The organism is Pseudomonas sp. 3JA (genome assembly GCF_036961705.1).
Taxonomy (GTDB): Bacteria; Pseudomonadota; Gammaproteobacteria; order Pseudomonadales; family Pseudomonadaceae; genus Aquipseudomonas; species Aquipseudomonas fluorescens_Q.
Map to the genome: position 1 here is coordinate 1 of NZ_JBAMDJ010000029.1, position 91,493 is coordinate 91,493.

90 protein-coding genes and 1 pseudogene are annotated in these 91,493 nt (G+C 61.2%); 57 read left to right on the forward strand and 34 right to left on the reverse strand.

Annotated elements, in window-relative coordinates; translation table 11 throughout:
- Positions 1 to 372 precede the first annotated feature (372 nt).
- A complete protein-coding gene (locus V7773_RS20955) occupies positions 373 to 657 on the forward strand; it encodes a fructose-bisphosphate aldolase (protein ID WP_336074915.1) in 285 nt (94 codons plus the stop codon).
- A gap of 376 nt (positions 658 to 1,033) precedes the next feature.
- On the opposite strand, the gene V7773_RS20960 is transcribed toward V7773_RS20955, so the two are convergent.
- Positions 1,034 to 1,468, reverse strand: a complete 435-nt coding sequence (locus V7773_RS20960) for a rhodanese-like domain-containing protein (RefSeq protein WP_092145470.1) — start codon at positions 1,466 to 1,468, stop codon at positions 1,034 to 1,036.
- Positions 1,469 to 1,569: 101 nt separating this feature from the next.
- Here V7773_RS20960 and ftrA point away from each other — a divergent pair, with 101 nt between their 5' ends.
- The gene (ftrA, locus tag V7773_RS20965) at positions 1,570 to 2,529 is read left to right on the forward strand and encodes a transcriptional regulator FtrA (protein WP_092145468.1); all 960 of its coding nucleotides are present in this window, start codon (positions 1,570 to 1,572) and stop codon (positions 2,527 to 2,529) included.
- A 164-nt stretch (positions 2,530 to 2,693) separates the two neighbouring features.
- Here the strand turns inward: ftrA and cobF are convergent, their stop codons facing one another.
- Positions 2,694 to 3,449, reverse strand: coding sequence for a precorrin-6A synthase (deacetylating) (cobF, locus tag V7773_RS20970; protein ID WP_336074917.1), 756 nt, complete (start codon positions 3,447 to 3,449; stop codon positions 2,694 to 2,696).
- On the reverse strand, positions 3,446 to 4,024 hold the full coding sequence (locus V7773_RS20975; RefSeq protein ID WP_336074919.1) for a histidine phosphatase family protein: 579 nt from the start codon (positions 4,022 to 4,024) through the stop codon (positions 3,446 to 3,448). Before V7773_RS20975 ends, cobF begins: the two co-directional genes overlap by 4 nt.
- Before the next feature lie 299 nt (positions 4,025 to 4,323).
- Here V7773_RS20975 and V7773_RS20980 point away from each other — a divergent pair, with 299 nt between their 5' ends.
- The 11 genes from V7773_RS20980 (at position 4,324) to V7773_RS21030 (ending at position 14,367) form a co-directional block, all read left to right on the forward strand.
- On the forward strand, positions 4,324 to 5,178 hold the full coding sequence (locus V7773_RS20980; RefSeq protein ID WP_057447774.1) for a MurR/RpiR family transcriptional regulator: 855 nt from the start codon (positions 4,324 to 4,326) through the stop codon (positions 5,176 to 5,178).
- Between the two features lie 2 nt (positions 5,179 to 5,180).
- A complete protein-coding gene (locus V7773_RS20985) occupies positions 5,181 to 5,825 on the forward strand; it encodes an isochorismatase family cysteine hydrolase (RefSeq protein ID WP_336074921.1) in 645 nt (214 codons plus the stop codon).
- Positions 5,822 to 7,177: a glutamine synthetase family protein gene (locus tag V7773_RS20990; protein ID WP_336074923.1), complete on the forward strand. Its 1,356-nt coding sequence runs from the start codon at positions 5,822 to 5,824 to the stop codon at positions 7,175 to 7,177. The genes V7773_RS20985 and V7773_RS20990 overlap by 4 nt, the downstream gene beginning before the upstream one ends.
- Positions 7,161 to 7,913, forward strand: coding sequence for an N-formylglutamate amidohydrolase (locus tag V7773_RS20995; protein ID WP_336074924.1), 753 nt, complete (start codon positions 7,161 to 7,163; stop codon positions 7,911 to 7,913). The genes V7773_RS20990 and V7773_RS20995 overlap by 17 nt, the downstream gene beginning before the upstream one ends.
- Positions 7,914 to 7,969: 56 nt before the next feature.
- Entirely contained in the window at positions 7,970 to 9,319 is a 1,350-nt protein-coding gene (locus V7773_RS21000; RefSeq protein ID WP_336074926.1) for an APC family permease, read from the forward strand.
- 110 nt (positions 9,320 to 9,429) lie between these two features.
- Entirely contained in the window at positions 9,430 to 10,446 is a 1,017-nt protein-coding gene (locus V7773_RS21005; protein WP_063322098.1) for an arginine N-succinyltransferase, read from the forward strand.
- A gap of 61 nt (positions 10,447 to 10,507) precedes the next feature.
- The gene (gene astA, locus V7773_RS21010; RefSeq protein ID WP_092223904.1) at positions 10,508 to 11,542 is read left to right on the forward strand and encodes an arginine N-succinyltransferase; all 1,035 of its coding nucleotides are present in this window, start codon (positions 10,508 to 10,510) and stop codon (positions 11,540 to 11,542) included.
- A 139-nt stretch (positions 11,543 to 11,681) separates the two neighbouring features.
- Entirely contained in the window at positions 11,682 to 12,455 is a 774-nt protein-coding gene (locus V7773_RS21015) for a hypothetical protein (RefSeq protein ID WP_336074928.1), read from the forward strand.
- Positions 12,452 to 13,132, forward strand: a complete 681-nt coding sequence (locus V7773_RS21020; RefSeq protein WP_336074930.1) for a transposase — start codon at positions 12,452 to 12,454, stop codon at positions 13,130 to 13,132. The genes V7773_RS21015 and V7773_RS21020 overlap by 4 nt, the downstream gene beginning before the upstream one ends.
- On the forward strand, positions 13,129 to 13,320 hold the full coding sequence (locus tag V7773_RS21025) for a hypothetical protein (protein ID WP_063322101.1): 192 nt from the start codon (positions 13,129 to 13,131) through the stop codon (positions 13,318 to 13,320). Before V7773_RS21020 ends, V7773_RS21025 begins: the two co-directional genes overlap by 4 nt.
- Before the next feature lie 177 nt (positions 13,321 to 13,497).
- The gene (locus tag V7773_RS21030; RefSeq protein ID WP_063322102.1) at positions 13,498 to 14,367 is read left to right on the forward strand and encodes an isocitrate lyase/PEP mutase family protein; all 870 of its coding nucleotides are present in this window, start codon (positions 13,498 to 13,500) and stop codon (positions 14,365 to 14,367) included.
- A gap of 98 nt (positions 14,368 to 14,465) precedes the next feature.
- Here the strand turns inward: V7773_RS21030 and V7773_RS21035 are convergent, their stop codons facing one another.
- A complete protein-coding gene (locus V7773_RS21035; RefSeq protein ID WP_072346633.1) occupies positions 14,466 to 15,695 on the reverse strand; it encodes an acyl-CoA dehydrogenase in 1,230 nt (409 codons plus the stop codon).
- A 177-nt stretch (positions 15,696 to 15,872) separates the two neighbouring features.
- On the opposite strand from V7773_RS21035, the gene V7773_RS21040 reads away from it, so the two are divergent.
- From V7773_RS21040 to V7773_RS21050, 3 genes are all read left to right on the forward strand, one after another.
- Entirely contained in the window at positions 15,873 to 16,802 is a 930-nt protein-coding gene (locus V7773_RS21040) for a LysR family transcriptional regulator (RefSeq protein WP_063322104.1), read from the forward strand.
- 196 nt (positions 16,803 to 16,998) lie between these two features.
- Positions 16,999 to 17,400 carry a MerR family transcriptional regulator gene (locus tag V7773_RS21045; protein WP_072346631.1) on the forward strand — a complete coding sequence of 134 codons (402 nt, stop codon included), beginning with the start codon at positions 16,999 to 17,001 and terminating at the stop codon, positions 17,398 to 17,400.
- Positions 17,401 to 17,488: 88 nt separating this feature from the next.
- Positions 17,489 to 18,388: a hydroxymethylglutaryl-CoA lyase gene (locus V7773_RS21050; protein WP_063322106.1), complete on the forward strand. Its 900-nt coding sequence runs from the start codon at positions 17,489 to 17,491 to the stop codon at positions 18,386 to 18,388.
- A 652-nt stretch (positions 18,389 to 19,040) separates the two neighbouring features.
- Here the strand turns inward: V7773_RS21050 and V7773_RS21055 are convergent.
- Positions 19,041 to 20,738 carry an AMP-binding protein gene (locus V7773_RS21055; protein WP_336074932.1) on the reverse strand — a complete coding sequence of 566 codons (1,698 nt, stop codon included), beginning with the start codon at positions 20,736 to 20,738 and terminating at the stop codon, positions 19,041 to 19,043.
- Positions 20,739 to 20,936: 198 nt separating this feature from the next.
- Between V7773_RS21055 and V7773_RS21060 the strand changes: the two genes are divergently transcribed.
- From V7773_RS21060 to V7773_RS21075, 4 genes are all read left to right on the forward strand, one after another.
- Positions 20,937 to 22,100, forward strand: coding sequence for an isovaleryl-CoA dehydrogenase (locus tag V7773_RS21060; RefSeq protein ID WP_092145444.1), 1,164 nt, complete (start codon positions 20,937 to 20,939; stop codon positions 22,098 to 22,100).
- 98 nt (positions 22,101 to 22,198) lie between these two features.
- The gene (locus tag V7773_RS21065) at positions 22,199 to 23,803 is read left to right on the forward strand and encodes a carboxyl transferase domain-containing protein (RefSeq protein ID WP_336074933.1); all 1,605 of its coding nucleotides are present in this window, start codon (positions 22,199 to 22,201) and stop codon (positions 23,801 to 23,803) included.
- Between the two features lie 13 nt (positions 23,804 to 23,816).
- Positions 23,817 to 24,635 carry a gamma-carboxygeranoyl-CoA hydratase gene (locus V7773_RS21070; protein WP_336074935.1) on the forward strand — a complete coding sequence of 273 codons (819 nt, stop codon included), beginning with the start codon at positions 23,817 to 23,819 and terminating at the stop codon, positions 24,633 to 24,635.
- On the forward strand, positions 24,632 to 26,581 hold the full coding sequence (locus tag V7773_RS21075) for an acetyl/propionyl/methylcrotonyl-CoA carboxylase subunit alpha (RefSeq protein ID WP_336074937.1): 1,950 nt from the start codon (positions 24,632 to 24,634) through the stop codon (positions 26,579 to 26,581). The genes V7773_RS21070 and V7773_RS21075 overlap by 4 nt, the downstream gene beginning before the upstream one ends.
- A gap of 29 nt (positions 26,582 to 26,610) precedes the next feature.
- On the opposite strand, the gene V7773_RS21080 is transcribed toward V7773_RS21075, so the two are convergent.
- Positions 26,611 to 27,258 carry a LexA family protein gene (locus V7773_RS21080; protein ID WP_336074938.1) on the reverse strand — a complete coding sequence of 216 codons (648 nt, stop codon included), beginning with the start codon at positions 27,256 to 27,258 and terminating at the stop codon, positions 26,611 to 26,613.
- 131 nt (positions 27,259 to 27,389) lie between these two features.
- On the opposite strand from V7773_RS21080, the gene V7773_RS21085 reads away from it, so the two are divergent.
- On the forward strand, positions 27,390 to 27,731 hold the full coding sequence (locus tag V7773_RS21085) for a DUF6124 family protein (RefSeq protein WP_063322112.1): 342 nt from the start codon (positions 27,390 to 27,392) through the stop codon (positions 27,729 to 27,731).
- A 493-nt stretch (positions 27,732 to 28,224) separates the two neighbouring features.
- Positions 28,225 to 29,376: a M14 family metallopeptidase gene (locus V7773_RS21090; RefSeq protein ID WP_336074940.1), complete on the forward strand. Its 1,152-nt coding sequence runs from the start codon at positions 28,225 to 28,227 to the stop codon at positions 29,374 to 29,376.
- Between the two features lie 57 nt (positions 29,377 to 29,433).
- Here the strand turns inward: V7773_RS21090 and V7773_RS21095 are convergent, their stop codons facing one another.
- Both V7773_RS21095 and V7773_RS21100 read right to left on the reverse strand, forming a co-directional pair.
- The gene (locus tag V7773_RS21095; protein WP_336074942.1) at positions 29,434 to 29,970 is read right to left on the reverse strand and encodes a cytochrome b; all 537 of its coding nucleotides are present in this window, start codon (positions 29,968 to 29,970) and stop codon (positions 29,434 to 29,436) included.
- Positions 29,967 to 31,049, reverse strand: coding sequence for a catalase family peroxidase (locus tag V7773_RS21100; protein ID WP_336074943.1), 1,083 nt, complete (start codon positions 31,047 to 31,049; stop codon positions 29,967 to 29,969). Before V7773_RS21100 ends, V7773_RS21095 begins: the two co-directional genes overlap by 4 nt.
- A 168-nt stretch (positions 31,050 to 31,217) precedes the next feature.
- On the opposite strand from V7773_RS21100, the gene V7773_RS21105 reads away from it, so the two are divergent.
- Positions 31,218 to 31,724 carry a sigma-70 family RNA polymerase sigma factor gene (locus tag V7773_RS21105; protein WP_336074944.1) on the forward strand — a complete coding sequence of 169 codons (507 nt, stop codon included), beginning with the start codon at positions 31,218 to 31,220 and terminating at the stop codon, positions 31,722 to 31,724.
- Positions 31,721 to 32,473: an anti-sigma factor family protein gene (locus V7773_RS21110; RefSeq protein ID WP_336074946.1), complete on the forward strand. Its 753-nt coding sequence runs from the start codon at positions 31,721 to 31,723 to the stop codon at positions 32,471 to 32,473. The genes V7773_RS21105 and V7773_RS21110 overlap by 4 nt, the downstream gene beginning before the upstream one ends.
- A 117-nt stretch (positions 32,474 to 32,590) precedes the next feature.
- Here the strand turns inward: V7773_RS21110 and V7773_RS21115 are convergent, their stop codons facing one another.
- Positions 32,591 to 33,829 carry a M20/M25/M40 family metallo-hydrolase gene (locus V7773_RS21115; protein ID WP_092144351.1) on the reverse strand — a complete coding sequence of 413 codons (1,239 nt, stop codon included), beginning with the start codon at positions 33,827 to 33,829 and terminating at the stop codon, positions 32,591 to 32,593.
- An 85-nt stretch (positions 33,830 to 33,914) separates the two neighbouring features.
- Positions 33,915 to 35,000: a diguanylate cyclase gene (locus V7773_RS21120; protein ID WP_336074947.1), complete on the reverse strand. Its 1,086-nt coding sequence runs from the start codon at positions 34,998 to 35,000 to the stop codon at positions 33,915 to 33,917.
- Between the two features lie 297 nt (positions 35,001 to 35,297).
- Here V7773_RS21120 and V7773_RS21125 point away from each other — a divergent pair, with 297 nt between their 5' ends.
- The 6 genes from V7773_RS21125 to V7773_RS21150 all read left to right on the forward strand — a co-directional run bounded on the left by V7773_RS21125 (position 35,298) and on the right by V7773_RS21150 (position 42,355).
- Positions 35,298 to 36,227, forward strand: a complete 930-nt coding sequence (locus V7773_RS21125; protein ID WP_063320374.1) for an alpha/beta fold hydrolase — start codon at positions 35,298 to 35,300, stop codon at positions 36,225 to 36,227.
- Between the two features lie 66 nt (positions 36,228 to 36,293).
- Positions 36,294 to 37,793 carry a glycolate oxidase subunit GlcD gene (gene glcD / locus V7773_RS21130; protein WP_092412831.1) on the forward strand — a complete coding sequence of 500 codons (1,500 nt, stop codon included), beginning with the start codon at positions 36,294 to 36,296 and terminating at the stop codon, positions 37,791 to 37,793.
- Positions 37,793 to 38,851 (forward strand): glycolate oxidase subunit GlcE, encoded by a 1,059-nt coding sequence (glcE, locus tag V7773_RS21135; RefSeq protein ID WP_336074948.1) that lies wholly within the window; start codon positions 37,793 to 37,795, stop codon positions 38,849 to 38,851. Before glcD ends, glcE begins: the two co-directional genes overlap by 1 nt.
- A gap of 1 nt (position 38,852) precedes the next feature.
- Entirely contained in the window at positions 38,853 to 40,073 is a 1,221-nt protein-coding gene (gene glcF / locus V7773_RS21140) for a glycolate oxidase subunit GlcF (RefSeq protein ID WP_336074949.1), read from the forward strand.
- An 88-nt stretch (positions 40,074 to 40,161) separates the two neighbouring features.
- A complete protein-coding gene (gene hglS / locus V7773_RS21145; protein ID WP_336074951.1) occupies positions 40,162 to 41,538 on the forward strand; it encodes a 2-oxoadipate dioxygenase/decarboxylase HglS in 1,377 nt (458 codons plus the stop codon).
- A gap of 298 nt (positions 41,539 to 41,836) precedes the next feature.
- Entirely contained in the window at positions 41,837 to 42,355 is a 519-nt protein-coding gene (locus V7773_RS21150; protein WP_336074953.1) for an Hcp family type VI secretion system effector, read from the forward strand.
- 219 nt (positions 42,356 to 42,574) lie between these two features.
- Here V7773_RS21150 and V7773_RS21155 read toward each other — a convergent pair whose 3' ends face one another.
- From V7773_RS21155 to V7773_RS21180, 6 genes are all read right to left on the reverse strand, one after another.
- The gene (locus V7773_RS21155) at positions 42,575 to 42,748 is read right to left on the reverse strand and encodes a hypothetical protein (RefSeq protein ID WP_170862016.1); all 174 of its coding nucleotides are present in this window, start codon (positions 42,746 to 42,748) and stop codon (positions 42,575 to 42,577) included.
- A 31-nt stretch (positions 42,749 to 42,779) separates the two neighbouring features.
- A complete protein-coding gene (locus V7773_RS21160) occupies positions 42,780 to 43,022 on the reverse strand; it encodes a hypothetical protein (protein WP_072339792.1) in 243 nt (80 codons plus the stop codon).
- Between the two features lie 65 nt (positions 43,023 to 43,087).
- A complete protein-coding gene (locus tag V7773_RS21165) occupies positions 43,088 to 44,161 on the reverse strand; it encodes a lipocalin-like domain-containing protein (RefSeq protein WP_336074957.1) in 1,074 nt (357 codons plus the stop codon).
- On the reverse strand, positions 44,151 to 46,619 hold the full coding sequence (locus V7773_RS21170; protein ID WP_336075014.1) for an ABC transporter permease: 2,469 nt from the start codon (positions 46,617 to 46,619) through the stop codon (positions 44,151 to 44,153). The genes V7773_RS21165 and V7773_RS21170 overlap by 11 nt, the downstream gene beginning before the upstream one ends.
- Positions 46,619 to 47,287 carry an ABC transporter ATP-binding protein gene (locus V7773_RS21175; protein ID WP_092144340.1) on the reverse strand — a complete coding sequence of 223 codons (669 nt, stop codon included), beginning with the start codon at positions 47,285 to 47,287 and terminating at the stop codon, positions 46,619 to 46,621. The genes V7773_RS21170 and V7773_RS21175 overlap by 1 nt, the downstream gene beginning before the upstream one ends.
- Positions 47,288 to 47,812: 525 nt before the next feature.
- Positions 47,813 to 49,510: a sulfatase-like hydrolase/transferase gene (locus V7773_RS21180; protein WP_336074962.1), complete on the reverse strand. Its 1,698-nt coding sequence runs from the start codon at positions 49,508 to 49,510 to the stop codon at positions 47,813 to 47,815.
- Between the two features lie 376 nt (positions 49,511 to 49,886).
- Here V7773_RS21180 and V7773_RS21185 point away from each other — a divergent pair, with 376 nt between their 5' ends.
- The 18 genes from V7773_RS21185 (at position 49,887) to V7773_RS21270 (ending at position 69,853) form a co-directional block, all read left to right on the forward strand.
- Positions 49,887 to 51,251 carry a UDP-glucose dehydrogenase family protein gene (locus tag V7773_RS21185; protein WP_336074965.1) on the forward strand — a complete coding sequence of 455 codons (1,365 nt, stop codon included), beginning with the start codon at positions 49,887 to 49,889 and terminating at the stop codon, positions 51,249 to 51,251.
- Complete coding sequence (locus tag V7773_RS21190; protein WP_336074967.1) at positions 51,248 to 52,327, forward strand: NAD-dependent epimerase; 1,080 nt, start codon at positions 51,248 to 51,250, stop codon at positions 52,325 to 52,327. Before V7773_RS21185 ends, V7773_RS21190 begins: the two co-directional genes overlap by 4 nt.
- Entirely contained in the window at positions 52,314 to 53,060 is a 747-nt protein-coding gene (locus V7773_RS21195) for a sugar transferase (protein WP_336074968.1), read from the forward strand. The genes V7773_RS21190 and V7773_RS21195 overlap by 14 nt, the downstream gene beginning before the upstream one ends.
- Positions 53,061 to 53,705 carry a CpsD/CapB family tyrosine-protein kinase gene (locus V7773_RS21200; protein WP_063320360.1) on the forward strand — a complete coding sequence of 215 codons (645 nt, stop codon included), beginning with the start codon at positions 53,061 to 53,063 and terminating at the stop codon, positions 53,703 to 53,705.
- Between the two features lie 20 nt (positions 53,706 to 53,725).
- A complete protein-coding gene (locus V7773_RS21205; protein ID WP_336074971.1) occupies positions 53,726 to 54,751 on the forward strand; it encodes a polysaccharide biosynthesis/export family protein in 1,026 nt (341 codons plus the stop codon).
- A 15-nt stretch (positions 54,752 to 54,766) separates the two neighbouring features.
- Complete coding sequence (locus tag V7773_RS21210) at positions 54,767 to 56,359, forward strand: GumC family protein (RefSeq protein ID WP_336074974.1); 1,593 nt, start codon at positions 54,767 to 54,769, stop codon at positions 56,357 to 56,359.
- Positions 56,356 to 57,459: a glycosyltransferase family 4 protein gene (locus V7773_RS21215; RefSeq protein ID WP_092222616.1), complete on the forward strand. Its 1,104-nt coding sequence runs from the start codon at positions 56,356 to 56,358 to the stop codon at positions 57,457 to 57,459. The genes V7773_RS21210 and V7773_RS21215 overlap by 4 nt, the downstream gene beginning before the upstream one ends.
- Positions 57,456 to 58,826: an O-antigen ligase family protein gene (locus tag V7773_RS21220; RefSeq protein ID WP_336074975.1), complete on the forward strand. Its 1,371-nt coding sequence runs from the start codon at positions 57,456 to 57,458 to the stop codon at positions 58,824 to 58,826. The genes V7773_RS21215 and V7773_RS21220 overlap by 4 nt, the downstream gene beginning before the upstream one ends.
- Positions 58,823 to 59,782, forward strand: a complete 960-nt coding sequence (locus V7773_RS21225; protein ID WP_092222611.1) for a glycosyltransferase — start codon at positions 58,823 to 58,825, stop codon at positions 59,780 to 59,782. Before V7773_RS21220 ends, V7773_RS21225 begins: the two co-directional genes overlap by 4 nt.
- Entirely contained in the window at positions 59,775 to 60,911 is a 1,137-nt protein-coding gene (locus V7773_RS21230) for a glycosyltransferase family 2 protein (RefSeq protein WP_336074978.1), read from the forward strand. The genes V7773_RS21225 and V7773_RS21230 overlap by 8 nt, the downstream gene beginning before the upstream one ends.
- A 12-nt stretch (positions 60,912 to 60,923) precedes the next feature.
- Positions 60,924 to 61,928 carry a polysaccharide deacetylase family protein gene (locus V7773_RS21235; RefSeq protein WP_336074980.1) on the forward strand — a complete coding sequence of 335 codons (1,005 nt, stop codon included), beginning with the start codon at positions 60,924 to 60,926 and terminating at the stop codon, positions 61,926 to 61,928.
- Entirely contained in the window at positions 61,925 to 63,229 is a 1,305-nt protein-coding gene (locus V7773_RS21240) for a lipopolysaccharide biosynthesis protein (protein ID WP_336074981.1), read from the forward strand. Before V7773_RS21235 ends, V7773_RS21240 begins: the two co-directional genes overlap by 4 nt.
- A gap of 122 nt (positions 63,230 to 63,351) precedes the next feature.
- The gene (locus V7773_RS21245) at positions 63,352 to 65,247 is read left to right on the forward strand and encodes a hypothetical protein (protein ID WP_336075015.1); all 1,896 of its coding nucleotides are present in this window, start codon (positions 63,352 to 63,354) and stop codon (positions 65,245 to 65,247) included.
- On the forward strand, positions 65,244 to 65,933 hold the full coding sequence (locus V7773_RS21250) for an N-acetyltransferase (protein WP_336074982.1): 690 nt from the start codon (positions 65,244 to 65,246) through the stop codon (positions 65,931 to 65,933). Before V7773_RS21245 ends, V7773_RS21250 begins: the two co-directional genes overlap by 4 nt.
- Positions 65,934 to 66,025: 92 nt before the next feature.
- Complete coding sequence (locus V7773_RS21255; protein ID WP_336074984.1) at positions 66,026 to 66,715, forward strand: N-acetyltransferase; 690 nt, start codon at positions 66,026 to 66,028, stop codon at positions 66,713 to 66,715.
- A gap of 5 nt (positions 66,716 to 66,720) precedes the next feature.
- The gene (locus V7773_RS21260; protein WP_336074985.1) at positions 66,721 to 67,899 is read left to right on the forward strand and encodes a GNAT family N-acetyltransferase; all 1,179 of its coding nucleotides are present in this window, start codon (positions 66,721 to 66,723) and stop codon (positions 67,897 to 67,899) included.
- Positions 67,871 to 68,662: a carbohydrate deacetylase gene (locus V7773_RS21265; protein WP_336074988.1), complete on the forward strand. Its 792-nt coding sequence runs from the start codon at positions 67,871 to 67,873 to the stop codon at positions 68,660 to 68,662. Before V7773_RS21260 ends, V7773_RS21265 begins: the two co-directional genes overlap by 29 nt.
- 252 nt (positions 68,663 to 68,914) lie before the next feature.
- Positions 68,915 to 69,853, forward strand: coding sequence for an alpha/beta hydrolase (locus V7773_RS21270; RefSeq protein ID WP_336074990.1), 939 nt, complete (start codon positions 68,915 to 68,917; stop codon positions 69,851 to 69,853).
- Positions 69,854 to 69,974: 121 nt separating this feature from the next.
- Here the strand turns inward: V7773_RS21270 and V7773_RS21275 are convergent, their stop codons facing one another.
- The 6 genes from V7773_RS21275 to V7773_RS21300 are packed head-to-tail and all read right to left on the reverse strand — an operon-like array spanning position 69,975 to position 75,926.
- Positions 69,975 to 71,717, reverse strand: a complete 1,743-nt coding sequence (locus V7773_RS21275; RefSeq protein ID WP_063320348.1) for an ABC transporter substrate-binding protein — start codon at positions 71,715 to 71,717, stop codon at positions 69,975 to 69,977.
- 48 nt (positions 71,718 to 71,765) lie between these two features.
- Complete coding sequence (locus V7773_RS21280; protein WP_063320347.1) at positions 71,766 to 72,038, reverse strand: DUF2160 domain-containing protein; 273 nt, start codon at positions 72,036 to 72,038, stop codon at positions 71,766 to 71,768.
- A 10-nt stretch (positions 72,039 to 72,048) separates the two neighbouring features.
- On the reverse strand, positions 72,049 to 72,849 hold the full coding sequence (locus V7773_RS21285) for a carbohydrate ABC transporter permease (protein WP_063320346.1): 801 nt from the start codon (positions 72,847 to 72,849) through the stop codon (positions 72,049 to 72,051).
- Positions 72,850 to 72,859: 10 nt separating this feature from the next.
- A complete protein-coding gene (locus V7773_RS21290; RefSeq protein ID WP_030142069.1) occupies positions 72,860 to 73,726 on the reverse strand; it encodes a carbohydrate ABC transporter permease in 867 nt (288 codons plus the stop codon).
- Positions 73,723 to 74,832: an ABC transporter ATP-binding protein gene (locus V7773_RS21295; RefSeq protein WP_336074992.1), complete on the reverse strand. Its 1,110-nt coding sequence runs from the start codon at positions 74,830 to 74,832 to the stop codon at positions 73,723 to 73,725. Before V7773_RS21295 ends, V7773_RS21290 begins: the two co-directional genes overlap by 4 nt.
- Positions 74,832 to 75,926, reverse strand: coding sequence for an ABC transporter ATP-binding protein (locus V7773_RS21300; protein WP_336074994.1), 1,095 nt, complete (start codon positions 75,924 to 75,926; stop codon positions 74,832 to 74,834). Before V7773_RS21300 ends, V7773_RS21295 begins: the two co-directional genes overlap by 1 nt.
- A 355-nt stretch (positions 75,927 to 76,281) precedes the next feature.
- Between V7773_RS21300 and V7773_RS21305 the strand changes: the two genes are divergently transcribed.
- Both V7773_RS21305 and V7773_RS30540 read left to right on the forward strand, forming a co-directional pair.
- Positions 76,282 to 78,126, forward strand: coding sequence for a sigma-54-dependent Fis family transcriptional regulator (locus V7773_RS21305; protein ID WP_018608201.1), 1,845 nt, complete (start codon positions 76,282 to 76,284; stop codon positions 78,124 to 78,126).
- A 388-nt stretch (positions 78,127 to 78,514) separates the two neighbouring features.
- Positions 78,515 to 78,607, forward strand: a pseudogene (locus V7773_RS30540) (metal ABC transporter ATP-binding protein); the annotation flags it as partial.
- A gap of 30 nt (positions 78,608 to 78,637) precedes the next feature.
- Here V7773_RS30540 and V7773_RS21310 read toward each other — a convergent pair.
- Positions 78,638 to 79,150, reverse strand: coding sequence for an anti-virulence regulator CigR family protein (locus tag V7773_RS21310; RefSeq protein ID WP_063320343.1), 513 nt, complete (start codon positions 79,148 to 79,150; stop codon positions 78,638 to 78,640).
- A gap of 128 nt (positions 79,151 to 79,278) precedes the next feature.
- Here V7773_RS21310 and V7773_RS21315 point away from each other — a divergent pair, with 128 nt between their 5' ends.
- On the forward strand, positions 79,279 to 80,490 hold the full coding sequence (locus tag V7773_RS21315; protein ID WP_063320342.1) for an MFS transporter: 1,212 nt from the start codon (positions 79,279 to 79,281) through the stop codon (positions 80,488 to 80,490).
- Between the two features lie 232 nt (positions 80,491 to 80,722).
- Positions 80,723 to 80,929 carry a hypothetical protein gene (locus V7773_RS21320; RefSeq protein ID WP_027912993.1) on the forward strand — a complete coding sequence of 69 codons (207 nt, stop codon included), beginning with the start codon at positions 80,723 to 80,725 and terminating at the stop codon, positions 80,927 to 80,929.
- A gap of 53 nt (positions 80,930 to 80,982) precedes the next feature.
- On the opposite strand, the gene V7773_RS21325 is transcribed toward V7773_RS21320, so the two are convergent.
- The 4 genes from V7773_RS21325 to V7773_RS21340 form a co-directional block, all read right to left on the reverse strand.
- Entirely contained in the window at positions 80,983 to 81,291 is a 309-nt protein-coding gene (locus V7773_RS21325) for an AzlD family protein (RefSeq protein ID WP_063320341.1), read from the reverse strand.
- Positions 81,288 to 81,998, reverse strand: a complete 711-nt coding sequence (locus tag V7773_RS21330) for an AzlC family ABC transporter permease (RefSeq protein WP_336074997.1) — start codon at positions 81,996 to 81,998, stop codon at positions 81,288 to 81,290. Before V7773_RS21330 ends, V7773_RS21325 begins: the two co-directional genes overlap by 4 nt.
- Positions 81,999 to 82,091: 93 nt before the next feature.
- Complete coding sequence (locus V7773_RS21335) at positions 82,092 to 82,856, reverse strand: sulfite exporter TauE/SafE family protein (RefSeq protein ID WP_072339857.1); 765 nt, start codon at positions 82,854 to 82,856, stop codon at positions 82,092 to 82,094.
- A gap of 4 nt (positions 82,857 to 82,860) precedes the next feature.
- Positions 82,861 to 83,946, reverse strand: a complete 1,086-nt coding sequence (locus tag V7773_RS21340; protein WP_092149325.1) for a TauD/TfdA family dioxygenase — start codon at positions 83,944 to 83,946, stop codon at positions 82,861 to 82,863.
- Between the two features lie 109 nt (positions 83,947 to 84,055).
- Here V7773_RS21340 and V7773_RS21345 point away from each other — a divergent pair, with 109 nt between their 5' ends.
- Both V7773_RS21345 and V7773_RS21350 read left to right on the forward strand, forming a co-directional pair.
- Positions 84,056 to 84,970, forward strand: coding sequence for a LysR family transcriptional regulator (locus V7773_RS21345; protein WP_092347437.1), 915 nt, complete (start codon positions 84,056 to 84,058; stop codon positions 84,968 to 84,970).
- Positions 84,971 to 85,264: 294 nt separating this feature from the next.
- Positions 85,265 to 85,693 (forward strand): DUF2628 domain-containing protein, encoded by a 429-nt coding sequence (locus tag V7773_RS21350; protein ID WP_072339863.1) that lies wholly within the window; start codon positions 85,265 to 85,267, stop codon positions 85,691 to 85,693.
- Positions 85,694 to 85,793: 100 nt separating this feature from the next.
- Here the strand turns inward: V7773_RS21350 and V7773_RS21355 are convergent, their stop codons facing one another.
- From V7773_RS21355 to V7773_RS21370, 4 genes are all read right to left on the reverse strand, one after another.
- Positions 85,794 to 85,946: a hypothetical protein gene (locus tag V7773_RS21355; RefSeq protein WP_175456252.1), complete on the reverse strand. Its 153-nt coding sequence runs from the start codon at positions 85,944 to 85,946 to the stop codon at positions 85,794 to 85,796.
- Between the two features lie 280 nt (positions 85,947 to 86,226).
- Entirely contained in the window at positions 86,227 to 86,820 is a 594-nt protein-coding gene (locus V7773_RS21360) for a hypothetical protein (RefSeq protein ID WP_336074999.1), read from the reverse strand.
- 8 nt (positions 86,821 to 86,828) lie between these two features.
- Positions 86,829 to 87,500, reverse strand: coding sequence for a hypothetical protein (locus V7773_RS21365; RefSeq protein ID WP_336075001.1), 672 nt, complete (start codon positions 87,498 to 87,500; stop codon positions 86,829 to 86,831).
- Between the two features lie 257 nt (positions 87,501 to 87,757).
- Positions 87,758 to 88,207 (reverse strand): PACE efflux transporter, encoded by a 450-nt coding sequence (locus tag V7773_RS21370; RefSeq protein ID WP_336075004.1) that lies wholly within the window; start codon positions 88,205 to 88,207, stop codon positions 87,758 to 87,760.
- A gap of 106 nt (positions 88,208 to 88,313) precedes the next feature.
- Here V7773_RS21370 and V7773_RS21375 point away from each other — a divergent pair, with 106 nt between their 5' ends.
- From V7773_RS21375 to V7773_RS30545, 3 genes are all read left to right on the forward strand, one after another.
- The gene (locus tag V7773_RS21375; RefSeq protein WP_336075006.1) at positions 88,314 to 89,198 is read left to right on the forward strand and encodes a LysR substrate-binding domain-containing protein; all 885 of its coding nucleotides are present in this window, start codon (positions 88,314 to 88,316) and stop codon (positions 89,196 to 89,198) included.
- A 97-nt stretch (positions 89,199 to 89,295) separates the two neighbouring features.
- Positions 89,296 to 89,532 (forward strand): type II toxin-antitoxin system HicB family antitoxin, encoded by a 237-nt coding sequence (locus V7773_RS21380; protein WP_442963494.1) that lies wholly within the window; start codon positions 89,296 to 89,298, stop codon positions 89,530 to 89,532.
- Entirely contained in the window at positions 89,513 to 89,626 is a 114-nt protein-coding gene (locus tag V7773_RS30545; RefSeq protein ID WP_442963495.1) for a toxin-antitoxin system HicB family antitoxin, read from the forward strand. Before V7773_RS21380 ends, V7773_RS30545 begins: the two co-directional genes overlap by 20 nt.
- A 172-nt stretch (positions 89,627 to 89,798) precedes the next feature.
- Here the strand turns inward: V7773_RS30545 and V7773_RS21385 are convergent, their stop codons facing one another.
- From V7773_RS21385 to V7773_RS21395, 3 genes are all read right to left on the reverse strand, one after another.
- The gene (locus tag V7773_RS21385) at positions 89,799 to 90,011 is read right to left on the reverse strand and encodes a hypothetical protein (protein ID WP_063320332.1); all 213 of its coding nucleotides are present in this window, start codon (positions 90,009 to 90,011) and stop codon (positions 89,799 to 89,801) included.
- A gap of 243 nt (positions 90,012 to 90,254) precedes the next feature.
- A complete protein-coding gene (locus V7773_RS21390; protein ID WP_336075009.1) occupies positions 90,255 to 90,770 on the reverse strand; it encodes an AAA family ATPase in 516 nt (171 codons plus the stop codon).
- 361 nt (positions 90,771 to 91,131) lie between these two features.
- On the reverse strand, positions 91,132 to 91,493 hold a 362-nt coding region (locus tag V7773_RS21395; protein WP_336075012.1), incomplete at its 5' end, for a hypothetical protein.

Genomic DNA, 91,493 nt, shown 5'->3' on the forward strand with positions numbered 1-91,493 from the left:
CAGGCCCACCGCATGTCCCGACTTTACGGCGGCTGCGCCACCGAGCGGGAGCAAGCTCCCTCGCCACGAGGTTGGTGGGCGTCCTACAGGTCGATTGTTGCCTCAAAAATCCCCTTCTATAGTTCGGTTCACCTGCTGGCTTTGGTCAGTGGGGAGGGTTTCGCAGCCCTAACAACGGATGAGACTTTGCACCGTCGAATGAAAACTCAGGCAAACTTGCCCGCGTTCGTTTTATGGCGGTTGCGCGTGGGAGATCTTCGGGTCTGCCGGGTTTGGTCTCTTCCTCGGTCTGCGAACCCGCGCGCAACTGCCACCCGTTTGATTCGCAGCAAACAAGGTGGCAATTCATTTTCCTTGATAGAGCCCAACCTTATGACGACAAATCAATCATCTAACCGCTTTACCCCGCTAACCTCCATCGCCACCACCCAACCCATCCTGTTCATCGACCGCACCGCCCCATTGCCCGAACTCCACGCCTGCGTCAGCGAACGCCTGCACGCCACCCTCGACTACCTGACGCTTATGGCCTGTACCACACTGCGCGATTCAGCCGAGACCGACCTCAACACCATCACCAACATCGCTCGGATCATGGTCCAGGATGTGGCGGATGTTTTTGGGGTAATTGAACAGCGCGGGCTTGAAGGACAGTAAAGCGCCTCTGGTAGGAGCGAGCGCGCTCCCACAGGAGGAATGCGTCCACCCCAAACCAGGCCGGCTATAAGGCCGCCTCGCGGCGGACGTTGATCTCGGCGCCCCGTTAACCACGCTGGCCGAACGTAGGTATTGCGCAGTGGGCACCTCGGCATGGATGCCGAGGTAGCCGCGCTGGACCATGGATGGTCCTTCGCGGCGGGCCCACGGAGCAATGCCTGCGTTCGGGCATGCCGAGCCTAGGCGAGGCACCGAGTGGTGGGGCTAAAGCGTTTTGCTTACTTTTGCGCTTCTCAAAAGTGAGACGCCGTAAGGGCGGAACCCTAAGTGGCCGTTACCGCAGCAACGGATATACACACAAACTATAAAAACCAAATCAGCAATCACAACGGATAGCCTGATCCGCCACACGCTCCACAAGACCATTCAGACGAAAGCCCTCATCGAGCCACCCCATAACCCCGCCAATCATCTCCTTCACCGGATACCCCAAGGTCGCCAGACGCACCGCCGCCTTGTTCGCGCCATTGCAATGCGGACCAGCGCAATACACCACAAACAGAGTGGTCTTAGGGTAGGCAGCCAAAGCCTCGGCAGTGAGCGTGCGGGTTGGCAGGTTGATCGCCCCGGGTACATGACCGCGTTCGTAGGCCAGTGGTCCGCGTACATCCACCAGCACAAAATCGACATCGCCGGCCTGTTGGCTGGCGTGAACGTCGGAACAATCGGTTTCGAATGTCAGGCGACGGCTGAAATGCTGCAGGGCGATATCGGAGGGGGCAGCAGGCACTTCGCGAACCAGGCTGGTCATGGGCGTGTACTCCAGGATAGATAAGGCGTGAAGAGACTTTATCCCCTCGGCGCTTACCGCTACAGTGGCGCACAAGACACTCTGTGGGAATTTTCCGCCAAATGCAGTCTCCCCCTGGTCTGGTCGCAATCCTCGCCTACGACGGCCTGTGCACGTTCGAATTCGGTGTCGCCGTCGAAATCTTCGGATTGGAGCGACCGGAATTCGATTTCCCCTGGTACACGCATCGGATCGTCGCGGTCGATGACGGCCCGATGCGTGCCATGGGCGGCTTTCAGGTATTGGCTGATGGCGGCATGGAACTGCTCGAAACCGCCCGGACCATTGTCGTGCCAGGCTGGCGCAACCGCAGCGAGCCACCGTCCCAGGCGCTGCTCGAGGCACTGCACAGGGCCCACGCCCGTGGTGCGCGCCTGCTGTCGATCTGCTCCGGAGCCTTCGTACTCGCTGCCGCCGGGCTGCTCGATGGCCTGGGCGCCACGACTCATTGGCGCTACACCGACGAACTGGCCGCAAGCTTTCCGGCCGTGCGAGTAGACCCGGATGTGCTGTACGTGGATTCAGGACAGGTCATCACCTCGGCGGGCAGCGCCGCCGGTATCGATGCTTGCCTGCACCTGGTGGCACGGGACTATGGCGTCCAGGTCGCCAACGCCGTGGCACGCCGGTTGGTGATGTCGCCGCAACGTACGGGCGGCCAGGCGCAGTTCATTCCCTCACCGGTCAGCCGCACGCCACGCAGCGACCTGTCGAGTGTCATGCAATGGGCCCGCGAACGCCTGCACGAACCCCTCGGGGTGCGCGAACTGGCCAGCCAGGCGGCCATGAGCGAACGCACCTTCCTGCGCCATTTCACCCAGGCCTGCGGCGTGTCGCCCAAGACCTGGCTGCAACATGAACGCCTGGCCAGGGCCCGCGAGTTGCTGGAAAGCAGCGGGGACAACACCGACAACATCGCGCAGCTGTGTGGCTACCGCTCGGTGGAGAGCTTTCGTGTGGCGTTTCGCAACGTCGTGGGGTTGGCGCCTTCGGTGTATCGGGAGCGGTTTGGGCGCGGGTGAAGATGCCGGAGTGCATCTGCAATCCCCGTGGCGAGGGAGCTTGCTCCCGCTCGACTGCGAAGCAGGCGCAAGATTGAAGTCATGACACAGCTTGTGCATTGGGGGTTGCTGCGCAACCCAGCGGGAGCAAGCTCCCTCGCCACGGTTCGGTTTGAGTCGTCAGATCAAGGCTTGCGCAACAAATACGTATCCATGATCCACCCGTTGGCTGCTCGCGCAGCCTTGCGGGTGCGCTCGATGTCATCGGCCACATCCCCCAGGCGGCCAGCGATAAGGATTTCATCCGGCGTCCCCACATAGGCTCCCCAATAGATGTGCGTATCGGGATCGCTCACCTGGCGATAAGCGTCCTCGGCATCGAGCATCACCACCACACTCGTCGCGTCGCCTACCTGCCCCGCCGCCAACCGGCGTCCGGTGGTGATTTCCAGCGAACCGCCAATGCTGTTCAAGGGCACTTTATGCCGAGCGGCCAGGGCCTGGACGCTGGTGATGCCGGGGATCACCTCGAACTCGAAGGCGCAGCGGCCCGCCTCGAGGATCGCCTGCAGGATGCGCACGGTACTGTCGTACAACGCCGGATCGCCCCACACCAGAAAACCACCCCGCTGACCGTCGGACAGTTCTTCATTGATCAAGCGTTCGAAGGTGGCCTGTTTAGCCCGGTTCAATGCTTCGACGCTGTCCGTGTAGTCCAGGCCGCCGCGTTGGCGTTCCGGGCTGTAGGTTTCGACGAAACGGTAGGTGCGATCAACGATGTAACGCCGACAGACTTCGCGCCGCAGATCCAACAGTTTGTCCTTGGCCGGCCCCTTGTCCATGAGGAAGACCACGTCCAAGCGGTTCAAGGCTTTCACTGCTTGCATCGTCAGCTGATCCGGATCGCCGGCCCCAATGCCAATGACTGACAACGTCTTCATCGCGGCGACTCCTGGTCAGGTCCCTGGGTGCGTAATCGCCATACGCCGTTGAAACGCAATTCGAGGGTGGACAAGGGTTCAATGTCGATCCGGTTGAATGTGGCGGCCGGACAGCCCAAGACATTCACCAGGGCTGCGCGGATCACGAAGGGGTGGGTGACGGCCAGCAGATGTCCTGGCCGGGTTTCCAGACTGGCCAGCCAATTCCCGACACGGCGGCACAACTGGGCGACAGATTCACCACCATGGGGAGCCGCCTCGGCATCGTCGAGCCAACTCTGCAGGGCTTGCGGTTCAGCCTGGAGCAAATCATCGATGGACAACCCGCGCCAACGTCCCAGATCGCAATCGGCCAGGGCCAGGTCCTGCTCGGGCTCGTCGCCGAACAAGGCAGCGGTCTGGCGCGTGCGCAGTTCCGGCCCGCACAGCAGTTGCCGGACATTTCGGTAGCGGCGCTCGACCTGCGCGCGGCGTGCCAGCCAGTCGGCGTCCAGCGGTTCGTCCAGGCCAAAGCGCGCCTGCTTCTGGGCGGCGGTGCGGGCGTGGCAGATCAAGGTCAGACGAGTGGCTTGCACACTGGATTCTCAGACAATCGGGAGAGTCGCATGGACGGGATATTCACGCACTTAGTTGTACAGCACCTTATACGAAATCAAATAAGTGAGACAAAAAGGCGTTATGTCCGACATCGCCAGAAGCATCAACTGACATACCCGGTCTACCCAGCCGAGACCAACTCCTACAAGGGTTTCGCACAATACTGGAGCATTTTAAACGGAACGTAAAAACCACTGGACATGTAGCACCAGCTACATAAATACTGTTTTCAGGAGTTATGAAAGAAATTCAACACCCATCCTGGCAAGGAGCACGGATGCCACCTCTCAGAGACCTGATCACCGATCCCGGCCTGGTTTTGACGCCGTCGGAACGCAAGGTCGTACGTGCCCTGCTCGATCACTACCCACGCAACGGCCTCGGCCCGATGTCACGTCTGGCAGACCATGCCGGCGTCAGCGACCCGACTATCGTGCGACTGGTGAAAAAACTCGGGTTTGGCGGTTACGCCGAATTCCAGGATGCACTGCTCAGTGACATGGACCATCGCCTGCGCTCCCCTCGCACCCTGTTGAAACCGCGGGCCAAATTGCAGCAAGGCGATACCTGGAGCCAGTACCTGGCCGCCAGTCAACGCCACCTCATCGACACCCAGGCCCTGACCCAACCCGAAGACGTGCGCATTCTCGTGCAGTGGTTGCTCGACAGCCGCCATCAGGTACATTGCTTCGGCGGGCGTTTCAGCAGCTTCCTGGCCCACTACCTGCTCAATCATTTGCGTCTGTTGCGCGCCGGCTGTTTTGCCCTGGAAGACAACGCCCAACTGCCTGACCGGCTATTCGACGTGCAGCGCCAGGATGTGGTGCTGATCTTCGATTACCGCCGCTACCAGGCCCAGGCCCTGCGCGTGGCCAGCGCGGCCAAGGAGCGCCACGCCCGGGTCGTGCTGTTCAGCGACGTCTACGCTTCGCCATTGCGCGAGCTGGCCGACCTGATCATCAGCGCCCCGGTGGAGTCGATCTCGGCCTTCGACAGCCTGGTGCCGGCACTGGCCCAGGTCGAGGCGCTGATTGCCTGCCTGACCCTGCAATGCCCCGAGCTGGCCGAACGCCTGGAAGGCATCGATGCCTTGCGCACGGAATTCAACACGCACCTGTTGGAGGAAAAATAAGGATGTTCTCGCTCCCCCACCGCTCGCCCCGGGATCTGCCGTTCACCTGCCAGCACACCGCCTTGCTGCTAGTGGACATGCAACGCGCCTGGCTGGAACCGCAATTCGATGCCCACCTGCACACCCGCGAGGCCGAGTATTTCATCCTGCGAGCCCGCCAGCAGGTCATCCCCAACCAGCAGCGCTTGCTCAACGCGATGCGCGAAGCGCAGCACAACGTGTTGCACACCCACATCGAAAGCCTCACCGCCGATGGCCGCGACCGTTCCCTGGATCACAAGCTGTCGGACATGCACCTGCCCAAGGGCAGCCCCGAGGCGCAGATCATTGCCGAACTGGCGCCGCTGGAAAACGAAATCGTGCTGCCCAAGACCTCCTCCGGGGTTTTCAATTCCACCAACATCGACTACGTGCTGCGCAACCTGCAGACCCGACACTTGATCGTCGCCGGCATCGTCACCGACCAGTGCGTCGACATGGCCGTGCGCGACGCCGCCGATCGCGGCTACCTGGTCACGCTGGTGGAAGATGCCTGCGCCACCTACACCGAACAACGGCACCTGGCGTGCCTGAACGCGATCAAAGGCTATTGCTGGATCACCGATACCGACACCGTGCTCGCGCGCTTGCAGGAGATGCAGCCATGAGCCGCCTCGATGATCCTGCCGCCGTCCTCGCCCCGTTGCCCGTGACGACCCTGGTGACCACCGACCTGATCGGCGTGACCCGTGGGCGCTCGTTTCCCAGTGATGAGTTGCCCCACTACGTCACCGCTGGTTGTGGCTGGGTGCCGGCCAACAGCGCACTGACGCCCCAGGACATCATCGCTTCGGCCAACCCTTGGGGCGCTTATGGCGACCTGCGGCTGGTGCCGGACCTGTCTAGCCGGGTGACCGTCAACAACGGTCCCGACGCCCAGGCGCCCGTCCTCGACTTTATCCATTGCGATGTGCGCGAGACCGACGGCCGGCCCTGGAGCGCCTGCCCGCGCACGCTGTTGCAGGACGAAGTGGAGCGTTATCGCGTCGAACTGGGCTTGCAGGTTTTCGCCGCGTTCGAGCATGAATTCAACCTGGTTGCCACGCCTGCGCAGCCTGATTGCCTGGCCTTCAGCCTCCAAGCCCAGCGCCAGCAGGCCGAATTCGCTGGCTGGTTGCTTAGCGCCCTGCGGGCCGGCGGTGTCGAGCCGGAAATGTTCCTGCCGGAATACGGCCAGCATCAATACGAAATCACCTGCCGCCCGACACTGGGCGTAGCCGCCGCCGACCGGGCCGTGAACGTACGGGAAATCACCCGCGAGATCGCCCGGCAAATGGGCCTGGACGTGAGCTTCGCCCCCAAGGTTTCGGAACATGCCGTGTGCAACGGCGTGCATTTGCACCTGAGCCTACAAGACCTGGGCGCGGACCCGGTGCTGTATGACGCCGCCAGCAGCAACGGCTTGTCCAGCCTCGGCCAGCATTGGGCCGCGGGTGTGCTGCACTATCTGCCGGCACTGTGTGCGCTGACCGCGCCGACGCCGGTGTCCTACGAGCGCCTGCAACCTCATCACTGGAGCGCATCCTATGCGTGCTTGGGACAGCGCAACCGCGAAGCGGCGCTGCGCATCTGCCCGACCGTGAGCCTGAGCGGCAAACCGCTGGCGAACCAGTACAACCTGGAGTTCCGCGCCATGGACGCCACCGCCTCGCCGCACCTGGCGATGGCGGCGCTGTTGATTGCCGGGCGACTGGGCATCCAGCAACGGCTGGCATTAAACGCTGTCACCGATCAAATACCCGATGAGCTGGATGAAGCACAACGTCGTGCCCGTGGCATTATCGCCCTGCCGACAACCCTGGCCCAGGCACTGGACTGCCTGCGCCACAGCGGGGCGCTGCTCGAGACCCTGCCCGGCCCGCTGGTCGAAACCTACTTCGCCTTGAAGGCCCAGGAGCTGGCCTTGACCGAGGCGCTGTCACCTGCCGAGCGTTGTGAGCACTATGCACGAATCTATTGAGTGTGCTGAAACGGGCCTCTACACCAGGCCGCCCTACCGACTGGTCCGGGAAGATGCCGAGCACCCGTTGGTGCTGGTGTGCGAGCACGCCAGCCGCTTCATTCCCGCGGCGCTGAACGACCTGGGGCTGGATGAAACGGCCTCCCAGGAACACATCGCCTGGGACATCGGTGCCCTGGCCCTGGCCGAACGCCTGTCCGAAACCCTCGGCGCGACCTTGCTGACGGCCAATTATTCACGGCTGTTGATCGACCTCAACCGTCCGCTGCACGTACCGGACAGTATTCCGCCCCAGAGCGAGATCTATCAGGTGCCGGGCAACCAGGCGCTGGACGAGCCTACGCGCGAATATCGCCGCCAGTGCCTGTTCCACCCTTTCCATGACCGGCTACGCGCGTTGATCGACCAGCGCCTGGCCGCCAACCGGTCGGTGCGCGTGGTGGGCATCCACAGCTTCACCCCGGTGTTCTATGGTCAACCGCGCGCGCTGGAAGCTGGCGTGCTGTTCGGCGAAGCCAAGGATTATGCCCAACGCATCGTCGACGGGCTGAGCCGGCATTCGCTGCGCGCGGCAGGCAACCAGCCCTACAAGATCAATCCCTTGACCGACATGACCGTCCCGGTGCATGGCGATGCCCGCGGCCTGGATTCGGTGTTGATCGAAGTGCGCAACGACCTGCTGCGCAGCCCCGAGGCGGTACGGACCTGGAGCGCTTACCTGGCCCCATTGCTGTAGAAAAACAGCGGCAACCCGCAAGGACATCCCCCCACAGCTGAGAAGGAGAACGGCTCATGAGCATTGAGGCATTTGGCTACAAACAGGAATTGAAACGCGGCCTGTCGCTGACAGACCTGGTGGTATACGGGATGATTTTCATGATCCCCATCGCCCCGTTCGGCGTGTATGGCTATGTCAACGCCGAGGCACCGGGGATGGTGCCGCTGGCGTACATCATCGGCATGGTGGCGATGTTGTTCACCGCGTTGAGCTACGGCAGCATGGCCCGGGCTTTTCCAGTGGCCGGTTCCGTCTACTCCTACGCACAACGGGGCCTTAACCCACACGTCGGCTTCATCGCCGGCTGGCTGATGCTGCTGGACTACCTGCTGATCCCGCCCCTGCTCTATGTCTACGCCGCCATGGCGCTGAACCATTTGTACCCGGACATCCCCAAGGTCGGTTTCATCCTGGCGTTCCTGGTGAGCGCGACCTTCGTCAACCTGCGGGGCATCACCTTCACCGCGCGGATGAACATCATTTTCCTGCTGGCGCAGCTGGTGGTGCTGGGGATTTTCCTGTTCTACGCCTGGAACGCCCTGCACGGCGGGGCCGGTAACGGCCAACTGACCCTGGCGCCGCTGTACAGCCCGGAACACTTCAACTTCGCCCTGCTGATGCAAGCCGTGTCCATCGCGGTATTGTCGTTCCTGGGCTTCGACGCCATTTCCACCCTGGCGGAAGAGATCAAGGGCGACCCGGGCCGCAGCGTCGGCAAGGCAGCCCTGGTGACCTTGCTGGTGATGGGGGCGATCTTCGTGGTGCAGACCTGGATCGCCACGGACCTGGCCGCCGGCATGGGTTTCAAATCCGCCGACACCGCATTCTATGAAATCGCCGAATTGGCAGCCGGCAGTTGGCTGGCCACCTTGACCGCGGTTGCCACGGCCCTGGCCTGGGGCGTGGCCGTGGCGATCACTTCCCAGGCGGCGGTGTCGCGCCTGTTGTTCGGCATGGCCCGGGACGGCCAGTTACCCAAGGTGCTGGCCAAAGTCCATCCAACCCACAACACCCCATACCTGAGCATTTACCTGGTGGCAGTGCTGTCGCTGTTGATCTGCTACCTGTTCATCGACGCCGTGGACACCCTCACCTCCCTGGTCAATTTCGGCGCCCTGAGCGGCTTCATGTTGCTGCACATCACGGTCATCAACCACTACTGGCGCCGCCAGCAGTCCGGCCAACTGATTCGCCACTTGATTTGCCCACTGGTCGGCTTCGTGATCGTCGCGGCCATCATGTACAACATGGGCGTGGCTGCGCAGAAGCTCGGCCTGATCTGGATCGCCGCGGGCGTGATTTATCTGTGCGTGCTCAACAAATTCGGCAACCCTACCGCCGTGCCCGATCCGGCCGGTCAGTGAGGGCCGGTGGTCGAAGGACTCGGCCAACCGTGGTTACAACGCGTGGACATCGACAGTGATCGTCAAGCCCGGTGCTGGTTACCGGGCTCTCTGGAACAGGAGTGCAATCCATGCTGGCCTTACGTCCAGTTCAATTAACCGATCTGCCGCAACTGCAACAACTGGCCCGTGACAGCCTGGTGGGTGTCACGTCGCTGCCGGACGATACCGCGCGCCTAGAGGAAAAGATCCTCGACTCGTGCGCCTCGTTCGAGGCCGATGTGCAGGGCCCTGGCGCGGAGAATTATTTTTTTGTCCTGGAGGACCTGGAATCCAGGCGCCTGGTCGGTTGTTCGGAAATTCTCTCCAGCACCGGTTACAACGAACCGTTCTACAGTCTGCGCAACCGGCCGTTTTCCAGCGAGTCCCGCGAGCTGAACATCCAGCATGGCGTGCCCGCGCTGTCACTGTGCCAGGACCTCAACGGGCAGACGCTGCTGCGTGGCTTCCACATCGACGCCGAGCGGGTGCGCACGCCGGAATCGGAGCTGCTGTCCCGGGCCCGGCTGATGTTCATCGCCGCCCATCCCCAGCGCTTCGCCGAATCGGTCATCACCGAAATCGTCGGTTTCAGCAGCGAGGACGGTCAGTCGCCATTCTGGGACGCCATCGGCCAGCACTTCTTCGACCTGCCCTACGTCGAAGCCGAACGGCTGTGTGGCTTGCAGAGCCGGACCTTTCTCGCCGAGCTGATGCCGCAATACCCGATCTACGTCCCCATGCTGCCGCCAGCGGCCCAGGCCTGCATCGGTCGAGTGCATCCCGACGGCCAGGAAGCCTTCGACATCCTGGCGCGCGAGGGTTTCGAGACCAACAACTACGTCGATATCTTCGACGGTGGGCCGACCTTGCATGCCCGTATCGCCAACGTCCGTACCATCACGCAAAGTCGGAGCGCCACAGCCCGGCAAAGCCTGCAGATCGATGCCAGAGGCCGTTACCTGGTGAGTAACGACCGTCTTGGAAACTACCGGGCCATCGTCGCCGAGCTGGACGTCAACGACGAGGGCCCTGTGGCCCTGTCGCCCGACATGCTGGCCGCCCTGGGCGTCATGGATGGCGAGCGGATCCGGGTGGTCGCCCTATGAACCTCACTCGATCCCGTGGCACGCACCAGCGCTTGGACCGACGTAATGAAGGAGCTGCAGCATGATTGTCCGTCCGGTCGCCATTACCGATCTGCCCGCATTGCTGGACCTGGCCCGTTGCGCAGGCCCCGGCTTCACCAGCCTGCCGGCCAACGAAGAGCGCCTGGCCCATCGTATTCGCTGGGCCCAACGGACCTTTGCCGGACAAGTCGAACGTGCCGACGCCGATTACCTGTTCGTGCTCGAAGACGATGATCGGCAGGTGGTGGGCATCAGTGCCCTGACCGGCGCGGTCGGGCTGCGCGAGCCCTGGTACAACTATCGGGTCGGGCTGACGGTCAGCTCGGCGCCGGAGCTGGGGATTCAGCGGCAGATCCCGACCCTGTTCCTCAACAACGAGATGTCCGGGCAATCGGAGATCTGCTCGTTGTTCCTTCACCCCGAGCAACGTCGCGGTCACAACGGACGCCTGCTGTCCCTGGCGCGCCTGCTGTTCGTGGCCGAGTTCTCCCAGCTGTTCGGCGAAAAAATGATCGCCGAACTGCGAGGCCATGCCGACGAACGAGGCAGTTCGCCGTTCTGGGACAGCCTGGGACGGCATTTTTTCAAGAAGGATTTCAGTTACGCCGATCAGTTGTCCGGCATGGGCAACAAGTCGTTCATCGCCGAACTGATGCCACGTCAGCCGCTGTACACCTGCCTGCTCACCGAGCAGGCCCAGGCGGTGATCGGCAAGGCTCACCCGAACACCGAGCCGGCCCTGAAGATCCTCAGTGCCGAAGGTTTCAGCCACAAGGGTTACATCGACATCTTTGACGGCGGCCCGGTGATCGAGGCGCCGGTGTCGAAGATCCGCACCGTCCGCGACAGCCAGATGCTGACCCTGGTCATTGGCACCCCGGACCCACAGGCACCGGTCTGGCTGATTCACAATCGGCGCCTGGAAAACTGCCGCGTCACCAGCGCTCGCGCACACCAGCATGGCCACAAGCTGCTTGTCGATCGCCTCACCGCCAAACGCCTGCAAGTGCAACCGGGTGATACGGTGCGGGCCGTGGCATTGCCCAGGCTGGGGCAACAGGCGGTGGCGGCGTAGCCTCGTTACCGCCCAACCTTGGATATTCAATACATAAGAATGTCGTTAATCAGCAATACTTCTCCACAATTGCATAATTGCCACCCACCTACTCGAGACCCATACTTTCGCGCACCGCCCCACTGTAACGACAATGTTCATGATCAAGAATCTGATTGCCACACGATTACCGCTCGAACACATAGCGGAGAAAATCAAGACATTAGATATGACTGCGCAAATCAAACAATTGATCGCCGACCTGGATATTCAACACAAAGTTGCTACGGCACAGTCTCGACGCGCGGCCATCATGAACATGACCAACCCGCACACTGGCACCATCACGCTGCATTGTACGAGCGTTGGTAATATCAGCATCAAGGCACTTGCATCTAACACTGCGTCTTCGCAACTGTACTCGGTGCCCGGCCAAAGTATTCTATTCGCACTCGACCAGCCTTTCGAAATCCAGCAATACAGCCTCAACACGCATCAACTTGAAAAAACCGGCACCTCGATCGTCGAGCCGTGCAACCCGCTGATCATTGATGGCAATCGAACCTTATTCGACTATTCTCAAAGGGGCGAAAAACAGCCGGCATTGATTGGCAGGATCAACTTCCCCGACCGCAGTGCGGACATCAGCGTATTTGACCCTGTCTCATTGCGCAAAACAGCCTGGCTGCCTCACGACAACAGTGCCGCCCGGTACCTGGTGAGCCTCGAATTACTCGAAACGATCCAGGACCCGGGAGGTGTCAGGGTTGCCGGGGAGCTGATCTACCATTATCACCCTGCCGTGGCGTGGAAAGCCTTCCAGATGCTTTATCGGGCTGACCCGCAAAACGCGTTGAGTTACGTCCCGTTGCTGAAAAAACGCAAGGACGCACGCCTGGACAATTTGCTCCGTCCACTGGAGCTGGCGGCATGAACCTGAAAACGTTTGTCGAGCGCCTGAACACTTATGACATGCAGCGAGACAAAGCCGGGATCATTGCAGACTTGCGCCAACTGGCCAAAAACCGTTGTCTATTGAGCGATCATCTTTATACCACCCTCCGGCGAGACGGTTTTAGTACACGCAACAGCCTCTATAACGCCTATGGCTTTTTACTGCACAAAAATGATTCATTCACCCTTCGCCTGGGATTCTGGTCGCCGGTAGAGACTCATGATGAAAGCGAAACATTCATTTATAACCTGAACCACAGTCACGACTTTGAACTTTATGCGGTCGGCTACAGCGGAGATGGCTACACCACCTTTGTACGCGAACTACTTGATGATCTACCGTTGCAAAAAGGTAAAAGACCCCGACTGGGCAAGGAGCGCAGGCTTAAACTTGCGCCAGGAGAAGTCTTGTACATGCCAGCCTTGCGGGAAATCCATAAACAACTAGCCCCGAACTCAATGTCCGCCTCACTCAGCCTGCTTGTCCATCCCGAACGCCTGGACAAGATCGACGAAGCATGGTGCTTCGACAAAGATTACATACCCCTTTACCCCGGCGTAGCTGCGCAAGAGATCACGTTGTTTACAGAGACACTATCACTGCTCCATGCCGGTAGTCATTCGCTGTTCAGCAACCGAAGAAAGGAGGAACCTTGAATAACCTGATGAAAGACTGGGATGAAACCCCATTACTGCGGGCCGGTACCAATGTGGTCGATACCGCGATGCAACTGACGAACGAAATCCACTGCACACTCCCCGGCTTCCCGACGCGCTTCAACGTCGGAAACATCCATGAGATCAAGCAATTCTGGAGCCTACCGAGCGAAGACTTAATAGTTTGAAATGGGCTTTTTTTGCCGGGCTGCCGACCTTTCCGGGCCTGCAGCCTTTTTTCGATGCCATAACGGCATCACCCATACACATTCGTCATCATCTTTGCGCTTGCCACGTGATAGCCTTTGGATCTTTCGGCGTTGACACTTTTGCTCAAGCCTTTCCATTCCATTGGTGGAACTCACATGTCCAGGCTTTCCCATCAAGATTTGCGTCGTAACTTCCGCCAATTGCTGGCTTCCAACACCTGCTACCACACCGCCTCGGTGTTCGACCCGATGTCGGCGCGCATTGCTGCTGATCTGGGTTTCGAAGTAGGCATCCTCGGAGGTTCGGTGGCGTCGTTGCAAGTATTGGGCGCGCCGGACTTCGCCCTGATCACCCTCAGCGAATTTGCCGAACAGGCCACCCGCATCGGCCGCGTGGCCCAACTGCCGGTGATTGCCGACGCCGACCATGGCTATGGCAATGCCCTGAACGTGATGCGCACCATCGTCGAACTGGAACGGGCCGGCATCGCCGCGCTGACCATCGAGGACACCTTGCTGCCGGCCCAGTTCGGGCGTAAATCCACCGACCTGATCGGCGTAGCCGAAGGCGTCGGCAAGATTCGTGCGGCGCTGGAAGCGCGAGTCGATCCGGAAATGGCGATCATCGCCCGGACCAACGCGGGGATTTTGCCGGTCCAGGAAATCATCAGCCGCACCCAGCAATATGAGCGTGCCGGTGCCGACGGGATTTGCATGGTGGGGGTGCAAGACTTCGAGCACCTGGAAAAAATCAGCGAAAACCTCACGGTGCCGCTGATGCTTGTCACGTATGGCAACCCGTTGCTGCGCGACGACAAGCGCCTGGCCGAATTGGGCGTACGCGTGACCATCGACGGCCACGGCGCCTATTTCGCCGCGATCAAGGCCACCTACGACAGCCTGCGGGAACAGCGGCAGATCTTCACCCAGGCGTCGGACCTGAGCGCCACCGAACTGACCCACACCTACACCCAGCCCGAGGACTACATCCGTTGGGCCGAGGAATACATGAGCGTCAAGGAGTAAGAAGGCTCACTGTCCGGCAAGCCGCCATCGCGAACAGGCTCGCTCCCACAGGGGGATTTGTGGTGAGCGCAATGGCGTTGCCAAGGTAAAACAGGTCTTCAGCGCCCGCTGCGCAACATTTCCCTGGGCACGTACTTGCCAATCTCGAACTTGCCGATGGCGGCGCGGTGGACTTCATCCGGACCGTCGGCCAGGCGCAGGGTGCGTTGCATGGCGTACATGTAGGCCAGCGGGAAGTCGTTGGAAACCCCGGCCCCGCCGTGGATCTGGATCGCCCGGTCGATGACCTTCAGGGCCACGTTCGGCGCGACGACCTTGATCTGGGCGATTTCGCTCTTCGCCACTTTATTACCGACCGTGTCCATCATGTACGCCGCCTTCAACGTCAGCAGGCGCGCCATGTCGATTTCCATCCGTGAGTCGGCAATCTTGTCGATGTTACCGCCCAGGCGTGCCAACGGCTGGCCGAAGGCCGTGCGGCTGACGGCACGCTTGCACATCAATTCCAGTGCGCGCTCGGCCATGCCGATGGAACGCATGCAGTGATGAATCCGGCCCGGACCCAGACGCCCCTGGGCAATTTCAAAGCCGCGTCCCTCACCCAACAGGACATTTTCGTACGGCACGCGCACGTTCTCGAACAGCACTTCGGCATGCCCGTGAGGCGCATCATCGTAGCCGAACACCGGCAGCGGCCGGACGATCTTGACCCCGGGGGTGTCCACCGGCACCAGGATCATCGAGTGCTGGGCATGGCGCGGCGCATCAGGGTTGCTCAGGCCCATGAAGATCAGGATCTTGCAGCGCGGGTCGCAGGCCCCTGAGGTCCACCACTTCTTGCCATTGATGACCCACTGGTCGCCGTCGCGCTCGGCACGAGCGGCCATGTTGGTGGCGTCCGAGGAGGCAACGTCCGGCTCGGTCATGGCAAACGCCGAGCGGATCTCGCCGCGCAGCAGTGGCTCGAGCCAGCGTTGCTTTTGTTCTTCATTGGCGTAGCGCACCAGCACTTCCATGTTGCCGGTGTCCGGCGCCGAGCAATTGAACGGTTCAGGCCCCAGCAGCGAACGGCCCATGATCTCTGCCAACGGCGCGTATTCCAGGTTGGTCAGGCCGGCACCCAGCTCGGACTCAGGCAGAAACAGATTCCACAAACCCTCGGCCTTGGCCTTGGCCTTGAGCTCTTCCATGATGGCCGTGGGCTGCCAGCGGTCGCCTTCGGCCACTTGCTGCTCGAACACGGCTTCAGCCGGGTAAACGTAGGCATCCATGAACGCCGTGACGCGTTCACGCAGTGCCTGAACCTTGGGGGAATAAGCAAAATCCATGAGCAGCACCTTCTTGGCAGAGGTTGTTTTAGGTCATGAAATCGATGCTAGTTCAGCTACGAAAATTTACCTAACCTATTCTCGGCGTGTATTAACATTCATCACCGATATATGTTTCACTGATTCGCATCGCCATCCGGCACCTCACAACACGTCCAAGAATAAGAGTGCAGCGCCATGAATCTGAGCAAGGTCGATCTCAACCTTTTCATTGTCTTCGATGCGATCTACACCGAAGCCAACCTGACCCGCGCCGGGCAGATCGTCGGCATCACGCAGCCGGCCGTGTCCAATGCCCTGGCGCGCCTGCGGGAGACCTTCAACGACCCGCTCTTCGTGCGCACCGCCCAAGGCATGGTGCCGACTCCCATGGCCCAGAACATCATCGGCCCGGTGCGCAACGCCCTGTCGCTGCTGCGGGTGTCGGTGCAGGAAAGCCGGATCTTCAACCCGTTGCAGGCCGTCAAGACCTACCGCATCAGCATGACCGACCTCACCGAAGGCGTGATCCTGCCGCCGCTGTTCCAGCGCCTGCGTCGCCTGGCGCCGACCGTGGCCATCGAGAGTTTCCTCTCCAAACGCCGCGAGACTACCAAGGAACTGGCCGCCGGCCGCCTCGACTTCGCCGTGGACGCACCGCTCAACACCGACCCGCAGGTGCGCCACGTCAAGTTGATGGAAGATCGCTACGTGTGCGCCATGCGCAAGGGCCATCCGCTGGCGGGCAAGGAAAAGATCAGCCTCGACGATTACCTGGCCCAGACCCACGTGCATATTTCCAGCCGCCGCAACGGGCTGGGTTATGTCGACCTGGCCCTCGGCAAGATGGGTATCCAGCGCAAGATCGCCCTGCGCTCCCAGCATTACCTGATGGCCTCCCAGGTCCTGCAACAAACGGACATGGTCATGACCGTCCCCGAGCGCTTTGCCCGTCGTCACGATCTGCACGCCTTCCTGTTACCAGTCAACGACGTGCCGCCGGTGGAAACCCACCTCTACTGGCACGAAAGCACCGACCAGGACCCGGCCAACCGCTGGATGCGCGAGCAGATGATCGAGCTGTGCCAGCAGGTGACGGCCCATGAGAAGAAGCTCGACAAGGTTTAGGCGATCAAAATTGTGGGAGCGAGCTTGCTCGCGATGGCGTCGGATCAGTCGCCATTGATATTGGCCGGTCTACCGCTATCGCGAGCAAGCTCGCTCCCACAGGTACATGCCTGCCATGCAGTGCCGGCCCCATGCTTGACGCGAACGTCAACCTGCCTTTAGCTTAGCGCCAGCCCCTTTCGTTTCGAGCGCGTCCATGAGCAGCCAGACCTACAGCATCTCCGACCTCGCCCGCGAGCTGGATATCACCACCCGGGCCATCCGTTTCTATGAAGAACAAGGCCTGTTGAGCCCGGAGCGACGGGGCCAGGAGCGCATTTACTCGCCGCGGGACAAGGTCAGCCTGAAGCTGATCCTGCGCGGCAAGCGCATTGGTTTTTCCCTGGCCGAGTGCCGCGAACTGATCGAACTCTACGACCCCTCCAGCGGCAATCAGAAACAGCTGCACAGCATGCTGGCGAAAATCGCCGAACGCCGGGAACAGCTCGAACAGCAATTGCTGGACATCGAACAGATGAAGCTGGAACTCGACACCGCCGAAGAACGCTGCATCCAGGCGCTGGAGCAGACACTCAAGGGCGAGGAAATCGTCCAGTAACACTTTCCCTCTGTGGGAGCGAGCAATCTCCCACAATGGGTTCATCATTGCGCTCGACATATTGGCAACTCACTACAGGTCAATCCCCATGTCCCTCCCCTCCTTTGTACGCCTGATCGAAGTCGGCCCCCGTGACGGGCTGCAGAATGAAGCACAGCCCATCAGCGTCGCCGACAAGGTGCGTCTGGTGGATGCCTTGAGCGCCGCCGGCCTGGGCTACATCGAAGTCGGCAGTTTCGTCTCGCCCAAGTGGGTGCCGCAAATGGCCGGCTCCGCCGAGGTGTTCGCGCAGATCCAGCGCAAGCCCGGTGTAACCTATGGCGCCCTGGCGCCGAACCTGCGGGGTTTTGAAGATGCGCTGGCGGCGGGCGTGAAAGAAGTGGCGGTGTTCGCCGCCGCGTCCGAAGCATTCTCCCAGCGCAATATCAACTGCTCCATCAAGGACAGCCTGGAGCGTTTCGAGCCGATCATGGAGGCCGCCAGACAACACGGCGTCAGTGTGCGCGGTTACGTGTCCTGCGTGTTGGGCTGCCCGTATGAAGGTGCGGTCAAGCCTGAGCAGGTGGCTTGGGTCGCTCGGGAGCTGTATGCCATGGGCTGCTACGAAGTCTCCCTGGGTGACACCATCGGCACGGGCACCGCCGGTGCCACCCGCAGGATGTTCGAGGTGGTGGGCGCCGAGGTGCCTCGAGACAAGCTCGCCGGACACTTCCACGATACCTACGGCCAAGCCATGGCCAACGTATACGCCAGCCTGCTGGAAGGCATCGCGGTGTTCGACAGCTCCATCGCCGGCCTGGGCGGCTGCCCTTATGCCAAGGGCGCCAGCGGTAACGTTGCCACCGAGGACGTGCTGTACCTGCTCAATGGCTTGGGTATCGAGACCGGTGTCGACCTGGACGCCCTGATCGCCGCGGGTCGGCAGATCTGCGACGTGCTCGGCCGCCCTAGCGGTTCGCGTGTCGCCAAGGCCCGCAGCGCACAGTGAGGTGTTACCGCTGGCTTTGTAACGGCGGCGAAACGAGTAACACGGAAACAATTTGTCAGGTTTGACGCGCCAGGTTTTTCAGCTAAAAAATTCAAGCCATTGATTTATATAGATTTTTAAAAGTTGGCACGCCACCTGCTATATCTCTCGCATAACAAGAATAAAAAAACGCAGCAAACCCAATAAAAACAAGACGAAACGACTCTGGCATAACAAAAACAACACGGCAGAGACGCAGCTAACAGATTTTTTTGGAGAGGATGTGCTTTTCAGGGTGCTTTCAGGAGCAACCCGCAACCGGGCAGAGAACAATAAAACTACCTTCAGGTAGCTCCCGAATCGGTTGGATCGCAAGGCGAAAAAGCAGATCAGCGCTCAAAAAAATACGTTTGCTCTTGATCCCGGATGGGGATCGCCAAAAACAGCGGTAAAGGGCAACGGCTGCCAAAAACAACAACAGGCCGCCCCTCAATAATAAAAAAAGAGCACGCGACGACAAAATTAAAGGGGAGCTTCGGCTCCCCTTTGTGCTTTCCCGGATTTCACATTTCCCCCGTGGATGCGAGCACGCTCGCGATGACGGCGGCACAGCCAACCTATCTGTCGACTATCCCACCACCACCATCGCGAGCAAGCTCGCACAGTATTGTGGCTAGCTTTGCTTATCGCCCAGCTCTTCGATGCTGATCTCACGCATGCGGAATTTCTGGATCTTACCGGTGACCGTCATGGGAAATTCTTCGACGAATTTGAAATGACGCGGCGTCTTGAAGTGGGCGATGCGCTCCTTGCACCAGGCTTGCAGTTCCTGTTCGCAGGCACTGTGGCCGGGATGAAACTTGATCCAAGCAACGATTTCCTCGCCATAGCGCGAACACGGAATGCCGATCACTTGCACGTCCGCCACCGCCGGGTGAGTGAAGAAAAACTCCTCCAGCTCACGCGGGTAAATATTCTCCCCGCCGCGGATGATCATGTCCTTGTTGCGCCCGACAATGCGCACGTAGCCCTGCTCGTCCATGGTCGCCAAGTCGCCGGTGTGCATCCAGCCATCCGGGTCGATGGCATCGGCGGTGCCCTTGGGGTTGTTCCAATAGCCGAGCATCACGCTGTAGCCACGGGTACATAATTCGCCGACAGCACCACGCGGGACGAGATTGCCGGCCGCATCGATAATTTTACTTTCCAGTTGCGGCTGGGTACGGCCAACGGTGGTTACGCGCAGTTCCAGTTCGTCGGTAGGACCGGTCTGCAATGACACCGGGCTGGTTTCCGTCATGCCGTAGGCAATCTGCACTTCGGCCATGTGCATTTCATTGATGACCCGTCGCATCACTTCGATGGGGCATGTGGCCCCGGCCATGATGCCCGTGCGCAGGCTGGACAGGTCGAAGTCGCCCCGCTGCGGCTGGTCCAGCAGGGCGATGAACATCGTGGGCACGCCATACAACGCAGTGGCCTTTTCTTCGGCCACGGCCTTGAGCGTCAGCAGCGGGTCGAAGGCATCGTTGGGGTAGATCATGGTGCTGCCATGGGTCATGCAGCCCAGGTTACCCATGACCATGCCAAAGCAATGGTAGAGCGGCACCGGGATCATCAACCGATCGTCAGCCGTCAGGCCCAGACTTTCGCCGACCATGTAACCGTTATTCAGAATATTGTGATGTCTGAGGGTAGCGCCCTTGGGGAAGCCGGTGGTGCCGGAGGTGTACTGGATATTCACCGGCTGATCGAAGTGCAGGCTGGATTGGCGCTCGGCCAGTTGTCCAGGCGTCACCGCCGCCCCCAGGGCGGCCAGTTGCGACCAGGGCAGGAAGCCTGACGGTGGCTGGGAATCGAGGCTGATCACGCCGCGCAACTCCGGCAGGCGCTCGCTCTGCATCTGGCCGATCGGTTGCTCTGCCAGTTCCGGTGCCAGCGTTTGCAGCATGGCGTGATAGTCCGAGGTCTTGAACGCCCCGGCACACACCAGCCATTGGCATCCGGATTGTTTGAGCACGTATTCGAGCTCAGAGACGCGATAGGCCGGATTGATGTTGACCAGAATCACGCCGAGCTTCGCACTGGCGAACTGGCTGATGCACCACTGGGCGCAATTGGGTGCCCACACGCCAAGGCGATCACCGGTTTTCAAGCCTAGCGCCAATAAGGCTCGGGCGTGCAGATCGACAGCCTCGGCCAGTTGTTGCCAGGTGTAGCGCAGCGATTGATGGCGAACCACCAACGCCTCGCCCTCCGGATAACGGGCCACCGTCTGGTCGAAAACCTCGCCGATGGTTTGAGCCAACAAGGCCTTGGCCGCGGAACCACGGGTGTAGCTGAGCTGCGAATGCAAACCGGGTTGATCCATGACGCCCCCTCTTGTCTTTATTAGTGGGTGTAGCGGTAACCTGATGCAACAACATGCCTTTGCGGGCACTTACTCTGGCTCAAGTTGACGTTAACGTAAAGGGCGATTGACAGCCTCTCGTCGCAGGTTTACGTTAACGTAAAGGTGAGAGCCATTCCCCCCGCTCTCCGCACCCGATAAAAAAGCCAAAGGTGTCCCATGAGCTACCCATCCCTGAACTTTGCCCTCGGCGAAACCATCGACATGTTGCGCGACCAGGTGCAGGCCTTCGTCAAGGCTGAACTGGCGCCGCGAGCAGCGCAGATCGATATCGACAACCTGTTTCCCGCCGACATGTGGCGCAAGTTCGGCGACATGGGCCTGCTGGGTATCACCGTACCGGAAGAATACGGCGGCGCTGGCCTGGGCTACCTGGCCCACGTGGTGGCGATGGAAGAAATCAGCCGTGGTTCGGCCTCGGTCGCCCTCTCCTACGGTGCCCACTCCAACCTCTGCGTGAACCAGATCAACCGCAACGGCAATCACGAACAGAAAACCAAATACCTGCCCAAGTTGATCAGCGGCGAACACATCGGTGCCCTGGCAATGAGCGAGCCGAACGCCGGCTCCGACGTGGTCTCGATGAAACTGCGGGCCGACAAGCGTGGCGACAAGTACGTGCTCAATGGCAGCAAGACCTGGATCACCAACGGCCCCGATGCCAACACCTACGTGATCTACGCCAAGACCGACCTGGAAAAAGGTCCCCATGGCATCACCGCCTTCATCGTCGAGCGCGACTGGAAAGGCTTCAGCCGCAGCAATAAATTCGACAAGCTCGGCATGCGTGGCTCCAACACCTGCGAGTTGTTCTTCGATGACGTCGAAGTGCCGGAAGACAACATCCTCGGTGCGCTCAATGGCGGTGTGAAAGTGCTGATGAGCGGCCTCGACTACGAGCGCGTCGTGCTCTCTGGCGGCCCGACCGGGATCATGCAGGCCTGCATGGACCTGATCGTGCCCTACATCCACGACCGCAAGCAGTTCGGCCAGAGCATTGGCGAATTCCAGCTGATCCAGGGCAAGGTCGCCGACATGTACACCCAGCTCAACGCCAGCCGCGCCTATCTGTATGCCGTGGCCCAGGCCTGCGAGCGCGGCGAAACCACCCGCAAGGACGCCGCCGGGGTGATCCTCTACAGCGCCGAACGCGCCACGCAAATGGCCCTCGACGCCATCCAGATCCTCGGCGGCAATGGCTACATCAACGAATTCCCGGCCGGCCGCCTGCTGCGTGACGCCAAGCTGTACGAAATCGGTGCTGGCACCAGTGAGATTCGTCGGATGTTGATCGGCCGCGAACTGTTCAACGAAACGAAATGAATTTCGTCAGCTACGAGCGACAAGCTTCAAGCGGCAAGCGAACTGCGCTCTTGCTTGCAGCTTGTGGCTTGAAGCTCAAAGCTGCTACGGAGTAGCCCATGATTCTGCACACTCAGCTCAACCCGCGCTCGCCGGAGTTCATCGCCAACCGCGATGCGATGCTCGGACACGTCGAAGCCTTGCGCACCTTGCTCGCGCAAATTCGCCAAGGCGGCGGTCCCAAGGCCCAGGAAAGGCACACGTCGCGGGGCAAGTTACTGCCCCGTGAACGTATCAACCGACTGCTGGACCCGGGCTCGCCGTTTTTGGAAATCAGCCCATTGGCAGCCCACGAAGTCTATGGCGAAGACGTGCCGGCAGCCGGTGTGATTGCCGGCATCGGCCGCGTGGAAGGCGTCGAATGCATGATTGTCGCCAACGATGCGACGGTCAAAGGTGGCTCCTACTACCCGCTGACGGTGAAAAAACACCTGCGCGCCCAGACCATCGCCCAGCAGAATCGCCTGCCGTGCATTTACCTGGTGGACTCCGGCGGCGCCAATCTGCCGCGCCAGGACGAGGTGTTCCCGGACCGCGAGCACTTTGGCCGGATCTTCTTCAACCAGGCCAACATGAGTGCCCAGGGCATCCCGCAGATCGCCGTGGTCATGGGTTCCTGCACCGCCGGTGGCGCCTATGTGCCGGCCATGGCGGACGAGGCGATCATGGTCCGCCAGCAGGCGACGATTTTCCTCGCCGGCCCACCGTTGGTGAAAGCTGCCACCGGTGAGGTGGTCAGTGCCGAAGACCTGGGCGGCGCCGATGTCCACTGCAAGATCTCCGGCGTGGCCGACCATTACGCCGACAGCGACGAGCATGCCCTGGCCCTGGCACGCCGCAGCGTGGCCAACCTCAATTGGCGCAAACAGGGCGAGTTGCAGCATCGTCTGCCGATTGCCCCGCTTTACTCCGGCGAGGAGCTGTACGGCGTGGTTTCGGCCGACGCCAAGCAGCCGTTCGATGTGCGGGAAGTGATCGCGCGCCTGGTGGACGGCTCGGTGTTCGACGAATTCAAGGCGCTGTTCGGAACGACGCTGGTGTGCGGCTTCGCCCACTTGCATGGCTACCCGATCGCGATCCTGGCCAACAACGGCATTCTGTTTGCCGAAGCCGCGCAGAAAGGCGCGCACTTCATCGAGCTGGCCTGTCAGCGCGGCATACCGTTGCTGTTCCTACAGAACATCACCGGGTTCATGGTCGGCCAGAAGTACGAGGCCGGCGGTATCGCCAAGCACGGCGCGAAACTGGTGACCGCCGTGGCGTGCGCCAAGGTGCCGAAATTCACCGTGATCATTGGCGGCAGTTTCGGCGCGGGTAACTACGGCATGTGCGGTCGCGCCTACGACCCACGTTTTCTGTGGATGTGGCCGAACGCGCGGATTGGCGTGATGGGCGCCGAACAGGCGGCCGGCGTGCTCGTGCAGGTCAAGCGTGAACAAGCCGAACGCAGTGGCCACCCCTTCAGCGCCGAGCAGGAAGCCGAGATCAAGCAACCGATCCTCGATCAGTACGAAGAACAGGGTCACCCCTATTATTCCAGCGCCAGGCTGTGGGACGACGGCGTCATTGACCCGGCCCAGACCCGCGACGTGCTGGGCCTGGCCTTGTCCGCGTCACTGAACGCGCCTATCGAACCGAGCCGCTTCGGCGTGTTCCGGATGTAAACGGGGAATGCCCATGGATAACTTCAACACCCTCGAACTGCACAGCGACCCACGGGGCATTGCCACCCTGTGGCTCAGCCGAGAGTCGAAAAACAACGCCTTCAACGCCGAAATGATCCGCGAACTGATCCTGGCCCTGGACCACGTCAGCAGCGATCCAAACTTGCGCTTCCTGCTGATCCGCGGCCGCGGCAAGCATTTCAGCGCCGGCGCCGACCTGGCCTGGATGCAACAATCGGCCGAGCTCGACTACCACACCAACCTTGATGACGCCCGGGAACTGGCGGAGCTGATGTACAACCTCGCCAAGCTGAAAATTCCTACCTTGGCCGTCGTCCAGGGCGCCGCGTTCGGTGGCGCACTGGGGCTTATCAGCGCTTGTGACATGGCCATTGGCGCCGATGAAGCACAGTTCTGCCTGTCGGAAGTGCGCATTGGCCTGGCGCCAGCGGTGATCAGCCCGTTCGTGGTGCAAGCGATCGGCGAGCGTGCCGCGCGTCGTTATGCCCTGACGGCGGAACGCTTCGACGGGCAACGTGCGAAAGAAATCGGTTTGCTGTCGGAAAGTTACCCGGCCGAGGTCCTGGACCAGCAGGTCGAACAGTGGATCGACAACCTGTTGCTCAACAGCCCGGCGGCCATGCGCGCCAGCAAGGAACTGCTGCGTGAAGTCGGCAACGGCGCCCATACCCCGGCGCTGCGGCGCTACACCGAAAATGCCATCGCCCGCATCCGCGTCAGCCCGGAGGGTCAGGAAGGCCTGCGGGCTTTCCTGCAAAAGCGTGCGCCGAACTGGCAAGCCGAATCGAATAACAAGGAGCCGCGTCGATGAGCGCCCCTGCCCTCACCACGTTGCTGGTGGCCAACCGCGGCGAAATCGCCTGCCGCGTGATGCGCACCGCCAAAGCCATGGGCCTGACCACCGTTGCCGTCCACAGCGCCACCGACCGCGACGCCCGCCACAGCCGTGAAGCCGATATCCGCGTCGACCTGGGCGGCAGCAAGGCCGCCGACAGCTACTTGCAAATCGACAAGCTGATCGCCGCAGCGAAAGCCAGCGGCGCCCAGGCCATCCACCCCGGCTATGGCTTTCTGTCCGAGAACGCCGGGTTCGCTCGGGCGATTGAAAACGCCGGGCTGATCTTCCTCGGCCCACCGGCCTCGGCCATCGATGCCATGGGCAGCAAATCGGCGGCCAAGGCTTTGATGGAAACCGCCGGCGTGCCCCTGGTGCCCGGTTATCACGGCGAAGCCCAGGACCTGGAGACCTTTCGCGACGCCGCCGAGCGCATCGGCTACCCGGTATTGCTCAAGGCCACGGCCGGCGGTGGCGGCAAGGGCATGAAAGTCGTCGAGGATGTCAGCCAACTGGCCGAAGCCCTGGCCTCGGCCCAGCGTGAAGCGCAGTCCTCGTTCGGCGACTCACGGATGCTGGTGGAAAAATACCTGCTCAAGCCACGCCACGTGGAAATCCAGGTATTTGCCGACCAACACGGCAACTGCCTGTACCTCAACGAACGCGATTGCTCGATCCAGCGCCGCCACCAGAAAGTGGTGGAAGAAGCCCCCGCCCCCGGCCTGACCCCGCAATTGCGCCAGGCCATGGGTGAAGCCGCCGTGCGCGCAGCCCAGGCGATTGGTTACGTCGGGGCCGGCACGGTGGAGTTCCTGCTGGATGCGCGGGGCGAGTTTTTCTTCATGGAAATGAACACCCGCTTGCAGGTCGAGCATCCAGTCACCGAGGCGATCACCGGACTTGACCTGGTGGCCTGGCAGATCCGCGTTGCCCAAGGCGACCCCTTGCCGATCACTCAAGCGCAAGTGCCGCTGCTCGGTCACGCCATCGAAGTGCGGCTGTATGCCGAAGACCCGGTCAACGATTTTCTGCCGGCCACGGGCCGCCTGACGTTGTATCGCGAATCGGTCGGGGGGCCGGGGCGGCGGGTCGACAGCGGGGTTGAAGAAGGTGATGAAATCTCGCCGTTCTACGACCCGATGCTCGGCAAGCTGATTGCCTGGGGTGAGGATCGCGAACAGGCGCGCTTGCGGCTGTTGAGCATGCTCGATGAATTTGCCATTGGCGGGCTGAAAACCAACATCGGGTTCCTGCGCCGAATCGTGGCCCACCCTGCTTTCGCGGCGGCAGAACTGGACACCGGCTTTATCCCACGTTACCAGGCGCAATTGCTGCCAGAGCCCGGCGAATTGGATGACGCGTTCTGGTTAGCAGCCGCCCAAGGCTTCGCCTTGAGCCTGGCACCGCACGTACGCGGCGATGACGCCGCCTCACCGTGGGCCAGCACCACCGGGATGCGCCTGGGGTTGCCGAGGGAAACCACCTTGCACCTGAGCTGTGAAGGCCAGGATCGTGCGCTGACGCTGGACGTCACAGCCCATTGCGCGGAACTCAAGGGTGAGCGACTGACGATCGAGCACCACGGTGTGCGCCGCAGCCATCGGGCCATTCGCCAGGGCGACAGCCTGTATCTGCACTGGGCGGGTGACCTGCATCGGATCGATCTGTACGACCCGTTGGCCGCGGCAGAGGCCAGCCACAGCCATCAGGGCGGCCTGGCCGCGCCCATGAACGGCAGTATCGTGCGGGTCTTGGTGAATGTCGGTCAGCCGGTGGAAGCCGGGGCTCAACTGGTGGTCCTGGAGGCCATGAAAATGGAGCACAGCATTCGTGCGCCCAAGGCCGGGGTGATCAAGGCGCTGTATTGCCAGGAAGGTGAAATGGTCAGCGAAGGCAGCGCCCTGGTGGCGTTCGAAGAATAGGCATCGGCCCGCTCCCAGGGCCGATCCAGTCAGAACCTGATGGTGGCCTGCACCACCACACCGATGAGCCGACATTGCTCGGTGTACAGGTTTTTCGGGTAAGTCGGATTGAGCGGAACCAGGTAACGCTGCCCGCTCTCTTCGATCAATTTGCGAAAGGTCGCGTCACTGCTGCCGGGCAAGCAGGCAACCACCAGTTTGCCTGGCACCGCCTCGATGGCCGGATCCACCAGGATCGACATGCCCTCGGGAATGCTCAAGCCGCTGGGTGCGGTCATCGCGTCGCCCACCACCACCAGCCAGAACGCGGCCCCCAGGGCGTGGTAGTCCGTCAGCTCGTAGCGCGCCTGGCTGTAGGCGCCAGGATCGCCTTCGCGAACCTCGCCAACCTCGTGCCATTCACTGACCGGGTAGCGGAAGTACGGGTTGTACTTCTGCGCCAGGGCCATGCCTTCGTCCGTGGAAGTGTCCGGCTCGCGAATCACCATCGCCACTTCCAGAAACTCCAGCCCCAGCTCCCGCAGGACCCTGTTCATGTCTTCGACACTGGGTTGCCGGCGCTTGGTCAGCCAATGGCCGACGCCGCCCTGGGACATTCCCAACCGTTCTGCGAGCACCACTTGCGTGATGCGCAGCTCCTTCATCTTGGCCTTGACCAACTCTATCCATTTATCCATGTGCGGCACGATACGTGGATGACTCCGGCCATTCAAAACACAAATTGTAGTATTTAAATTATCGTCACAATTACGATAAGTACTATTCTGGATTCAGGAGTTCAGCCCCCCACACGGAGATTTTCATCCTCATGGATACACCCAACAAAAACCAACCCGGCAGCCCTTTCGACAGCACGTTCCCTTCCTTGCAGGATTGCCCGGCGGCCAAGCGCGCCCTCGATTACTACTTGAAACCAGGTGTTTCGCAGGCCCAGGCAGAACATCGCTTCTTCGACGTCAATCATAGCGTCAGCGCAGAAGAAGCCCTTGTTCACGCATGCGACCTGCTGCGCTGTGCAGCGGCAACCGCCCACGAGTCCGCCAACCAGTTGAACGGTTCGAACCGTGACCTGGCATTTTCGGTGGTGCACATGATTGACCTGGTCAAGGTGATGCTTGACCGATCCCTGGATGGCTACCCGACTCGCTAGGGGTAACACTCGGGAATGTCGCCGCGAACGCGGACGACGAGAAAAATTTTCCATCGACGCGATAAAATCATTTGACTTGCAAATGATAATGATTATTATTGCATCAGCTGGTCGCGAGATCAGTCGATAGACCAGAAGACCTTAGGTCGGACTTCTGGAATATCTCCTCATCAGGCTAATCACGGTTTTTGACCCGGCTTTTTGCCGGGTCTTTTTTTTGCCGATTTTTCGGCTTATGGCTTCAGGCTAATGAAGTCTTTTTGGGTGCTGCCAATTCGATGGCGGCGATGATAGCAAATGAATATCCGTTTGCAAGAGCAGCCCCGCCACGCAGGCGGAAACTATCGACAACCAGCGCTTGAGAATCAATTGCAGACTCTCTAAGCTGGCTCGGCGTCCAGGGAGGACGCCCCCTCGTTTACGTGACGTAAATCGTCTCGGTTCCCCCGTCTTGCGTGTACAGTAATGGCCATGAAAATCCTCTCCAGGAATCGTGACCGTGGCTAAATCTTCCTTTGATATCAGCGCCAATTTCGACAGCGGCAACATCGAGGTCGTCGACATCAGCAACCCGTTGCAATCGTTGCTCAAGATCAGGCCCGACACCCGCAGCGCCCATTTCCAATGGTTCCACTTCAAGGCCAGCGGCCTGCACGTCGGCCAGGAATATTCCTTTCGGCTGCTCAACGCCAGTCAATCGTCTTACAACAAGGCCTGGACGGGCTACCAGGCCGTTGCCTCCTACGATCACGTCAACTGGTTCCGCATTCCGACCCAATTTGAAGGCGACGCCCTGCGCTTTTATCTGGAGACCGAACAGACCAACGCCTGGTTTGCCTACTTCGAACCCTACAGTCGCGGCCGACATGATTGGCTGATCGAGCAAGCGCAGCACAAGGCTGGCACCGAACTCTTGGCCGTCGGTAAAAGCGTGGAAGGCCGGGACATTCAGCTGCTGCGCAAAGGCAGCGGTGCCGAAGGCCGGCGCAAAGTCTGGATCATCGCCCAGCAACATCCCGGCGAGCACATGGCCGAGTGGTTCATGGAGGGCGTGATCGAACGCCTCCAGCAGCATGACGATGCGCAACTGAACCAGTTGCTCGCCAAAGCCGATCTGTACCTGGTGCCGAACATGAACCCGGACGGCGCATTCCACGGGCATCTGCGGACCAACGCCATGGGCCAGGACCTCAACCGCGCCTGGCAGAACGCCAGTCCGGAAATCAGCCCCGAGGTCTTTTTCGTCCAGCAACAAATGGAAAAGTACGGCGTCGATCTGTTCCTCGATGCTCACGGCGATGAGGAAATTCCCCACGTCTTCACCGCCGGTTGCGAAGGTAACCCGGGCTACACACCACGCATTGCCGAACTTGAAGAGCGCTTTCGCAGCCATCTCAAGCATCAGACCAAAGACTTCCAGACCACTCACGGCTACACCCGCGATGAACCGGGCCAGGCCAACATGACCCTGGCGTGTAACGCGGTCGGCCAGAAATATGACTGCCTGTCCCTGACCCTGGAGATGCCATTCAAGGACCACAACGATCACCCGAACCCGATCACCGGCTGGTCCGGCAAACGCTCGATGCAGCTGGGCAAGGATGTGTTGAGCACCATCGAGGCCCTGGTCGACGAATTGCGCTGATCCGATGACCTGATCAATCCCCTGTGGCCAGGGAGCTTGCTCCCTGGCCACAATCCATCAACCCTTGCCGCGCAACATACTGTCCAACACCTCATCCCGGCGCACCCAAGCGTGAAACAACGCCGCCGCCAGATGCACCAGCACCGTCACGAACAACAGGTAAGCCAGGTACCCGTGGGCCTTGCGCAGCAGTGCGAACGTCTGGGCGTGGGCTGGCAGAATCGAAGGCAGTTGCAACGAGTCGCCGAGCATCACCGGGTCCCCCGCCGCCGAAATCATGCCCCAGCCCAACAACGGCAAGACCAGCATCAGGGCGTACAACAGCACATGCGAGGCGTTTGCCGCCAGCACTTGCCAGGCCGGCAGATCCGCCGGCAGCGGCGGTTGGCGGGTAGTAAAACGCACCACCAGGCGCACGATCACCAACAGCAAAATCGCGATACCCAATGGTTTGTGCAACTGCAACAGCCATTCATGGCGTTCGGACACCGAGGCGACCATGCCCGCGCCGATGAACAGCATGGCGATGACCATCACGGCCATCAGCCAGTGCAGCAGCCGGGCCAGCGGTACAAAGTGACGAGGGGCGCTCATGGGCGGGACTCCTGTTTGGCGGGCAACTGGCTCACTTCGCTGGTACGTCGCAAGTAGGAACTGGCATAGGCGGCGGAGCGCGCGACCAATAGCGGGTCTTCGGAACCTTCGATCCCTTGGGGCAGGATCAGCGGGTCATAGTTGATGTCGCGGCATTCGCCGTTGTCCTGCGCCTGGGTGCGCTCCAGCACCAACGTGCCGGCATTGAGTACCTTGCGGTCAGCGGGCCAAGCCTTGCTGGCATCGTTCACCGGGTCACCCGGGTTGGCCAGGGTGATGTTCAACTGCCAGCGCAACGGCCCGGCGGCGAGGCGCTTCACCAGGTCTTGCTCGAGGAAGTCGCCCCCCTGGGGTGGCGTCGCATCCGCGGCATCCTGGCTCATCGGCACCATGCCCCAGCGCACCGCCTGGCGCTGCCCGGCGGGGTTGATCAGATAGAACGCGTTGATGCCGTTGTAGGTTTCAGTGGCATAGCTGGCTGAGGGTTTGGCGGTCTTGATCCATTGCAGGAACGGCACCGCTTCGGGGTGTGCGGCAAAGAACGCCGGTACGGCCGCAGGGTTCGGTTTTCCTGTGGCAGGGTCCGGCGACTGGGCTTGCTGGAGTTGGTAGAAAGCTTGCGGCGTACCCACCGGAAACACCGGCATGCTGTTCATGCCGGTACGCCATTGCTGGCCGTTGGCCTGGGTAAAGCGCAGTGCCAGGCTGCGAATCGGCACGCTGCCGTCCGGTGCATAGGGATTGCCGCTGGGCAAGGCGAAACGCCCAACCACAGGCGTTTGCGGCAGCGAGAACACCTGGGCGCTGGAATAGGCGCTGGCCTCGCCCGAGCTTTGGAAGTAACCCGCGACGCAGACTCCTTTCGAGTGGTTGCGTCGAAAGCCCGGGTGAACGCCGTTGTTTTTTTCCAGCACATTGACCAATGCCTGTGGTGTCAGGCGTTGTGGGTCGAGGCTGCCATTGACGTAGGCAAACGCCCCGGCCAACGCAGCAACAATCACGGCGATGCCGCTCAGGCGCAATGTCAGGCCAGCGGCACTCAAGGGTGGCCGGCTCGACGAGGATGAAGGATCAACCATGAGAAATCTCCAGGCCTCGAGGCCATTTGTTGGAAAGGACCCGTCAGACGAAGGCCCGGCAGGTTTATTCCCACGCCTCGTATTTATTTTTCCTGCACTGGAATAATCTCGTTCGCGGGTCGTCTTTCCAGTCCCGGCGCAATGACTGCCCACAGAAGCCACCCCCCTATGAACGCATTCGACGAACAGTTGCGCGAGCTCATCCCCAGGCTACGGCGTTTTGCCGTGTCGCTGACGCGCAACCCGAGCAACGCCGACGACCTGGTGCAGATGTGCCTGGAACGGGCATTGTCCAAATGGAACGACAAGCGTCCGGACGGCGATCTGCGGGCCTGGCTGTTTTCGATTCTGTATCGGCAGTTTCTCGACAACCATCGCCGCTCACGACGGTATGCGCGCATGCTGGAGTTTTTCACCGGCCGCGACGATGCCCACCCTTCGGCCGAGCGCAGCGTGATCGCGCAATCGTCTTTGCAGGCCTTCGATCAGCTCACGACGGAACAGCGCGCGCTGTTGCTCTGGGTGTCGGTGGAAGGCTTGAGTTACCAGCAAATCGCCGACATCCTCGGCGTGCCGACCGGCACGGTAATGTCCCGCCTGTCCCGTGCTCGCCAGGCCCTGCGCCAACTCAGCGACGGCGAAGTCACCCGCCCTACCCTGCGGATACTCAAATGATCAGCATGCCCCCCAGCGACAGCGACCTGCACGCCTACGTCGATCGCCAACTGAGCGAGGCCGACCAGCGCCTGATGCAGGCCTACCTGGCCAACCAGCCGGAAGTCGCCGCCCGGGTCCGCGCCTGGCAACAAGACGCGCAGCACCTGCGCACGGCCCTGAGCGGCGCCTTGCAACAGCCGCCCAATCCGGATCTCGACCCGGCCATGATTCGCCAGCACCTGAAACATCGCTCCCGCCGCCACCTGGCCAGCGTCGCGGTGCTGCTGCTGGCCGTCAGCGTAGGCGGGGTCAGCGGCTGGCAGGCGCGACAAATGACCCTACTCAGCGCCGCCGCCCCGATGGCTGACGCCCTACAGGCGTACCGGTTGATTGCCCAGCAGGGCATCCTTCCGGCCGATTACCAGACCGGCGACGAGCAGAGCATGCAAGGCTGGCTCGACCGTTACTTCACCCGGGCTGACCGGCTGCCAGACCTGTCGGGTGCGGGCTTCAAGCCGGTCAGCGGACGCTTGCTCAGCACCGAACAAGGCGCGGCGGCGATGGTGGTCTATCAGGACCCGAGCGGTCAGAAAATCAGCTTCTACGTGCGCCCACCCGGCCCGAAAAACTTCCTCCTGCCGCGGGGCAGTCGTCGCGAGGGCGAGTTGCAAGCCGAGTACTGGTCCGGGCAGGGGTACAACTATGCGATGGTCATCCCCAGTGATGCGCCGACGGTGCAAAGACTTAAGCAGACATTGGACTTCTGATCCGCGCAGATCCCTGTGGGAGCGAGCTTGCTCGCGATAGCGGTGCGTCAGTCAACATCATTGCTCATTGAACGACCGCCTTCGCGAGCAAGCTCGCACACAGGACGACATAGCGCTTTACCGCCCAGCCAACTCCATGATCATCCGCGACAACAAATAAATCCTTGGCACCACGCTCTCGACTTCGGCGTATTCCTCCGGCGTATGGATGTTGCCACCGACGATGCCAAAACCATCCAGCGTCGGCGTGCCTACCCCGGCCGACAGACTGGCATCCGCCGCTCCACCGCTGCCTTCCTCGGTGAGTTTGCGCCCGAGTTCGCCATAGATGCCTTGGGCCATGGCCATCAACCGGTCCGACTCCGCCGTCTGCGGCATCGGTGGCAGGCCGCGCTTGAGGCTGGTGGTGACTTCGGTGTCGGCAATCAACTTGTCCTGCGATACCCGGGCCAAGTCTTTTTCGATGCGGTCGAACTCTTCCGGCACCGCTGCCCGCACATCCGCCTTAGCGCTCGCCTGGTCGGGGATCACGTTGGTCCGGTCACCAGCCTTGATCACCGTGAAATTGATGGTGGTTTTCTTTTCCGCGTCGCCAAGCTTGCCCAGTTGCAAGATCTGGTGCGCGGCTTCCATCGCCGCATTGCGCCCCAGTTCCGGTGCGACACCGGCGTGGGACGCCTTGCCCTTGACCTCCACCAGCGCCGTGGCACTGCCCTTGCGCCACACCACCAAGCCATCGGCCGGGCGACCCGGTTCAAGGTTGAGGGTCACGTCATGGGCCTTGGCGGTTTTCTTGATCAGGTCGGTGGCGGCGTCCGAGCCGGTTTCTTCGCTGGCGTCGAGCAGGAAAGTAATCTGCGCGTAGTTCTTGAAGTCCAGGTTCTTGAGCACCTTCAAGGCGTAGATCCCGGCGACGATGCCGCCCTTGTCGTCCATCACCCCCGGACCGTAGGCGCGTCCATCCTTGATGTGGAAGGGACGCTCGGCGGCCGAGCCCTCCTTGAACACCGTGTCCATGTGGGCCATCAGCAGGATTTTTGCCTTGCCGGTGCCCTTGAGGGTCGCCAGGATGTGCTGGGTACCGTCCGAGTTAGGCACCTTTTCGATGGTGGCGCCCAACTTCGTCAATTCATCGATCGCAATATCACCGACCTGGGTCAACCCCGGCACATAGCCTGAGCCAGAGTCGATGTTCACCAACCGCTCGAGCAGTTTCAGGGCCTCGCCCTTGTACTGTTCGGCGTCGCTCAGGACTTGTTGATGGGGCTGTGCGAAAGCACCGGGGGCGAAGGCGCCGAGGGCCAGGCTCAGGCCAAGACTGACGGCCAGACGGGAGCGAAGAGCGGTCATCATCATGATTTCATCCTTGTTCCGTATCGAAAGAGTGCCATAGGCACCCTACCCGACAATGGGTCAAGGCTCTAGACCGCAGGTGGCCACCTCAGGGAGACATGACCGATTCTTCCAACACCTGCCGATGCCGAAAACAAGTGACTCGGTTGCGCCCGCCGGTCTTGGCCTCGTAAAGCGCCTGGTCGGCATCATTGAGCCAATGGGTGGCATCGCCATAAGCCGGGTTGAAGGCTGCCAGGCCAATACTCAGGCTCACCTTCAGCGCCGGGTTCTGTTCATAGCTGAGCGTCGCGAAGCGCTCGCGCAACCCGTCCATGGCCTGCACGGCGTTGTGGAGCGTCAGGTCCGGCAGGATCACACAGAACTCGTCCCCGCCATAACGCCCGACCACATCGGCGGCGCGCAGGTTTTGCTTGAGCATCTTGCCAAGCTGGCGCAGCACGACGTCGCCGGCGACATGGCCATAGGTGTCATTGATGGCCTTGAAGTGATCGATGTCGATCAGCGCAATCGCACCGCGCCCTGCCCCGTCATTCGGGTGACGCTGGCAGCGCTGGAACTCCTCGTTGAGGCGATCTTTCCACGCGCCGTGGTTAAGCAAGCCGGTCAGGCTGTCGGTGCGACTCAGGGCCAGCAATTCGCGCTTTTGCCGGCCCAGGGTGTAGGCCTGGCGATAGCAGAACCAACCCAGTGCCATCGGGTACAGGCACAGCAACGGCAAACACGCATAGATCTGCGCCGGGCTGGTCATGGGTACGCTGGTCAGCGGGAAGATCAGCACGCCCACGACAATGCCGGCCACTTGGGCCAAGACCCCAATGAGCAGGAAACGCAGGCCACCAATGGCGACATTGTTCATCGCCATCATCGCCAGCGTGACGGCCGCGGGCAGCGGGTTGAACTGCATTGCCGCGACCCAGAAGCCGCCAAGCACCGCATCGATCAATAAATTGAGGTGTTCGGCGTGGTAGGGCATCGAGCAACGTCGGGCCCACCAGTAGGACAAGTGTGGCCAGAGCAGGCCATTGAACAGCATGAACCCCCAGACCCACGACGCCGGTTCGAGAGGAAAGATGGCAGCACTCACCAACAGCAACCCCAGCGTCAGGCCCAGAATGCGCGATATATAAAGCCTCCTGGCCAGCGTCCGTCCCTTTTTTCCCGTTTTTTGCATAGGAACCTCTGCACCGCGGGTTTCCCAAGTCATTGGGACGGGGGGTAGCTTGGAGTCTATCAGGGCGGCATCAAATAGCCACCACTGAATGAAGGGGTATTTATTCGCCTTCAAATGTCGGGCCCTACCGCGAATTTTGGCTATACATGAGTCATCCGGCGGCTGTCATAGCAAGTAGCAAAGCAAATGCGCTACGTCATCGCGATGTCCTCGGGTTTCAGCTTCACTTAGAGAGTATCTGACCCGTCGGCTCAGACTGGCCGATCACATTCTGTCCTGACCCATGGAGGGCAAAACATGTTGGTGTTGTGGGTAGTCCTTGCCGTGTTTATCGCCTGGAGCTGGTTGACGTATCCAGGCATCGGCCATGTGCTGTACGACATGGGCATGGCGCTGGAGGCACGTCTCTACCGGTTGCACAAGATCACCGTCCCCATCAGCGAAATGACCGTATCGACCTGGCAAGGCGGGCCCTATGAAGCGTCCGGCAGCATCCTGATGCTGCATGGCTACAGCGCCGACAAGAATCTCTGGCTACGCTTCGCCCGGCATTTTGTCGGCGACTACCGGGTGGTGGTGCCCGACCTGGCCGGCCATGGCGAAACCGGCTTCAAGGCCGGCGGCGGCTATGACATCCCGACCCAGGCCCGGCGGGTCATCGAGTTGCTCGACGCCTGCGGCCTGGACAAGGTCCATGTGATCGGCAATTCCATGGGCGGTTACCTCGCCGCATGGCTGGCGGCCACGTCGCCCGAGCGCGTGCTCACCCTGGCGCTGATCGATCCGGCCGGTGTCACCGCCCCCCAGGCCAGCGACATGGAACGCCATCTGGCCGCCGGGCATAACCCGTTCCTCGTCCACTCGCGGGACGATTTCGCGCCGTTCTACGCAATGACCATGGCCTCCCCGCCCTGGGTACCCAGCGTGGTGCTGGCGGCAATGGCCGAACGTTACGAACAGCGCCGCGATGAACTGGCGGAGATCTTCGTCGATTTTCGCGCCAGCCCGCCGATGGAACCGCACCTGGCCGACATCCGCGCCCCGTCGCTGCTACTCTGGGGGCGCAAGGACCGGCTGATCGACGTCAGCAGCGTGCCGGTGTGGAGCAAGGGCATTGCCGATTTGCGAGTGGAAATCTGGGACGGTATCGGCCACATGCCCATGGTCGAGCGACCGGGGAAAACCGCGGCGCTGTATCGGGAATTTCTCAAGGGGTTGGGGCAGTGACGGCGATGCAAGAATAACAAAATGAACCCTATGTGGGATTCAAGCCGACCCAGAGGTATCGACTTCATGAACATCCTCTACGACGAACACCTCGACGGCCCCTTGCCCAAGGTGGACAAACAGGCCCTGCTTCAAGCCTTGCAGGCACAGATTCCGGACCTGGACATCCTGCACCAGGAGGAAGACCTCAAGCCCTATGAATGCGATGGCTTGTCGGCCTACCGCACCACGCCCCTGCTGGTGGCATTGCCCAGGCGCGTCGAGCAGGTGCAAGCGCTGCTCAAGCTCTGCCATGGGCTGGATGTACCCGTGGTCGCCAGGGGTGCCGGGACCGGTCTGTCCGGCGGCGCCCTGCCCCTGGAAAGCGGCGTATTGCTGGTGATGGCGCGGTTCAACCAGATCCTGCACATCGACCCCGACGCCCGCACCGCGCGGCTTCAACCCGGTGTGCGCAACCTGGCGATCTCCCAGGCGGCGGCACCGTTCGGGCTGTATTACGCACCGGATCCCTCATCGCAAATCGCCTGTTCCATCGGCGGCAATGTCGCGGAAAACGCCGGTGGCGTGCACTGCCTCAAGTACGGCCTGACGGTGCACAACCTGTTGAAACTGGAGATCCTCACCATCGAAGGCGAACGCCTGACCCTCGGCAGCGAAGCCCTGGACTCGCCGGGCCTGGACCTGCTGGCGCTGTTCACCGGTTCCGAAGGTTTGCTGGGGGTGATCACCGAAGTGACGGTCAAATTGCTGCCCCGGCCCCAGGTCGCCAAGGTGCTGCTGGCCAGTTTCGATTCGGTGGACAAGGCCGGGCGAGCGGTGGCCGACATCATCGGCGCCGGGATCATTCCCGGCGGCCTGGAAATGATGGACAACCTGGCGATCCGCGCCGCCGAGGACTTCATCCACGCCGGCTATCCGGTGGAGGCCGAAGCGATCCTGCTGTGTGAACTGGATGGGGTCGAGGCCGATGTCCATGACGATTGTGAACGGGTCCGCCAAGTGTTGGAGCAGGCTGGTGCCACCGAAGTGCGCCAGGCGCGGGACGAGGCCGAACGGCTGCGGTTCTGGGCCGGGCGCAAGAACGCCTTCCCGGCGGTGGGGCGCCTGGCGCCGGATTATTACTGCATGGACGGCACGATCCCGCGACGCGCCTTGCCCGAGGTACTGCAGCGCATCGCCAGCCTCGGTGCCGAGCATGGCCTGCGCGTCGCCAACGTATTTCACGCCGGCGACGGCAACATGCACCCGCTGATCCTGTTCGATGCCAACCAGCCCGGCGAACTGGAGCGCGCCGAAACCCTGGGCGGGAAAATCCTCGAACTGTGCGTCCAGGTGGGCGGCAGCATCACCGGCGAGCACGGTGTGGGCCGGGAAAAAATCAATCAGATGTGCACGCAGTTCAACAGCGACGAACTGAACCTGTTCCACGCGGTAAAAGCAGCGTTCGATCCCCAAGGCCTGCTCAACCCCGGCAAGAACATCCCCACCCTGCACCGCTGCGCCGAATTCGGTGCCATGCACATCCATGGCGGGCAACTGCCGTTTCCTGAACTGGAGCGTTTCTGATGAGCCGCGAAGCCGACCAGGACGCCAGCGAACTGCTGCTCGAACAGGTCAATCGCGCCCGGGCCAACGCCACGCCGCTGCGTATCCAGGGGTCGAACAGCAAGGCCTTCCTGGGGCGCGAAGTGGCTGGCGAAGTGCTGGACACCCGCGTGCATCGTGGCATCGTCCACTACGACCCCACCGAACTGGTCATCACGGCCCGGGCCGGCACCCCGCTGCGGGAACTGCTTGCCGCCCTCGACGCCGCCGGCCAACGGCTGCCCTGCGAACCGCCAGCCTTTGGCGATGACGCCACGGTCGGCGGCATGGTCGCCGCCGGGCTATCGGGGCCGCGTCGTCCATGGGCCGGTTCGGTGCGCGACTTCGTCCTGGGCACGCGCCTGATCAGTGGCCACGGCACGCTGTTGCGTTTCGGAGGCGAGGTGATGAAAAACGTCGCCGGCTACGATCTGTCGCGCCTGTTGGCCGGCAGTTTCGGTTGCCTGGGGGTCATCACCGAAGTTTCCTTGAAGGTCCTGCCCAAACCCCGTCACAGCCTGAGTATCCGCCTGGAACTGGACAGCACCGAGGCCCTGGGGAAACTCGCCGAGTGGGGCCGTCAGCCCCTGCCCATCAGCGCCGCCAGCCATGACGGCGACTGTCTGCACCTGCGCCTGGAGGGTGGCGAAGGCTCGGTCAGCGCCGCTCATCAGCGTTTTGGTGGCGAGGTGATCGACGATCGATACTGGACGACACTCAATGAACATCAGTTGGCCTTCTTTGATGAGGGTTTGCCGCTGTGGCGCCTGTCGTTGCCCAACCATACCGGGCCGCTCACCCTGCCGGGCACGCAACTGATCGACTGGGCCGGTGCCCAACGCTGGGTGAAAACCGAGGCCGACACGGTGCAAGCCCTGGCCCATGAAGTCGGCGGCCATGCCACCTGCTATCGTCAGGGTGCCAGCGACACACCGTTCCAGCCACTGGCCCCGGCGCTGCTGCGCTATCACCGGCAACTCAAGGCCCAGCTCGATCCCCTGGGACTGTTCAACCCTGGTCGGATGTACCCGGAGCTTTAGCATGCAGACTCGGTTCAGTGAGGAAAGCAAAAACCTGCCCCGCGCCGAAGAAGCCGAACGGATCCTGCGCAGTTGCGTGCATTGCGGTTTCTGCAACGCCACCTGCCCCACTTACCAATTGCTCGGCGATGAACTGGACGGCCCGCGCGGACGCATCTACCTGATCAAGCAAGTGCTCGAAGGCCAGCCGGCGACAGCCAGCACCCAGTTGCACCTGGATCGCTGCCTGTCGTGTCGCAACTGCGAGACCACCTGCCCGTCCGGTGTGGATTACCACAACCTGCTGGACATCGGCCGGGCGGTGGTCGACCAAGCCGTACCGCGCCCCGCCGACCAACGTGCGCTGCGCCTGGGGCTGCGCAGCCTGGCCGCCAGCCCCGAGCGGTTCAAGGCCCTGCTGCGTCTTGGCGCGATCTTCCGTCCGTTGCTGCCGGCGAACCTGACCGCCAAGTTGCCCCGCCCTTCCCCGTCTCACGGCGAACGCCCGCCTCTGCGGCATCGGCGTACGGTGTTGATGCTCGAAGGTTGCGTGCAACCGGGCCTGTCGCCCAACACCAATGCCTCGGCAGCGCGAGTGCTGGATCGACTCGGCATCAGCGTGATCCCCTGTGCGCAGGCCGGCTGCTGCGGTGCGCTGGAGTATCACCTCGACGCCCAGGCTACAGGATTGGACCGCGCCCGACAGAACATCGACGCCTGGTGGCCGTACCTGGAAAACGGTGCTGAAGCCATCGTCCAGACCGCCAGCGGTTGCGGCGCCTTCATCAAGGACTACGGGCACCTGCTGGAACACGACCCTGCCTATGCCGCCAAGGCCCAGCAGGTGAGTGAACGGGCGCTGGACCTGGTGCAAGTGCTCGGCAAGGAACCGCTGGAACAGATCTGCGCGGCCAGGAACCAGCGCATTGCCGTGCATTGCCCCTGCACCTTGCAGCACGCGCAGAAACTCGGCGGCAGCATCGAGGCACTGCTGACGCGGCTGGGTTTCAACCTCACCGAGGTGCCCGACGGCCATTTGTGTTGCGGCTCGGCCGGCACCTATTCGTTGACCCAGCCCGCCCTGGCGCGGCAATTGCGCGACAACCGCCTCAATGCGCTGGAAAGTGGCCAGCCGGAGCTGATCGTCACCGCCAACGTCGGCTGCCAGAACCACCTCGACGGCGCCGGGCGCACGCCCGTGCGGCACTGGATCGAGCTGGTGGATCAGTCCCTGGCAGAATGAAGTCCTGAAGATTCTTCGTTTGCCGGGGCCGGCGAAGGCTGCGATCTTTCGTCCAACTTTCCCACAGCCCTCGCCAGGAATTCTTACGATGAGCTTCGTCAGCCCCGACCTGATCCGCCAACGCTTCTCTAGAGCGATGTCCGACATGTACCGCGACGAGGTGCCGCTGTATGGCGCCCTGATGAAGCTGGTGGAGCACACCAACGCCCAGGTGCTGGCCGAAGACCCGATCCTGGCCGCACACCTGCGCAGCACCGGCGAACTCGAACGCCTGGACCTGGAACGCCACGGCGCGATCCGCGTCGGCACCGCCGCCGAGCTGGCGACCCTGGGGCGTCTGTTCGCGGTCATGGGCATGCAGCCGGTGGGCTACTACGACCTCACGCCTGCCGGGGTGCCGGTGCATTCCACCGCCTTCCGCGCCGTGCACGAAAGCGCGTTGCAGGTCAGCCCGTTCCGGGTGTTTACCTCGCTGCTGCGCCTGGAACTGATCGAGCACGCCGAGCTTCGGGCCTTTGCCGAATCGGTGTTGGATAAACGGCAGATCTTCACCCCCAGGGCCCTTGAGCTCATCGAGCAGGCCGAATACCAGGGTGGCCTGAGCGAGTCCCAGGCTGAGGACTTCGTCCTACAAGCCCTGGAAACCTTTCGCTGGCACCACAGCGCCACTGTCACGGCCGAGCAGTACCGACAACTGAGCGCCCAACATCGGTTGATCGCCGATGTGGTGGCGTTCAAGGGCCCGCACATCAATCACCTGACACCGCGCACCCTGGACATCGACATCGTCCAGGCCCGGATGCCCGTGCACGGCATCACGCCCAAAGCCGTGATCGAAGGCCCGCCTCGCCGCCAATGCCCGATCCTGCTGCGCCAGACCAGCTTCAAGGCCCTCGATGAGCCGGTCAGCTTCACCGATCAATCACAATCCCAAGGCAGCCACAGCGCTCGCTTTGGCGAAATCGAGCAACGCGGCGCCGCCCTCACGCCCAAGGGTCGTGCGCTCTACGATCGATTGCTCAACGCTGCGCGGGATGCGTTGGGGGATTTCCCCAACGAGGCCAACGCCGAACGCTACAACACGCTGATGAGCGAGCACTTTGCCCAATTCCCCGACAACCACGATGAGCTGCGTCGAGAAGCACTGGCGTACTTCCGTTATTTCGTGACGCCCAAGGGCCTCGCCGCCAAGGGCAGCGTCGAGCGCACGGCCTCGCTGGAACGCCTGTTGGAGCAGCAATACCTGCGTGCCGAACCCTTGGTGTATGAAGACTTCCTGCCGGTCAGCGCCGCCGGCATTTTCCAGTCGAACCTTGGCGATGCTGCCCAGAGCCACTACGCCGGGCAGTCCAATCGCCACGCCTTTGAAGCAGCGCTGGGGCGGGCGACCATCGATGAGTTGGGGCTGTACGCCGAGACGCAACAGCGTTCTATTGATGAATGCTGGGCTGCGTTAGGCGTGTAGGAACGGGCTGAAGGTCGTTCGTGTAAGAGGTTGCGCTACGGATCTGCCACAAAACTCGATAACGAGCCGCCCCGCCTAAGGGGCCGCCGTGCCAACCTGAGGTGCAATAGCCGACATTGCTCCGAGCGACCTCTTGCGCGCATTCCGCCCTGCCGGAGCTGCGAATTCGCGCAGGAAAGACATAACTAGTTGATTTGCATTGATTTTTTTTAAAATGGCACAGCTCTTGATAACCGTCAGGCCACCTCGGACAACTGCTGTCCCGGGCTTTTTAGTTATCCAGGAAGGAGAGCATCCATTGGCTACCCCAGCGTACATGTCCATCATAGGCACCAAACAAGGTCCGATCACTGAGAACGCGTTTACCGCCGACTCGGTAGGCAACATCTATCAGGAAGGTCATACAGACGAGGTCATGGTTCAGGGGTTCCAGCACCAGGTGGCCATCCCACGCGATCCTCAGTCTGGTCAGCCAACCGGTCCACGCACACACCACCCTCTGGTCATCACCAAAGTGTTCGACAAAGCCTCGCCATTGCTGCTCAAAGCCCTGTGCAGCGGCGAAAGCCTGAGCGAAGTTAAAATCAAGTGGTACCGCACTTCAGCCTCCGGAACCCAAGAGCATTACTACACCACTACGCTGGAGGACGCGATTATCGTCGAAATCAAGGACTACATGCTCAACTGCCAAGACCCGGCAAATTCACATTTCACTCACCTGCAAGATGTGCACTTCTCGTACCGCAAGATCACCTGGAATCACATAGCCTGCAGCACGATGGGCGTCGATGACTGGCGTGCACCTGCCGCCGGTTAAGTCCGCGCACTCGTCAATGCACCGGCCAGGTCTGCTGGCCGATGTGCATTGAAGTAAACAGGGATATTTTCCCTCAGAGGTGTTCGCCCAGTGCGACGGCCTCGGCAATCCATGCACTGGTAAAGAGCCTGACACTGGGCGAACGGCACAATATTAGTGGAACTTGCCGGATATTTCCGCGAGTCCATTTAAATAATTATTTATCCTTGATGCGCCACCTCAACCACGCCGGCCAGTTTTCTGCGCATCGGTCTCTCCTGCTTCCGCATCCCCCTGCTGCTGTTTGCGCTTGGCGGGATCGTTGGGGCGCAAGGCGTCGTTGTCGCGTTCCACTTCGCCAGGCATCGCCGGCTCGTCAGGGTTGTGCGGCGTTTGATCGGAACGGTGGTTCATGGCGAACTCCTTGGTTGTTCAAGCCTGGCAATCAGGCATCAGGGTCGGCGACTTCTTCAGCGACGTTGGCATCGGGGGAGCGCTGATGCAGTTGCTCAGCCTTGGTCTTCAGCGCCTGCCACTGCGCCAGGTCGATAGCTCCCTGGCCAAACAGATCATCGGCCACCCGCATCAGCTCGGTGAAATGAACGTCGGGTGATTGTTGCCAATAAGCCTTGTCGTCGAACAGCCGCTGCCAATCGGCCAGCGACGGGGGTTTGAGGTCATCGCTCATGACGGGCTCCTGCGAGGCATTCATAAGGTATGAGGGCTGAGATTCGTGGGGAGTTCCGGCGATTCTCAGTAGCCGGTCATTTCCAGGTAGCCGTTGCCGACGTGGCTACCGTTCAATCGCACCGGCCCTTCCCAATAAGGAATCTGCAAGTTCATCCAGGCGTTGGGGTTCAAGGGTTGGGTCGTCACGTCGAGCTGCCTGGCAGGGATCTTGATCGACCAGCGCACCGGCATCGACCGCCCGGCGACCTTGGCGCTTTCCAGTGGCGCCAGGCTGATCTCCCCGGCGCGCAGGGTTTGCGCTTGGCCCTGGGCGTCGATCCAGGTGCCCGTGAGATACGGCGCGCCGTCCTTGTGGCGCATGCGGTAGAGCATCAGGTGCTCGCCGTTATCCAAGTGCAGGGAAAACCAATCCCAGCCAGTCTGGTTTGCGCTCAGGGGCTGGCTGCTCCACTCGCGGTCGAGCCAGGCCGGGCCGCTGACCGCGTAACGCTGGCCATCGATTTCCAATTCACCGCTGGCCTGGAAGAACGGCTGGCTGTAGTAGTACGACGCCTGCCCCTGTTCGGATTTCTGGCTGAAACCTTGATCGCCCTGCAACACCAGCGGACGGCTCGACGTCAGCCGCAATGCATAGCTGAAGCGCGGGTCCCGGGCCTGCAATTGCATATCCGCCAGTGGGTCGACGCCCGTCGTTCGAGTGCCGAAGCGCCAGTCGTCGATCCAGGCCTCGAAGGGTGTCGTCCGTACCCCGGCCTGCCCCACCCCGCCTCGTGCATAACGCTCGGCGGCATGGTGCACGGTGGCGGATGTGACCGCCGCGTGGCCGAGCCAGATCGTCTGGTTGCGCCAGCCGCCGGCCTGGGGCGCGGCATTCAAGGCGCTGCGAAACAACGTCCATTGCACGCCGAACTCATGCCCCTGGGCATCCTTGAGATTGGCGGTGACGTACCACCACTCGATACGAAAACCTTCATGAGTCCCGTGGTCGGCGGGGAAACTGAACACCCGCCCAGGCACCACCGGAGTGAAGGCCACAGCCTGGTCGCCGAGGCCGGCAAAGCCCTTGTGCGCGGGCGCGGAGTCATCACAACCGCTGAGCAACGCCAGCAGCAACAACACGCCGACTCTAATCTTCATGGGCAAAGGTCCTCAGCAAATCCGCCGGCTGCGTGCGGTACAACGCATACAGCGGCCAGGCCGATGCCAGCAGCGTGGCGAGCATCGCCAGGGCCAGCAATTGCACCAATTGCAACGGGAACACCCGCAATGGCAGGCGCCAACCGAAAGCCTGCACGTTGATCACCGTGTCCAGGCACCAGGCCAGGGCGATGCCCAGCGGCAACGCCAGGACCAAGGTCAGCAGCGCCAGCAGCCAGGTCTGGCCGAGGTTGAGCAGCATCAACTGCCGACGTGTCACCCCCAGCGCCCACAGCGGTGCCAACTGAGCGAGGCGACTCTGGCTCTGGGTCAGCAGACTGATGAACAACGCCACCCCGGCCACCGCCAGGGTCAGGCTGTTGAGGGCAGCGGTGGCGGCGAAGGTGCGCTCGAACACCTGGGTCGACCAGCCCTTGAGCCGGGCCTGGTCGACGATGCGGCTGTCATCCAGGCTGAACCGGTCTTGCAACGCTGTCAGTAGCGCCGGGATCGCGGACGGTTCGATGCGCAGGTTGAAACGGTTCGGTGTCAGGTCCGGCCAGTGCGCCAGCAAGTGATCGACGTTGACCAGCACATGACCCTTGGGATTGCCGTAGTCGGCGTAGATGCCAACGATACGCAGTGCCCATGGCCCCTGGGGTGTCGGCAGGGTCAACTGATCGCCGGTACTCACCTTGAGACGCCGTGCCAGTTGTTCGCTGAGCATGAGGGTGTCGGCGGCGGCCAGTTGCTCCCACGGCTTGTCGCCGGCCGATTCCAGCAGCGGCCAATGCTGTCGATAGTGGGGGTGATCAATGATGCCGTGGATATCCGTCGGCCAGCCTTGCAACGGGACCGAGACTTGCCAGAGGGGAACGACGGCAGTGATCGCCGGTTGTTGCTTGAGCCAGGCGTGCAGTTCGTCCGCCTGGGCCGGGGTCTGCGGGTTGATATACAACTCGGCGGTCAACCGTTGTTCGAGCCAGTTGCTGAAGGTCTGGCGGAAGCCGGCGGTCATGCTGCCGGCGCCGATATTGGCCGCGAGCGCCAGCAACAATGCCATCAGCGCCAGGCTCAATGTCGGCAATTGCTGGCGGCAATCAGCAAGAAACCACTGCCCGAGCACCGAGCGGCTGCGCCTCGACAACCGCTTCAGCGCACTGTTGAGCAACACCGGCAAGGCCAGCGCCGCGCCCAGCAACAAGGCGGTCATCAGGACAAAACCACTGGCCAGGCTATCGCCCCAGATCAACGCCGAGGCGGCAATCAATGCCGCCACCGTCGCCACCCGACCCTGGCGTCGCAGCCATTGGGCATGGGCCTGATGCCAGGCCTGGGGGTTGGCCAGCGCCAGCAAGGGCAGGCGCGCCGCCCGCAAAAGACTGTCAGCCCCGGCCAGCAGCGCACCGAGCAGACTCAAGCCGACACCGCTGAACCACCACCACGGGCTGAGGTTCAAGTGCCCGGCCACTTCGGCGCCATACAAACCTCGCAGGCTCGCCGCGATATCGGGCAACAACAGGCTCGCCAGCCAATAGCCGCTGAGCACCCCGGCGATCCCGCCCAGCAAGGCCAACGCGCCCAGTTCGATGGTCAGGCTGGTGACCAGCACCCGCGCACTGACACCACAGGCGCGCAGGGTCCGCAACAGACTGCGGCGTTGCTCCAGGGCCAGGCCGATGGCCGCGTGAACGATGAACAGTCCCACCACGAAGGATAAAAACCCCAAGGCATCAAGGTTCAGGTGAAAACTTTCGGTCAGGCGCGACAGGTTGTTTTCTTCATCGGCGTGCTTGAGTTGCAGGCGACCGGTGAACGCTTCCGGTAATGCGGCACTGAACGTGGCGGGCAGCAACAGTCGCGACAGTTGCTCCGGCAACCCGAGTACCTGTTGGGCAAAACCGATGTCCATCAACAGCACGCCCGGCGCCATGTCCTCCTGGGCATGCAACGGCGGCAGGGTTTGCCCATCGACACTCCGGGGTCGGTCGCCCTCGGTCAGCCCCAGGGCTTGCAAGGTTTGCGGGGCGATCCAGGTGCGGCCGGGGTCGGTAAAGAACGCCACCACCTCAGTCATCTCCCGCGCCTGCCCCGCCAGCGCGGCACCGGGCGGCAGCGACACCGGGTCGATGCCCATCAGTTGCAGGCGCTGATCCTCGTGGTCCTTGAGCAGCACCCGAGCCTGCACCACTGGCGACACCGGCCAGCCCTGGCGCCGCAGCTCGACAAACCATTGCTGGGGGAACGTGCCACCACCGGGTGCACTGAGGCTGGCCTGGGGTTCGCCGCCGATCAATTGGCTGGCCCGAGCGTAGCTGTCCCGGGCCTGGCTGTTCAGCGCTTGCACGCCAGTGAGCAGGCTGGTTGCCAGCCACAGGCCGGTCAGCACGCTGAAGAATTGCACCGGGTGTTGGCACCAATGGCTGAGCAGGGCCTTGAGGGTCTGGCGAAAAATCATCACCCCTGGGTCACCTGCGCCAACTGCCCGCCGTGCAATACCACGCGCTGGGCCAGGCGAGCTGCCACCCGTGGACTGTGGGTCACCATCAGCAGGCTGGTGGGGCTGCCCTCCAGCAGTTCCAGTAGCAGTTGCAGGACTTCGTCGCTGGTGGCTTCGTCGAGGCTGCCGGTGGGTTCATCGGCCAGCAACAAGGGCGGTCGCGAAGCCAATGCCCGCCCCAGCGCTACCCGCTGTTGCTGGCCGCCGGACAGTTGCTCGGGATAACGCCGCAACAGCCCTGAAAGCCCGAGCCGCTGTACCAGATGGGCTTGCCACGCTGCGTCATGACGGCCGCACAGACGCGCCTGGAACGCCAGGTTGTCCTCCACCGACAAGCTGCTGATGAGGTTGAACTGCTGAAACACCAGGCCGATTTCCGTGCGTCGCCAATTCGCCAACTGGCTTTCACTCATGCCATCGAGCCGATACTCGCCACTGCGAATGCTGCCGCGATCGACCTTGTCCAGCCCAGCGACCAGGTGCAGCAGGGTGCTCTTGCCACTGCCCGACTCCCCCATCAGCGCCAGACTGCTGCCGGGCATCAGGGTCAGGTCGATGCCTTGCAGCACTGGCAATGGGCCCTGAGGCGTGGGATAGCTTTTGTGCACTTGGCGGACTTCAAGCATGGAAAGGCTCGGCGGGTGGACTTGAGGTTCAGGATAGCGGAGTTGAGGAACGGTCCTCACCCACGGGTTTTCTCATCGCTCGTCGGGGTGGGGTGTATATCCATTTCTGCGGTAACGGCCGCTTAGGGTTCCGCCCTGACGGCGGGTCACTTTCGAAAAAAGCGCGAAAGTAACCAAAGCGCCTCTGCCCCACCACTCGGCACCTCGCCTAGGCTCGGTGTGCCCTCACTCCGGCATTGCTCCGTGGGCCCGCCGCGAAGGGCCATCCATGGCCCAGCGCGGCTATCCCGGCATCCATGCCGGGATGCCCACTCCACAATGCCTGCGTTCGGCCAGCGTGGTTAACGGGGCGCCGAGATCAACATCCGCCACGAGGCGGCCTGATAGCCGACCTGGTTCTTGGTGGACCGCGTTTCTCCTGTGGGAGCGGGCTAGCTCGCGAAGGTGGTAGATCAGTTTGCAGTGATGTTGAGTGTGCCGGCGTCATCGCGAGCAAGCTCACTCCCATCAAGAACTCAGCTCCAGTCAACGCCCCACCGCCATCTCAACCTGGCCGGACTGCGGTGTCACGATGTCGCCCAAGTCGATGTGTTTCCAAGCCGGCTTGGCCCCCAACCGTGCATTAAAGCGATAGTTGAAAGTGAAATCATCATCGGTTGGTTGGCTCAGGGATTTCCCATAGGCCGATTCAACCCCGGCCGGGTCGTACCCCATCAACTGCAACAACGTCGGGAAGATGTTGTAGTGGCTCGAACGGTCCTTGTTCCGGGTCCAGGCATCACGCCAATCAAGGGTGTGCAATTGGCTGCCCTGGATCACTACCAACGGCACCAACCCCTCCTCCGCCACCGGGTCACCGCCGCAATGGGTGTTGAGCCCGGGGTTGCCACGCTCGTGCAGGTCCTGGCCGTGGTCGGAGGTGTAGATCAGCACGGCATGGCTCAAATCGGCCTGCTGGAAGATTCGCTTGAAGAACTCGCCGACGTTCCACAGCAAGGTGTTCTGGTAAGCATTGCGATACAGCAACCAGTCATCTTTCTGGCCATTGAAGCCATCGCGGCTAGCGGTGTCGGCCACCTCCTGGAACTGCCCTCGCGGCAAGGCCGGGCGGTAGCTCATGAAGTCGTCGGGGTATTTGTCGTGTACCGGGAAATGCGCCCCCACCTTGTTGATCACCACCAGTTCGGCCTGGTTGTCGCCCAGCAGTTCGATCAACTTCGCCGCAGCCGCCATGTCACGGTCGCGCACGCTGGCCTGGTCGAATTGGACGAATTCGTCGATGTCCTGTTTTTCCAGCTCGGTCATCAGGTTTTGCAGGTAGCCACCAGTGCGCTGGGCGTCGATGTAGACGGTACGCAAACCCGCCTTTTTGGCATATTGCCAGATCGACGGCCGGGTGCTGTTGATGCGTATGTAGTCGGCGCGCGTGCCGCCATAGCGCAGGGTGACGTTGGTGTCGGCGCTGCAATTGGCGATGGAGGCCGCATAACCGAAATTGAAGATGTCCACGCCCTCCGGCGGCGTCTTCAGCCCAGTGTGCACGCCGAACGGCGCGTTGATATCCAGGTAATTGCCGCCAATGCTTTCATCGATGATCAGCACGATATCCTGCTCGATCAAAGACGACCGTCGCATCAGGGTGACCGGCTCCCGGGGACCGATGGTGCTGTGCAAGGACTCGTAGGCAAACAGATTCAAATAGGCCAACGGCGTGTACATCACCGGCAGGCCGCGCGCGCCCTCGCCCGCCCGCACGAACAACACGCCACTGAGCAACAACATGCCCAGCACCGGCGCCGCTATAGGCAAATAACCGGGCAACCGCACCGACCGCCGAGGCTTGAGCGCGATGCCGAATAACAGCAGCAAGCCGCTGATCACCGCGCTGATAATCACGTCGCGGTACTGATAAGCCGCCTCCTGGATAAATCCCCCCGAGTACACCAGCGAAACGAACTGGCTATAGGTCAGGTAACTGTCCGTGACCCGGGTGTACACCTCGAAAAACACCGCTGAAACAAACATCGCCAAGGCAAACACATGTCTCACCAGGGTCTGGCGTATGTAGGCACTCATCCACAGCGCCAGCACCAGCACCGTGAACATGGCGCCGAACAGCAACGTGGCGAACCCCAGGCCCAACGCGCTGAGACGGTCGAGGTAATAGTCGTATCCCTTGAGCAGGTACAGAACCAGCAGCAGTTCCTTGAGGTAACGGGCCATGTTTTCCTCGACCAGATCGCCGTATCCAAAGCACTTCGTTCCTGCACGTTAGCAGCCGATTTTCAAAGCGCAAGAAATGCTTCATCCGAACCACGCGTCAAAAAAAAGTTACCCCAAAAATGACACGAAAACGCGCCACAAAATGTAAAAATCTATGGATTACTACCGTTTATCGCTTTGTCAAATCCCCGCAAAGCCCAATAAAACAGCCACTTTACTAAGACAGTCAAGGACTTGATATCAAAAGGCCCGATTTCACTTGAATTGCCAACACTGACAACTGTCATTTTGCTGACACGCTTTTCCGAAGCTGCGCTATACCCCTCTAAACAGTTTCATCCGAGTTACATCATTCGGTTTGCGAGGCGCGCCAAAAATGGACGTGAGCGTATTTGGTACGGGGTATGTCGGGCTGATCCAGGCCGCCGCCATGGCCGACGTCGGACACCGCGTTTTGTGCATCGATATCGACCCGAACAAAATCCGGCAACTGCAACAGGCCGTACCGACCATCAGCGAGCCGGGGCTGTCCAGCTTGCTCGAAGACAACATCAAGGAAGGACGCTTGTCGTTCAGCTCCCAGGCCAGCGACGCAGTCAATCATGGCGAGCTGATTTTCATCGCCGTCGGCACCCCCGCCGATGAAGACGGCTCGGCAGACCTGAGCCATGTGCTGGCCGTCGCCCGGCAAATCGCCGACTTCATGGACAGCGACCGCACCCTGGTCATCAAGTCCACGGTGCCGGTGGGCACGGCCGACAAAGTGGCCGAATGCGCTCGCCAGGCGCTGGCGCGGCGGGGCCTGAAACAGTTGAACGTACGCGTGGTGTCCAATCCCGAGTTCCTCAAGGAAGGCAGTGCGCTGGCCGATTGCATGCGCCCCGACCGGATCATCATCGGCACCGCCGACCCGCTGGCCCGCGACCAGATGACGGAGCTCTACGCGCCCTTTTGCCGCAACCACGAAAAACTGATGTTCATGGACAACCGCAGCGCCGAACTGACCAAGTACGCCGCCAATGCCATGCTCGCCACCCGCATCAGCTTCATGAACGAACTGGCCAACCTCACTGAACGGCTGGGCGCCGACATCGAAGCCGTGCGCAAAGGCATCGGCTCGGACCCACGCATCGGTTACCACTTCATCTACCCCGGCTGCGGTTTTGGCGGCTCATGCTTTCCCAAAGACCTGCGGGCCTTGCTACACACCGCCGAACAAAACGGCATGCCACTGCGCTTGTTGCGCAGCGTCACCGACGTCAACGACAGCCAGCGGCACATCCTTTTCGAGAAACTGGCGACGCAATTCCAGGAGGGCCTGGCCGGCAAATCGATTGCCATCTGGGGCCTGGCATTCAAGCCCAACACCGATGACATGCGCGAAGCCCCCAGCCGCTACCTGATGGAAGCGCTGTGGCGCGAAGGCGCCCGCGTCCACGCCTATGACCCGGAAGCCATGTCCGAATGTCGGCGCCTCTACGGCTATCGCAAGGACCTGAACCTCTGCGCCACCCGCGACGACACCCTGGAAGACGCCGACGCCCTGGTGATCTGCACCGAGTGGAAGAATTTTCGCGTGGTGGACTTCGACCTGCTGGCCAGCAAGTTGCGCGCCCGGGTGATCATCGATGGCCGCAACCTGTACAACCCCGAACACCTGGCCGCCGCTGGACTGCTGTATCGCGGTATCGGGCTGCGGCACACCGTGCCGGGCACCCCGCTACCCGGGCCGCAAGCATGAACATCCTGGTCACCGGCGCGGCCGGTTTCATCGGCGCCCACGTCGTGCTGCGACTGCTGCGCGACGGCCATCGGGTGTGCGGGCTGGACAATTTCAACGACTACTACGACCCGCAGCTCAAGCACGACCGCGTGACCTGGGTGAACGAGCAGGCCGGCGAATTTCCCCTGGCGCGGATCGATCTGGTCGACGCGCCGGCCATCGATGAACTGTTCCAGGCCCGGCGTCCGGACGTAGTGATTCACCTTGCCGCCCAAGCGGGCGTGCGCTACTCGCTGGAAAAACCACAGGCCTATGTCGACAGCAACATCACCGGGTTCCTGAATATTCTGGAAAACTGCCGCCGCTATCCGGTCAAGCACCTGATCTACGCCTCCTCAAGCTCGGTATACGGCGCCAATTCGCGCACGCCTTATTCGGTGCAGGACAACGTCGACCATCCGCTGTCGCTGTACGCGGCCAGCAAAAAAGCCAACGAACTGATGGCCCACAGCTACAGCCACCTGTTCGGCATTCCCTGCACCGGCCTGCGCTTCTTCACGGTGTACGGCCCTTGGGGCCGGCCAGACATGTCGCCGATCCAGTTTGCCCGCGCCATCGTCGAAGACCGTGTGCTGCAACTGTTCAATCACGGCGAGCACCAACGCGATTTCACCTACATCGACGACATCGTCGAAAGCATCGCCCGCCTGCTCGACCGTGCGCCCCAGGTCACGCCCCTGTTGGATCACGAACAACCGGACCCGGCCACCAGCCGTGCGCCCTGGCGGATCTACAACATCGGCGGGCAGCACCCGGTGGCGCTGCGCACCTATGTCGCACTGCTGGAAAAGCACCTGGGACAAACCGCCCGCATCGAACTGCTCCCCCTGCAAGCAGGAGATGTGCTCAACACCTGCGCCGATGCCAGCGACCTGGCACAGGCCACCGGTTTCAAGCCGTGTATCGAACTGGACGACGGCCTGGGCCGCTTCATCCGGTGGTTCCTCGATTACTACGTACAGCCTGCCCACGCACCGCTCGCAACTGAACGCTTGCGGCCCAACCTCAGCGGAGGAATCCATGACCCGACATGAGCAAGTCATCGAGATCAACGCCCCTGGACGCGACAAGCGTGTCGATCCCGACCACCGCAGGCGCCTGGACGCGGCCATCCACCGCCAGGGTCGAGGTTGGTTGACCGGTCGCGACGGCGGCCGGCCCTGGACGGTCTCGCGCACCAATCGCATAGTGGCCTGCCTCGGCGCACTGGCGATCCTGCTGCTGTTTTGCCCGCTGCTGCTGGGCCTGGCGCTGCTGGTCAAGTTCTCCAGCCCCGGTCCCGTGCTGTTCGTGCAAAAGCGCACCGGGTATCGCGGCCGAGTCTTCGGCATGTACAAGTTCCGCACCATGGTGGCCGACGCCGAAGCCCTCAAGGAGTCGCTGCGCCACCTCAACAAACACGGTGCCGATGCCATCGATTTCAAGATCGACAACGACCCGCGCATCACGCCCATCGGTCGGTTCCTGCGACGCAGCAGCCTCGACGAACTACCGAACCTGATCAATGTAGTGACCGGCGACATGCGCCTGGTGGGCCCCCGGCCGACCTCGTTCAACGCCTATCGCTACAAGGACAACCATCTTGTGCGCCTGAGCATCTACCCCGGCATGACCGGCCTTTGGCAGATCTCCGGGCGCAGCAATATCGACTTCGACCAGCGTGTGGAATTGGACCTCAGCTATATCGCTGAACAAAGCCTGTGGCTGGATTTGAAGATCCTGATGATTACCCCCTTCAAAGTGTTCAGCGGCCACGGAGCGAGTTAAATGGACGGTTCAACGAATATCCTGACCATAGCCAGCCCGAGCGAGACCAACCTGACCTCGACCGTGCTCGACCCTTCCCTGCGGATCCTGCTCTTGACGTCCGCCAACACAGGCACCGGAACCAGCACCAGCGCGATGGCGCTGGCCGCTCAACTGGCGCAGATGAGCAACGGTCGCGTACTGCTGGTGGATGCCAGCCAGTCACCGCGCAACCTCAGCCAGCAACTGTCGTTGCACAAGGAGCGCGGTTTTACCGATCTGTTGTTCAACAGCCTCGCCCCGCCCTTGCTGCAGGACTGCGTGGTGCAGGCGTCCAGCCTGCCCTTCGACGTGTTGCCCCACGGGCGCCTGGGCCGCAATGCCGAACGCTTGAGCCCCGAACGACTGCGCCCACTGTTCAGGCAACTGGCGGCGCAATACCGCTTTGTGGTGATCGACGCCGACGCGGTGTATTCGGCCAGCGACACACTGGTGCTCAGCACCCAGGTCGACGGCGTGGTGCTGGTGGTGCGCGGTGAAGACACCCGCTGGGAAGTGGCCCAGGCCGCCCGCCAGCGTTTGTCCCAGGCCGGGGCGAAAGTGGTTGGCAGCGTGTTCAATCGCCGCAAGTACTACATGCCCAAGTGGCTCTACAACAACCTGTAAGCCTGCAAAAGGATGACGAGATGAACGCCAGAATGCTTGTCCTGCTGTTGCTGCCGCTTGCCGGTTGCTCCAGCAATACCGATACCCGCTCGATGCCGGTGCAGATCCTCACAGCCGCGCCGGCCAACGCCCAGGCCACCGACATGCCCAAGGTCGAACAGACCCTGCGGCCCCAGGACGTACTGGATGTGATTTTCCACATCAGCACCACCGGCCCCCAGGCCTACCGCGTGCAGCCAGGTGACCAGGTGGCCCTGAATTTCACCGCCGCCAGCCAGCTCAACGGCACGCAACAGGTAATGCCCGACGGCAGTATCGAACTGCCGGGGGCCAACACCTCGGTGAAAGTCGCCGGCCTGACCACCGATGAAGCGCGCCTGGCGGTGCAGCGTGCCTACGACCAGAAGATGCTGTTCCAGCCCAACCGCAATCAGTTGACGGTGATGGTGACCAGCCCGCTGAGCAGCGAGACGAACCTGCGCAACACCCTGACCCACCCGGCCACGGGCATGAGCCGGGAGATCATCGTAGGCCGGGATGGGTATGCCAGCTTCCCGGAAATCGGCGCGGTGCCGTTGCAGGGCATGACCGTGACCCAACTGGAGACGTTCCTCAACGAGCGCTATGCCCAACTGCCCGGCCGCATGACCGTCGACGTGCTGCTCAAGTCCACCGCCGGCAACGAAATCTATGTCCTCGGTGAGGTGGCACAGCCCGGTTCCTACCCGATCCGCCGGCCGATCTCGGTCCTCGAGGCCCTGACCTTGGCCCGTGGCACCAACGTCAAGGCCCGGCTCGACTCGGTGGTGATCATGCGGCGCAACGGCAATCAGGTTGAAGCCCGTCATTACGACGTGGAGAAGGCCCTGAGCGGGGACGCCTCGCAGATCGCCTACCTGCAACCGGAAGACATGCTTTTCGTGCCCAAGACCGGCCTGGCCAAAGCCGGTGAAATGGCCCGGCAACTGGCCGACGTGGTGCTGTTCCAGGGCGTTGGCGTCAGCCTCGGCTACCGCCTCGACAACAAAAGCAGCGACAGCAACTGACCCAGGTGACCGATCATGAACCCCAAGGAAAACTATCTGCACGAGTTCTTCAGGATCTTCTTCGCCAACAAGCAGTGGGTGAAGCGTATCTTCCTGATTTTCGCCGTGATCGCCCTGGTGCTGCCGTTGATGCTCAAGCAGAGCTTCGATATCACTGCCCAGGTGATCGTCCAGTCGAAAAAACTCTCCCAGGGCGACGCCACCACGTCGCTGAACCAGGAAAACGCGACCTTCATCCCGCCGTCCCTGGCGGACATGGAAACCGAAAGCAATATCCTGCGCTCGCCAGCGTTGATCCGGCAGACCATCAGCACCCTGCGCGACCAGGGCGAATACACGCCCAGCCCGGGCATCCTCAACAAATGGGTGAGCGAGCCGCTCAAGCGCTACATCACCCAGCCACTGCGCGAGTACGTCATCAACCCCCTGCGCGATGGTCTGGGGCTTGAAGTCGATCCGGTGCGCGATACCGTGCTCGATACGCTGACCGACGAGGCCATCGAAAACCTGAAGATCGAGACCCTGCCCGGCTCCAACGTCATCTCCATCGTCTACAGTTTCGGCGACCCGGCCCAGGGCACCCGGTTCGTGGCGCAACTGCTGCAGAACTACCTCAGCAGCCGCCAGGACCTGCAATCGATCGAACTGCCGCAGACGTTCTATGAGCAGAAGAAAGCCCAGTACCAGACCCGTCTCGACGGCCTGGAAGGCAACCGGCTGGGGCTGCTTGAAAACATCGGATCGTCCGATCCCAAGGAAGAAGTCACCTTCCGCCTGAACGCCATCAATACCGAAGAGCAGGCCCTGAACCTGTACCAGGATCGCCTGCTGCAAAGCCAACGCTGGCTCGATTACCTCAAGACCAGTCTCGCGGCGGCGAACAGTTCGCGGTTCAACGACTACACCTTCCCGTTCACCTTCACTACCACCGTGGACAACATTGCCTTCGAAGACCGGGAAATCAGACAGCTGGGCGAGCAACTGACCAGCCAGGTCAGCCGCTACATGAATGACCTGGCGATCTTCCAGCCCAGCAGCGAACCGATGCTGCTGGCCCGGGAACAGATCGTCCGCACGCGCCAGCAGTTCCTGAAGGTGGTGAACAACCGCATTCAGGAACGCACCACCGATCTGGCGGTGGTCAGTTCGGTGATCAATCAGAAGATCGAACGCATCGCCGCCTTCAAGCAGCGCATCCATCAATTGCAGGAAACCCAGAGCAAGCTGCGGCAGATGGACACCGAGATCAACGCCTTGCATGCGGCCTTCTCCACCTACGCCCAGCGCTTCGCCGAAGCCAGCACCGCGCGTTCGCTGGACAACGACCTGTCCAACGCCCGGGTCCTGAGCCCGCCGTTCGAACCAACCGCTGCGGCCTTTCCCAAGCCGATGCTGATCATTGTCTTTGGCATGTTCAGCGGCCTGCTGCTGGCGATCGCCCTGGTCTATGTGCGTGAGTTCTTCGACCATCGCTTCAAGCACCCAGCGCAAATCACCCAGCAACTGGATGTGCCGGTGCTGTTGGTCATCAACGAGCAGTCCCCCGACAAGGTCAACCCGCACCGCAACTGGAGCCTGCCCAGCCTTGTCCATTGGGTGCGAAATTGAACGCGCCGTTCGGCCCGACCCGCCACAGCAGTCCCCTGTCGATCATTCATCTGCTCGACAGCGGCGGCTTCTATGGGGCCGAGCGGATGCTGCTCGATCATTGCCTGGCGACGCCTGGGCAGCACCAGGTGCTGTTCCTGGCGGCGCCACCCACCTTGATCACGCGTTTTCGCCAGGCCGGGGTCGATTGCCGTCATTGCGCCAGTTGGGCCGAGTTGTTGCAGCACTTGCGCCAGCGCCGGGACGAGCGGCCGCTGATCAACACCCACAACTTCAAGGGGCTGTTGTTCGGCTGGTCCGCCGCCACGCTGCTGGGCCTGCCGCTGGTGATTACCCAGCATGGCTTCACCCCACGGAGCCCCAAGCAGCGCTTCTATACCTGGCTGAGCCTGCAACTGTGCCGCACCGCCTCGGTCAAGCGGGTCGTCTGCGTGGCCGAGAGCATCGCCACGCTGCATCGCCGAGCCAGCGTGCAGGCGGAAAAACTCGACGTCATTCCCAACGGCCTGCCAGCGGCCAGCACGCCGCTGGCCCATCGCGCCGACAAGCAACGCTGGCGGGTCGGCTACGTCGGCCGCTTGAGCAGCGAGAAAGGTCCTGACCTGTTTCTCGACGCCATGATTCCGCTGTGCCAGAAGCATGCATCGCTGCACGCGGTGATGCTCGGCGACGGCCCTGAGCGCCAGGCGCTGCTCAAGCGCATCACTGACGCCGGACTGCCCACGCGTATCGAATTGCCGGGCTACCAGACCGACATGAACGCCTGGTGGAGTCGCCTCGACGCCCTGGTGATCAGTTCGCGCACCGAAGGCACCCCGATGATTCTGCTCGAAGCCATGCAGGCCGGCGTGCCGGTGGTGGCGTTCGGCGTCGGCGGCATTCCCGACGTATTGCAGGACCGTCATAACGGCCTGCTCGCGGCACCGGCCAACAGCGCGGAACTGGCAGCGCAGATCGAAACACTGTTCAGCGAACCGCCCCTGGCGCGGATCCTGGCCGATAACGCACGCCGTACCCAACGGGACCGCTACGACCTGCGCACGCTGGCCGAATGCTGGTCGCAGCTTTACATCCGCACGGCACGGGAGGCTCGCTCATGATTGTCCCGCTCTCGATCGTCAGCCTGCTGGGCCTTGTGTGCCTGGCGTTGCTGGCCAGCCCTTATCCATTCCTGGCACCGGGCGCGGTGCTCGGCCTGGTCGGGGTCGCCATGCTGTACCGCAAGCCCGGCTGGGGTTTGCTGGGCATTGCCGCGCTGGTGCCATTCGAAGGCCTGTTCAAGGACAGCGCGTTTTCCGGCAGCAAGTTCTTTGGCCTGGCGCTGATCCTGATCTTGATGCTGCAACTGGCCCTGCACCAGATTCCCGCGACACGCTTGCGCAGCAATATCTGGAAGCCGCTGATCGGCTTCATGGTGCTCTATGGCCTGAGTCTGTTGCTCTCGGAAAACATGGACCTGTCCCTGACCCACCTGCGAGAGCTGACGGTGGGGCTGATTCTCTTCGTGATCACCCTGCTGATCGGTCGCGAACTGAACCTGGACCTGTTCGCCCGCCTGATGACGGTGAGCGTCTCCACCACGTGCGTGCTCGCCATGTTCTCGGCCCAATATCAGGATCAGGGCCGCGCTTCCGGCCTGCTGGAAGACCCCAACGTCTTTGCCCTGTTGATTGCGTTCACCGTACCGCTGGCCTTGTGGCTGGTGCTGCGCAGTCCGAACCTGTTGCACCGATTGTTCTGGAGCGCAGGGTTCATCCTGTTGCTCGGCGGCATGACCAAGACCGAGTCGCGCTCCGGACTGGTGGTGCTGTTGCTCAGTCTGGTGATCGGTTTGTACCACTATCGTGCGCAGCTGCCGCGCATCCGTCCGCGGCACCTGGGCTTCGCCATGCTTGGGCTGGCACTGTTGATTCCCCTGGCGGTCGCGGTGATGCCCGCCGGCTACGTGGCACGTATCCAGTCGTTGAGCATCCTCAGCGCCGGCGTCAACGCCCACAAGGACGAGTCCCTGGGCCGCCGCGCCTCGTACATCCTGGTCGGCAGCCAGATGATCCGCGAGAACCCGATACTCGGGTCAGGACCCGGAACCTTTCCCCTGCACTACGCGCCCACCGGCTATGCCAAGGCGTTCTCGGCCAACCGCAAGCTGGGGGACCTGTATCGCCGGGCCCATAACACCTACCTGGAAATTTTCAGCGAAATCGGCGTGCCGGGCGGGCTGATGTTCGTCGGCATGCTCGGCCTTGGCCTGTACAACCTGCTGCATGCCCGACGCCTCTGGCTGCAACGCCGGGACTGGGCGCAAGCCGACCTGCTGACGCACCTGGGCATGAGTTTCCTCTCGCTGGCGTTGTTCCTGATGTTTCTCAGTGCGCCGAACCACAAGTTGCTGTGGATCATGCTCGCCCTCACCAGCGTGTTGCGCTACGACGCCGAACGGGCCGCGCCACTGGAGGCTCGCCCATGAGCCGGGTCAGCATTGTGATCCCGATGTACAACGAGGCGCGTCACATCGGCCGCACGCTGTTGGCTGCGCAGGAAGCCGCGCGCCAGGCGCAGCTGGAGTGCGAATTGATCGTGGTGGACAACGGTTCCGACGACGCTGGCCCGCGCATCGCCAATGAGTTGGGCGCGCGGGTGCTGATCGTACCCGGCGTGCACATCGGCGCCCTGCGCAACCGCGGCGCCGCCGTCGCCAGTGGCGACTGGCTGGCGTTCATCGACGCCGACATCGAAATGCCGGCCGACTGGCTCAAGCTGTTGCTGGAGCTCGAAGGCCACCAGGGCGATGTGCTGGGCCTGGATCTGGACACGCCCCGGCAGGCACCGTGGTTCGCCGAAGCCTGGCAGCGCCGCAGCCAACGCCCGGCATCACGTCTCCTGCATCGGGTGCAGTGGCTGCCCAGCGCCAACCTGTTGATGCGCCGCCGTTGGTTCGAACGGGTCGGCGGCTTCGACGAGAGCCTGCGCACTGGCGAAGACAAGGATTTCTCCTGGCGCCTGCGCCAGGCCGGAGCGCAGCTGTTGCTGGTCAATGAAAGCGTGGCCTTGCATTGGGGCTACGAAGGCAGTTGGCGCGAGTGGATGAGCAAGGAGCTGTGGCGCCAGGGCAGTCATTTGCAGCTGCTGCGCAGCCATGGTCCGAGCCTGCGCCTGCTGCGCTTCCCGGCGCTGTCCATTGGCGCCTGGGGCTTGGATTTGCTGACGTTGGTGGCGCTGCTGCAGGGGCAACTGCGTCTGGCGCTGATGCTGTTGCTGATCACCTCGCTGCCGGCCTTGTTCCTCAGCCTGCGCCAGAGTCGGCGCGACCTGCGCCTGACGCTTCAACTGTGGGCCTTGCATGGGGTGCGCCTGCACCTGACCGGTGCCGCACTGCTGCTCAATCTGTGTCATTGGAATGCCAGGAGACCTGCCCGTGGCTGAATTCATTTACTGGTCGTGCCTGTTGCTGCCGGTGTACGCCTACCTCGGTTATCCCTTGATGTTGAGCCTGCTGGCGCCGCTGTTTCCGGTGCGGCGCTACGGCAAGGCGCTTCCGATGGACGTGAGCATCGTCATTGCCGCCCACAACGAGGCGCGGCACATCGAGGACAAGTTGCGCACCTTGCTGGCCCAGGATTATCGGGCCCATTCATTGCGAATCATCCTCGCCAGCGACGGCTCCACCGACGACACGGTGGCCTGCGCACGCAAGGTGATCGACCCGCGCATCACCGTGCTCGACCTGCCGCGCCAAGGCAAGGCTGCCGCCCTCAATACCGGTGTCGCCCACAGCCACGGCGAGATCCTGGTGTTCACCGACGCCGATAACCAATGGGCCAACGACACCCTCAGCCATCTGCTGGCGCCCTTGGGCGATCCGGAAGTCGGCGCCTGCGCCGGGCACATGGAAATCCCGGTGCCGGGCAAGGGCCTGAGCCTGGGCGACAGCCTGTATCGCCATTACGAAGGCTGGTTGCGTCGGGTGGAGAATCGCACCGGTTGCATGGTCTCGGCCGACGGCGCGTTGCTGGCTTTGCGTCGGGTGCTGTTCCAACCGATACCGGCCCAGGTCAACGATGACTTTTTCCTCAGCACCTGCGCGCCAGCTGCCGGCAAATCCATCGTCTATGCCCCCAAGGCCCGGGTGACCGACCAGGGCGTGGACGAAGCCGACAAGCAATTTCGCCGACGCCAGCGGGTCACCGTTGGCGGGTTGCAGAGCCTGGCTCAGCGCCGGGAACTGCTCAACCCACTGCGCCATGGGCTCTACGCCATCGGCTTGATCAGCCACAAGTTGATCCGCCGCCTGGCGCCGGTGTTGCTGCTGCCGCTCTTGCTGAGCAATGCCTGGCTGTGGAACGACCATCCGTTCTATCGCCTGAGCCTGGTGGCGCAACTGCTCGGTTACGCCATGGCGCTGATCGGATTGATGGACGCGCGCCACCGCCTGCCCCGGCCCTTTCGCCTGGCCGCATTCGTGCTGGTGACGCTGGCGGGCATGAGCATCGGGCTCTGGCAGTTCCTGCGGGGCCAGCGCTACAGCCAGTGGAACCCCGAACAGAACCGCTGAGGAGGACGGCCCATGTCAATCAAACAAGTCTTCAAGCGCACCGGCGGCTGGCTGTACCTGAACACGTCCCTGGGCCGCCACCCCCTGCGTGGCGCCGGCGTGATCCTGATGCTCCATCGTGTACTGAACAACGACCGCGCCGCCGAACTGCCCCACCGCAACGAACTGTGCGTGGGGCCCGAAGCGTTTGAACATTTGCTGATCTGGCTGCTACGGCATTTCGAGTGCGTGCCGCTGATGACCTTGTTGCTGGCCGATCCCGAAACCGTTCCGAACCGTCCGCGAGTGGCCCTGACCTTCGACGACGGTTGGCGCGACAACGCCATGAATGCCTTTCCGTTGCTGCGCCAATACCAAGTGCCGGCGAGTATTTTCCTCTCCACCGATTTCATCGGCAGTCGCCAGCACTTCTGGTGGGAAAGCATCGGCGAAACCCTCTGGGGCAGCCATGGCCAGGTGGCACGGCGCTCATTGATCGAGCACTTGCAGCACGTCGGTCGACCGTTGCCGGTGCTGCTCGATGACATCGACGACGAGCGCCGCAGCCTGGCGCTGCTGCATTACCTGCAAAGCCTCAAGAGTCTCGATACCCACACGCTGAGCGACCTCACCGACGCCTGCCCCCAGGGTTCCCAGCCCCAGGCCCTGGACTGGCCCCAGGTGCGCATGCTCGAAGATTCCGGGCTGATCCGCTTCGGTCCCCATGGCGCCAGCCACGCGATCCTGACCGGGCTGGATGACCAGCGCCTGCACGAAGAACTGACGCGCAGCTGGATCGCCCTGGAAAACGGCTGTGCCCATCCGTTGCCGGTGTATTGCTACCCCAACGGCGATCACGATGCCCGGGTGCGCCAACAGGTGGCGGCCCATGGGTTTGCCTTCGCCCTCGGCACCGAGGCGGGGCTGTATCGCAACGACGGTGACCCGCTGAACCTGCCGCGCTTCGGCGTCAGTCAGCGCAATGCCCATCATCCCGAATTACTGGCCTGGCGGATTCGCCGAGGGACACGCCCATGAGCCGCGCTCACTATCTCAAGCACCTGGCACTGAGCATGGGCACGAGCCTGGCGATGATCGGCCTGCGGCTGCTGCGCAACGTATTGCTGGCGCGGATCCTGGGACCCAGCGAGCGCGGTCTGTTTGCGCTGTTCAGCACCCTGCCGGACCTGATCAGTGCAGCCACCAGTGGCGGCCTCAATTCCGCCGTCGGTTACCAGGCCGCGCAGCATCGCTCGATGGGCTTGTTGCTCAGCCAGGTGCTGGTCTTCGGTTGCCTGCTGGCGGGGGTGTTGACGCTGTTGGTGGTGGCGCTGGTACGTGAATTCGGTGCTGAGCTGGACATCACCACGCAACTGGGATTGCTGGCCTGGCTGCTGTTGCTGGCGGTGCCGCTGACAGTACTCAAGAGTGGCCTGTTGACGCTGCACAACGCCTCCGGCGGCGTCGGCGCTTTCAACGCCTTGCGGCTGATGGAATCCCTGGCGCCGCTGCTGCTGTTTATCGCGCTGTTCTGGATGTGGAAAGACACCGCCCTGGAAGCGGCGCTGACCAGCTGGCTGGCGGGCCTGAGCCTGGTGGTACTGACTGGTTGGGTTTGGTTGCGCCGCGATCACACATTCACGCTGCACTGGGATCGCGCCGGCCAGAATGAGCTGTTGCGCTACGGTGCCCGCAGCCATCCAGACCTGCTATTCCAGCAAGTGATGCTGCGCTCGGATTATCTGTTCATCGGCGCCCTGCTGGGCAGCACGGCGCTGGGACACTACGCCATGGCCAGCGCGGCGGCCGAACTGCTGCTGATCGTGCCGGAGGCGGTTACAACACCGCTGATGAAACGCCTGCTGCAGCAGGACAGCGACATGAAGCGCCTGACCCCGCTGGCCTTGCGCCTGACCGCGACGGTGATGCTTGGCGCCTGCCTGACCATGGCTCTGATCGGCGAGTGGCTGATCGTCACCTTGTTCGGCATCGCCTATCGACCGGCCTACCCGGCCTTGCTGGCGTTGCTGCCGGGGCTGTTCGGACTGTGCTATGCGAGCATCCTGCGCCTGGACCTGCTGGGTAAGGACCGTCCCGGCATCGTTTCACTCCTGATGGGAGCCGGTGCGTTGTTGAGCCTGGCTCTGAACCTGATCCTGATCCCGCGCTACGGCATCGTCGGCGCCGCAGCGGCTTCCTCTATCGCCTACCTGGGCGTCACCCTGGGGCTACTGGCAATGTATTGCCGCCTCAGCGGCGTGGCGCTGTGGCAGACGCTGATCATCTTGCCCAGCGATTTGCTGCCGATGCGTCAGATGCTGTTGGGGAAATCGGCATGAGCATGGTTGCCAGCCAAACCGCCATCGCGAGCCTGCTCGCGATGGGGCCGGTGCGACGCTGGTGGAAGGCGGCTGCGGGCCTGTGCCTTTGGAGCCTGACTTTTTTGGCCCAGGGCGCGGTGATGCAATGGAGCGGTATCCGCGACGGCAGCCTGTACCTGCAGACCGACCGCCCGGATTATGTGACCGTGCGCTGGGTACCCGCCTGGCAAGCCGAGGCCAATAGCGAACACTTGTATCTGCTCAACGGCCAGGGGCGATTGGTGGGTGAACGCCTGGTCGAGGCCGATCAGGTGCGGGGCGAGCAGCAGTGGCCCTTGTTACCAGGCGGTGCCAGCTATCGCCTGGAGATTCCCGGCTACAGTTTTCGTCGCTACACGGTTGAACATGACGCGCGCACTCGCGCCCTATTCGCCCCGGCAAAGGTGCATTTCAGCGCTGAAACCCACGACGGTGATGAGCTGTATTTCAAAGTGGCAGCCGGCGAACAGGCTGTGCTGGCGGGTAAGTTCCACGCCGGCGTGCGGGCGTTGCAAGCCCGGCGCGTTGCCGACGGCAAGCAGTTGCAACTCAATCTCAAGCCATACCGGGCCTATTGGCAATTCGATCAGGTGGCCCTACCGGTGGCGGACGTCGATCAAATCTGGCGCCTGCATCTGCAAGGCAACGGCAAGGCGGCGTTCTGGCTGGACGGCACCGCCAACCTGTTCGCCCAGGAGCCGTCGCAACTGCAGCCGCTGCGCCAGGATCCAGGGCAAACCCACCTGACGCTGCACGACGAGGCGCTCGGCACGACCCCCAAGCTGGGCCTATACCTGCCCTACGTGTTACTGCCGCCATCCAGCTACGCCGTGCTCGATGCGCTAAAACCCCAGGCGGCCACGAGCTACAGCTTCGTCGATATCACGGCGACCCGGGCCAATTACGAAGATGCTTTCCGACGCTTGCACCAGGACCGCTTCGACATCAGCCAAGACGTCACCCTGCTGGCCGGCAGCCAACGTCAGGCCGATCTGCGCGCCGACCGGACCAGCAACAACGGCCTGCAAGCCTGGCTCGCGTCGACCCGAGCCTTGGGCGGCAAAGGCCTCCATTACCTCAGTTTTGCCGATGAGCCGAACCTCAATTACCCAGACTTCGCCAGTTACCAGCAAGTGTTCCAGAGCATGGCTGCCCAAGTCCGCGCCGATCCAGCCAACGCTCGCGCAGGTGTGCGCATCGCCATACCGGCCAGCTCGCGGTTCATCAACGGCCCTCTGGCCGAAAACGCGGCTGACAAACGCGGAATCGACTGGGCACGGCGTCTGCTGGCGACATCCGATGATCAGATCGACGCCCTGGCCTGGCACGAATGGATGATCCGCGACCTGCTGGCAACGCGGGTCTATCGCAATAGCGTTCGTCAGGCTGCCCATCTGGTGGGATTGAATAGCCAGGGCCGCCCGCGCAAGGCTTTGCTGTTGGATCAGACCAACATGTCCAGCGGCTCGAGCCTGAGTCCTTACGACCAGGAAACCCATTACGCCGCCCTTTGGTGGACATCGGTGGCGATCAATGCCTCTGCGGATGGTTGGCTCGACATACTCAACTGGTTCATGCTCGTCGACGAGCCTGAATACCCCAAAGGCATGGTACGGATGCTGGACAACCAGCGCTTCGAACTCAAGCCCGTGGGCCTGGCCCAGCAGTTCATCCAACAACACTGGCTCGATCAGGTGCTGCGCCTGGACAACGACGCGTTTGAAGTCGATGCGCTGGCCATGGCCACCGGGGAGCAACGCAGTCTGCTGGGCGTGAACAAAAGCACGCGAGCCCATCAGGTCAGCCTCGACGGCACGGTTTGCCCGCAGCCGGGAATGACCCTGATGTATTTCGGCGCGGACAACCGCAGCCGCAGCGTTCCGTTTGATTGCAAGGCCGGCCAGGTCGGGTTTCTCCTGCCGGGGGAAACCGTGTTCGCCCTCCGTTGGACCGCTCCGCTTTCCCCCCAACCCGCCACCCGTCAGGAGGCACCATGAACGCTCTGCAAATATTGCGTGATCGCATTCATAAAAAAGGTCTGCGCGCCGTTCTAAGACAGCTATGCAGACGCTACATGTTCTTTCATTCCCGACTGGTGTGGCTGGAGCATGATGTGCGAACCCCGCTCCCCCCGCACAACCTCAAGCCGTACCCCGCGATGCGCCTGGAATTCATCACGGTCAGCAATGCCGATGCTTTTGCCCGGCACTTTGGCGACCGCGTCGAAACCATGCGCGAGTTGGCGGCCGAAGGTTACACCGGCTTGATGTACCTGGATGACCAGGGCGACACCGTGGGCTTTGCCTGGGCCAGTACACGGGACTATTTCGACCGCCATTTCTACCGCTGCAACTTTCCGATCAAGCCTGGCGAGTACTTTCAATTCGGTGGCGAGGCGATTCGTAAATACTGGGGTTCCAGTATCTCGGCGGACATGCAGTTGGAGATGTGGAAAGTCATGGCGGACCACGGTTGCAACACCATGGTCGATGTCTGCGATTTGCAAAACATCCAGGCGATCAAGATGCATATCCGCATGGGTTTCCAGGAACGCGGCAAGATCACCCACGTGTATTGCCTATTCGGTCGCTGGCGGTTCTTCCACGACACGTATTACCGCGGATCGGTGCTGGGCGCCTTTCGTAAACCGGCCCAGCCGGTTGCATCGACTGCGGCGGCGTGATGCCCAGGGCGATCCGGTTCCAGTGGTATGGTTCCCTGCTGCCTCAGCGGCGGGGTAACCCCCCTTTCGTCCATCCCCCGTCAGGAGGCACCATGAACATCTTGCAGAAATTGCTTGATCGCATTCAGAAAAAAGGTTTACGCGCCGTCCTGAAACAGCTGTGTAAACACTACGTGTATTTCCACGAGCAACTGGTGTGGATGGAACGCGATCTGGTCAGTCCGATACGGCCTAACAACCTCAGGCCCTATGCAGCGTTGCGCCGGGAATCCATTACCACCCGCAACGCCGATGCCTTCGCCACTTACTTTGGCGACCGTGTCGAGACCATGCGCGAACTGGCCGCCGACGGCCACACCGGGCTGATGTACCTGGACGACAAGGGTGACACCGTCGCGTTCATTTGGGGTACTGCACGGGATTATTTCGACCGCCATTACTTTCGCTGCTGGTTCCCGGTCAAATCGGGTGAGTTCTTCGAGTTTGGCGCTGAGCTGTACCGCGCTTACTGGGGAACCCGGCTATCGGTGGATTTCCAATTGGAACTGTGGAAAGCGATGGCCGGCCAAGGCTGCAACAGAGTGGTCGACGTCTGCGAGCTATGGAACATTCCAGCCGTCAAGATGCACCTGCGAATGGACTTTCAGGAACGTGGCCAGATCACCCATATATATCGCTTGTTCGGGCGCTGGCGTTTTTTCCGTGACTCGTTCTACACCGGCTCGATCCTGGACTCTTTTCGTAAACCGGCCAAGCCGGTTCCATCCACTGCGGCGGGCTGACATCCATGACCATCCGGTTCCAATGGTGTCGCTCCCTGGGCGCGGAGGACTTTCCTGTATCAGCTTATGAACAGCTGCGAACCCAGGTGGTCGACGCAACACCGTTCAACACCCTGGCCTGGCTGCAAGCGGCGGAATTTGCCCTGTTGCCTGATCAGCAATTGCATGTGTTGCTGGGCTGGCAGGACCAGGATTTGTCGCTATGCCTGCCCCTGGTTTCAGGACGTGAGCGTATCGGCGGACTGCGGTTCCGGGTGTTGCATCACTTGGGTTACCCCTTGGCCGACCGCATCGCCCTGCTGGCGCGCCTGGACGCCGAAGGCATGGGCCAAGCGCTGATGCAGATCCGTCAGCAGGTGCCCCACGCGATGCTGCAACTCAATGAAGTGGTGGAGCCGGTCGGCGAGCAAAGCGTCCTTAGCACCTGGATGGCAATGAGTTCCACCGGAGAACGGCGGCTCAGTTGCCGGGTTCCGGTGCACCTGATCAGCGAAAGCGACCATCAGGAAATCTCTGGCGATCCACGCTACAAGCTGCGTCGGGCGCGCAAGCGGATCGCCGCTTGCGGTGCCGAAACCCGCCGAGTGACCCCGGACGCCATCAGCATGGGACAGCTGTTGCGGGCACTTGCCAATGTCGAGGCCGCCAGTTGGAAAGGCGAGGAAGGCGTCGGCATCTTCTCCGACCCCAGGCGTCGGCAATGGATGAACCACGCCTTCACCGCCCTCGCCGCCCAGGGCCTGGTGCGGGTGGTGCTGCTGGAACTGAACGGCGAATGCATCAGCTATCGCCTCGGCCTGCTGGACCAAGGCCGATTGTACGACTACAACCTGGCGTTCCTGCCGCAGCACGCCGACCTGGGCAGCGGTCGGGTATTGCTCGAAGAGTGGATTCACTGGGGACTGGACGAAAACTGGCGATGGATCGATGCATCACGGGTCAGTCTCGATAATTCCAGCCATCAATTGCACGAACGCATGACCGGACAACTGGAGCACTGGCGTTGGAGTTTTTATTCCTGGCAACCCGATGGCCTGATCCTCGGGCTCGCCTTACGGCTCTGGAAAAGTCTTAAACCCTGGCTTCGCAAACACCCTCCTCAAAAAAACGCGACAACAGATGCACCCTCTATCCCCAAGGAACAGGAGATCTCTCATGCCCCGCCAAGTGATCATCAACGCTGACGACTTCGGGTTGTGCTTCAGCGAAAACGCGACAATCGTTAGAGCCTTCGAAGCAGGACTGATCAGTTCCGCCACCCTCATGGCCAATACGCTGGGCTTCGAACAAGCGTGCGTCCTGGCCCGACAGCCCCGGCTCAAGGGACGCATCGGCCTGCATATCAATCTCAGCCATGGGCAGCCCTTGAGCCAGGCCATACAATCACGCCCGGCGTTTTGCGATGTGGACGGCCAGTTCAACTTCAGCCTGTCCCGCTATTGCCTGCACCTGGGCTCAAAGGACCGCGCCGCCATACAGGACGAACTCCAGGCGCAATGGCAACGCTGCCTGGACCACGGATTGCGCCCAAGCCACCTCGATTCCCATCAACACGTACATAACATCTGGCCCATCGGAGCATTGGTGGCGCGCTTCGCTGCTCGACAAGATGTGCCCATTCGCCTGGCGCGCAACCTCGGATCAAACCTGAATCTCCCCAAGCGCATCTTCAAGACCTTGCTCAACCGCCGCCTGCGTCGTTTATGCGGCTCGACGGCCGACTATGTCTGCACGCCAGCCGACTTGCAGCACGCCGCGGCACCGGACCATGGTTTGCTGGAAGTGATTGTTCATCCAGTGCAATTGGATGGTGATTTCGGCGACACCTACCTGGCTCCTGGCTGCTCGTTGACCCAGGTGCTGCATCAGCGACTGGCGGGGGTGCCGAAGGTGGGGTATGGCAACACTGAGCGGACGTTTGAGCTAGTTGAGCTTGAGGATGCGTGATGCCCCCTCTGCCATAGAGACTTGATTGCGGGGAGGGGTTCATTCCCTCCCCAAGATTCTCAGTCAGTGCAGCACAGCCGTGCCAGCGAGGCATGGCGGTTTTCCCCAAAGGAATAGGGCGTAAGGCACAGGGATTGGAGATTTCCCAACGCCGAAAAGCACGCTTCAGACGAATGACAGACGGAAATCCCTGCGCCGCTTCCGGAGAATCTGCTACAAGGCATCTTCTGTTTCGAGTTGCGAATTGCGTCGATGCCTTTACCTTTATTCTCTCGCCTTCGGCGGCGCTGGCTGGCCTTCCTTGTCCTGAGCGCAATGGTGGTCGGGCTGCCGGTGGGCTGTGCAGTGCTGCAACATAAGGAACGCGAGCTGGTCTTTCGCATCGAACCGGGGACGGCGAGCTGGTTCAGTGGGCTTCCCAGCGGCGTGCAGGAATTCGATCTCAAGCCCAAAAGTTTCAAGGCCGGGGAAAATATCCACGGCTGGTGGTGGCCGGCCGAACGCAAGAACGCACCGACGATCCTGTACTTGCACGGTGTGCGTTGGAATTTGACCGGCCAGTTGTTTCGTATCCAGCAACTGAGGGCGCTGGGTTATTCGGTGCTGGCTATCGATTATCGTGGCTTTGGCAAAAGCCATGGGGATCTGCCGTCGGAAGCCAGCGTCTATGAGGATGCACGCATCGCTTGGGAACGCCTCAAGGTACTGCAACCGGACCCGGCCCTGCGGCTGATCTACGGTCATTCTCTGGGCGGTGCCGTCGCGGTGGACCTCGCTGCGCAGTTGGGTCAGGAGGCCGCGAAGAATGGCGCGGCCCAGGTCCGCGGCCTGATCATCGAATCCACGTTCACCTCCCTGGGCGATGTCGCCACCGCGATGGCAAATACGTCCCTGCCGGTGCGCTGGCTGTTGTCGCAGAAATTCGACTCTATCGACAAAATAGGCGAGATCAACATGCCGCTGCTGGTGGTCCATGGTTCTGCCGATCGTTACGTCCCGCCGCGCTTCAGCGAGCAACTGTTCAACGCCGCCCGGGAGCCCAAGCGCCTGCTGCTGGTGCCGGGGGCGACGCATAACAACAGCATGAGCCTGGCGGGCAAAAACTACGGGCAGGCATTGAATGCCCTGATGAAAAGCCCACCATCGCCCGTGGCCGGAAACGCCTTGGCCAGCCCGGCCAAAGCGGGCTGATCACTCGCCCTTCAGATCACCACAATCCCCAGTGGGAGCCGAGCTTGCTCGCGATAGCGGTGCAAGCGCACGCAAAAAAAAACGGCACCTTTCGGTGCCGTTCGTTTTCACGCTTGGGGCTTTACTTGCGTGCTGCCTCCCACGATTTCAACAGCTCGGTGTAGCTCACTGTTTCACCTTTAGGCTTCTCGTTCGCCAGTTTCGGCTTCGGTGCGCCCGGTTGGTCGAACCAGTATTGCGCGTCGCGCTCGGGGTTCATTTTCGGGGCGCAGGTGGCTTGGGCCTTGGAGCGTTCCAGGCGCGTCATGATCGCATCCTGGTCCTTGGCCAAGCCATCGAGGGCCTGCTGCGGGGTCTTCTCGCCACTGGCGGCTTCGGCGATGTGGCTCCACCACAGCTGAGCCAGGCGCGGGTAGTCCGGCACGTTGGTCCCGGTCGGGGTCCATTGCACGCGGGCCGGGCTGCGGTAGAACTCCACCAGGCCACCGAGTTTCGGCGCCAGGTCGGTCAACGCCTGGGAGTTGATGTCCGACTCACGAATCGGCGTCAAGCCAACGATGGTTTTCTTCAGCGACACGGTCTTGGACGTCACGAACTGCGCATAGAGCCAGGCCGCGAGCTTCTGCTTCTCCGGCGTGGACTTCATGAACGTCCAGGAACCCACGTCCTGATACCCCAGCTTCATGCCCTCTTCCCAATACGGGCCGCGTGGCGAAGGTGCCATGCGCCATTTCGGCGTGCCATCGGCGTTCACCACCGGCAGGCCCGGCTTGGTCATGTCGGCGGTGAAAGCGGTGTACCAGAAAATCTGCTGGGCGATGTTGCCTTGGGACGGCACCGGGCCGGACTCGGAGAAGGTCATGCCCGCTGCTTCCGGCGGTGCGTATTTCTTCATCCAATCCACATACTTGGTGGTCGCGAACACAGCCGCGGGACCGTTGGTGTCGCCGCCACGGGTCACGCTGGAACCGACCGGATGGCAATCCTCGACACGAATGCCCCACTCGTCCACTGGCAAACCGTTGGGCAGGCCCTTGTCGCCGCCGCCGGCCATGGAGAACCAGGCATCGGTGAAGCGCCAACCCAGGGACGGGTCTTTCTTGCCGTAGTCCATGTGACCATAGACGCGCTTGCCGTCGATTTCCTTGACGTCTTCGGAGAAGAACTTGGCAATGTCCTCATAGGCCGACCAGTTCACCGGCACGCCCAGCTCGTAGCCGTATTTCTCCTTGAACTTGGCCTTCAGGTCCGCACGCTCGAACCAGTCAGCGCGGAACCAGTACAGGTTGGCGAATTGCTGGTCGGGCAGTTGATAGACCTTGCCGTCCGGCGCGGTGGTGAAGGAGATACCGATGAAGTCCTTGAGGTCCAGGGTCGGCGAGGTGAAGTCCTTGCCTTCATTGGCCATCAGGTCGGTGATCGATTCGGTCTTGCCATAGCGGAAGTGCGTACCGATCAAGTCCGAGTCGTTGACCCAGCCATCATAGATATTCTTGTCCGACTGCATCTGGGTCTGCAGCTTCTCCACCACGTCGCCTTCCTGGAGCAGGTCGTGGGTCAGCTGGATCCCGGTAATTTCGCTGAAGGCCTTGGCCAACACCTTGGATTCATATTCGTGGGTGGCGATGGTTTCCGACACCACGTTGATTTTCATCCCGCGAAACGGCTGGGCGGCCTTGATGAACCATTTGAGTTCTTCGAGCTGCTGCTCGGCTGTCAAGGTAGACGGCTTGAATTCACTGCCGATCCACTTTTTAGCGGCGTCTTCATAGGCGTCGGCCCAGGCCGCAGCACTCAGCCCGCTGAGTGCCAGCATGGCTGCCAATGAAACGCTATGTCGCAGCTTATTGTTTTTATCGAACATAGAGACCTCCTGTTTGGGTTTAAGAGCCTGATCGTCGAATTGTCGCGATTAGCCCCACCGCATCACTGCCAACAGCCACACCACAGACAACGCGAACGCTATCCAGATGCTCCAGTCGGTAACGCCAATCACCAGCAGATGCAGGTAGGCGCTACCGAGAAGACCGATAAACAACCGATCGCCACGGGTGGTGGCAATCGGCAGGAAACCACGCCGAGGGATACTCGGCGAACGCAATTCCCACGTGGTCATGCCTGCCAGCAGCAAGGCGATGACCCCAAAGAACGCCGCCGTGGGGGCGGTCCAGTTCATCCATTCCATCATCGACTCCTCAGACCCGGCCCAGGGCAAAGCCCTTGGCCACGTGGTTGCGAACGAACCAGATCACCAGCATGCCCGGCAGGATGGTCAACACCCCCGCCGCCGCCAGCACGCCCCAGTCGATACCGGACGCCGACACCGTACGGGTCATGACCGCCGCGATCGGCTTGGCATTCACCGAGGTGAGCGTGCGCGCCAGCAACAGCTCTACCCAGGAAAACATGAAGCAGAAGAACGCCGTGACGCCAATGCCGGAGCCGATCAACGGAATGAAGATCTTGGCGAAGAACTTGGGGAAACTGTAGCCGTCAATGTAGGCGGTCTCGTCAATTTCTTTCGGCACCCCGGACATGAAGCCTTCGAGGATCCACACCGCCAATGGCACGTTGAACAGGCAGTGGGCCAGGGCCACGGCGATGTGGGTGTCGAACAACCCGATGGACGAATACAGCTGGAAGAACGGCAACAGGAACACCGCCGGTGGCGCCATGCGGTTGGTGAGCAGCCAGAAGAACAGGTGCTTGTCCCCCAGGAACCGATAGCGGGAAAACGCATAGGCGGCCGGCAACGCGACGCCCAGGGAGATCACCGTGTTCAGGCTCACGTAGTACAGCGAGTTCAAGTAACCGGTGTACCAGCTCGGGTCGGTGAAGATCACCTTGTAGTTGTGGAAGGTGAAATCCTGCGGCCACAGGGTCAGGCTGCCGAGGATCTCGGTGTTGCTCTTGAACGACATGTTCAGCAGCCAGTAGATGGGCACCAGCAGGAACAGGATGTAGATCAGCAGGGGTATCAGCTTTCTCTTGCTCATCGTGCGGGCCTCAACGGTTGGCGTCGGAGTGCGTCATGGCGGTGTAGAACAGCCAGGACACCAACAGAATGATCAGGAAATACACCAGGGAAAACGCCGCCGCCGGGCCCAGGTCGAATTGGCCGATGGCCATCTGCGTCAGGGTCTGGCTGAGGAACGTGGTGGCGTTGCCCGGCCCGCCGCCAGTGAGTACGAACGGCTCGGTGTAGATCATGAAACTGTCCATGAAACGCAGCATCACCGCGATCAGCAGCACGCTTTTCATCTTCGGCAACTGGATGTGACGGAACACGGCCCAGTTCGACGCCCGGTCGATCCGCGCGGCCTGGTAGTACACGTCGGGAATCGCCCGCAGCCCCGAATAGCACAGCAGCGCCACCAGCGACGTCCAGTGCCAGACATCCATCACCAGCACGGTCACCCAGGCGTCCATGGTGTTGGCCGCATAGTTGTAGTTGATGCCCAGGCCGTTGAGGGTCGAGCCCAGCAAACCGATGTCGGCGCGGCCGAAAATCTGCCAGATGGTGCCCACCACGTTCCACGGGATCAGCAGTGGGATCGCGAGGATGATCAACACCAGGGACGACCATTTGCCCTTGGTCGGCATGGTCAGGGCGATGGCGATGCCCAGAGGGATTTCAATCAGCAGCACGCACGCCGAGTAGATGAACTGGCGCAGCAGCGAATCGTGCAGCCGTGGATCGAGCAGCACCTGCTTGTACCAGTCGGCGCCGACGAAGTAGCGGCTGGACTGGTCGAAGATGTCCTGCACCGAATAGTTGACCACCGTCATCATCGGGATCACGGCACTGAAGGCCACCAGCAGGAACACCGGCAGTACCAGCCACCACGCCTTGTTGTTCTGCACCTTGTTCATGGCTGCACCTCGCTCAACGGCTCCAGCAGGTATTCATCGGCATAGACCATCAGCCATTGGGCCGGAAAACTGATGTACGCCGTGCCTTCCGGCACCGGCTTGTCTTCGGCCAGGCGGACCTTCAGGGGTGCGCCATCGAGGTTGAGGGTCAGGATCTTGTAGGTGCCCAGGTCTTCGACATGGACCACGTCAGCCTGCATCGCGTCGTCGTAAGGGCCATCCCAGACATGCACGAACTCGGGACGGATACCGACCTTCAGGCTTTTACCTTCGGCTTCGGCGACCCGCCGTTGCAAGGTTTCCGACAGCGGCAAGTGCGTCGAGGCGAAGCCGACGCCACCGGGCTGTGCCGTGACCTCGATCAGGTTCATCCCCGGGCTGCCGATGAAGTAGCCGACAAAGGTGTGGCTCGGGCGCTCGAACAAATCCCGGGGCGTGCCGAACTGCACGATCTGGCCGCCGTACATCACCGCGATCTTGTCGGCGAACGTCGAGGCTTCCAACTGGTCGTGGGTGACGTAGACCATGGTGATGTTGAACTGCTCATGGATCTGCTTGAGCTTGCGCCGCAGTTTCCATTTCAGGTGCGGGTCGATCACGGTCAGTGGCTCGTCGAACAGGATCGCCGACACATCGTCGCGCACCAGCCCGCGGCCCATGGAGACTTTCTGTTTTTCGTCGGCGGTCAGGTTGCGGGCCTTTTTGTCCAGCAGGTTCTGCAGGTCCAGGACCTCGGCGATTTCCTGGACCTTGGTGTGGATCCTGGCCTCGGCCATGCCCTGGTTACGCAGCGGGAACGCCAGGTTGTCGAACACGGTCATGGTGTCGTACACCACCGGGAACTGGAACACCTGGGCGATGTTGCGCCGCTCCGGGGTCAGGTCGTTGACGACTTTGCTGTCGAACATCACCTGCCCTTCGGAGGGGCTGAGCAGTCCGGAAATGATGTTGAGCAAGGTGGACTTGCCGCAGCCCGAAGGTCCGAGCAGCGCATAGGCGCCGCCCTGCTCCCAGATGTGGTTCATCTCGCGGATCGCGTAGTCCTCGGGGCCCGCCGGGGTGCTGGTGTAGCTGTGGGCGAGGTTCTGCAAACGAATTTCGGCCATCAGGCAACCCTCGCGATACGCTGCCCTGGGGCTTGGACCAGCTTGCCCTGGGCGTCGAAGACAAACAGTTTATGGGTCGGAATGTAGATGCGGATCGGCGCATCCACGTCGTACTCATGCACTCCTGGCAAGTGCAGCACCAGCAGGAAATGTTCATTGCGCACGTGCAGGAAGGTCTCCGAGCCACTGATCTCGGCCACCTCGACGGTCACCGCCAGTTCGAGGTCGTCGTCGTTGCTCGGCACCAGGGAAATATGGCTGGGGCGCACGCCGAAACGGAACTCACCCTCGCCCACCGGGCGCAGGTCGACATTCAGCGGAAAGTGCACGAAATTGGCGAAGCTGACTTCGTTGCCGGCGATACGACCCGGCATGAGGTTGATCGGCGGTTCGGAAAACAACTCGGCGGCCAGCACGGTATGCGGCTGGTGATACACAGAGGACGATTTGCCGCTCTGGATCACCCGGCCCTCATGCAGGATCGTGGTGGTGCCACCCAGGGCCAACGCCTCGTTGGGCTCGGTGGTGGCGTAGACAGCGATGGTATGGCGGGCCTGGAACAGCTCGCGCATTTCCTGGCGCAGCTCTTCACGCAGCTTGTAGTCCAGGTTCACCAGTGGCTCGTCGAACAGGATCAGTTCGGCGTCCTTGACCAAGGCCCGGGCCATGGCCGTGCGCTGCTGCTGGCCGCCGGACAATTCCAGCGGATGGCGCTGCAGGAATTTCTCGATGCGCAGCATCCTGGCGGTTTCCAGCACCTTGCTCTGGATCACCTCGTTGGACACACCGGCCTGGCGCAACGGCGAGGCGATGTTTTCGAAAACAGTCATGGTCGGGTAGTTGATGAACTGCTGGTAAACCATCGACACATTGCGCAGCCGCACCGGGCGGTGGGTGACGTCGACGCCGTTCATCAGGATGCGGCCGCTGTCGGGCTTGTCCAGACCGGCCATCAGGCGCATGAGACTGGTCTTGCCGGACAGCGTACGGCCCAACAGGACGTTGAAGGATCCGGGTTCGAAACTCAGATTGGCATCGTCGATCCAGGTCTGGCCTTCGACGGTGCGACAGATGTGCTCAAGCTTTAATGACATGGCTCGGCCTTTTTATTATTGGAGTCAAGCGACCCGAGTTAGAAAGCGAAAGCCGTGCCAGAAATGACAAGCCGCTGATCTGGCTTGTTTTTTTCAGAAAACTTGAGAAAGCCACGTTCGCAGATGAACACAAGTGAACAGCCACGACTGAACAACTGAACAACTCACGGGTTGACAATGAACAATTTTGAACAACACTGAAAGAACGTTTTCGGCTAGCCTGGCCATGCCCTTGTGGGAGCTTGCTCGCTCCCACAAGGGCTTGTGTATGAAGTGGTATTCAGGCCTGCCCCAGCACAAGGAGTCTGTGCGAGACTTGCCACAACAATAAAAACAGCTCCTGCGAGAGTGCCCCATGGCCGCACCTGCTCCAGCCTTGTCCCACGAGGCCATCATCCAGGCCTCCTGGTCCCGTTGCCGCGCCTTCGGCCTGAACCATCAAAGCGTGCCGGCCTTCGACCAGTTGCCCGCCCAAGGCATCGCCCAGTTGCTGGAGAGCCAGCATTCGCTGGTGCAGACCACCCACCAGGAAGTCTTGCCGTACTACGAAAACATCCTGAGCAACTCCAACTGCCTGATCATGCTGGCCGACAACCAGGGCCAAGTGCTGACCTCCTGGGGCACCCAGCGTTTCATCGAGCCGAAACTGGCCCATGGCTTCAGCGCCGGGGCGAGCTGGATGGAACGCTGCACCGGCACCAACGCCATCGGCACCGCGCTGGCCTGCGAACAGGCGGTGCACATCGAACACGATGAACACTTCCTCAAGGCCAACCGCTTCATGACCGGCTCGGCCGCGCCGATCTTCGATGCCGAGCGCAAGGTCATCGCCGTGCTCGACGTCTCCAGCGACAGCTACCTGCCGCCCTCCCACACCCTGGGCATGGTCAAGATGATGAGCCAGACCGTGGAGAACCGGCTGATCCTCAACCTGTTTCGCGGTGAACACTTCCAACTGACCTTCAACACCGGCCTGAACAACCTCGACAGCCAATGGGCCGGACTGCTGATCTTCGATGAGAGCGGCCAGGTCCTGTCCGCCAACCGTCGGGCCGACAACCTGCTGGGCCTGAGCCTGTCGCGGGTCAGCATCGAAAGCCTGTTCAAGGTTTCGCTGCTGGAGTTGCTGAACCAACCCGACGGCCTGCCATTCGCCCTGCAAGCATCCGGTAGCAACCGTTTCCAGTGCTTGCTCAGGCGCCCAAGCCAGGTGTCGATCAAGGCTCGCGTGTTCACCGAAACAGCACCTGCGCCGGCCCCCGCCAGCAACGCCATCAGCCTCAACACCCTGCACTTCGGTGACAGCCGCGTGGAGAAAGCCGTGCGCCAGGCCGAGCGCTTGCTGGAGAAGGACATTCCGCTGCTGATCCACGGCGAGACCGGTGTCGGCAAGGAAGTCTTCGTCAAAGCGCTGCACCAGGCCAGTTCACGCTGCAAGCAGCCGTTCATTGCCGTCAACTGCGCAGCGATCCCCGCCGAGTTGGTGGAGTCGGAACTGTTCGGCTACGAAAAAGGCGCCTTCACCGGTGCCAACCAGAAAGGCAGCATCGGCCTGATCCGCAAGGCCGACCGGGGTACGTTGTTCCTCGACGAGATCGGCGACATGCCCCTGCCAACCCAGGCCCGGCTGCTGCGGGTCTTGCAGGAACGTTGCGTACAGCCGGTGGGCAGCGCCGAGCTGTTCCCAGTGGACATCCGCATCATCTCCGCCACCAACCGCTCGCTGCGTGAACAGGTGCAACTGGGGCGGTTTCGCGAAGACTTGTACTACCGCATCGGCGGCCTGACGCTGGAGCTGCCACCGCTGCGCGAACGCAGCGACAAACAGGCCCTGTTCAAACGCCTCTGGGAACACCACCGCGAACCGACCCAATGGGCCGGCCTGAGCCGCGAGGTACTGGACCTGTTCGAACGCCATCCATGGCCGGGCAACCTGCGACAGGTCAGCAGCGTGCTGCAAGTGGCCCTGGCGATGGCCGAGGAACAGCCGATCCGCCCGGAACACCTGCCCGACGACTTCTTTGTCGACCTTGAAATGGAACCGGTGGAAACGCCTGAGCCGCTGACGGTGGACCTGAACGATGCCGAGGACCTGAACCGTCAGTTGCAGGCAGTGGGCGGGAACATTTCACACCTGGCGCGACGGCTGGGCGTCAGCCGCAATACCTTGTACAAACGGCTGCGGCAACTTGAAAGCTGATACGAAACCTGTGGGAGTGGGTGGGCTTGCTCTTGTTGATTGAGTACATATCCATTGCTGCGGTAACGGCCACTTAGGGTTCCGCCCTGACGGCGGGTCACTTTCGAAAATCCGGAAGCCGGCCCAGGCGAAAGTAACCAAAGCGCTTTTACCCCACCACTCGGCACCTCGCCTAGGCTCGGTGTGCCCTCACTCCGGCATTGCTCCGTGGGCCCGCCGCGAAGGGCCATCCATGGCCCAGCGCGGCTATCCCGGCATCCATGCCGGGATGCCCACTACGCAATACCTGCGTTCGGCCATCGTGGTTAACGGGGCGCCGAGATCAACGTCCACCGCGAGGCGCGCCTGACAGCCGGCCTGGCTCTCCCAGTCATACTCCAATCCAGTTGTGGGAGCGAGCTTGCTCGCGAAGGCGTCGGCACAGCCAACATCATCGCTAGCTGACCCACCGCTTTCGCGAGCAAGCCCACTCCCACAGGTGTGTTGCTTAACTGATTGGCATTACTCCGACTTAGTCGAACGCACCATTGAGCACTTCATAGATGATGCCAGTGGCAATCGCCACCAGGATCAGGTCCGTGCCGACCTGTTGCCACTCATAACCGTCATAGTGCGGCAACCGCCCCAGCAGTCGCCCATCGAGCTTTTTGGCGATACCGGGTGGCAACGGCTTGCCTCGTGCAAGATTTTTCTGGATGCCTGGCGGCAACGCCGGGCCGGGGCTCCAGTAATCGCGATAGCCGCCAATCACACCCAGAATGCCGCTGCGGTCGAGGCTCGGGCCGTTATGCCAATCGCCGCCGCCACCACCTTGGTTGCCTTTGCCGCCCTGGTTGCCCTTGTTGCCGGGATTGCCTTGACCGCCCTTGTTACCCTGCCCGCCTTTACCTCCCTGTCCATGACCGGGGCCTTGATCGAATTGAGCATTTCCCTTGCCGTTGCCCGGGTCCGCGACAACAATGCCAGGGCCAGCCGCCAGGGCGAAACACGTCACTGCAGCAATCAACGAGCGCGATTTGAACATGGCAGTTCTCTCAAAAAAGGGATGTCCCCTGTAAAGATATAGAGACTAACGGTGATATTAGTTCCATATCACACTGCGCGCCGCTTGCCTGGACCGGATGCACCTGAACACAGCAATCAAGGAGTTTCATGCGCAAGGATTACCTGGCTTTTTTCGTCTCGATGTTCCTCTCCCGGTTGGCCGACCAGATTCTGCTGTTCATCGTCCCGCTGATTGTTTTCCAGACCACCAACAGCGTCTCCTGGGCAGGCCTGGCGTTCTTCGTCGAGTCCCTGCCACGCTACCTGTCGTTCCCGATCTGCGGCGCGCTGTGCGACAAGTTCTCGCCGATTCGCATCCTGCACATCAGCCAGGTCTATCGCGCCGTCGCCTGCGGGGTGGCGGTCGTGCTCCATGGCGTCTTCGGCGGGATCTATTGGATCGTCGCGCTCTCGGCCCTGTGCGGCGTGCTGACCACCCAGGGCATCATGGCCCGCGAAGTGGTGATGCCGTACATCTTCAAGCACTACACCTACACCAAGACCCTGTCCTACTCGCAAATAGCCGACCAGACCGGCTTGGTGCTGGGCCCGCTGATCGCTGCGCTGCTGCTTGAGGTGTGGGCGTGGCACTGGGTGGTACTAGCGATTGCCGGGCTGTTCCTGCTGGCAGACCTGGCGATGCTGTATTGGCAACGCATCAGTTCGGTCACCCTGGAAACCTTCGAGCAGCATCATGACCTCTGGCTGAACCCGCTGCGCATTGCCTTCGGCCACATCCGCAACCTGGCAGAACTGAAAAAAATCATCAGCCTGGCAGTGGGCGTCAACCTGATCATCGGCGTCACCCTCGCCACCTCGGCGGCCATGGTCATCGGCCATTACGGCGCCGGCAAGGATGACTACGCAGGCTTACAGGCAGCCGGTGCCGTGACCACCATCCTCATTCTGTTCCTCCTCGCCCGGCTGACCCTGCCCTTGAAACTGCTGGGCGCCCTCTCCTACACGCTGATTGCCGTCGGCGCCTTCATCACTGCGCTCAGCCCGAACACAGGGGGCTACGTCGTCGGTTTCTTGCTGATTGTCGGTTTCGACAAAATGTTCAACGTCTACTTCCGCACCCTCCGCCAGCAAGTCATTCCGCCCCAGGACTTCGGCAAGACCGTCGGCGTCATCACGCTGCTCAACAACCTGTCGCAACCACTCGCAGGCCTACTGGTCGCGGTGCTGGCCGCGCCTATTGGAACGCAGCAGGTGATTCTGCTGCTGGCGGTGGCCACCAGCCTGATCGGAGCCGGGGTGGTTGTGGTGCACAGGTATTCGACACACCGGTCAAGCATCTACAGCGCCGAGACCGACTGACCCTGCCGGGGAGCGGTTTGTATTATCAGTGACTTATTGTTGAGGCATGGTTGCAACGTTGCCGCCGTCAATGCACGTCTGCCCCGCCATTCGTCACCTGTCCAGTGGCGGAGCCAACAGGCGGCCACGTCTGGCTCAGGGCTTGCACTGACTTGTCTCAGCAGCCAAGAACGACGTAATTCTGACGCGGCGGCAAATTAATCAATGCTTGGTCAGCAAACGGAGATGTACCGTGTCAACTCTCAACGAAATCGCAGCGAATCACGCGAGAATGGCAAAGTTAAAGGAAGAAGAGTCGATGCGGCTGAGTGCGCTTCAGGGGCAGGTGGTGGGGAGTTTTGAAATTCCACCCATCGAGGCGCCACAGGAGATGTCGCTGCACTTTATGACGGGTGTACAGGATCACTCGTTTGGGGAAGCGGCGGCGCTGAGTTTTTGACCTGGGTGTTGATGGGGTTTCGTCGCTCGCTTGTTCGCGGGCGACTCGACCATTCAGAACTGCCTGGCTAAAGCCGCTGCAAGTATGCCGGCCGCAATTGCCGGCAACGGTTTTTTCAGTATCAGCATGACGATCGCCGTAGTCAGCAAAGCCAGGCGTGCGCCGTTATCACCTTTAACCGCCAGCGGAGCCAACACCGCCACCAACACCGAACCGGACATGGCCGTGATGAATTGTTGCACCCGATAGTTGATCGGCACGAACGACATCACGAAAACACCGCCCCACCGAGTCGCCAATGTCACCGCGGCCATTATCAATATGACAATCAGGGTGCCGTAACCCGCCGTTTCAATGCTCATTGTGTTTTCTCCATCCACAGCGCACCCAGAATGCCCCCCGCCAAAGCGCCGACCACGACATGACTGTTCGCCGGCAAGTACCAGTAAGCCAACAGCGATGAGCAGGCCGCCACGGTCCAGATAATGAACATGCGCAGGTTTTTCTTCCCGCCCACGACCATCGCCAACAAGAAACAGCCCATCACCATATCGAGCCCGAAACTGACCGGGTTCTCAATGGCGCTGCCGAAATGAAGTCCCAGCCAACTGCCCAGGATCCACGCGACCCAGAGCGCAATGCCGCCGCCGAATAAAAGCCCGAGCCCCGGCTTGCCACGACCGAGCGCCTGCATCGCCATGGCCCAGTTGGCGTCCGAAACAACCAGCATGACACCGTAGCGTTTGGCAACGGGCAGCTCCCGCAGCCACGGGTAAAGCGTCGCGCCCATCAACAAGTGCCGGGCGTTGATAGCGAAGACGGTGATCATCAGGGGAACGACCGGCACTTGCTGCCCCCACAGATCCAGTGCGGCAAATTGAGAAGCGCCGGCAAAAACCAGCGTGCTCATGAGCACGGCTGACGTATCACTCAAGCCCGTTTGCGCAGCCGCCAGGCCGAAAGCAACGCCGAACACGACGACGAAAAGAGAGATTGGGATCAGCTGTTTGAAACCGTCATAGATGTGATTCAACGTCAGCGCGTGCAACTGGGGTTCAACATTCGACAAAACAGGGCCTCATCTGGATATCTACGGTGCAAAAACCGAGAGTATGGGGCTGAATCTGCTTGCCGAACACTTTTTGGCGGGGCTATGGGTAACTCAACCCACCGAGATCAGGTCATAGGACAGCTTGCTGATCAGAATCACCAGCAGCACCAGGAACAACGCGCGGACAAAGGGCACTCCCTTGCGCACCGCCAGCCAGGTGCCGGTCAGCGCGCCGAGGATATTGAACAGCGCCATCGGCAGCGCTACCAAGTAGAGCACGTTGCCGCTCGGGATAAAGAACAGCAGCGCCGCGACATTGGTGGCGATATTCACCAGCTTGGCCGACGCCGAGGCGTGCAGGAAGTCGAAGGCGAAGCAGCGAATGAACAGGAAGATCAGGAAGCTGCCGGTGCCTGGTCCGAACAAACCGTCGTAGAAACCGATGGCGCCACCGACCAGCACCGCCAGCAGCTTCTCCTTGGTGCCAATGCGCATGGGCTTGTGCAGGCTGCCGAAGTCCTTTTTCCAGAAGGTGTAGATCGCCATCAGCACGATTAGCACCAATACCGCCGGGCGCATCACGGCCTGCGGCACGAGCGATACCGTCGCCGCGCCAGCGAAGGCCATGACAAAGGCCGCGCCGGCGGCAGGAACCACCAGGCTCCAGTCGATCACCACCTTGCGCACGAACGAGCGCGCGGCAAAGGCCGTGCCGCAGGCCGCCGCGACCTTGTTGGTGCCGAGCAGGGCGGCGGGCTGGGCGCCGGGCAGCACATTGAACAGTGCCGGGATCTGGATCAGGCCACCGCCGCCGACGGCTGCATCGATCAGGCCGGCGGCGAAGGCGAAGACACATAGCAGGACGATATCGAACATTGGATCAGGCTCTGGCGATAAAGGGGTGGGTGGCCGAAAACGGGAGCAGGCGCTTGCGGTCGTTGACGCCGAAGACCCGCAGCATCCAGCGGTCCAGGCCGTCGTAGCGCGGCGCGAAGCCATCGCGTGCGTGCAGGGTCTGCTGGTTCTTGAAGATCAGCATGTCGCCGGGCTGCAGCAGTACCGAGCGGACCACGTCGGGGTGATTGGCGGCGGCGGCGAACAGTTGCAGGGCCAGTCGCGAGTGCTCGCAGTGAGCGCTGATGCTGGCCATGTTGTAGCGACAGTGCAGGCCGCCGCTGCTGGGCCGGTAGAGCAGCGGGACTTGTTCCAGGACCGTGTCCTGGCGGGCGAACGAGTCCGGCCGGCGGACCGAAAAGCTCGGGCGCAGCAGCTCCTGCTCGACGAAGTCCGGCAGCATGTTGAGCACGTCGGCAATCGCGACGATCCGCGTCGGCACCGTCAGCTCGCAGCGCAAGCCGGTCAGGCTCAGGTACTCGGGGCAGGCAGACAACTGCTGCACGGCCTCGCAACTGAGCGGCAGGTGTGGATTGTCGACATGCATGCCCAGGTCCAGGCGCGAGCCGTAAGAACTCCTCTCGGTTTCCCGCTGCTGCTTGGGCGAGACATGGCGAAATATGCTGTCCTCGCTCTCGCCCTGGTAGCCCACCGGGCAGGTGCCGAGCACGGCGAGTACCGCGAGGATCGCCCCGGCGACCACCGGCAGTTCGGCGATATCCGGGTTGCCACCGTAGGGCGTCGCCGGCAACTGCGCGTCGACCGGCAGGCCACGGATCACCAGCGCCACCTCGTCGCAGTGCTGGAAATCACGCAGCAAGCGGGATTTTTCCGGAGCCAGCAGTTGTTCCAGGCAGCGTCCGAGGGCGGGCATCTGCCGCAGGCCGCTGGCGCTGTCGCCGATCGCGAAATGCCTGAGTTCGTTGTGGAGTTTTCTTTTTTCTTCGTAGGAAAGCTGTAATTCGACCAAAGGCTTTTCTGTCGAGAGGGGGGCTTTTGGCACCAGCCATTCGTGGGTCGCTTCGCCCGCAAGGGCGGTTGCTTTTCTGAGCGTTTCATCCAGCGTTGACATATCCATCGCTCCTGTCTACCTACGTCCTTGTGCTGAGAACGGGAAGGCTAACGGAAGGGGCTTTTTTGTGTTGCAATGTCATATTGTGAAAAGTGCAATGAGGTAGCCGGTGGCACTGGATATGTTGGCTGATCTTGAAGCCTTTGCGACGGTGGCCCGCAAGCGCAGCTTTGTCGTCGCAGCCCGCAGCCTGGGGCGCTCCCCCAGCTCGCTGACCCGCGTCATTCAAGGGCTGGAAGAACGCAGTGGGGTCAAGCTGTTCAATCGCTCGGCCAATGCCGTGACGCTGACCGAGGCCGGCGAGCGGCTACTGCCCCACGCCCACAGAATGCTCGATCTGCAACGTGAGGCGGACGAGGACCTGGCCGGGCTCAGCGGCCTGGCCACCGGCTGGATCCGCTTTTCCGCACCGCAATCCTTGGCCCACACGGTGGTCCCCCAGTTGATCACCCAGTACAGCCAGCGTTATCCCGATGTCAGCGTGGATGTGATCTTTACCGATGCGGCGGTCGATCCGGTCGAGGGCAAGCTGGACTTTTCGATTCGCGGCGCCTTCCCACAATCCAGCGACCTGATCGGCTACCCGCTGTGGAGCTATTCGCGCTACCTCTATGCCAGCCCTGGCTACTTGGAGCGATGCGGGCTGCCGACATCCATCGAGGCGCTGGAACAGCACGCATTGATCCTGCACACGGCGCCGCGGATTCTCAAGGAATGGAATTTTCGTGGGCCGGGCCAGGCCGGCAGCTTTCGCGTGCACCCCAAGTTTCGCTTCAGTTCCGGCACGGCGGTGTTCCAGGCTGCGCTGGCCGGTGCCGGGATTGCCCGCCTGGCCGACTGGCTGGCGGAGCCGGAAGTGGCTGCGGGACGCCTGGTGCGGGTGTTCCCTGAGTACAAGCTAACCTCCAGCACGGGTGAAGACCCGCGCATGCATGCGGTCTATCCAGCCGGCAACCTGCCGCTGCGGGTCAAGAACCTGCTGGACATGATCCGTGTCTACGGTGACCGCGTCAGCCGCTCCTGAAGGTCAACCGTCTAGTTGTGCTGCTCTGTTCTCGACCTGCTGCTCCCGATCCGGATTCAGCACACCGGGGGCCCCATTGAAAAAATAGGGTGAAGCACGTCACAGACCAGGCGACCGTTCCAGCGGCCAGTGCGGAATGTTCCACACCAAGGCCCATAAAACGGCAAAATAAACACCTCAGGCGACTCACTCGCGCCCTTCGTCAAAGATCAAAGCAATCAATGCGCTAGAAACAGCGCACAGGATTTCTTGGAAGAAAGAAAAATTACTAATGGAAAGCAGGAGCCTTGCAAAATGAGCACAACTGAACAAGTACAAAGCACGGGTAAATACAGCGCCAAGTGGCAGGAACGCTTTGACTTCTTTGAAACCTATGGCGCACCAAACGACCCGCGCTATAAGGAAGCCGTCAAGACGCTGCCAGGCGTCAAGAAGAAAATCCTCATCAACGCCAACGTGATTGCTTTTTTCTTTGGCCCTATCTACCTGTTCGTCCTCGGCCTCTGGAAGAAAAACCTCGCCCTGCTGGGTATTTTCCTGGCGATCAATATCGCGTTGAGCGTGATTTTCGCGATCCTCGGCATGGAGTTTCCGCGGCCGTTGAGTACAGGCCTGAGCATCGCCATGTCGATGATGTACGCACTCATGGCCAACTACGCCTACTACCTCAAGGAAGTGAAAGGCGAGCAAGGCTGGAACCCGTTCAAAGGCATGCGTCTCTGATTGCAGGCTTGGGTCATCGAGAGCCCGCGCCTCATCATGAGTGTGCGGGCTTGTTGTTTCTGAGGATTAAAAATTCTTGGGAAGGAGTATCAGCCGACGCTCAACTGCCCCGCTGAGCTGAATGTTGTTTTTTTACACCATTTTTAGTCTTTCGCTCAAAATAGGCGTGAACAAACCACAGTGCCAGGGCAAACCCGGCAAAGCCAAAAATGAATAGCAGCACCTCTATTGCAGCACCTTCATGAGAAAACATTGTGTTCACCTCATCCTTAAGTCGGTTGACCGAAAATTGCCACGCCTGAATTTTCTCGTAACAATCCAAACATTTTCAGGGTAGTCGCCAACAACCTGAGTGGCAACCCTTGACCCGGCATAAACCCCCGGTCTAGACGAGTCGCCGACCAATGACACCCTGCCCCGGCGCGCCAATGTGCGGTTTCATAGCGGTCGATCTACGCGCCGAAGCGACAAGGGCATTACCAAGGCCCGAGCCCGAATGGAGAGACAACCCACGCCAGACGCAATGCAGAGGTTTATAAACTCTTCTGATCAATCCCAGCCCATCCGAGCGATTGAGAAAACGACTCGTCCAAGACTACTTCCTGGGTCGGAGACACGTTTTTATCGATACCAATCGTCCTGAATCTTAAAACGCTGCCCCTGAGCATCTGTTTAAGAATTGCCTTGGCTTTGTCCCCTCCAGTCACTGCGCAACCACCCAATATTTTGTGAATATTCAAACCCTGCGCCTGGGCTTGTCTTGTGAGCTCCGAACGTGGCCTCAACACATATTCCAGAGATGGCTTCTCCAAGATCACAGGGGTCTCCTGAGACGAGATTGTCCATACCTCGTTCTGATCAATCCATATTTGAGCCGTTACGATCGGAATCCGAACATCTCCATTGGACATCAGTCCGACATAGATCTCCTCGCCCTCTTTACGTACAACTGGAAATATGTTCGAAGTATTAAGAAACGAGTTACCCGCTGTGTAGTTTCCAGTCGTGACGATCAAACTGGTTCTTTTGGGCAATACTTCGCTCTCACTGGATATTTTCCAGGCGGGCCCCGTCGTGCACCCGCTCAGAATCGCGATTGCGATCGCAACGACCACAGTCCGTTTCATACGGTCTCCTAAACCCAATTGTCGTAACGATTAAGCAGAATATTATCCATCTGCCTAAGGCTGATTTCCCGGCCGAGTTCTTCTTCAAACAGGCTACGCACGTGTATGTAGAAGCCTACGTAGGTTGGGTAATTTTTTGACATGCCCGCCGTGGTCGGAGCGAAAACCAGCCCCTCCTCATCCGCGATCCACTTCAACGCTTCCCTGGCTCGCGAATCAACCATTGGAAACAAAGTCGGATAATGGAAGTGCAGATACTTCGAAGCGAAGCTGCTTGCGTCCTTGTTTGTGACGGCACTGATGGCCTCGCAGAGTCGAGAATGCACCTTATTCACGGCGGTACAGACAGATCCGGCAAGCCTTTCCCCGACTGGAAGAAGGGACGCTTGCAAACCTACGTCTGAGCTGCAAATAGATTGAGCCAACCGCGAATAGAAGCCTCCTGTGGAGCCCTCATAGCCATCCTCCTCATCCTTGGTGCGACGCTCGACCGATGCCGCCAGGCTGCGCCCAATGATCAGCGCCTTTGAAGCCACCTGCGCATGATCGGTATGGCTGGGATTTTCTTGCACGAAGTTGTAGAGCGCTTTGTTGGCCGGTATGAATATGCCACACCCCTGCTCCGTGCCGATAAACTCGTCAGTCAGATAATGGCGTTTTTCTTTTTGTAAAAATTGCATGCGTCTCTCCTTAGGTGAGCGCTAATCATGCCACTTAATCGCCACTACCTGGAGAGCTGCTGCCTTTCGAACGTAACCGCCCGGCCCCCCACCTTGCGCCGGGAGGCTAACCCTTTCTTGGTGTAGCCTTTGCCGGACGATACTTTTCTACAGCAGGGAGAGCTGATGAAATTCCACCCACTTCGATTAGAAGCTCGAGACTTAAGCCTGGCCCTTTTTGCCGTCAGCCTCAATCCCTTCCAATTCATACCACTGACTCAGCGGGCGCTAGAGACAGAACCCTGATCAGCCTGCGCCGAAAGCGGAACATCAAACACTCGATCGAACCCCCATTGAAAAACCAGCGCGTAAAAAAAGAAAAACACGAACAACCCCAGGTTGGTCACCAGCGCCAGCCACAGGCTGATGCCCAACCATGCGCCAATCACTGGAGTGAGGATCAACGTCAAGCCGCCTTCAAATCCCAGGGAGTGAAGCAGCCGTCGCTGCCAGTTGCGATGGCGACTGGGTTGGCGGCGCTCCCACCACTCGAACAGGCCGTTGAAAAGCATGTTCCAAGCCAGCGCGACGGCAGAAATCACCAGCGACAGCAGAGTTGAATAACCTATCCCTTGTTCGTAGGTCAGCGCGAGCGCCGGGGACACGAACAGCACACCGCCGGCTTCGTAGAGGATGGCCTGAAGGATTTTACGGGGCGTGCCTTGCATCGCTGAGCTCCTGGAGTGAGGTGGGAGACCACAGCCTGGCAAGTTGAGCACCCGCGCACAATTGAGCTAAATTGAGCCACGCTCAACCTGAGTAACCTGCCCGCCCATGTTCGCCAAACTGCCCCTCACCGCCTTGCGTGGCTTCGAGTCTGCCGCACGGCTAGGCAGCTTCAAGGCAGCAGCCCTGGAACTGAATGTCAGCCCGGCGGCGATCTCCCATCAGGTCAAAAGCCTTGAAGCCTTCCTTGGCGTTCGGCTGTTCGAACGCTCTAGCCAAAGCGTGCGCCTGAGCGCCGACGGCGAGCGCCTTCACCCTTACATGCACCGCGCCCTGCTCGATATCCAGCAGGGCCTGCAGATGCTGTCGCCATCGTGTGCCGCGCAGTCCCTGGTGGTGAGCACAACGCCGGCGTTCGCCAGCCTGTGGCTGATCCCTCGGCTCGGGGATTTTCATCGGTTACACCCGGAGATCGACGTCAGGCTGCACAGCAGCAACGACGTGGTGGACCTGCGACGAGACGCCAGCATCGACCTGGCGATACGCGCCCTCTTCAGGCCGGACCCACAGCTGTTCGAACAGCCGCTGTTGGATGAGCACTTTGGCGTTTATTGCCGCCCCGGTTGGCAACCACCCGCGGCGGGCTCACCCGTCGAACTGATCGACGTGCCATGGCTGAGCAGCGCAAACGTTGCAGTCGACTGGCCTGCATGGTGCGCCAAGGCCGGCACCCTGGGCTGGCTGGAGAACGCGCGTTTTCGGCGTTATGACGAGGAACAGCACGCCCTGCAGGCGGCGATCGCCGGGCACGGGCTAGTGCTTGCCAGCAATGTGTTGGTTGCTGAGGCTGTTGCGCGTGGGGAGCTGGTTGAATATCGCCCTGAGGTTCGCTTGGCGGGTGCGCGGTATACCGTGGTGTGCGTGCCGGGGCGGGAGCGGCAGGTGGCGGTGCGAGGGTTTAGTGAGTGGTTGTTGGGGCGGAGTAACGGCTGAATGAGCAATGACCGTGGAGTTCGCACCCAGGAAAGGAAGCCAAGAAATATCAGGTAGAAGAAGCTCGAGAATTTCTCCAGCGGGCAGGAGTTGAACTATGAACAGCATGACCTATAAGGGCTACAAAGCTCGTGTTGAGTTTGATGAGCGTGACGACATCTTCGTCGGTCGAGTTCTGGGAGTACGTGACATCATCAGCTTTCACGCCGACTCTGTGACAGAGCTGCACGCCGAATTTGCTAGTGCAATCGAGGATTATTTGGCGGACTGTCGAACAAGGAGTCAGCCCCGAGAAGCCTGCCTCTGGAAAGGTGATGCTGCGCATTCGTCCTGAAGTGCATGCTGCCGCGACCATTGCAGCCCAAGCTGCCGGCAAGAGCCTTAACCAATGGGCCGACGAGGTGTTTGAGCGCGCAGCACACGCCTGACAGAAAAAAACGAGGACAGACCACGATTTAAGTTTACCTGTAATCGGCCCGTCTCATAATCGTGGTCTGCCTTCGTTTTTTGAATCTGTGGCCGTCCGAGCGTAACTGCCCCCCCGTGACGCCTGTAGCGCGGAAGAACAGAGGAAATCGCCGACCCTTTCCTTCCGCCCGTTTAGGGAAGAGTCGGATTCGCAGCGAAATCCGTAGGGATATTGAGAAAGGAATGCCAAGCATCTACAGCATCATGATGCCGCTGGGCAGCATCCTCCCAAAAAGGACCGGATACCTCTTTCGCAGAAACCAGCATCATCATTTTTATCGTCGCAGCGTCTAGCTCTTTGAGAAGCTCATGGGATGTGGCCCTGAATTCTTCGAACGACGTCATTCCATTTACCTCGGGCGGGGTTCACCGCAATTGAGAAACACATATTTCTCTATGAGCGGAGTCCCCCGGGCGACAGCAATTCCAAAAGGTCGGACCGCCGGTAAATTCATTTCGTAGCCGCCTTTAACCGGCTCCGGGCGACCTATAAGTCGCCCGTCTTCATTATTCCGCCGCCTACGCCCGCAGTCGTCTCCCAATCACATCATGACATCACAACCATCACGTAACGATGTGGTCAGCAATTTACAAAAATCCGTCAGCACCACCGTGTCGATTGATGATCATCGCGACCGCTTGCACCGGAGAGATCAGAGCTGTGTCTATGCAAAACGTAGCTTCATCCCACGGCTCATATTCGTGATCCAGTACCGACTGCCAGGTGGGTGGCGTCAGCCCGGGAATATCAACCCTCCTTGTTTCGACCCGACGCCGATGTTCATCTTTATCGGAGCAAATCACTTGGATGTTTGCCAATCGACAACTCGCCTGTGAGGCTATTTCGCTCCACGCGATTCGGCTTTCGAGGACGGGATTGACACAATCAACGATGACTGTGCGGCCCAAACGGAGATTACTCCGCGCAAGCTCATTGGCGACCATGTAACCACTGCACCCCACATCTTGCGCAAGAACACCCGAGTTTCGAATCGCCTGTTCAATCGTATCGATCCGCAGGTACACAGCGCCTGTCGTAGCGGCGAGATCATTGGCGATAGTCGTTTTTCCGGTGCCGGGAAGGCCGCTGAAGACGATGAGCATTCCATGTCCTTCGATTAATGAACTAATCCAGTGTAGGCGGCAGCCGGTTATGCGGCAGCGATTGGTCGATCTCACTCGCTCGCCACGTCGACAGCTGGATCAACATTTCTTTAATGGAACCAGGGGCACCACGATTTTAAAACTCGTACTGAACGCAATCTTTCACATTCCTTTCACAGCCGAGCGCCTATGGTCATCTCAGCTCCTAGTGAAACCCTTTCAGCCCGGCCTCCCCAGTCGGGCTTTTCTTTGCGTGCCAAAGGTAGGTCGACGCCTAGAAACCGGTGACAATCCACGATGTTGAGTTTATCTGTAATCAGTCCGTCCCATAATCGTGGTTTTCTCCCGCTTTCCCCTGGGGCTAAAGCACTGCCACTTCCAGCTTTGGCCAGTTAAATTTGTAGTTGAAAGGAGGCAGCTCGAAATGCTGGGCCAAATAGAGGGCCAACATCTCCCCTTCTTTTGCATAGGCGGCTGTCTTATCGAGAGTCGGACACCAGCTAACCCAAAGTGTGTCCAAAGGGAAAACGGTTTCGAAAGAGGCGTAATTAAACCGCCAGCCCGCCATATGCCCTGAGACTCCGGGATTCCTTGCGCAGCGCACAAACGCAGCAAGACGCCGCCGTAAATTGTCCGATTCGCCAATAGTCAAGATACCGTGCTCGTCGGAACCGACAGCTCGGCGAATCTCGTGGTCTGCACAGATTATGTAGGCGCCGGGTG

What these genes read in the sequence shown, in the direction of transcription:
- V7773_RS20955 (WP_336074915.1), top strand. Translation starts at nt 373, where the DNA reads ATGACGACAAATCAATCATCTAACCGCTTTACCCCGCTAACCTCCATC.
- V7773_RS20960 (WP_092145470.1), bottom strand. Translation starts at nt 1,468, where the DNA reads ATGACCAGCCTGGTTCGCGAAGTGCCTGCTGCCCCCTCCGATATCGCC.
- ftrA (WP_092145468.1), top strand. Translation starts at nt 1,570, where the DNA reads ATGCAGTCTCCCCCTGGTCTGGTCGCAATCCTCGCCTACGACGGCCTG.
- cobF (WP_336074917.1), bottom strand. Translation starts at nt 3,449, where the DNA reads ATGAAGACGTTGTCAGTCATTGGCATTGGGGCCGGCGATCCGGATCAG.
- V7773_RS20980 (WP_057447774.1), top strand. Translation starts at nt 4,324, where the DNA reads ATGCCACCTCTCAGAGACCTGATCACCGATCCCGGCCTGGTTTTGACG.
- V7773_RS20985 (WP_336074921.1), top strand. Translation starts at nt 5,181, where the DNA reads ATGTTCTCGCTCCCCCACCGCTCGCCCCGGGATCTGCCGTTCACCTGC.
- V7773_RS20990 (WP_336074923.1), top strand. Translation starts at nt 5,822, where the DNA reads ATGAGCCGCCTCGATGATCCTGCCGCCGTCCTCGCCCCGTTGCCCGTG.
- V7773_RS20995 (WP_336074924.1), top strand. Translation starts at nt 7,161, where the DNA reads ATGCACGAATCTATTGAGTGTGCTGAAACGGGCCTCTACACCAGGCCG.
- V7773_RS21000 (WP_336074926.1), top strand. Translation starts at nt 7,970, where the DNA reads ATGAGCATTGAGGCATTTGGCTACAAACAGGAATTGAAACGCGGCCTG.
- V7773_RS21005 (WP_063322098.1), top strand. Translation starts at nt 9,430, where the DNA reads ATGCTGGCCTTACGTCCAGTTCAATTAACCGATCTGCCGCAACTGCAA.
- astA (WP_092223904.1), top strand. Translation starts at nt 10,508, where the DNA reads ATGATTGTCCGTCCGGTCGCCATTACCGATCTGCCCGCATTGCTGGAC.
- V7773_RS21015 (WP_336074928.1), top strand. Translation starts at nt 11,682, where the DNA reads ATGATCAAGAATCTGATTGCCACACGATTACCGCTCGAACACATAGCG.
- V7773_RS21020 (WP_336074930.1), top strand. Translation starts at nt 12,452, where the DNA reads ATGAACCTGAAAACGTTTGTCGAGCGCCTGAACACTTATGACATGCAG.
- V7773_RS21030 (WP_063322102.1), top strand. Translation starts at nt 13,498, where the DNA reads ATGTCCAGGCTTTCCCATCAAGATTTGCGTCGTAACTTCCGCCAATTG.
- V7773_RS21035 (WP_072346633.1), bottom strand. Translation starts at nt 15,695, where the DNA reads ATGGATTTTGCTTATTCCCCCAAGGTTCAGGCACTGCGTGAACGCGTC.
- V7773_RS21040 (WP_063322104.1), top strand. Translation starts at nt 15,873, where the DNA reads ATGAATCTGAGCAAGGTCGATCTCAACCTTTTCATTGTCTTCGATGCG.
- V7773_RS21045 (WP_072346631.1), top strand. Translation starts at nt 16,999, where the DNA reads ATGAGCAGCCAGACCTACAGCATCTCCGACCTCGCCCGCGAGCTGGAT.
- V7773_RS21050 (WP_063322106.1), top strand. Translation starts at nt 17,489, where the DNA reads ATGTCCCTCCCCTCCTTTGTACGCCTGATCGAAGTCGGCCCCCGTGAC.
- V7773_RS21055 (WP_336074932.1), bottom strand. Translation starts at nt 20,738, where the DNA reads ATGGATCAACCCGGTTTGCATTCGCAGCTCAGCTACACCCGTGGTTCC.
- V7773_RS21060 (WP_092145444.1), top strand. Translation starts at nt 20,937, where the DNA reads ATGAGCTACCCATCCCTGAACTTTGCCCTCGGCGAAACCATCGACATG.
- V7773_RS21065 (WP_336074933.1), top strand. Translation starts at nt 22,199, where the DNA reads ATGATTCTGCACACTCAGCTCAACCCGCGCTCGCCGGAGTTCATCGCC.
- V7773_RS21070 (WP_336074935.1), top strand. Translation starts at nt 23,817, where the DNA reads ATGGATAACTTCAACACCCTCGAACTGCACAGCGACCCACGGGGCATT.
- V7773_RS21075 (WP_336074937.1), top strand. Translation starts at nt 24,632, where the DNA reads ATGAGCGCCCCTGCCCTCACCACGTTGCTGGTGGCCAACCGCGGCGAA.
- V7773_RS21080 (WP_336074938.1), bottom strand. Translation starts at nt 27,258, where the DNA reads ATGGATAAATGGATAGAGTTGGTCAAGGCCAAGATGAAGGAGCTGCGC.
- V7773_RS21085 (WP_063322112.1), top strand. Translation starts at nt 27,390, where the DNA reads ATGGATACACCCAACAAAAACCAACCCGGCAGCCCTTTCGACAGCACG.
- V7773_RS21095 (WP_336074942.1), bottom strand. Translation starts at nt 29,970, where the DNA reads ATGAGCGCCCCTCGTCACTTTGTACCGCTGGCCCGGCTGCTGCACTGG.
- V7773_RS21100 (WP_336074943.1), bottom strand. Translation starts at nt 31,049, where the DNA reads ATGGTTGATCCTTCATCCTCGTCGAGCCGGCCACCCTTGAGTGCCGCT.
- V7773_RS21105 (WP_336074944.1), top strand. Translation starts at nt 31,218, where the DNA reads ATGAACGCATTCGACGAACAGTTGCGCGAGCTCATCCCCAGGCTACGG.
- V7773_RS21110 (WP_336074946.1), top strand. Translation starts at nt 31,721, where the DNA reads ATGATCAGCATGCCCCCCAGCGACAGCGACCTGCACGCCTACGTCGAT.
- V7773_RS21115 (WP_092144351.1), bottom strand. Translation starts at nt 33,829, where the DNA reads ATGATGATGACCGCTCTTCGCTCCCGTCTGGCCGTCAGTCTTGGCCTG.
- V7773_RS21120 (WP_336074947.1), bottom strand. Translation starts at nt 35,000, where the DNA reads ATGCAAAAAACGGGAAAAAAGGGACGGACGCTGGCCAGGAGGCTTTAT.
- V7773_RS21125 (WP_063320374.1), top strand. Translation starts at nt 35,298, where the DNA reads ATGTTGGTGTTGTGGGTAGTCCTTGCCGTGTTTATCGCCTGGAGCTGG.
- glcD (WP_092412831.1), top strand. Translation starts at nt 36,294, where the DNA reads ATGAACATCCTCTACGACGAACACCTCGACGGCCCCTTGCCCAAGGTG.
- glcE (WP_336074948.1), top strand. Translation starts at nt 37,793, where the DNA reads ATGAGCCGCGAAGCCGACCAGGACGCCAGCGAACTGCTGCTCGAACAG.
- glcF (WP_336074949.1), top strand. Translation starts at nt 38,853, where the DNA reads ATGCAGACTCGGTTCAGTGAGGAAAGCAAAAACCTGCCCCGCGCCGAA.
- hglS (WP_336074951.1), top strand. Translation starts at nt 40,162, where the DNA reads ATGAGCTTCGTCAGCCCCGACCTGATCCGCCAACGCTTCTCTAGAGCG.
- V7773_RS21155 (WP_170862016.1), bottom strand. Translation starts at nt 42,748, where the DNA reads ATGAACCACCGTTCCGATCAAACGCCGCACAACCCTGACGAGCCGGCG.
- V7773_RS21160 (WP_072339792.1), bottom strand. Translation starts at nt 43,022, where the DNA reads ATGAGCGATGACCTCAAACCCCCGTCGCTGGCCGATTGGCAGCGGCTG.
- V7773_RS21165 (WP_336074957.1), bottom strand. Translation starts at nt 44,161, where the DNA reads ATGAAGATTAGAGTCGGCGTGTTGTTGCTGCTGGCGTTGCTCAGCGGT.
- V7773_RS21170 (WP_336075014.1), bottom strand. Translation starts at nt 46,619, where the DNA reads ATGATTTTTCGCCAGACCCTCAAGGCCCTGCTCAGCCATTGGTGCCAA.
- V7773_RS21175 (WP_092144340.1), bottom strand. Translation starts at nt 47,287, where the DNA reads ATGCTTGAAGTCCGCCAAGTGCACAAAAGCTATCCCACGCCTCAGGGC.
- V7773_RS21180 (WP_336074962.1), bottom strand. Translation starts at nt 49,510, where the DNA reads ATGGCCCGTTACCTCAAGGAACTGCTGCTGGTTCTGTACCTGCTCAAG.
- V7773_RS21185 (WP_336074965.1), top strand. Translation starts at nt 49,887, where the DNA reads ATGGACGTGAGCGTATTTGGTACGGGGTATGTCGGGCTGATCCAGGCC.
- V7773_RS21190 (WP_336074967.1), top strand. Translation starts at nt 51,248, where the DNA reads ATGAACATCCTGGTCACCGGCGCGGCCGGTTTCATCGGCGCCCACGTC.
- V7773_RS21195 (WP_336074968.1), top strand. Translation starts at nt 52,314, where the DNA reads ATGACCCGACATGAGCAAGTCATCGAGATCAACGCCCCTGGACGCGAC.
- V7773_RS21200 (WP_063320360.1), top strand. Translation starts at nt 53,061, where the DNA reads ATGGACGGTTCAACGAATATCCTGACCATAGCCAGCCCGAGCGAGACC.
- V7773_RS21205 (WP_336074971.1), top strand. Translation starts at nt 53,726, where the DNA reads ATGAACGCCAGAATGCTTGTCCTGCTGTTGCTGCCGCTTGCCGGTTGC.
- V7773_RS21210 (WP_336074974.1), top strand. Translation starts at nt 54,767, where the DNA reads ATGAACCCCAAGGAAAACTATCTGCACGAGTTCTTCAGGATCTTCTTC.
- V7773_RS21220 (WP_336074975.1), top strand. Translation starts at nt 57,456, where the DNA reads ATGATTGTCCCGCTCTCGATCGTCAGCCTGCTGGGCCTTGTGTGCCTG.
- V7773_RS21225 (WP_092222611.1), top strand. Translation starts at nt 58,823, where the DNA reads ATGAGCCGGGTCAGCATTGTGATCCCGATGTACAACGAGGCGCGTCAC.
- V7773_RS21235 (WP_336074980.1), top strand. Translation starts at nt 60,924, where the DNA reads ATGTCAATCAAACAAGTCTTCAAGCGCACCGGCGGCTGGCTGTACCTG.
- V7773_RS21240 (WP_336074981.1), top strand. Translation starts at nt 61,925, where the DNA reads ATGAGCCGCGCTCACTATCTCAAGCACCTGGCACTGAGCATGGGCACG.
- V7773_RS21245 (WP_336075015.1), top strand. Translation starts at nt 63,352, where the DNA reads ATGCAATGGAGCGGTATCCGCGACGGCAGCCTGTACCTGCAGACCGAC.
- V7773_RS21250 (WP_336074982.1), top strand. Translation starts at nt 65,244, where the DNA reads ATGAACGCTCTGCAAATATTGCGTGATCGCATTCATAAAAAAGGTCTG.
- V7773_RS21255 (WP_336074984.1), top strand. Translation starts at nt 66,026, where the DNA reads ATGAACATCTTGCAGAAATTGCTTGATCGCATTCAGAAAAAAGGTTTA.
- V7773_RS21260 (WP_336074985.1), top strand. Translation starts at nt 66,721, where the DNA reads ATGACCATCCGGTTCCAATGGTGTCGCTCCCTGGGCGCGGAGGACTTT.
- V7773_RS21265 (WP_336074988.1), top strand. Translation starts at nt 67,871, where the DNA reads ATGCCCCGCCAAGTGATCATCAACGCTGACGACTTCGGGTTGTGCTTC.
- V7773_RS21270 (WP_336074990.1), top strand. Translation starts at nt 68,915, where the DNA reads ATGCCTTTACCTTTATTCTCTCGCCTTCGGCGGCGCTGGCTGGCCTTC.
- V7773_RS21275 (WP_063320348.1), bottom strand. Translation starts at nt 71,717, where the DNA reads ATGTTCGATAAAAACAATAAGCTGCGACATAGCGTTTCATTGGCAGCC.
- V7773_RS21280 (WP_063320347.1), bottom strand. Translation starts at nt 72,038, where the DNA reads ATGGAATGGATGAACTGGACCGCCCCCACGGCGGCGTTCTTTGGGGTC.
- V7773_RS21285 (WP_063320346.1), bottom strand. Translation starts at nt 72,849, where the DNA reads ATGAGCAAGAGAAAGCTGATACCCCTGCTGATCTACATCCTGTTCCTG.
- V7773_RS21290 (WP_030142069.1), bottom strand. Translation starts at nt 73,726, where the DNA reads ATGAACAAGGTGCAGAACAACAAGGCGTGGTGGCTGGTACTGCCGGTG.
- V7773_RS21295 (WP_336074992.1), bottom strand. Translation starts at nt 74,832, where the DNA reads ATGGCCGAAATTCGTTTGCAGAACCTCGCCCACAGCTACACCAGCACC.
- V7773_RS21300 (WP_336074994.1), bottom strand. Translation starts at nt 75,926, where the DNA reads ATGTCATTAAAGCTTGAGCACATCTGTCGCACCGTCGAAGGCCAGACC.
- V7773_RS21305 (WP_018608201.1), top strand. Translation starts at nt 76,282, where the DNA reads ATGGCCGCACCTGCTCCAGCCTTGTCCCACGAGGCCATCATCCAGGCC.
- V7773_RS21310 (WP_063320343.1), bottom strand. Translation starts at nt 79,150, where the DNA reads ATGTTCAAATCGCGCTCGTTGATTGCTGCAGTGACGTGTTTCGCCCTG.
- V7773_RS21315 (WP_063320342.1), top strand. Translation starts at nt 79,279, where the DNA reads ATGCGCAAGGATTACCTGGCTTTTTTCGTCTCGATGTTCCTCTCCCGG.
- V7773_RS21325 (WP_063320341.1), bottom strand. Translation starts at nt 81,291, where the DNA reads ATGAGCATTGAAACGGCGGGTTACGGCACCCTGATTGTCATATTGATA.
- V7773_RS21335 (WP_072339857.1), bottom strand. Translation starts at nt 82,856, where the DNA reads ATGTTCGATATCGTCCTGCTATGTGTCTTCGCCTTCGCCGCCGGCCTG.
- V7773_RS21340 (WP_092149325.1), bottom strand. Translation starts at nt 83,946, where the DNA reads ATGTCAACGCTGGATGAAACGCTCAGAAAAGCAACCGCCCTTGCGGGC.
- V7773_RS21350 (WP_072339863.1), top strand. Translation starts at nt 85,265, where the DNA reads ATGAGCACAACTGAACAAGTACAAAGCACGGGTAAATACAGCGCCAAG.
- V7773_RS21355 (WP_175456252.1), bottom strand. Translation starts at nt 85,946, where the DNA reads ATGTTTTCTCATGAAGGTGCTGCAATAGAGGTGCTGCTATTCATTTTT.
- V7773_RS21360 (WP_336074999.1), bottom strand. Translation starts at nt 86,820, where the DNA reads ATGAAACGGACTGTGGTCGTTGCGATCGCAATCGCGATTCTGAGCGGG.
- V7773_RS21365 (WP_336075001.1), bottom strand. Translation starts at nt 87,500, where the DNA reads ATGCAATTTTTACAAAAAGAAAAACGCCATTATCTGACTGACGAGTTT.
- V7773_RS21370 (WP_336075004.1), bottom strand. Translation starts at nt 88,207, where the DNA reads ATGCAAGGCACGCCCCGTAAAATCCTTCAGGCCATCCTCTACGAAGCC.
- V7773_RS21375 (WP_336075006.1), top strand. Translation starts at nt 88,314, where the DNA reads ATGTTCGCCAAACTGCCCCTCACCGCCTTGCGTGGCTTCGAGTCTGCC.
- V7773_RS21380 (WP_442963494.1), top strand. Translation starts at nt 89,296, where the DNA reads ATGAACAGCATGACCTATAAGGGCTACAAAGCTCGTGTTGAGTTTGAT.
- V7773_RS30545 (WP_442963495.1), top strand. Translation starts at nt 89,513, where the DNA reads ATGCTGCGCATTCGTCCTGAAGTGCATGCTGCCGCGACCATTGCAGCC.
- V7773_RS21385 (WP_063320332.1), bottom strand. Translation starts at nt 90,011, where the DNA reads ATGACGTCGTTCGAAGAATTCAGGGCCACATCCCATGAGCTTCTCAAA.
- V7773_RS21390 (WP_336075009.1), bottom strand. Translation starts at nt 90,770, where the DNA reads ATGCTCATCGTCTTCAGCGGCCTTCCCGGCACCGGAAAAACGACTATC.